Source organism: Collinsella sp. CLA-ER-H10 (assembly GCF_040092475.1).
GTDB lineage: Bacteria > Actinomycetota > Coriobacteriia > Coriobacteriales > Coriobacteriaceae > Collinsella.
The window spans coordinates 57,672-173,014 of record NZ_JBBNLM010000001.1; the positions used below are offsets into that span (position 1 = coordinate 57,672).

Annotated in this window: 108 protein-coding genes and 1 riboswitch (2 of these 109 cut by a window edge); of the genes, 69 read left to right on the forward strand and 39 right to left on the reverse strand. The window is 59.0% G+C overall.

Annotation, left to right across the window (positions count from 1 at the left end; translation table 11 throughout):
• The 3 genes in view from folE to folB are tightly spaced (at most 43 nt apart) and all read left to right on the forward strand, a layout consistent with a single transcriptional unit that may run on beyond the window.
• Positions 1-193 carry the final stretch of a GTP cyclohydrolase I FolE gene (folE, locus tag AAAX36_RS00255; protein ID WP_349073647.1) on the forward strand. It extends 365 nt beyond the left edge of the window, so only the last 193 of its 558 coding nucleotides appear in the window; the start codon falls outside the window, past its left edge; the stop codon is at positions 191-193.
• Between the two features lie 2 nt (positions 194-195).
• Entirely contained in the window at positions 196-777 is a 582-nt protein-coding gene (locus AAAX36_RS00260; protein WP_349073648.1) for an HD domain-containing protein, read from the forward strand.
• 43 nt (positions 778-820) lie between these two features.
• Positions 821-1,306 (forward strand): dihydroneopterin aldolase, encoded by a 486-nt coding sequence (folB, locus tag AAAX36_RS00265; protein ID WP_349073649.1) that lies wholly within the window; start codon positions 821-823, stop codon positions 1,304-1,306.
• Positions 1,307-1,312: 6 nt separating this feature from the next.
• On the opposite strand, the gene AAAX36_RS00270 is transcribed toward folB, so the two are convergent.
• Entirely contained in the window at positions 1,313-2,089 is a 777-nt protein-coding gene (locus tag AAAX36_RS00270) for a SprT family zinc-dependent metalloprotease (RefSeq protein WP_349073650.1), read from the reverse strand.
• A 74-nt stretch (positions 2,090-2,163) separates the two neighbouring features.
• Positions 2,164-3,177: a membrane dipeptidase gene (locus AAAX36_RS00275; RefSeq protein ID WP_349073651.1), complete on the reverse strand. Its 1,014-nt coding sequence runs from the start codon at positions 3,175-3,177 to the stop codon at positions 2,164-2,166.
• Between the two features lie 120 nt (positions 3,178-3,297).
• Here AAAX36_RS00275 and AAAX36_RS00280 point away from each other — a divergent pair, with 120 nt between their 5' ends.
• The 3 genes from AAAX36_RS00280 (at position 3,298) to AAAX36_RS00290 (ending at position 5,189) form a co-directional block, all read left to right on the forward strand.
• Positions 3,298-3,726, forward strand: coding sequence for a peptidylprolyl isomerase (locus tag AAAX36_RS00280; protein WP_349073652.1), 429 nt, complete (start codon positions 3,298-3,300; stop codon positions 3,724-3,726).
• Positions 3,727-3,729: 3 nt separating this feature from the next.
• On the forward strand, positions 3,730-4,308 hold the full coding sequence (locus tag AAAX36_RS00285) for a hypothetical protein (RefSeq protein WP_349073653.1): 579 nt from the start codon (positions 3,730-3,732) through the stop codon (positions 4,306-4,308).
• Between the two features lie 83 nt (positions 4,309-4,391).
• A complete protein-coding gene (locus AAAX36_RS00290) occupies positions 4,392-5,189 on the forward strand; it encodes an HAD family hydrolase (RefSeq protein ID WP_349073654.1) in 798 nt (265 codons plus the stop codon).
• 77 nt (positions 5,190-5,266) lie between these two features.
• Here the strand turns inward: AAAX36_RS00290 and AAAX36_RS00295 are convergent, their stop codons facing one another.
• From AAAX36_RS00295 to AAAX36_RS00315, 5 genes are all read right to left on the reverse strand, one after another.
• Positions 5,267-5,647 carry a transcriptional repressor gene (locus AAAX36_RS00295; RefSeq protein ID WP_271739955.1) on the reverse strand — a complete coding sequence of 127 codons (381 nt, stop codon included), beginning with the start codon at positions 5,645-5,647 and terminating at the stop codon, positions 5,267-5,269.
• Between the two features lie 61 nt (positions 5,648-5,708).
• On the reverse strand, positions 5,709-6,119 hold the full coding sequence (locus AAAX36_RS00300) for an acylphosphatase (protein WP_349073655.1): 411 nt from the start codon (positions 6,117-6,119) through the stop codon (positions 5,709-5,711).
• Between the two features lie 2 nt (positions 6,120-6,121).
• On the reverse strand, positions 6,122-7,228 hold the full coding sequence (locus tag AAAX36_RS00305; protein ID WP_349073656.1) for a Gfo/Idh/MocA family oxidoreductase: 1,107 nt from the start codon (positions 7,226-7,228) through the stop codon (positions 6,122-6,124).
• A gap of 75 nt (positions 7,229-7,303) precedes the next feature.
• A complete protein-coding gene (gene rnhA, locus AAAX36_RS00310; protein ID WP_192934620.1) occupies positions 7,304-7,840 on the reverse strand; it encodes a ribonuclease HI in 537 nt (178 codons plus the stop codon).
• Between the two features lie 48 nt (positions 7,841-7,888).
• Positions 7,889-8,791 carry a LysR family transcriptional regulator gene (locus tag AAAX36_RS00315; protein ID WP_035138871.1) on the reverse strand — a complete coding sequence of 301 codons (903 nt, stop codon included), beginning with the start codon at positions 8,789-8,791 and terminating at the stop codon, positions 7,889-7,891.
• A 273-nt stretch (positions 8,792-9,064) separates the two neighbouring features.
• On the opposite strand from AAAX36_RS00315, the gene AAAX36_RS00320 reads away from it, so the two are divergent.
• The 3 genes from AAAX36_RS00320 to AAAX36_RS00330 all read left to right on the forward strand — a co-directional run bounded on the left by AAAX36_RS00320 (position 9,065) and on the right by AAAX36_RS00330 (position 11,854).
• Positions 9,065-10,375, forward strand: coding sequence for an O-acetylhomoserine aminocarboxypropyltransferase/cysteine synthase family protein (locus AAAX36_RS00320; protein WP_349073657.1), 1,311 nt, complete (start codon positions 9,065-9,067; stop codon positions 10,373-10,375).
• Positions 10,376-10,687: 312 nt separating this feature from the next.
• Entirely contained in the window at positions 10,688-11,464 is a 777-nt protein-coding gene (locus AAAX36_RS00325) for a hypothetical protein (protein ID WP_349073658.1), read from the forward strand.
• Between the two features lie 162 nt (positions 11,465-11,626).
• On the forward strand, positions 11,627-11,854 hold the full coding sequence (locus tag AAAX36_RS00330) for a hypothetical protein (RefSeq protein ID WP_349073659.1): 228 nt from the start codon (positions 11,627-11,629) through the stop codon (positions 11,852-11,854).
• 113 nt (positions 11,855-11,967) lie between these two features.
• Here AAAX36_RS00330 and AAAX36_RS00335 read toward each other — a convergent pair whose 3' ends face one another.
• From AAAX36_RS00335 to AAAX36_RS00345, 3 genes are all read right to left on the reverse strand, one after another.
• Positions 11,968-13,119, reverse strand: coding sequence for an MFS transporter (locus AAAX36_RS00335; protein WP_349073660.1), 1,152 nt, complete (start codon positions 13,117-13,119; stop codon positions 11,968-11,970).
• Entirely contained in the window at positions 13,116-14,156 is a 1,041-nt protein-coding gene (locus AAAX36_RS00340) for a ThiF family adenylyltransferase (RefSeq protein WP_349073661.1), read from the reverse strand. Before AAAX36_RS00340 ends, AAAX36_RS00335 begins: the two co-directional genes overlap by 4 nt.
• Before the next feature lie 84 nt (positions 14,157-14,240).
• Positions 14,241-15,062 (reverse strand): class I SAM-dependent methyltransferase, encoded by an 822-nt coding sequence (locus AAAX36_RS00345; protein WP_349073662.1) that lies wholly within the window; start codon positions 15,060-15,062, stop codon positions 14,241-14,243.
• Positions 15,063-15,162: 100 nt separating this feature from the next.
• On the opposite strand from AAAX36_RS00345, the gene AAAX36_RS00350 reads away from it, so the two are divergent.
• Both AAAX36_RS00350 and AAAX36_RS00355 read left to right on the forward strand, forming a co-directional pair.
• Positions 15,163-15,726 carry a MarR family transcriptional regulator gene (locus AAAX36_RS00350; protein WP_349073663.1) on the forward strand — a complete coding sequence of 188 codons (564 nt, stop codon included), beginning with the start codon at positions 15,163-15,165 and terminating at the stop codon, positions 15,724-15,726.
• Between the two features lie 367 nt (positions 15,727-16,093).
• On the forward strand, positions 16,094-16,300 hold the full coding sequence (locus AAAX36_RS00355; RefSeq protein ID WP_346976758.1) for a hypothetical protein: 207 nt from the start codon (positions 16,094-16,096) through the stop codon (positions 16,298-16,300).
• Positions 16,301-16,408: 108 nt separating this feature from the next.
• Here AAAX36_RS00355 and AAAX36_RS00360 read toward each other — a convergent pair whose 3' ends face one another.
• Positions 16,409-17,332, reverse strand: coding sequence for a 2-dehydropantoate 2-reductase (locus AAAX36_RS00360; protein ID WP_349073664.1), 924 nt, complete (start codon positions 17,330-17,332; stop codon positions 16,409-16,411).
• A gap of 114 nt (positions 17,333-17,446) precedes the next feature.
• Positions 17,447-17,641, reverse strand: coding sequence for a hypothetical protein (locus AAAX36_RS00365; protein WP_138374657.1), 195 nt, complete (start codon positions 17,639-17,641; stop codon positions 17,447-17,449).
• A gap of 161 nt (positions 17,642-17,802) precedes the next feature.
• On the opposite strand from AAAX36_RS00365, the gene AAAX36_RS00370 reads away from it, so the two are divergent.
• The 6 genes from AAAX36_RS00370 (at position 17,803) to AAAX36_RS00395 (ending at position 24,389) form a co-directional block, all read left to right on the forward strand.
• The gene (locus AAAX36_RS00370) at positions 17,803-18,990 is read left to right on the forward strand and encodes an aldo/keto reductase (protein WP_349073665.1); all 1,188 of its coding nucleotides are present in this window, start codon (positions 17,803-17,805) and stop codon (positions 18,988-18,990) included.
• 93 nt (positions 18,991-19,083) lie between these two features.
• Positions 19,084-20,103: a Gfo/Idh/MocA family oxidoreductase gene (locus AAAX36_RS00375; RefSeq protein ID WP_349073666.1), complete on the forward strand. Its 1,020-nt coding sequence runs from the start codon at positions 19,084-19,086 to the stop codon at positions 20,101-20,103.
• A 166-nt stretch (positions 20,104-20,269) separates the two neighbouring features.
• A complete protein-coding gene (locus AAAX36_RS00380) occupies positions 20,270-21,136 on the forward strand; it encodes a deoxyribonuclease IV (protein WP_349073667.1) in 867 nt (288 codons plus the stop codon).
• A gap of 147 nt (positions 21,137-21,283) precedes the next feature.
• Entirely contained in the window at positions 21,284-22,144 is an 861-nt protein-coding gene (locus AAAX36_RS00385) for an ABC transporter substrate-binding protein (RefSeq protein ID WP_035138867.1), read from the forward strand.
• Between the two features lie 118 nt (positions 22,145-22,262).
• Entirely contained in the window at positions 22,263-23,624 is a 1,362-nt protein-coding gene (locus AAAX36_RS00390; protein WP_349073668.1) for an ABC transporter permease subunit, read from the forward strand.
• A 12-nt stretch (positions 23,625-23,636) separates the two neighbouring features.
• A complete protein-coding gene (locus AAAX36_RS00395) occupies positions 23,637-24,389 on the forward strand; it encodes an amino acid ABC transporter ATP-binding protein (protein ID WP_006234381.1) in 753 nt (250 codons plus the stop codon).
• 117 nt (positions 24,390-24,506) lie between these two features.
• On the opposite strand, the gene AAAX36_RS00400 is transcribed toward AAAX36_RS00395, so the two are convergent.
• Complete coding sequence (locus tag AAAX36_RS00400; protein ID WP_006234379.1) at positions 24,507-24,926, reverse strand: flavodoxin; 420 nt, start codon at positions 24,924-24,926, stop codon at positions 24,507-24,509.
• Between the two features lie 46 nt (positions 24,927-24,972).
• Positions 24,973-25,677, reverse strand: coding sequence for a DUF3793 family protein (locus tag AAAX36_RS00405; RefSeq protein ID WP_006234378.1), 705 nt, complete (start codon positions 25,675-25,677; stop codon positions 24,973-24,975).
• Positions 25,678-25,850: 173 nt separating this feature from the next.
• Between AAAX36_RS00405 and AAAX36_RS00410 the strand changes: the two genes are divergently transcribed.
• Positions 25,851-26,234, forward strand: a complete 384-nt coding sequence (locus AAAX36_RS00410) for a cation transporter (RefSeq protein WP_006234377.1) — start codon at positions 25,851-25,853, stop codon at positions 26,232-26,234.
• A gap of 272 nt (positions 26,235-26,506) precedes the next feature.
• Positions 26,507-29,059, forward strand: coding sequence for a hypothetical protein (locus AAAX36_RS00415; protein ID WP_349073669.1), 2,553 nt, complete (start codon positions 26,507-26,509; stop codon positions 29,057-29,059).
• Here the strand turns inward: AAAX36_RS00415 and AAAX36_RS00420 are convergent.
• Together AAAX36_RS00420 and AAAX36_RS00425 are read right to left on the reverse strand one after the other, a co-directional pair.
• Entirely contained in the window at positions 29,056-29,481 is a 426-nt protein-coding gene (locus tag AAAX36_RS00420; protein ID WP_227790077.1) for a hypothetical protein, read from the reverse strand. The two genes, AAAX36_RS00415 and AAAX36_RS00420, sit on opposite strands and share 4 nt — an antisense overlap.
• Complete coding sequence (locus AAAX36_RS00425) at positions 29,474-30,979, reverse strand: DNA repair protein (RefSeq protein WP_052044227.1); 1,506 nt, start codon at positions 30,977-30,979, stop codon at positions 29,474-29,476. The genes AAAX36_RS00420 and AAAX36_RS00425 overlap by 8 nt, the downstream gene beginning before the upstream one ends.
• A 224-nt stretch (positions 30,980-31,203) precedes the next feature.
• On the opposite strand from AAAX36_RS00425, the gene AAAX36_RS00430 reads away from it, so the two are divergent.
• Together AAAX36_RS00430 and pgi are read left to right on the forward strand one after the other, a co-directional pair.
• Positions 31,204-31,728, forward strand: coding sequence for an iron-containing alcohol dehydrogenase (locus AAAX36_RS00430; protein WP_035138860.1), 525 nt, complete (start codon positions 31,204-31,206; stop codon positions 31,726-31,728).
• Between the two features lie 199 nt (positions 31,729-31,927).
• On the forward strand, positions 31,928-33,622 hold the full coding sequence (gene pgi, locus AAAX36_RS00435) for a glucose-6-phosphate isomerase (RefSeq protein WP_035138859.1): 1,695 nt from the start codon (positions 31,928-31,930) through the stop codon (positions 33,620-33,622).
• A gap of 141 nt (positions 33,623-33,763) precedes the next feature.
• Here pgi and AAAX36_RS00440 read toward each other — a convergent pair whose 3' ends face one another.
• From AAAX36_RS00440 to AAAX36_RS00450, 3 genes are all read right to left on the reverse strand, one after another.
• Positions 33,764-35,068 (reverse strand): VirD4-like conjugal transfer protein, CD1115 family, encoded by a 1,305-nt coding sequence (locus tag AAAX36_RS00440; RefSeq protein WP_195245739.1) that lies wholly within the window; start codon positions 35,066-35,068, stop codon positions 33,764-33,766.
• Complete coding sequence (locus AAAX36_RS00445) at positions 35,061-35,678, reverse strand: ATP-dependent Clp protease proteolytic subunit (protein ID WP_022094432.1); 618 nt, start codon at positions 35,676-35,678, stop codon at positions 35,061-35,063. Before AAAX36_RS00445 ends, AAAX36_RS00440 begins: the two co-directional genes overlap by 8 nt.
• 63 nt (positions 35,679-35,741) lie before the next feature.
• On the reverse strand, positions 35,742-36,632 hold the full coding sequence (locus AAAX36_RS00450) for a hypothetical protein (RefSeq protein WP_349073670.1): 891 nt from the start codon (positions 36,630-36,632) through the stop codon (positions 35,742-35,744).
• A 756-nt stretch (positions 36,633-37,388) separates the two neighbouring features.
• Between AAAX36_RS00450 and deoC the strand changes: the two genes are divergently transcribed.
• From deoC to AAAX36_RS00520, 14 genes are all read left to right on the forward strand, one after another.
• Complete coding sequence (gene deoC, locus AAAX36_RS00455) at positions 37,389-38,063, forward strand: deoxyribose-phosphate aldolase (protein ID WP_022094433.1); 675 nt, start codon at positions 37,389-37,391, stop codon at positions 38,061-38,063.
• Between the two features lie 149 nt (positions 38,064-38,212).
• Positions 38,213-39,055 carry a Cof-type HAD-IIB family hydrolase gene (locus tag AAAX36_RS00460; protein ID WP_349073671.1) on the forward strand — a complete coding sequence of 281 codons (843 nt, stop codon included), beginning with the start codon at positions 38,213-38,215 and terminating at the stop codon, positions 39,053-39,055.
• A gap of 63 nt (positions 39,056-39,118) precedes the next feature.
• Positions 39,119-39,778 carry an HAD family phosphatase gene (locus tag AAAX36_RS00465; RefSeq protein WP_308196326.1) on the forward strand — a complete coding sequence of 220 codons (660 nt, stop codon included), beginning with the start codon at positions 39,119-39,121 and terminating at the stop codon, positions 39,776-39,778.
• Between the two features lie 150 nt (positions 39,779-39,928).
• Entirely contained in the window at positions 39,929-40,672 is a 744-nt protein-coding gene (locus tag AAAX36_RS00470) for a GntR family transcriptional regulator (protein WP_035138851.1), read from the forward strand.
• Between the two features lie 218 nt (positions 40,673-40,890).
• On the forward strand, positions 40,891-42,354 hold the full coding sequence (locus AAAX36_RS00475; RefSeq protein WP_117745873.1) for a TRAP transporter large permease subunit: 1,464 nt from the start codon (positions 40,891-40,893) through the stop codon (positions 42,352-42,354).
• A 9-nt stretch (positions 42,355-42,363) separates the two neighbouring features.
• Positions 42,364-43,947, forward strand: a complete 1,584-nt coding sequence (locus tag AAAX36_RS00480) for an amidohydrolase family protein (protein ID WP_349073672.1) — start codon at positions 42,364-42,366, stop codon at positions 43,945-43,947.
• A gap of 1 nt (position 43,948) precedes the next feature.
• On the forward strand, positions 43,949-44,800 hold the full coding sequence (locus AAAX36_RS00485; RefSeq protein WP_117745875.1) for a sugar phosphate isomerase/epimerase family protein: 852 nt from the start codon (positions 43,949-43,951) through the stop codon (positions 44,798-44,800).
• Between the two features lie 62 nt (positions 44,801-44,862).
• Positions 44,863-45,831 (forward strand): SIS domain-containing protein, encoded by a 969-nt coding sequence (locus tag AAAX36_RS00490; RefSeq protein ID WP_022094440.1) that lies wholly within the window; start codon positions 44,863-44,865, stop codon positions 45,829-45,831.
• 14 nt (positions 45,832-45,845) lie between these two features.
• Entirely contained in the window at positions 45,846-46,709 is an 864-nt protein-coding gene (locus AAAX36_RS00495) for a PfkB family carbohydrate kinase (RefSeq protein ID WP_196022578.1), read from the forward strand.
• 121 nt (positions 46,710-46,830) lie between these two features.
• A complete protein-coding gene (frlD, locus tag AAAX36_RS00500) occupies positions 46,831-47,631 on the forward strand; it encodes a fructoselysine 6-kinase (protein ID WP_349073673.1) in 801 nt (266 codons plus the stop codon).
• 27 nt (positions 47,632-47,658) lie between these two features.
• Entirely contained in the window at positions 47,659-48,519 is an 861-nt protein-coding gene (locus tag AAAX36_RS00505; RefSeq protein WP_271742878.1) for an amidohydrolase family protein, read from the forward strand.
• Positions 48,520-48,521: 2 nt separating this feature from the next.
• On the forward strand, positions 48,522-48,950 hold the full coding sequence (locus AAAX36_RS00510) for a secondary thiamine-phosphate synthase enzyme YjbQ (protein WP_196022581.1): 429 nt from the start codon (positions 48,522-48,524) through the stop codon (positions 48,948-48,950).
• Positions 48,951-48,983: 33 nt separating this feature from the next.
• Positions 48,984-49,793 (forward strand): BtpA/SgcQ family protein, encoded by an 810-nt coding sequence (locus tag AAAX36_RS00515; protein ID WP_117786628.1) that lies wholly within the window; start codon positions 48,984-48,986, stop codon positions 49,791-49,793.
• Positions 49,794-49,799: 6 nt separating this feature from the next.
• Positions 49,800-51,317, forward strand: coding sequence for an FGGY-family carbohydrate kinase (locus tag AAAX36_RS00520; RefSeq protein ID WP_349073674.1), 1,518 nt, complete (start codon positions 49,800-49,802; stop codon positions 51,315-51,317).
• Positions 51,318-51,398: 81 nt separating this feature from the next.
• On the opposite strand, the gene AAAX36_RS00525 is transcribed toward AAAX36_RS00520, so the two are convergent.
• Both AAAX36_RS00525 and AAAX36_RS00530 read right to left on the reverse strand, forming a co-directional pair.
• On the reverse strand, positions 51,399-52,181 hold the full coding sequence (locus tag AAAX36_RS00525; RefSeq protein ID WP_349073675.1) for a TatD family hydrolase: 783 nt from the start codon (positions 52,179-52,181) through the stop codon (positions 51,399-51,401).
• A gap of 14 nt (positions 52,182-52,195) precedes the next feature.
• Positions 52,196-52,990 carry a tRNA threonylcarbamoyladenosine dehydratase gene (locus AAAX36_RS00530; protein WP_117745882.1) on the reverse strand — a complete coding sequence of 265 codons (795 nt, stop codon included), beginning with the start codon at positions 52,988-52,990 and terminating at the stop codon, positions 52,196-52,198.
• A 178-nt stretch (positions 52,991-53,168) separates the two neighbouring features.
• On the opposite strand from AAAX36_RS00530, the gene AAAX36_RS00535 reads away from it, so the two are divergent.
• From AAAX36_RS00535 to ettA, 3 genes are all read left to right on the forward strand, one after another.
• Positions 53,169-53,447 carry an autorepressor SdpR family transcription factor gene (locus AAAX36_RS00535; RefSeq protein ID WP_349073676.1) on the forward strand — a complete coding sequence of 93 codons (279 nt, stop codon included), beginning with the start codon at positions 53,169-53,171 and terminating at the stop codon, positions 53,445-53,447.
• Positions 53,440-54,144 carry an SdpI family protein gene (locus AAAX36_RS00540; RefSeq protein ID WP_117745883.1) on the forward strand — a complete coding sequence of 235 codons (705 nt, stop codon included), beginning with the start codon at positions 53,440-53,442 and terminating at the stop codon, positions 54,142-54,144. Before AAAX36_RS00535 ends, AAAX36_RS00540 begins: the two co-directional genes overlap by 8 nt.
• 184 nt (positions 54,145-54,328) lie before the next feature.
• A complete protein-coding gene (ettA, locus tag AAAX36_RS00545; RefSeq protein ID WP_055251458.1) occupies positions 54,329-56,008 on the forward strand; it encodes an energy-dependent translational throttle protein EttA in 1,680 nt (559 codons plus the stop codon).
• A 61-nt stretch (positions 56,009-56,069) separates the two neighbouring features.
• On the opposite strand, the gene AAAX36_RS00550 is transcribed toward ettA, so the two are convergent.
• Positions 56,070-57,377, reverse strand: a complete 1,308-nt coding sequence (locus tag AAAX36_RS00550) for a hypothetical protein (protein WP_349073677.1) — start codon at positions 57,375-57,377, stop codon at positions 56,070-56,072.
• A 138-nt stretch (positions 57,378-57,515) separates the two neighbouring features.
• Positions 57,516-58,460, reverse strand: coding sequence for a hypothetical protein (locus tag AAAX36_RS00555; protein ID WP_349073678.1), 945 nt, complete (start codon positions 58,458-58,460; stop codon positions 57,516-57,518).
• Positions 58,461-58,663: 203 nt separating this feature from the next.
• Here AAAX36_RS00555 and AAAX36_RS00560 point away from each other — a divergent pair, with 203 nt between their 5' ends.
• From AAAX36_RS00560 to AAAX36_RS00580, 5 genes are all read left to right on the forward strand, one after another.
• Positions 58,664-60,643 (forward strand): NAD(+) synthase, encoded by a 1,980-nt coding sequence (locus AAAX36_RS00560; protein WP_254668692.1) that lies wholly within the window; start codon positions 58,664-58,666, stop codon positions 60,641-60,643.
• A gap of 118 nt (positions 60,644-60,761) precedes the next feature.
• Positions 60,762-61,925, forward strand: a complete 1,164-nt coding sequence (locus tag AAAX36_RS00565) for an aminotransferase class I/II-fold pyridoxal phosphate-dependent enzyme (RefSeq protein WP_006234344.1) — start codon at positions 60,762-60,764, stop codon at positions 61,923-61,925.
• Between the two features lie 201 nt (positions 61,926-62,126).
• The gene (locus AAAX36_RS00570) at positions 62,127-63,077 is read left to right on the forward strand and encodes an L-lactate dehydrogenase (protein WP_006234343.1); all 951 of its coding nucleotides are present in this window, start codon (positions 62,127-62,129) and stop codon (positions 63,075-63,077) included.
• Positions 63,078-63,191: 114 nt separating this feature from the next.
• Positions 63,192-64,352, forward strand: coding sequence for a DUF2974 domain-containing protein (locus tag AAAX36_RS00575; protein WP_006234342.1), 1,161 nt, complete (start codon positions 63,192-63,194; stop codon positions 64,350-64,352).
• 111 nt (positions 64,353-64,463) lie between these two features.
• Entirely contained in the window at positions 64,464-65,468 is a 1,005-nt protein-coding gene (locus AAAX36_RS00580; RefSeq protein WP_022094136.1) for a nucleoid-associated protein, read from the forward strand.
• A gap of 253 nt (positions 65,469-65,721) precedes the next feature.
• On the opposite strand, the gene dapD is transcribed toward AAAX36_RS00580, so the two are convergent.
• From dapD to dapA, 3 genes are read right to left on the reverse strand one after another with little or no spacing between them, the layout of a single operon-like run.
• Positions 65,722-66,441 (reverse strand): 2,3,4,5-tetrahydropyridine-2,6-dicarboxylate N-acetyltransferase, encoded by a 720-nt coding sequence (dapD, locus tag AAAX36_RS00585; RefSeq protein ID WP_006234339.1) that lies wholly within the window; start codon positions 66,439-66,441, stop codon positions 65,722-65,724.
• Positions 66,442-66,480: 39 nt separating this feature from the next.
• Positions 66,481-67,221 carry a 4-hydroxy-tetrahydrodipicolinate reductase gene (dapB, locus tag AAAX36_RS00590; RefSeq protein WP_217495605.1) on the reverse strand — a complete coding sequence of 247 codons (741 nt, stop codon included), beginning with the start codon at positions 67,219-67,221 and terminating at the stop codon, positions 66,481-66,483.
• Entirely contained in the window at positions 67,214-69,523 is a 2,310-nt protein-coding gene (gene dapA, locus AAAX36_RS00595) for a 4-hydroxy-tetrahydrodipicolinate synthase (RefSeq protein ID WP_138112135.1), read from the reverse strand. The genes dapB and dapA overlap by 8 nt, the downstream gene beginning before the upstream one ends.
• Positions 69,524-69,588: 65 nt before the next feature.
• Positions 69,589-69,757, reverse strand: a riboswitch (Lysine riboswitch).
• Positions 69,758-69,901: 144 nt separating this feature from the next.
• On the opposite strand from dapA, the gene AAAX36_RS00600 reads away from it, so the two are divergent.
• The 7 genes from AAAX36_RS00600 to AAAX36_RS00630 all read left to right on the forward strand — a co-directional run bounded on the left by AAAX36_RS00600 (position 69,902) and on the right by AAAX36_RS00630 (position 74,679).
• A complete protein-coding gene (locus AAAX36_RS00600; RefSeq protein ID WP_138112137.1) occupies positions 69,902-71,089 on the forward strand; it encodes an N-acetyldiaminopimelate deacetylase in 1,188 nt (395 codons plus the stop codon).
• Between the two features lie 102 nt (positions 71,090-71,191).
• Positions 71,192-71,473 carry a type II toxin-antitoxin system RelE/ParE family toxin gene (locus tag AAAX36_RS00605; RefSeq protein ID WP_006234335.1) on the forward strand — a complete coding sequence of 94 codons (282 nt, stop codon included), beginning with the start codon at positions 71,192-71,194 and terminating at the stop codon, positions 71,471-71,473.
• On the forward strand, positions 71,445-71,786 hold the full coding sequence (locus AAAX36_RS00610) for a HigA family addiction module antitoxin (RefSeq protein WP_050766086.1): 342 nt from the start codon (positions 71,445-71,447) through the stop codon (positions 71,784-71,786). The genes AAAX36_RS00605 and AAAX36_RS00610 overlap by 29 nt, the downstream gene beginning before the upstream one ends.
• Before the next feature lie 83 nt (positions 71,787-71,869).
• On the forward strand, positions 71,870-72,139 hold the full coding sequence (locus AAAX36_RS00615; protein WP_050766085.1) for a hypothetical protein: 270 nt from the start codon (positions 71,870-71,872) through the stop codon (positions 72,137-72,139).
• Positions 72,140-72,303: 164 nt separating this feature from the next.
• Complete coding sequence (locus AAAX36_RS00620) at positions 72,304-72,747, forward strand: FxLYD domain-containing protein (protein ID WP_006234331.1); 444 nt, start codon at positions 72,304-72,306, stop codon at positions 72,745-72,747.
• 32 nt (positions 72,748-72,779) lie between these two features.
• A complete protein-coding gene (locus tag AAAX36_RS00625; RefSeq protein ID WP_138112139.1) occupies positions 72,780-73,202 on the forward strand; it encodes an XRE family transcriptional regulator in 423 nt (140 codons plus the stop codon).
• A gap of 97 nt (positions 73,203-73,299) precedes the next feature.
• Positions 73,300-74,679 carry a protein kinase gene (locus tag AAAX36_RS00630; RefSeq protein WP_175406013.1) on the forward strand — a complete coding sequence of 460 codons (1,380 nt, stop codon included), beginning with the start codon at positions 73,300-73,302 and terminating at the stop codon, positions 74,677-74,679.
• A gap of 37 nt (positions 74,680-74,716) precedes the next feature.
• Here the strand turns inward: AAAX36_RS00630 and AAAX36_RS00635 are convergent, their stop codons facing one another.
• Together AAAX36_RS00635 and AAAX36_RS00640 are read right to left on the reverse strand one after the other, a co-directional pair.
• Positions 74,717-75,850, reverse strand: a complete 1,134-nt coding sequence (locus tag AAAX36_RS00635) for a glucosaminidase domain-containing protein (RefSeq protein WP_117770125.1) — start codon at positions 75,848-75,850, stop codon at positions 74,717-74,719.
• A gap of 234 nt (positions 75,851-76,084) precedes the next feature.
• On the reverse strand, positions 76,085-76,624 hold the full coding sequence (locus AAAX36_RS00640; protein ID WP_349073679.1) for an MOSC domain-containing protein: 540 nt from the start codon (positions 76,622-76,624) through the stop codon (positions 76,085-76,087).
• A 234-nt stretch (positions 76,625-76,858) separates the two neighbouring features.
• Here AAAX36_RS00640 and AAAX36_RS00645 point away from each other — a divergent pair, with 234 nt between their 5' ends.
• Both AAAX36_RS00645 and AAAX36_RS00650 read left to right on the forward strand, forming a co-directional pair.
• Entirely contained in the window at positions 76,859-78,115 is a 1,257-nt protein-coding gene (locus AAAX36_RS00645) for an ATP-grasp enzyme (RefSeq protein WP_035137907.1), read from the forward strand.
• 84 nt (positions 78,116-78,199) lie between these two features.
• Positions 78,200-78,946, forward strand: coding sequence for an aspartate/glutamate racemase family protein (locus AAAX36_RS00650; RefSeq protein ID WP_229030310.1), 747 nt, complete (start codon positions 78,200-78,202; stop codon positions 78,944-78,946).
• 125 nt (positions 78,947-79,071) lie between these two features.
• Here the strand turns inward: AAAX36_RS00650 and AAAX36_RS00655 are convergent, their stop codons facing one another.
• The 5 genes from AAAX36_RS00655 to AAAX36_RS00675 form a co-directional block, all read right to left on the reverse strand.
• A complete protein-coding gene (locus tag AAAX36_RS00655; RefSeq protein WP_138112145.1) occupies positions 79,072-79,818 on the reverse strand; it encodes an energy-coupling factor transporter transmembrane component T in 747 nt (248 codons plus the stop codon).
• Entirely contained in the window at positions 79,811-81,562 is a 1,752-nt protein-coding gene (locus AAAX36_RS00660) for an energy-coupling factor transporter ATPase (RefSeq protein ID WP_349073680.1), read from the reverse strand. The genes AAAX36_RS00655 and AAAX36_RS00660 overlap by 8 nt, the downstream gene beginning before the upstream one ends.
• Positions 81,563-81,774: 212 nt before the next feature.
• A complete protein-coding gene (locus AAAX36_RS00665) occupies positions 81,775-82,347 on the reverse strand; it encodes a hypothetical protein (RefSeq protein WP_195245723.1) in 573 nt (190 codons plus the stop codon).
• 408 nt (positions 82,348-82,755) lie between these two features.
• Positions 82,756-84,558, reverse strand: coding sequence for a C69 family dipeptidase (locus AAAX36_RS00670; protein WP_175406014.1), 1,803 nt, complete (start codon positions 84,556-84,558; stop codon positions 82,756-82,758).
• Between the two features lie 410 nt (positions 84,559-84,968).
• Positions 84,969-85,886 carry a diacylglycerol kinase family protein gene (locus tag AAAX36_RS00675; protein WP_022094107.1) on the reverse strand — a complete coding sequence of 306 codons (918 nt, stop codon included), beginning with the start codon at positions 85,884-85,886 and terminating at the stop codon, positions 84,969-84,971.
• 98 nt (positions 85,887-85,984) lie between these two features.
• On the opposite strand from AAAX36_RS00675, the gene rnd reads away from it, so the two are divergent.
• From rnd to AAAX36_RS00710, 7 genes are all read left to right on the forward strand, one after another.
• Positions 85,985-87,118, forward strand: a complete 1,134-nt coding sequence (rnd, locus tag AAAX36_RS00680) for a ribonuclease D (RefSeq protein ID WP_117797979.1) — start codon at positions 85,985-85,987, stop codon at positions 87,116-87,118.
• Positions 87,119-87,182: 64 nt separating this feature from the next.
• The gene (locus AAAX36_RS00685) at positions 87,183-87,887 is read left to right on the forward strand and encodes a zinc metallopeptidase (protein WP_138112154.1); all 705 of its coding nucleotides are present in this window, start codon (positions 87,183-87,185) and stop codon (positions 87,885-87,887) included.
• Between the two features lie 130 nt (positions 87,888-88,017).
• Positions 88,018-89,454, forward strand: coding sequence for an exodeoxyribonuclease VII large subunit (gene xseA / locus AAAX36_RS00690; RefSeq protein WP_349073749.1), 1,437 nt, complete (start codon positions 88,018-88,020; stop codon positions 89,452-89,454).
• Positions 89,455-89,496: 42 nt separating this feature from the next.
• Positions 89,497-89,763 carry an exodeoxyribonuclease VII small subunit gene (gene xseB / locus AAAX36_RS00695; RefSeq protein ID WP_349073681.1) on the forward strand — a complete coding sequence of 89 codons (267 nt, stop codon included), beginning with the start codon at positions 89,497-89,499 and terminating at the stop codon, positions 89,761-89,763.
• 49 nt (positions 89,764-89,812) lie between these two features.
• On the forward strand, positions 89,813-90,148 hold the full coding sequence (locus tag AAAX36_RS00700) for a histidine triad nucleotide-binding protein (protein WP_035137921.1): 336 nt from the start codon (positions 89,813-89,815) through the stop codon (positions 90,146-90,148).
• Between the two features lie 147 nt (positions 90,149-90,295).
• The gene (locus tag AAAX36_RS00705; RefSeq protein ID WP_138112162.1) at positions 90,296-91,474 is read left to right on the forward strand and encodes an acetate kinase; all 1,179 of its coding nucleotides are present in this window, start codon (positions 90,296-90,298) and stop codon (positions 91,472-91,474) included.
• A 164-nt stretch (positions 91,475-91,638) separates the two neighbouring features.
• Positions 91,639-92,817 carry an acetate kinase gene (locus tag AAAX36_RS00710; RefSeq protein ID WP_138112164.1) on the forward strand — a complete coding sequence of 393 codons (1,179 nt, stop codon included), beginning with the start codon at positions 91,639-91,641 and terminating at the stop codon, positions 92,815-92,817.
• 436 nt (positions 92,818-93,253) lie between these two features.
• Here AAAX36_RS00710 and pta read toward each other — a convergent pair whose 3' ends face one another.
• Entirely contained in the window at positions 93,254-94,234 is a 981-nt protein-coding gene (gene pta / locus AAAX36_RS00715; protein ID WP_138112166.1) for a phosphate acetyltransferase, read from the reverse strand.
• Between the two features lie 232 nt (positions 94,235-94,466).
• On the opposite strand from pta, the gene glf reads away from it, so the two are divergent.
• Positions 94,467-95,669: a UDP-galactopyranose mutase gene (gene glf, locus AAAX36_RS00720; RefSeq protein ID WP_138112167.1), complete on the forward strand. Its 1,203-nt coding sequence runs from the start codon at positions 94,467-94,469 to the stop codon at positions 95,667-95,669.
• Positions 95,662-96,693, forward strand: a complete 1,032-nt coding sequence (locus AAAX36_RS00725; protein WP_195245722.1) for a glycosyltransferase family 2 protein — start codon at positions 95,662-95,664, stop codon at positions 96,691-96,693. The genes glf and AAAX36_RS00725 overlap by 8 nt, the downstream gene beginning before the upstream one ends.
• 376 nt (positions 96,694-97,069) lie before the next feature.
• Here the strand turns inward: AAAX36_RS00725 and AAAX36_RS00730 are convergent, their stop codons facing one another.
• From AAAX36_RS00730 to ppk1, 5 genes are all read right to left on the reverse strand, one after another.
• Positions 97,070-98,071, reverse strand: a complete 1,002-nt coding sequence (locus AAAX36_RS00730; RefSeq protein WP_195245721.1) for a P1 family peptidase — start codon at positions 98,069-98,071, stop codon at positions 97,070-97,072.
• 100 nt (positions 98,072-98,171) lie between these two features.
• Positions 98,172-98,753 carry a Maf family protein gene (locus tag AAAX36_RS00735; RefSeq protein WP_195245720.1) on the reverse strand — a complete coding sequence of 194 codons (582 nt, stop codon included), beginning with the start codon at positions 98,751-98,753 and terminating at the stop codon, positions 98,172-98,174.
• Positions 98,750-99,292, reverse strand: coding sequence for a DJ-1 family glyoxalase III (locus AAAX36_RS00740; RefSeq protein ID WP_118935286.1), 543 nt, complete (start codon positions 99,290-99,292; stop codon positions 98,750-98,752). Before AAAX36_RS00740 ends, AAAX36_RS00735 begins: the two co-directional genes overlap by 4 nt.
• Positions 99,293-99,398: 106 nt before the next feature.
• Positions 99,399-100,727: a 23S rRNA (uracil(1939)-C(5))-methyltransferase RlmD gene (gene rlmD, locus AAAX36_RS00745; RefSeq protein ID WP_271760200.1), complete on the reverse strand. Its 1,329-nt coding sequence runs from the start codon at positions 100,725-100,727 to the stop codon at positions 99,399-99,401.
• 98 nt (positions 100,728-100,825) lie between these two features.
• Positions 100,826-103,399, reverse strand: coding sequence for a polyphosphate kinase 1 (gene ppk1 / locus AAAX36_RS00750; protein ID WP_349073682.1), 2,574 nt, complete (start codon positions 103,397-103,399; stop codon positions 100,826-100,828).
• Positions 103,400-103,957: 558 nt separating this feature from the next.
• Here ppk1 and arcA (AAAX36_RS00755) point away from each other — a divergent pair.
• The 8 genes from arcA (AAAX36_RS00755) to AAAX36_RS00790 form a co-directional block, all read left to right on the forward strand.
• Positions 103,958-105,199 (forward strand): arginine deiminase, encoded by a 1,242-nt coding sequence (arcA, locus tag AAAX36_RS00755; RefSeq protein ID WP_099431519.1) that lies wholly within the window; start codon positions 103,958-103,960, stop codon positions 105,197-105,199.
• Between the two features lie 149 nt (positions 105,200-105,348).
• Positions 105,349-106,473: an aminotransferase gene (locus AAAX36_RS00760; RefSeq protein ID WP_349073683.1), complete on the forward strand. Its 1,125-nt coding sequence runs from the start codon at positions 105,349-105,351 to the stop codon at positions 106,471-106,473.
• 571 nt (positions 106,474-107,044) lie between these two features.
• Entirely contained in the window at positions 107,045-108,286 is a 1,242-nt protein-coding gene (gene arcA, locus AAAX36_RS00765) for an arginine deiminase (RefSeq protein WP_099431519.1), read from the forward strand.
• Positions 108,287-108,391: 105 nt separating this feature from the next.
• Positions 108,392-109,387, forward strand: a complete 996-nt coding sequence (gene argF / locus AAAX36_RS00770; RefSeq protein ID WP_099431521.1) for an ornithine carbamoyltransferase — start codon at positions 108,392-108,394, stop codon at positions 109,385-109,387.
• A 146-nt stretch (positions 109,388-109,533) separates the two neighbouring features.
• On the forward strand, positions 109,534-111,012 hold the full coding sequence (locus AAAX36_RS00775; protein ID WP_196022515.1) for a YfcC family protein: 1,479 nt from the start codon (positions 109,534-109,536) through the stop codon (positions 111,010-111,012).
• Between the two features lie 481 nt (positions 111,013-111,493).
• Positions 111,494-112,975 carry a DUF1846 domain-containing protein gene (locus AAAX36_RS00780; RefSeq protein WP_006234276.1) on the forward strand — a complete coding sequence of 494 codons (1,482 nt, stop codon included), beginning with the start codon at positions 111,494-111,496 and terminating at the stop codon, positions 112,973-112,975.
• Positions 112,976-113,230: 255 nt separating this feature from the next.
• The gene (locus AAAX36_RS00785; RefSeq protein WP_040358312.1) at positions 113,231-113,569 is read left to right on the forward strand and encodes a hypothetical protein; all 339 of its coding nucleotides are present in this window, start codon (positions 113,231-113,233) and stop codon (positions 113,567-113,569) included.
• A gap of 178 nt (positions 113,570-113,747) precedes the next feature.
• A protein-coding gene (locus AAAX36_RS00790; protein ID WP_055286060.1) for a CTP synthase crosses the window boundary here: on the forward strand, positions 113,748-115,343 show its 5' portion. The gene runs 66 nt beyond the window's last position; only the first 1,596 of its 1,662 coding nucleotides appear in the window; the start codon lies at positions 113,748-113,750; its stop codon lies off the right edge, out of view.

Below are 115,343 nucleotides of genomic sequence, written 5' to 3' on the forward strand. Positions count from 1 at the left end.
GCAGGTTGCCGACGCTCTCATGGATTATCTCGCTCCCCAGGGAGCGATTGTGCTCATGGAAGCTGAGCATATGTGCATGACCATGCGCGGCGTGCAAAAACCCGGTACCAAGACCGTGACGCTCGCACGCCGCGGCGTCTTTGAGACCGATCCCGCGCTCGAGGAGCGTTTCTTTAGGATGCTGGGCCGCTAACCATGAGAGCCGTTAACGACTTTGCATCGAAAACCGATGAGGGAACGCCGCGTCGCGGTTTTATGGCTTCGGGCCTGGCGCCTTTTGGCGTCATGCCTCGTATCGATTACATCTGTGCCAATGGGCTGTTCCGGCGGCACCTGGGCAACATTGCACGGTTGGAATCGGGGCGCATCTTCTGCCGCCATGGTATCGACCATCTGCTCGATGTCGCTCGCATTATGTGGATCAAGAATCTCGAGGAACAGCTCGAATTTGACCGCGAGGTCATCTACGCCACGGCACTTCTTCACGATATCGGCAAAGATGAACAGTATGAATCGGGTATATCCCATGATGTTGCAAGCGAACGCGTCGCTGATGCGATTCTTAGCGGCATGCCCGATGACGTGGCGTTTGAACCGGCCGATGCCGCAGCCATTAAGACGGCCATTCTGGGCCATCGAAAGCTGCGCGTGAACAGCCAACCGCTCGAGCGTCTGCTCTATGCGGCCGACAAGGCCTCGCGCGCCTGCTTTGCATGCCCCGCGCGCAATGCTTGCAACTGGAGCGATGATAAAAAGAACCTGTCGATTCGCGTATAGTTAGTTTGCGCGGTCGGGGTTCTAAACGAAGGAGACGATCGCGATGAGCAACAAGAAACTGCCCGAGAACGCAACCAAGACTGAAGGCGCCGAGCTCGCCCGCCGTGGAAGGGGCGAAATATCCACCGCAACGGCGGTGCCCCACGTGAGCTATGACGACCTGCGCCATGCCGACCGCATTACTGTCGACGGTCTCGAGGTCTTTGCCAACCACGGTGTGTATCCCGAGGAGAACGCGCTGGGCCAGAAGTTCATCGTGTCCTTGGTGCTCTATGCCGACCTGCGCGCTGCGGGGGAGCACGATAACCTGGATGCCTCGATTGATTACGGCTCGGTGTGCCACGATGTCGACGGCTATCTGCGCGAGCATACGTTTAAGCTCATCGAGGCTGCAGCCGAGGGTGTGGCGCAGATGCTGCTGCGTCGCTACCCCTTGCTGCTCGGCGTGCGTGTTAAGCTCGATAAGCCTTGGGCGCCCGTCGGTCTTCCTCTGACAAGCTGCGGTGTCGAGATCGAGCGCGTGCGCTAGCCGGTTCTAATACGTCTCTATGGGTGGCTGCTTGAGCCGCTGCGACAGCGCTCTATTGTTGGGGCAGTACGTGTCGAGCAGAGCGTGGAACCGATGATTGTGGCTTGGCTCGAGCAAGTGGACGAGCTCGTGGGCGACAACCATGTCGAGGCATTCGACAGGGTAGGCGGCAAGTTCTCGTGCGATGCGAACGGCACCGGATTTGGGCGTGCATGAGCCCCAGCGCGTTTTCATGCTGCGTACGGAAACGCGGGAAACGGCGACACCCATTGCGATTTCGTACGCGTGCACCATATCGCGCAGCGCCGTGGTGACCTCGGATGCATAGAGCTGGTCGATGCGGGTCTGGAGCTCATCGGACGTCAGACCGTCGAGGATCGCGCGCCGCTTGGCCTGTGGGCGTTCGTTCGATTTATCGGCACCCATAAAACTTGCGAAGGTGGCCTGCTTGGACCGCGGAGCGGGTGATGCAAAGCTGTGGTCGAGTGCATCTTGTACCGTGATGGGCTTGCCCCAAAGTGCAATGATGGACGAGGGGCTGAGCGGCTCTCGCGTCGTCGCCTGACGTTGCTCGCGCTGGGCAAGTCGGCTGATAATCCAGGCGCTGTTGCGCCTCACAAACGCTTCGATACGCTCGCGGTTGGCACCGAGCGGTGCGCTGGCGTGGACCTCACCGCTCGATGTGACGCGTAGGTTGAAGTTCTTGACGCGCTTTTTGGTAACGACGACGGGGATGGGCGTCCCATCCGGTCGGGATACGGAAATCGTAAACTGCTGCGTCAAAAGCGGTCCTTCAGATTGGGGACGGGCCGGCATGTCGACCGTTCGGCATGCCGGCCCGCTCAAGGGGTGTGAAATTAATAACGCTCAAAGAAGGCAAGCGCGTTGTCGCTGCAGAGCTTCTGCATCACGGTCTTGCCAAAATGCTTGGAAAGCATGTTCTGGAACTCGGGCATCTTGCTGGCATCGGAGAGGAAAGCGGGCACCGTGGCACCGTCCCAGTCGCCGCCGAGCGCGATGACGTCCTCGCCGCCCAGGTCGAGCCAGTGCTCGATATGTGCCGCCAGCTGGTCGAAGGTGACGTCTGCGGCGGTCTTGTCGGTTGCGTCGTTGGAAAGGAACTCGCTGCAGTAGTTGAGGCCGACGATGCCGCCCATGTCGCGAATGGTGCGGAATTGGTCGTCGGTGAGATTGCGCTTGACGCCACAAACCGCACGGGAGTTGGAGTGGCTGGCGACGAAGGGGCGCGTGGCGTGGGCGACAACCTCGTCAAAGCACTTATCGTTGAGGTGGGAGACGTCGAGCACCATGCCGGCGTGCTCCATCTGCGTAAGTGCCTCGATGCCGGCGGCGGTGAGGCCGGCGTGGGTATCGTGCCCGCTCGCGAGCGGTCCCTGCGCGTTCCAGCTGAGTGATGACATGAGTACGCCCAGGCTCTTGAGTACCTCGATCAGCGCGGGGTCCTCGGCAAAGAACGTGGCGTTTTCGATGGTGTGGATGCAGGCGACCTTGCCGTCTTTGAGCGCAGGGCGAATGTCAGCGGCGCTGCGTACGTTGACCATGCGGTCGTGGTTGAGCATTGCCTGGCCGCTCATGTGCGCCATGATCTGCGCCTGGAAGCGCGCGGCGTGGGCGGTGGGAATCTCGTCGGGGACAAACGTGGCGAAGCACTGTGCCCACGGCGTGTTGCCGATCTTTGCGAGCGAGATGGCGCAGGCGTTGCCCTCGATGAGGTCGAAATCTTGCGGATGCGTTTCGTCGCCGGGGAAATAACCGTCGGTGCCGGCGGTAAAGCGCAGGTCGAGATCGAGCGTGGCCCAGCCGATGCGGTCGGCGGTGTCGCAGTGTAGATCAAATACGGGATATGCCATGGTTCCTCCGGTTGCAGCGTTTCTTTGCAAACTGTCATTGAATTGTATGACTAGGGTATAGTTAGCGCCATATGTTCATGGCGGCCCGCGTTGTGCGCCGCCCTTATTACGGAGGTTACCATGTCCAACCAGGGCAAGAAGGTCAAGACCCATTATCGCGGCACGCTCGACGACGGCACGCAGTTCGATAGCTCCTACGATCGCGGCGAGCCGCTGGAGTTCACCTGCGGCGCCGGTCAGATGATCAAGGGCTTCGACGCCGCTGTTGTCGACATGCAGGTGGGCGAGAAGAAGACCGTGCACATTCCTGCTACCGATGCCTACGGCGAGCACAATCCCGAGATGGTCCTGACCTTCCCGGCCGAACAGGTTCCCAACATCGAGCAGATCGAGAAGGGCATGAAGCTTTTCCTGTCCACGCCGAGCGGCATGCCCGTCCCCGCCGTTGTCATCGACGTGACGCCCGAGGCCGTGACGCTCGACGCCAACCACGAGCTGGCCGGCAAGGACCTCAATTTTGATATCGAGCTCGTCGAGGTCGAGGGCTAGAGTATGCCTGAACGCTTGGTTTCGACGACATGCTTGGGAAATCTCAACGATCCGTCCTATGAACTCCTGCTTCGCCGGAAGTTGGGCGGCGTCTTTGAAGTTGACGAGCTATTGCTCGATTGGGACCAGGCCGATGCCCGCACATTTGCGGGCGTAACGGAGCTGGGGCGCACGATCGGTGTTCGGCTGGATACTGCCGACGGCGGTCGTCTTGCCGATGGCGACGTGCTCGCCATTGACCGTTCGGGCGTGGTGCCCGTGGCGGTTGTCGTGCGCCTGCGCAGCGCCGAGGTTTATTTGGTCGAAGTCGACCGCATGGATCCGATTGCACTCGCGCATGCGTGCTGGGAGATTGGCAACATGCATGCGCCGCTCTTCCGAGGCGACTCGGACGAGCATACCGTGCGCATGTATACGCCGGTGCAGCCTGTTTTGGGCCGCATACTCCGGGGTGTCGAGGGTGTTCGGCTCTCGGTGGTCACACGCGAGCTCGATGCCAGCCGACGCTTTGCATCGAGCGCGGCGGATGTCGTCGTGAGTATGGCTCCCGACTTTACGATCGTAAAGAAGGCGCGCGGTTAACGTGCGTATGAGTAAGACGGACTTTGAGAGGCAACTATTCAAAGTCCGTCTTACTGTTGATGAGGTGCTTTGGGGGAAAGCATATGGGTCTTGAGGGAATCAAGCTGATTGCATGCGATTTGGACGGCACGTTGCTGCATCCGGGGGAGCGCGAGCCGCGTTCCGAGGCCTTTGAACTTATCGATGAGCTGCATCGTCGCGGTATCGTGTTTATGCCGGCGAGCGGCCGTCAATATGCGAGCTTGCGCTACCTGTTTTCCCCGGTGGCCGATGAGCTCGCCTATGTATGCGAAAACGGAGCCCTGGTGATGAGCGAGGGGCGTGCCGTTGTCAAGCGTTCCATGGAGCGTAGCCTTGCTATGGATATCGCGAATGCCGTGGTTGCGTATCCCCATGCCGACGTGACCCTTTCGTGTGAGGGGCACCTCTACACCATGAGCGGCAACGATGCGTTCGTCGACCATTTGCGCTATGAGGTCCACTGCGATGTGGCGGTGGTCGATCGTCCCGAGGACATCGACGAGGACGTCATTAAGATTGCCTTCCAGACGCCCGAGGTGGAGCAGCCGGCGGCCCTGGAGTATTTCGAGCGCCTCTTTAGCGACCGTGTCGATGTGATGACGTCGGGAACCGAATGGACGGACTTTATCGGTTTCGGTTCGGGCAAGGGCTCCGCGCTTGCCGATTACGGTCGTGCCCTGGGGATTTCGCCCGATGAGATGATGGCGTTTGGCGACAATGAGAACGATTGCGACATGCTCAACGCCGTGGGCCATCCCTATCTGATGGAGAGCTGCAACCCCACCATGCGCGGCATCAACGACCGCGTCCGCTACGTGCGCACGGTCGAAGAAGAGCTACGTCGTCTGCTCGCCGAGTAGATATCTGGGACGTGTCTAGAAATCTACTTTTTGCTGCAAAGTGCGGAAAGGTGGATTTTAAGGCATGTCCCAAACATCTACCGGCAGTCGGGGCAGAGACCCTCGAAGATGGTGTAGTGCGACGTGACGTGCCAGCCGATTTGCTCGGACGCCTTGGCGTCGAGCTGGGCATCGAAGGGGAGCGGTACGTCGATGACGCGGCTGCACGAGGTGCAGATGATATGCGCATGCGGCTCGATGGTGCGATCGAAGCGGCTGCCGCCCGGCGTCTTGATGGAGAGGATCTCGCCGGCGTCGGCCAAGAGATTGAGATTGCGGTAGACCGTACCGCGGCTGATTTTGTCATCCTGCGTCCGCACGACGTTGTAGATTTCGTCGGCGGTGGGATGGTTATAGCTTTGGCGCACGGCGTCAAGAACCAGCTTTCGCTGCCTGGTATTCCTTCTTTGCACCGCCATGCGCCTCGCCTCTTTTCTATTAACGGTCGTAGGTAAATGATACCGTATTTAGCACACAATACTAATAATGAGGACTGAAACCGTCTTCATTGGCAAGTGGGGTTCGGACCTGGGCGTCTACGAGGCGAAAACGCGTTCCCATGCGCTCGTAGGAGGCATGAAGCGCCTCGAGATGAGATAGGATGCTTGCCGGAGCTCCCTGTATCTCCATCTCGACTGAGCCGTCTTCCATGTTACGCACCCAGCCGGTGAGTGCGCGTGCCTGCGCGAGGTTGGTGTTGGTGAAGCGGAAACCGACGCCCTGGACCTGTCCCTCCCACCGCAGGAAATAGCGCTGCGGGGCGTCTTGAGTGGCCTCGTCGCTTGCGAGCACGGTGAGCCTACGGCGCAGCTCAAGCTCGACGCCAGAGGGCTTTTGGGGTTCGCGGCTGCCGCCGGTGACGCCCGAGAAAAGCTTGTCGAAAAAACCCATCGCTATGCCTGCTTGTTAGAGTCAGCGGGGAAGGCGATACCCGCCTGCTGACGCACGGCATCCATGATGCGCAGTGAGACGAGCGTGACATCGCGGTAGTGGCCAAGCTCGTGACGTCCCGCCGGGGTCTCCCAAATCTCTTCCTTGACGTTATCGATGCCGCCGATGGCGGTGATAAAGTCTGCGAGTTCGTATTCCATGGTGTTGCTCGATTTGGGCAGGTCGAGCACGCGGCCGTTGTCGCTCTGTTCGCGCGGCACCTCGGTCGCCGAGCCGCGTACGACGTCGCCGCGATAGTCGATGCGGACGTTGCGGGGCGTGGACAGATGGTCAATCTGGATAGTGCCACGCTCGCCTTCGATCTGCGAGGGCAGTAGGTCATTCGTAATTTTGGAGTGCGCGAGCTCGACGGAGATACGGCCACCGCCGTAGCTGGCGAGGATGGAACCGCAGCCATCGATGGGGCCATGGGTGAGCTCTTGCGTGGTGGGGTCGAGCAGAGTAGCCATGCTCGTAAGGCCGGAGGGCATGCCGAAGATCTCGACCATGGGCTCAACGGTGTAGACACCAATGTCCATGAGGGAACCCGAGGCCATATTGCAGTCGAAGATATTGGTGGCGCGTCCCGCGAGAATCTCGTTGTAGCGCGAGGAATACTTGCCAAAGCGCAATGAGGCGCGGCGGATGGGGGCAATCTCACCCAGGGCGTCCTCGATGGCGTGGAAAGCGGGGTCATGGAGCGGGCGCATGGCCTCGAGGGCTACGACGCCCGCCGCCTCGGCTGCGCGAAAGACCTCGAACGCCTGTGCCTCGGTGGCACAAAAAGGCTTTTCGACGATAACGTGCTTGCCGCCGGCGATACAGGCGAGCGCCTGCTCGTAGTGGAGCGCATTGGGGCTGCCGATGTAGACGGCGTCGACGTCGGCAGCGGACGCAAGCTCGTCAAGCGCGGTGAAGTTACGCTCGCCACCGCGCTCGGCGGTAAAGGCGGCGCCGCGATCTGCATCGCGCGAGAGCGTGCCCACAAACGCAGCTTGGTCGTTGGCGTTGACGACCTGGATAAAGTCGTCGGTAATCATGGATGTGCCGATGGTCGCTATACGCAACATGTATCCCCCTCGTGCTGTTCGGTTTACAGGATGAGTGTAGCGCGAGGGGGCAGGAAATAGCGTGCGAAAACGCCGTTACAGGTCGCTCTCGTTAAAGCCGGTGTCGATATCGAGGTTGCTGCCGTCGGCCGCCGTGGTGGCAAGCTCGTCGCAGCGCTCGTTGAGCTCATGGCCGGCATGGCCTTTAACCCAGATGAACTCCACTTTGTGCTTGCTCTTTGCGGTGAGCAGGCGCTCCCACAGGTCGCGGTTCTTGACGGGCTGTTTGTTGGCAGTCTTCCAGCCGCGTTTTTTCCAGCCGTCGATCCAGTGCTTGTTGAAGGCGTTGACGACGTACTGCGAATCGGAATGGACTTCGACGTCGCAGGGGCGGTTGAGTGCCTCGAGCGCCACGATAACGGCCATGAGCTCCATGCGGTTGTTGGTGGTCTTGGCGTAGCCGCGCGAAAGCTCGGAGGTGAAGGTCTTGCCGGCGGGGTTGGTGTATTTGAGCACGGCGCCGTAGCCGCCGCGTCCCGGATTTGATCGGGCCGAGCCGTCGGTATAGATGATGACCTTCACATGGTTCCTTTCGTTGGGTATGTTTCGTGCGAGTGACCATTGTAGCGCCATGCCCGCCGGGGGCTAGCAATCTATGATTTCTACCCCGTCTTCCGACAGTTAGTTGGCATGGATGATGCGGTTGAGCTCATCGAGGTATTGCTGCAAGAGGGGAGAGGGCTTGCGCTCGTCGTGCATGATATAGCCTACGTGCATCGTTGGGGCGTCTGCTAACGGGATCGATGCCATACCCCATTGCATTTCATTGGAGAGGACGCCGGTCGACAGGGTGTAACCGTTCGACGTGATAAGTAAGTTAGTAAGTGTTCCGCGGTCCGAGATTCGTATGTTGCGGTCGCAAGGGATATAGCTAAAAGGTTCCTCGGCGTAATAGAAGGAGTTTGAGGTTCCCTGCTCAAAGCTGTAGCGCGTATAGGGCGTGAGGTCGGCAAGGGACAGCTGAGGGCGGCGTGCGAGCGGGTGGCGCTCGCTAACGAAGACGTGGACCGTCGCGTCGAATAGGGGATGGAAGCTTGCACGGGCATCGGCGAAGGCCTTCTGCAGAACGCGGGCGTTAAAGTCATCCAGATACAGAATGCCGATATCGCTGCGAAACGCACGGACGTCATCAATGATCTGCGATGTGGTGGTCTCGCGCATGATGAACTCGAACTTGCTGTCGCGGCAGCGCTCGACTACGTTGACAAAGGCCTCGACCGAAAACGCGTAGTGCTGGGCCGAGATGGCAAGGCGGGCCTGAGGTGTACCGCCGTCCTCGTAGCGGGCCTCGAGCATGTCGGCCTGCTCTACGACCTGGCGTGCATAACCCAAAAGCTCGGTGCCGTCGTTGGTGAGTGCAACACCGCGGCTAGAGCGCGTAAAGATTTCGATATGAAGTTCCTGTTCCAGGCTTTTGACGGCGTTGGAGATATTGGACTGTGCGGTATAGAGGCGCTGAGCTGCGGCGTTGATTGAACCGGACTCTGCCACGGCGATCAAAAAGCGAAGCTGCTGGAGGGTCATCGGCGCCCGTCCTTTCGATAGCTATCTAAAAAACCGATAACAGGTTAGCGCTTTTAAGTGATTGACCGAGGGAAACGATGCTCGTACTATTCAAAACACACAAAGGCGGTAGGTAATTAGGCCAACCACGGAACCGGGATGCGAAAGGAGGCCCGCATATGAATTGCTTGCCAAGACGAATGCCGGGCTCCTGTTTGCGCCCGTCGGCGTGATCAGGAGACAGCGACTTACTTCTCTCTTTTTATTTACTTTTGTTCAATCAAGGAGATCATCATGAGCCAGTTTATCAACAACCCCGAGCACACCTTTGGTTTCGACACCCTGCAGCTTCACGTTGGCCAGGAGAGCGCCGATCCCGCATCCGATTCCCGCGCCGTGCCTATCTACCAGACCACGAGCTACGTGTTCCGCAACTCACAGCACGCCGCTGACCGCTTTGGCCTTGCCGACGCCGGTAACATCTACGGTCGTCTGACCAACTCCACCCAGGGCGTCTTTGAGGACCGTATCGCCGCGCTCGAGGGCGGCGTTGCTGGCCTCGCCGTCGCCTCTGGTGCCGCCGCCATCACCTATACCCTGCAGGCACTCGCTCAGGCCGGCGACCATGTGGTGGCCCAGAAGACCATCTACGGCGGTTCCTACAACCTGCTGGAGCACACGCTCTCCCTGTTTGGTGTCGAGACCACCTTCGTCGATGCCCATAACCTGGACGAGGTCGAGGGTGCCATCAAGGACAACACCACGGTCATTTATCTCGAGACGCTCGGTAACCCCAACTCCGATATCCCCAACATCGACGCTATCTCCGAGGTCGCCAAGAAGCATGGCCTTCCGGTTGTTGTCGATAACACCTTCGGCACCCCGTACCTCTTCCGTCCGCTGGAGCACGGCGCCAACATCGTCGTTCACTCCGCGACTAAGTTTATTGGCGGCCACGGCACCTCGCTGGGCGGTGTGATTGTCGATGGCGGCAACTTTGACTGGAAGGCGAGCGGCAAGTATGCGCAGATCGCCGAGCCCAATCCCTCCTACCATGGCGTCTCGTTTGCCGAGGCTGCCGGCCCTGCCGCCTTCGCGACCTATGTCCGCGCCATCCTGCTTCGTGACGAGGGCGCCTGCATTAGCCCGTTTAACGCATGGGTCCTGCTCCAGGGCACCGAGACCCTGTCGCTGCGCGTCGACCGCCATGTCGAGAACACCGAAAAGGTCGTTGAGTTCCTGACCGGGGACAGCCATGTTGCCAAGGTGAACCACCCGAGCCTGCCCGAGCACCCCGACCATGAGCTGTACCAGAAGTACTTCCCCCGTGGCGGCGCCTCGATCTTCACCTTCGAGATCAAGGGCGGCCAGGAGGCTGCTTGGAAGTTCATCGACCACCTGCAGGTCTTCTCGCTGCTCGCCAACGTGGCCGACGTCAAGTCGCTCGTCGTGCATCCGGCTACCACCACGCACTCCCAGCTCTCTGCCGAGGAACTTGCCGAGCAGAACATTACGCCCTCCACGATTCGACTTTCCATCGGTACCGAGAACGCCGAGGATATCATTTGGGATCTGAAGCAGGCCTTCGCCGCGCTGGACGAGTAAGGCGACTTGTGCAAAGACCCCTTGCGACTCGATAGGTATAACTGCATAAAATGCCTGCTCAAGGCGCCTGTGCGAACGATGGTTGCACAGGAGCCTTTTTTGCATAGGAAGGGCGCTGTTACAGGGTTTTTGGCATGCTTTATGCAATCGAGATGTGGAAAACTCCTGTTGAGTGGATGTGAGTTTTACGCAATTGACGTGCGCCTTTTGAGTAAAACCGCAGGTCGCGATTTGCTCGGGGTACTATGCAGCGCGATCGAATCACACGCAGCCCAAACGCAGCAAAAACGCACTACGGAGGTTTCCAGCTACATGAGGATCGATTCACGAAAACCGAAAGCCGCCGCCCTTTCCGCCGCTCTGACCGTGGCACTTTTGGCGGGCGTCGGCGCAACTGATGCCCACGCGGCAACACTATCCGATACGGTCGGATCTACGCCGTCCGAGGCGACGCTGGTGCAGCCCGTCGACTACCGAGGTGACGGTTATGGCTCTATGCAGGAGTGGAACGCCTCGATGGGGGCGAAGCGCGATTCCCTGGAGATGCGCGCTCAGATCATTATGAATATGTATGGCGACTATGCCACCGATGACGAGCGCGCTGTGTTGCAGCGTTGCATCGACGGTGCGGGCAGCCTGTTGACGATGGGGGAGGTCGACGCCAAGTCGACCGAGCTCGATGAGCTCCGCTCCACGCTTGAGGATGCCAAGCGCGAGGCGCTCGAGGCTGCTGCAGCCGAAGCCGAGGCTGCTGAGGCCGTTCAGGCTTCGTATTACAACGCCGGCTCCGGCTCGTCTTACGCGTCTGCTGTGTATTACGCGAACGGCTCGGGCCTGACGCGTTCGAGCGGCGTCAATAACTATAACGGCCGCCGCGAGACTTATTACAGCAGCAACGTGTTGTATCACCACCGCACGGGCGAATGGACGCAGGATTCCGAGGGCTTTTGGCGCGATTCCGATGGTTACTACGTCGTGGCCGCGGGCGATAAGGCTCAGGGCTCCACGTTTACCGGATCCAAGGGCGAGTGCAAGGTCTATGACTCCGGCTGCGCAGCCGGAACCACCGACTACTATACCGGTTGGTAATCTGTCATAAGCCAATAGGACATGACAGACGGGCGCCTTTGCCGAGCTTTCGGGCAACGTAAGGGCGTCCGTTTTTGTGCGTGCTTGAGTTAACGGAGTGCTGGCGTTTGCGACGCAGGCGTCAAACATCTCACATCCGTACCCGCGGGCAAGGAGCCCGGTATGGATGCAGATGCGTTCGTGAAGATGAAGGATGTCTTGATTGCGGCATTCCCCTTTTTGGTGGGCGGTCTGGAGTCGGCGGTGGTCTTGGTTGTCGAGGCGCAGGTGCGTCTGAGCTTCGCCGCGACGGCGATGGTCGCTGGCTTTGTGGCCTTTGCGATTGTCATCCTCTCTGGCGTCGGGCTTCATTCCTGCCGTGGCAATGAAGAGGGCGCTGCTGAGACGTAGCGATCTGCTTCCGACCTGTCCGAAATATGTCTGATGCTTTTGTCATAGTTATGCTTGAAGGGGTCTTCGAAAGATTACGATTCGAGCCAATTGCGTTTCCGTTCTTTCGCTGCTCACATGAGCAACGCTACCAAAAGTAAAGATGCGCTGAAAAATCCAAAGGCGATTCCCAGGCCTGCTATGTTGGCAATAAATCCAAACAGTAAAGCTCCTATGGAAACGGCACCGAAAGCGGCGAGGTTGAGAACTGAGGTTATCGTGCCCGGCCGATTTAGTTCTTTCGTGTTTCTCAGGTATTCAGTTATAAGTTGCGTTGAGATCAATCCGCAACAAATGCCTGAAAGCAACGATAAGATGATCGCTATTTGCCATAATGAAAAGAACGCTATCGCGCAAAAAGATATTACAAGAACTAGCAACGGTATCCGTAACGTCAATGGGCCTTTTTTATATAAACGCGTTGCTGCCGATCCAGCTGTTGTTCCGATTGAAAAAGCAAGAAGCAGGTTGCTCAGTATTGCATCCCCCCACTTATTCTGTGCGCACAAGGATATGTAGCCCGGCCCTTGAATAGATGACGTCGCTGTTTCGGCAATTAGAATAAACAGCAACATCAAACGGGCGCTTCTGCTGCTCATGACCGCTTTAACGGTTTCGACTATAGTTTTTGGTTCCGATTCGACCTTTTTCTGAGACGTTTCGGGGCTTAACTTGAGAATCGGGCTAATCCAGAGGAGGCTAGTGGACAACAGCGCGAGGGCCGATAGTAAGGCCATAACATGCTTGGCCGTTGACCCTGAAAGCAATCCAAGAAGAAGGGCGGAGCCTACGGCAGCGGCTTTTTGGGCCGTTAAATAGCGCCTTTGAAGGTTTGCAATGCCTTGGTGGGCGGAGGATTGAATGACCACAGCTTGGGATGAAGTCGCATAATGAGCCTCTATACCTCCTAAAACTGCCGAGGCTATTAGGATACTTATTAAGTTCTGTTGAAATAATACGGTTACTGCGAAATAACCAAAAAACGCAAGAAGTCGAATTAGCGAAATCGTTGTAAATATTATTTTAGGGGGATGGTTGTCGCATATTCTCCCCGCAGGGAGGAATAGAAGTGAGCGGGCAATCGATGAAACCGAGAGAACGAGTGATGGGGCTAAAGCGTCATTTGAAAGCGCCAGTGCCCAAATAGACAAGTAGGTTAGTAAAAGAGCATCACAGATTTGGCCTATCGCAACGGATGATAGAAAGGTGGAATAGCTCGATTTCATATTTCAATTCCCTTGCGGGCAACTAAAGTTTCAAGATTCAGCAGGAATGTCTTTCCATCTAAAGTGGAATGTCCCGTTAGTAGTTTCTGGATAATCTGGCCAACAAGAATTGATGCTGCGGAATAGCAGGCCCAGGGCGTTGCCGATTTGTTGTATTCGAATGAATTCGCAACTCTTTCGTATTCTTTAACCTCTGGCCATTTCTGTTCTAACGCATTTTCGTATTTTTGATAGCAAAGAGATTTGCTTGGGTCGAAAATGGGCCCGACACGTATTGTCGGAAGAGAGTTGCTGATGCAGGCATAGCATGTTTGATTTTTGAAGGAAACTTTATCAACCCAATAGAGTAAATCGGGCATTGGCCAATCTGCAGCGACTACCGTGAAGTCATTTTCGGATAGGACCCCGCATATATTTTCTTCTGTAACGAAGCGCTCGGTCGTTTTGACTGCTATATCGGGATTGATGCGCTTGAGCCTTTTTGAAAGGCATGTGGTCTTTGGTTGCCCTACATCTTGTTCGTCATAGGCTATCTGTCGTCCAAGGTTGCTTAATTCGACTGTGTCGCCGTCTATTAATTCAATTGTCCCAATACCTGAAGCCGCCAACAGCTCCGCTATCGGCGCTCCAGCGCCCCCACAACCTATGATTGCAATGCTTTTTGTGGCTAACCCTTTTTGACATCTAGAGGATTCTTCTGAAAAGGTCTCAGATTGCTCGAAATAGGCCATTTGCCGTTTGTATTTAATCGCGTCGTGATTATTCAGCTGTGAGTCGTTACTTTGGCTGGTGATTAGCCCTTTCTCTACAAGAAAGCTAAGGAATACGTCGAATGAATTTGGATCATCAGATCTGAATTGTTTCTTTAGATTCGCTACTGATATTGGTTCTGAAAGCGTTTTCAGCATTTGCCACGCTAAATCATAAGGCTCATTTATCTGAAATGTGGATGTTCCGAATGTGGGGCTAATTATCAGTGATTTTGAATGAGCAGAAATAAAGAAATCTACGCCAGATTTTAGTCTGATATTCTCCATCTTTTCCCCTTTCGATTATGGAGCGGCATGCCGTTTTGGCATGCCGCCCCATTGCGCTAGATGTTCTTGATAATTTCAGACGCATCAAGCTTTTTGGCCTGCTCTTCGATCGTCATTTGTTGCCTCCTTTCTACACAAGTAAAGGTGTTTCTGTATGCAAGAAGCGCTTGTTGAATCCGGGGCGACAAGTTCGCCCTGAACGAGATCGCGCTTTGCGGCGATGGATAGCCCCGCTTTGAGAAGAATCGCCTCAACGTCTTCCTTTGGGTAGAAGCGCTCGGTTGCTGTGTAGTCATTTTTGTTCCAGGTGGCCGCACGACCGTCAAAGGTCAGGATTGAGAAGCCTAAGACGAAGGGGTCTCGACCTGTGTTATATAACGAGGATAGGGGATAGGAAAGAACGCAAGCGTCTTCATATTTGCGAAAATCGACTGAGCCCATGTAATTTTTGAAAGAGCTAAGTGAAACTAGATCAAAGAGAAAGTAACCGCCCGCAGTAAGGCTTGATGCGATATTGATAATTGCAGACCTTAGAGAAATCTCGTCGGGCAAGCAGTTCAAAACATCATCGAGAGCTACGCATAAACCGTATTCGCTAGTATTGAGAGGGTCTTTCGAAATATCTGCTACGGCAAAGCGCAAATCCGGGTATTTATTTTGTGCTACAGAAATCATGTTTGGAGAAAGGTCGACTCCATCAATGTTAAATCCGGCTTCATTGAAGAGATGTGTGAACGTCCCCGTACCGCAGCCAACTTCGAGTGAATGTACATCCCTGCCCAGCTTGCAGACATCGATAAACTCCCTTTTTAGGAGGGAGAAGAAGGCGGGATAATTATCGTCCCGTTTAAATATGTCGTATGCCTTGGCGAGCTCGTTGTACTCGCTTAGTGAATTGATGTGCATGTGCGAGACTCCTTTCGAAATAGAATTGTACAACGACTGTTGTAGAAATCTACAACAAATCTTTTCTTTTTCTATGGGAGAATGATGATTGGAGGTAGAAATGGTGGATCGTATCAACAGGGCGACTGATTCTTCCACTTTGAGGGTTTATGCAAACTCTGAGCGAATGAGAATCCTTGCAGTATTGCGCAATATTGGCCCATGTAATGTTGGAATGATTAGCGATAAGATTGGGCTTGCTCCGGGAAGCGTGAGTTATCACCTTAAGAGGTTGAGCGCCGCGGGGCTTATAACGAAGTGCGAAGGCAAAGGCGATAAACGTCAAAGCTGGTGGACCATTACCCCCCTGCCTTTAGGTCCGCTTGAAGAATTTGATGATGGAACGGAAGTTACCGATCTGCTTGCTGTTCGAAGGGCCTCGAGCCAGTCTTATTTTGCCGCCTATTCACGATATCTCGACAAGTTTGATGACTATGATGATTGCTGGCACGGGGCTGAGCTTGGCTTCGACACCGTCCTTCATCTGAATTCTGACGAGCTATTTAGACTTGGCGAGGAGCTTGAAGCAGTTATCGAACGATGGGCAAACTCCCCCAAAGAATCAGAAGGAAAAAACAAGAAAGCCGTAGCCGTCACCCTGCGCGGCTTCCCTTGGATTCCTTAGCTTTATATAGATTACTGTTTTTTGGATTTGGGGCGTGAACAACGAACATGCAGAATTACGTTGACCCTGAATGTGGCAACTGACTCTCTGCGATGGGGCTTGACTGTGTACGGCGGGCCGCATTAGCCAGGTCGAGTTCGTGTTACGCAGCCGGAACTACCGATTGCTACGCCGGTTGGTAATCTGCCGGCATCGATTGCACATGATGGACGGGCGTCTTCACCGAGCCTTTGGGCAATGTAAGGGCGCCGTTTTTTGTGTATGCTTGAGCTAACAGAGCGCTTACCGTGGCAGTACGCCGCGCATATGGGCGCGGGGCACACTAAGTCACGAGAAACAAAGTCTTTCTCGTGGAGGAAGTGGTCTTGTGAACGCTCGAGATATCGCCGTTGCCGCCGTTGCATTGACGCTTGGTTGCCTTGGTCCTACGGCCGCGCTCGTCGCGGGTATGCAGGGGTCTTGTGGGGCTGCCCCTATCGTGGTCGGTGCGTTGATCGCGGCTGCGCTGCTGGGAAGTGCGGGTGTAGTTCTTTGCCGCGATGGCGAGGACGAGGTGCCTGAGTCGCAACGCTAACTGTTGTGAGGTTGCCGCCGGTCATAGACGAAGATGAAAGCCGCCGCAGGGGAAAGGTTCCCTTGCGGCGGCTTTGCTGTTAAGGCTGTTGAATGCGGCGCGTTGGCGCTACCAGCTTACCTCGATATCGCGAATGCGCTGATAGAGCCATTCGTTCTGCGGTGTCTGGATATCGTGCTTGGCCGCCAGACGGCAGATGGTGCCCGCGAACTCCTCGACTTCGGTTTTTCGTTGTGCGATGCGGTCCTGTGCCATCGAGGGCATACCGGCGGGGTCGATTCCCTCGATGAGGTGCACCATCTGCGTCAGGTCTGCCTCAGTCAGCTCAATGCCCTCGGCGTTGGCGACCGCAAGCGTTTCGCGCATGGCGGAAACAAAGCAGCGACGCTGCTCGGAGCCCGGCTCCGTGGCGCTTCCGTAGGTCCCGCTGTAGGCCATGCACGTCTGGTTGATGCCGTCGTTGAGCATGAGTTTGGCCCACATGCGGTGCGCAATATCGCTCTCGACGGTATGGGCGATGCCGCAGCGCGTGTAGAGCTCGTCGATGGCGGTGACGGTTGCGGGCTCGGTGCCGGCCGCCGCGCCAAAGCGGATTTCGCCCGCATTGGTAAAGGTGAGCGCGCCGTCGAGGAATACGGCGTCCATGCCCTGGCAGATACCCAGGACGGTGTGCTTCCAGCCAAAGCGCTCGGCAGTCTTTTGCTCGCTCGTAATGCCGTTGCACAGCGAGGCGATGAGCGTGTTGGGTCCCACGACGCGCTCCATAGTCTTGAGTGCTTGGTTGAGTCCAGTCGTCTTGACCGTGAGAATGACCAGATCGGCGGGCGTTGCCTCGCTGACGCGGACGGATTTTAGCGCACAGGGCTTGCCGTTGACGGTGAGCGCGTCGCCCGCGTGACGCTCAAAACGGGCGTCATCCATAACGTATTCGACGGCGTCATTGCCGAGGGCCTTGGCAATCATGCTGCCGTAGAGCAGGCCGACGCCGCCTTTGCCGATAAGGGCGACCTTGTTGATCTGCACGTGAATCATCTCCCCATATATAAGGCGCCCGCGTAAGGGGCGCCTGATGGATTGTATGTCGCCGGGACGTTTGGTGAGCGCGCGGGGCTGCTGTTAAGAAAAAGAAACTATTGCGCTGTGCGCTTATGCCGCAGGGCAGACCGCGAAAACGCGTGCGGGATATCCAACGCCATCGCGCACCTTGGGGAAGGTGCAGAAGATGACAGCGCCTGTGGCGGGAAGCTCGTCCAGATGGTCCATGACCTCGATCTGATAACGGTCGACCGAGAGGATGTATTGTTCACCGGGGTAGGGGTAGGCGTCCTCGCGCGTGGTCACGCTGCCTCCTTTCATCGGGCTTTTTGCTGATGTTAAAGCGGTGTCGTGACGGCTCGATTTCTGCTACGTTACGATACGTTCTCGATTGCGATTCCAATGTGTTTCGACGGCGTGGCCGTTGTGTTTCGCCTCATTAGGGCTTCGAGGGGAGAGGAAAGGCAGTGCAATATCGCGTTGACCCCAAAAGCGGCAACCGTATCTCGGCGCTGGGGCTGGGTTGCATGAGGTTTCCCGGCGCGCCGGGACGCCCCGATGCGAAGACAGCCGATGCCATCATTTCCCGTGCGGTGGAGCAGGGGATTAACTACCTGGACACGGCCTATCTCTATCCCGGCAACGAGGCTTGCGTGGGCGCTTCGCTTGAGCGCCTAGGCCTACGCGACCAGGTTTTGCTCGCGACCAAGCTGCCACATGCTTCGTGCAAATGCGCGGAGGATTTCGACCGCTTTTTTGACGAGCAACTGCACCGTTTGCGGACTGACCATATCGACTACTACCTCATGCACAACATCACCTCGCCCGCGCAGTGGGAGCGCGTGGCAGCGTTGGGTATCGAGGACTGGATTGCGCACCAAAAGGCTGCGGGGCGTATTCGCCAGATAGGTTTTTCGTACCACGGCAGTGCGGCGGACTTTCTCACGATGCTTGACGCGTATGACTGGGACTTTTGCCAGATCCAGTACAACTACGCTGGAGAGCGCTACCAAGCGGGAACGGCGGGACTCATGGCGGCCGCCGAGCGCGGGCTCGCGGTGTTTGTGATGGAGCCGCTGTTGGGCGGACGTTTAGCGGGCAAACTGCCTCCGCGTGCCCGCGCCGTGTTCGATGGCGTACGCGATCCGTACCTGAAGACGCCGGCTGCTTGGGGCCTTTCGTGGGTGTGGAACCATCCTCAAGTCACGATGCTGCTTTCGGGCATGACCGATACCGCGCAGGTGGACGAGAACGCGGCATTGGCGGATCGCGCACTGCCGGATTCGATGACGACAGAGCAGCTCGATACCATCGCACGTGTGCTGGGAGAGTTTGAGAAATCGAATCGCGTGCCGTGTACGGGGTGCGGCTACTGCATGCCGTGCCCCAAGGGCATCAATATTCCCGGTTGCTTTGGCGCCTACAACGCGAGCTACGCGCATAGTTGGTTTACGGGGCTGTCTCAATACTTTACGGCAAGCGCGGTGCGGACGAACGAGCCCAAGCTGGTGAGCAATTGCGTCAAGTGCGGCAAATGCGCGCGTCACTGTCCGCAGCACATCGATATTCCCGAGCGTCTCGACGATGTGCGCCGACGTTTCCAGCCTGGCCCCGTAACGGCCGCGCTTAAGGCCTTTTGCAAAACGCGCTCCTGATGCCCCTTTTATAACTTGCGGTGGAATAGTTCCTGTTTGCGGCAGAATAGGGGCCAAACAGGAACTATTTCACCGCAACTGAAGGGGGCTGTCGTGGACCATCGGGATTCATGTGATGACTTACGTGAGGTTCGTTGGGGCGTTTTGGGCGCTGGGAACATATCGCATCGATTTGCATCGTCGCTCAAGGAGGTGGACGGGGCACGGCTTGTGGCTGCCGCCGGTCGCACTCCTTCGCATGTTGAGGAGTTTTGCAGGGCGTTTTTGATTGATGCCGCGCACAGTTATGCCACGGCTGACGATAGCGGCGATGCGGCTTATGATGCGCTGATTGCCGACCCCGATGTCGACGCAATCTACTTGGCTCTTCCACATGGCATGCATGCGCATTGGGTCTGTCGGGCACTGCGCGCGGGAAAGGCCGTGCTGTGCGAAAAGCCGGCCGTTTTGAATGAAGAAGAGGCTCTCTCGATTGCCTCCACCTCTCGCGAGCGCGGCGTGCTGTTTATGGAGGCGATGAAAAATCGGTTTTGCCCGATGCGTACTCGCGTGAAGGGCTTGCTTGCGTCGGGCGAGCTCGGCCGTATCGTCTCGATTGAAAGCGTGCAAAAACTCGATTATGGTGAGTCCCCTTCGAGTTATCTGCTCGACCCGTTGCAGGGTGGCTGTCTATATGACATGGGCTGCTATGCGGTCGGGTGGTTTGAGGATTTGCTCGCGGGTGCGTGCGATGTTTCGTCTCGTGAAGTTCGCTGGCGTGACGTATCGGGCGGCCGCGTGGATTGGGCCGACGAGATCCATATGAGCGTCGGCGGTATACCCATTCATATGGTGTGCGACGGCAAGGCAGCGTATGAAAGCCGCTTAACGATTGCCTGCGAGCGGGGCTCGTTGGAAATCGAGCGCCTCCATCGCCCCGAGCTCGCCCATGTGAAGTACTCCGACGGGCGAATGCTCGAAATAAATGCCCCGTTTGAGGTCGATGATTTCTACGGCGAAATCCAGCATGCGACCCAGCTCATCCAGGCGGGGAAACTCGAGAGTCCCGTCATGCCCCTTGCCGCCACACAGCGCTGCGCGCGCATTATCGATGCAATCCGTCTAGCCCTCTAGGACTTGGCGCTGACACGTAGGGGATCATGACGCCGGCGACCGTGGTGCTTGGTGGCCCGCATCTCTGATGCCCCTTTTATAAGTTGCGGTGGAATAGTTCCTGTTTGCGGCAGAATAGGGGCCAAACAGGAACTATTTCACCGCAACTGATGAGGGGGAGTTGGAGATGCTGACGATTGGGTGTCATCTTTCGACGACGAAGGGCTATCGGGCGATGGGGGAGACGGCGCTATCCATTGGCGCCAATACCTTTGCATTCTTTACGCGCAACCCGCGCGGCGGCAAGGCGAAAGATCTTGACATGGATGACGTGGCGGCCCTGCGCGAGCTTATGGAGCAAAACGACTTCGGCCCACTCGTGGCGCATGCCCCCTATACCTACAACCCCTGTTCTGCCAAAGAGCGGGCGCGTGAGTTTGCCTTGGAGGCAATGGCCGAGGACTTGCAGCGTCTGGAAGCACTGCCCGGCAACTACTACAACTTTCACCCCGGCGCACATGTGGGGCAGGGGACTGATGCCGGCATTCAGATGATCGTCGACACCCTGTGCCAGGTGATGTTTGAGGGCCAGCAGACGACGGTGCTGCTCGAGACCATGGCCGGCAAGGGCACCGAGGTGGGCCGCAGCTTTGAGGAGCTGGCGCTCATCATCGAGGGCGTTGCCGACAAGCGCCCCGAGCTGTCGGCCAAGTTGGGCGTTTGCCTAGATACCTGCCATGTGAATGACGCCGGCTATGACATCGTCCGCGATCTTGACGGTGTGCTTGACGAGTTCGATCGTGTGGTGGGTATCGAGCGCCTGCGCGCCGTGCACATCAATGACTCCAAGAATCCCTGCGGCGCCCATAAGGACCGCCACGAATGCATCGGTAAGGGCTATCTGGGTAGTGAAGAGTTTGGCGGCGGTATGCAGGTTATGCAGAATATTGTATCGAATAGCCGCTTGCGCGCATTGCCATTTATTTTGGAGACACCGAACGAACTTGCAGGTTATGCGGCTGAAATCAAACTGTTAAGGTCGTTGCAGCAGTAATGACTGTCACAAAGTGGAGTGTTCCATTCACGTTATGGGTTTGTTTCAATCAGTTTTCTGATTGCAGATTCTCCCAAGCGGGTGCATAATAGCCATCAGTTTTTGCAGACCTCTGAATCAAACGGGGTCACCGGAAGGAGACTGATTATGAAGCTCAAGAAGCTTGGCGCATTTGCCGCCACGGGCGCCATGGCGCTCGCCCTCGCACTGACGGGCTGCGGCTCGTCCAACGCCACCTCTGGTTCTGATGCCGGTTCCAGCAGCTCTGACGACGCCAAGGTCGAGAAGGTCGACGGCTCCAAGGAGTACGCGCTCGTCAAGGACGGTACGCTGACCGTCGGCACCTCTGCCGAGTACGCTCCGTTTGAGTACAAGGATGACAACGGCGATTATCAGGGCTTTGACCTTGAGCTCATCAAGGCTATCGGCGACAAGCTGGGCCTGGATGTCGAGTACGTCAACAATGACTTCGACACACTCGTACCCGGTGTCGCTTCGGGCGCTAAGTACGACGTCTCCATCGCGGCTATCACCGACACGCCCGAGCGTGAGAAGGAAGTCACTTTCTCCGATTCCTACTACATGGACGATCAGGCTATCGTGACCAAGGTCGATAACACCGACATCACGGCCGACAACTACAGCGAGAAGCTCAACAACGCCGACGCTACCATCATCGTTCAGTCTGGCTCGACCGCCGAGTCCTTTGCCCAGGAGAACTTCCCCAAGGCCAAGATCGTCCCCTACAAGGACGCTACCGAGTGCTTCAGCGCCCTGCAGTCCGATAAGGGCGACGCCGTAGTCACCAACCGCTCCGTTGCCAGCCAGCTGACCGCCGAGCAGTTCAACACCTGCCAGACCATTAAGCAGATCAGCACCGGCGAGGAGTACGCCATCGCCATCAACCAGGGCAACACCAAGCTCAAGGACGACATCAACCAGGCCATCAAGGACCTGACCGACGACGGTACCGTTGACGCCCTCATGGCTAAGTACAACATCAAGTAAAATAGCTACTTGATTGCTCGCGGGCCCTTTCCGCTTTGGCGGAGAGGGCCTTTGCGCTTCTCTTGACGGAGAGCATTTCCGTCTCGTTTTGCCGACAACTTCTACGATAGGAGCCACCTTGTCTCGACTGAACAAAGGGGCCATGGGTCGGCGCTTCCCGCTGCCCTCGATGCTCCAAAAACTAGCCTGCGCCCTGACTGTGGCGCTCGCTTTGCTGTGCGCGGGGACAGCCGCGCCTTCGACCGCTCAGGCGCTCGAGACCGCAAAGATCACCGCGCGTCCCAATACCGGTTCGGGCAGCGACGTGGTCGGTGGCACCGAGACGCGCATTACCTGGGAGGTCCAGGCCGATGCCGATGAGGAGCTGAGCGGTCTTTCGCTGACGTTTGTCGACGGCACGACGTTTGGTACCGATGACACGCGATTGACGATGCTCTCGGGCGAGGACCTCATGGATCGTACGCCCATGAAGCCCACGTGCAAGGCTGACGGCCAGACGCTCAAGATTGACTTTGGCGAGACGGCGCCTGCCGACGGCTTTTTCCGTGTCGAGGTTTACGGCGTGACGTTTCCCGTCGAGGGCGGCGAAGAGGCCTTTAGCGGCACCTATACGCTCGCCGACGGTTCGACCAAGAAGATTTCCAAGATTCCGTCGGTGGAGATCAAGGGCGTGACGGCATTCGATAACTTCCTGGCCGATCTTAAGGAGCAGCCGTGGGTCGAGGCCTGGAACTCCAATATGTTCCTGCGCCTGTTCTTAAACCCAGTCATTTTGGTCCAAAGCCTGCCGATCGTCTTTAAGGGCTTCCTTATGTCGCTCTCGATCGTGCTTGTGGCGTTTCCGCTGGCAATTCCCTTTGGCTTTGCCTTGTCGCTCATGCGCATCTCCAAGTCGCGCATCCTGCGCTGCCTCGCCGGCATCTATGTGAATATCATCCGCGGTACGCCGGCGTTCCTGCAGATCTATATCGCGTTCTTCGGTCTGCCGTTGGCCGGCGTCAAGGTTGATGACTACGTGCTTGGCGTTATCGTCATGGCCATGAACTCGTCTGCGTACCTATGCGAGATCTTCCGTGCCGGTATTCAATCGATCCCCAAGGGCCAAAACGAGGCTGCGCGTTCGCTGGGCATGAACGCGTTCCAGACGCTGCTCTATGTCATGATTCCGCAGACGTTCCGTAATGTTTTGCCTACGCTGACCAGCGAGTTTATCTTGCTTTACAAGGATACGTCGCTGCTTGCCGCCGTGGGTGTGGTCGAGATCGTCATGAACGCCCGTACCATCGTGGCCACGACGGGCTCCATTACACCGTACGTGGTTGCCGCCCTGTTCTATCTGGTCATCACCCTGCCGCTCGCTCGCTTGGTGAGCGGTCTTGAGGCGAGGCTTTTGGGCACGGCCGAGACCAAGAAGAAGCGTCCCGCCAAGAGCGCCGGACAGGTTGTCGCGACGCCCGCCGATCACATCGCCGGTCTGTAAGGAGGTCCTATCATGAGCGAAACCAATAACTCGAACGAGGTCGTCGTCAGCATCAAGAACCTCCAGAAGGCCTTTGGGGACAACGTGGTCCTGCGCGATATCGATCTGGATGTGCACAAGGGTGAGGTCGTTGTGGTCTTGGGCCCCTCAGGCTCGGGCAAGTCGACGATGCTTCGCTGCATCAATCGCCTGGAGCATCCCACGAGCGGCTCGATTGTCGTCGAGGGCGTGGATGTGTGTGCCAAGGGCGTCGACCTCAACAAAGTGCGCACGCACCTGGGCATGGTGTTTCAGCAGTTCAACCTGTTCCCGCACCTGTCGGTCAAAAAGAACGTCATGCTTGCGCAGCAAAAGGTGCTCAAGCGCAGCAAGGAAGAGGCCGAGAAGATCGCCGTCGAGGAGCTGACCAAGGTCGGCCTGGCCGAGCGCATCGACTTTATGCCGAGCCAGCTCTCGGGCGGCCAGCAGCAGCGCGTGGCCATCGCCCGCGCCCTGTCGATGAACCCGCACGTGATGCTCTTTGACGAGGCCACGTCGGCGCTCGACCCTGAGCTCGTGCGCGACGTTCTGGGCGTCATGCGCGACCTGGCGCACGACGGTATGACCATGATCGTCGTGACGCACGAGATGGGCTTTGCCCGCGATGTCGCCGACCGCGTCGTCTTTATGGACGGCGGCGTCATTGTGGAAGAGGGTACGCCGAGCGAGGTCTTCGACCACCCCAAGAGCGAGCGCACCAAGGCGTTCTTGGGCAATATCTCGTAGCCGCTTTATATGACTGACATAGCAGAAAACGGAAGCCGGATGTGATCCGGCTCCCGTTTTTGTTGGGACGCGAATGTGTTTTGTTGCAATGCGCGTTGCGGGCGGAGCTCATTGCCGCTAGGCGAGCTCGGCTCCAAGGGCGCGGCAGGCCGCTTCGCTCTCATCATCGGGGGCGTCGTAGCAGATGACGGAATCGACGACGTTGACGCCCTCCTCGTCGGCGTCCGCCTTCCAGTTGTCCATCCATTCGCCCTCGGCCCACGAATAAGAGCCAAAGAGGACGACCTTCTTGTCGCCGAGGGTCTCCTTGACCTCATCCCACATGGGCTGGAACTCATCATATTCAAGCTCCTCGGAACCCATGGCGGGGCAGCCGAAGGCGATAGCGTCATAGCCAGCGGCCTTGTCTGCGGAGAAGTCGGCGCAGGAGATGACCTCTGCCTCGGCGCCGGCATCGGTTGCACCTTCGGCAACGAGGTTTGCCATGGCCTCGGTGTTGCCCGTGCCGCTCCAGTAGACGACGGCGATCTTGCTCATGTTGAGTCCTTTCAGTTGTGCGGCAGGTTGCCACGGCTTCTATGTTCTATCGGGTTGCCTGGGCAAGTTGCGCCAAGCTGTAGCCCTGCTGATAGACAAAGGTGAAGTATTGGGTGCAGGCGCGGTAGGCATCAAACGTCGCAAGTGCCTGCTCGACATTTGCGTAGACCTTCCAGGCCCCAAAGACCTTATAGTTCTCGCCGCGCTGGACGATAAACTCGTGCACGTCGTCGTAGGGATATCCTAGGAAGTAGCCTATTTCGTGCGGAAACTCGCAGGTGCAGTCGTTGCTGCAGCTAGCTTGCTGGGGTAGTGCGCATCGAGTCTGGCTACAGGCGCATTCCGCGACGTTATTACTCGCGAGCGTGATGCGTGATGCCAAATGCACAAGGCATGTCGAAAGGTCTCTCGTGTCGTAGCCTTCCGAGGCGAGCGCCGTTTTGGCGCAAGGGTCCGCGAAATAGGTGGTGAGGCTTTTGGCTCGGTACACGTACACGAGCGCTCCGCAGGGCCGCCAGACCAAAACACTCAGGTGGATGCCAAGCGGGTCAAGCTCGCGGTTGCACTGGGCGATAACGTTGAGCAGGCGTGCTCGGCGTTCTGCGATGGTTTCTGTTGCGGTCGAGCCGTCCCCGTGGGCGTAGGTGCCTGGATAGGTAAAGAGCGATGCCGGCTTGATGCCCGCGAGCGTGGGGGAGCAGTTGCGCACGACTGCTGCCTGAAACGTTGGGATGTCTATGGTTCGAGTCACGTCGCTCCTTACGGATCTAAACTGTTAGCCTAGGAAAACTTATACACGAAAGTAAGCCATGGTCAACAAAAAAGTTTGAAGAGGAAAACTAATTGACCGAACGGACATGATTTTGGGTTAAGATGGGGACACCCCATGGGGGTATCTAGATAGTGCTACTGAAAGGGGAACGCATGAGTGACTTGCTCAACCCTGCGAATCTCATCGTGCTGACCGTCATTGCCGTCGGCATGTTTTTTGGACTGCGTCGCATTGCCGCTTCGACACACGGGAAGAGTTGCTGCAGCGATGGTGCGAGCGGCAAGAAGGCCAAAAAGGTTGTGGTGGCAGACACCGACGAGTCCCACTACCCCTATCGTGAGGAACTCCTTATCGGCGGCATGAGTTGCGACGGCTGCGCCCGGAATGTGACGAATGCCCTCAATGCGCTTGATGGCGTGTGGGCTACGGTAACGTACGCGGACCACACGGCACGCGTGCGCTCGAAGCGCCCGGTTGATCGCGACACACTCGAGACGGCAGTGAGGGGTGCGGGCTATTACGTTATGAAAATGTAGGCGTTGCCCTCTCCGGTGGGTACCAGCCTCCTGCCCATTGTGACTATCGGCATCCAAAAATTTGCGCAAAAATAACCTTTAGATGCGGCAAAAGTGGAGTTTGGTGACGGTTTGCGCGGAATTCGCTACCTATCGAGCATCTATGAACCCGTCCAAAAAATTACAGGTGTATATTTATACACTGATTATTGCTGTGCTCAGATTGCAATTAACCGTGGACAGAAATGAAGAATGCTAAAACTGGGCTTTAGGACAGGGGAGGCTATAACCTTATGAGACGAGTGGGAACACTTGGCTTGGTGGCAGCGCTTGCCGCTATCTTGGTATCGCCGCTGCCGGCGCACGCCGAAGACGCATCGGGTGCCGTTACCTACAATGCGGGAAATGGGTATTCCTTTGAGAAGCTCTCGCATCCTACGGTAGGAACGTCGCAGCCGGATGGCATCGTCGACTACCAGGGTAACGGTGCCGTTGCCGTTCCGGGCGCCGATGGTAATACGGCCAACAACGAAGGCGATCGCGGCCAGAGCTACACTTGGGCGGCTGCGAGCTATGGTGACTGGCTTTATGTGGGCACCTGCTATGCGGCGATGGGCAACACGCTGACGCTCATGAACAGCACGCTGGGCGATTCCTTTGATGTCGAAACCATGCGCCTGACGCTGGAGGCCATGTTTAACGGTACCTTCTTCTATGGACAGCAGAAGGAGGACGGCACGGCCGACAAGGACAGCGGCGGCATCTTGGTCAAGATCAATGCCAAGACCGGTGAGACCAAGCTGCTACTCTCTGAATCGCTCAACGGCGTCGCTCCTTTGTTCCGCAATGCCGTGAGCTATAAGGGTAAGCTCTATTTCTGCGGCAGCGTCAGGACCAATGACGGCAAAGGCGGCCTGCCTGCTGTATACGAGATCGATCCTAAGACGGATGAGTACAAAGTTGTCTATCAGGGCCTTTCGAGCATGCAGGATTACGGTGCTGCCTACAAGCAGGGCATTTCTACCGGTATCCGCGGCATGTGCGTCCATGATGGCCAGCTCGTCATCAGTAATGTGGGTAAAGACGCGAACGGTAATTTTGTGTCGACAATCCTGACGTCGTCTGACCCCTCGAAGGGCCAGGACAGCTTCACCGAGATTGCCAACTCGGAGACGCTGTTTGGCTATCCGGCGATTCGCTATCAGGACAGCATCTACGGCGGCGCCATTTGGGATATGGTCTCGTACAATGGCCATCTCTATGCGACCATCTGCACCGGTACGCCCGAGAACGCTCCCGATGATAATTCCATGCAGTCGTTTGCCATGGTCCGTGGCGACAAGAATGCCGACGGCAGCTATTCGTGGACTCCCATTGTCGGCGATCAGAAGACGGACGGTGCAAAGTACTGCTTTGGCATCGATCCTGCCCGTACCCGTTCTGGCGCTGCCAACCTCATCGTCTACAACGACTACCTCTATATCGGTGAATACAACGACGAGGAGATTGCCCTCGAGCGCATCCTGTTCAACAAATCCAACACCGAAGAGGGCGGCAAGGGCAGCATGGGTGGCGTTGACTGCTCGTTTGTGAATGCCAATCTTGAGCAGTCGGTTAACATCTATCGCATGGACAAGGACGAGAACATGGAGCTCGTCGTTGGCGATCGCACCGACATGTTCCCCGAGGGCGGTATTTCCGGCCTGACTTCGGGCTTTGGCCGAAACGAGAACCAGTACATTTGGCGCATGCAGAAGTTCGACGGCAAGCTGTATATCGGTACCTTTGATACCGCGAGCCTGCTTGAGCCGATCGGCCAGTTCTCCAATAGCGACATTATCGATATGACGCCCGAGGAGTGGGACTCTCAGGTTCAGCGCCTTAGGGACCTGCTCGATCACCTGCTCGACAAGAAATCGCCTGACGACCCCATCGTTCCCGTGAACACGCTTGCGGACGATGATTCAAACGAGGCCGTCGAGGTCGATGATTCGAACGAAGCTGCTGAGGTTGATGATTCAAACAAGGCCGTCGATGTCGATGACGAGAAGACCGAGGTTGCTAAGGGCTTTGGCGATCTGAGCGATGCGCTGGAGGATGCCGCGGGCGGTCTTTGCGATCAGGCCGCGACGATGTCCCAGGACTTTGAGGACGACGCCGCTTATGTCCAGAAGATCGATGGCGAGATCGCGTACTTCAAGTCCTTTGCCGACCAGTATCAGGACATGCTCGATAGCTATGAGAGCCTTAAGCAGCAGTACGAGGATGCCTATGGCACCGAGCTGCCGAGCGATATTCAGGATGCGCTCGATAAGCTGCTGAGCGAGGAGAACCTCAAGAAGTTGCAGAGTGTCCTTACGTGCATGTGTTACCTGCGCGATGCCGAGCGCGGCTTTGATATGTATGTGACCGAGGACGGCGTGAACTTTACGACGCTGACGACCAATGGCTTTAACGATCCGTATAACCATGGTCTGCGCACCTTTGCGGTGACCAACCAGGGTCTGTGCCTTGGTACCGCCAACCCGTTCTATGGTTGCCAGGTCTGGATCCAGCGCAAGGAGAATTCGGAGAATCCGGTTGATCCCGGTACTCCGGATCCGACGGAACCCACCGATCCTTCGCAGCCGGGTGGCGGCGATCAGCCTGGCGGCAGCCAGACGGGTGGCAACGACCAGTCGAGCAGCACCACGACCACCGTCACGACGACCGCTAAGAAGACTCCGAAGGACGGCTCGCTGCCTCGCGCTGGCGACTCGACCCTCACGCTGGTCTTGGGATTGCTGGTTGCAGCTGCCGCAGTGCTTGGCATTGCTCTCGTCTTGCGCAAGCGTTCTCGTCGCTAGGCTCGTCCGCGTAGCTCAATGTCCTGGATATCGTCGAAGTTGATGGCGATATCCCTGAGTTTGAGCAGCTTGAATGCGGGTAACGCTTCGTCGAGAATGCCCGTGCGGCTACGATAGCCGTACGTATCGTAATAGGTGACGCGCACCAAGTCGCCGCGCTTGAGGCCCTCGAGCTTTTGCGAAAGCTCGAGGGCTTTTTCTTCCGTGAGCTCACGTTTTTGCTCGACGGTGATTTCCTGCTTGCGCACGAGTTCGTAGTATCCCGTGAGGGCGGCAAAGGGCATAAACTGTGCGGCGCGGTTGGCGCGCACGGCACCGTTGGCAGTGAGGTTGGGGTCGGCTGCGCGGCGTCTGCCCTCGGGGTCCGCCAGGCGCTCGAAGGCGGTCGGCGGGCGCATGGGCTGTTGTTTGGGTTTAGGCACGGTGTCCTCCAACTTGATCGTTGCGCTCGCGCGCGGTGGCGCCGGCGGTAAAGCTTAATCCCTTGACGAGCGCGTTCTTGCCGTACTTGCCTTTCACGGCCAGGACGGCGCGCGCCAGGTCGCGCTCGCGCTCATCGGCCTCGATATCGCTGAACAGATCGATGGTGGCAAATTCCTCGGGCACAAGATTGCTAAAGCCCAGGTTGATGCGCTTGACCGGTCGTTTGGGATCGACAGTCTGCGCCCAGAGCTCATCGAAATAGCCCATGATCTTCTTAAACGAATTGGTACGCTCGGGCAGCTTGCGCGAGGCGTTGGAGTGCGCAAAGAGCGCGGCATAGCCACCACGCGGTTTGCCACCATGCTCTCCCACAAAGATGCCATCGATTGCCTGCGCTTCGCGCACCAGGCGGCGCCGTTCGTCATCGCGCTGGACGGGCTTGGGAGCACGGGGCGCGAGCTCGGGGCCGGCGGTTGCGGTGGGTTCGATGCTCGACGTACTCGAGCGCAGGTGTCCGCATCCGTCCACATATTGTGCAGTACCGCTGGCATCAAGCCTGCGTATGTCGGCGCGCTCGCTCGCGTAGCCCACAAAGAGCGAGATGCTGTCGCAGACCACGTGCTTATCGATCAAGTCCAACACGGCGTTGTCGACCATCTCGCGCAAGACGGTGTAGGCCTGCTCGTAGGCATAGCCCTTCGAGAGCACCTGTCCTGTGGTGGTCGAAGTTGCTTGCGGGCGATAGGCTTGGATATCGGCGATGGTTGTCGGCTCGCGTCCGAAGGCGTGGTCGATGAGATACTCGGCATTGACGCCGAGCTCGTCGTAAAGCAGGTTTTCGTCGAGCGCCGCGACGCCCATCAGATCGTAGACGCCGTATTTTTCGAGTCGTGCTGCCACGCCGGGGCCGATGCCCCAGATATCGGTGATGGGACGATGGGGCCAGATTTCCTTGCGAAAGGTCTCATCGTCGAGTATGCCGATGCGGCTGGGTACGTGCTTGGCGGTGATATCGAGTGCAACCTTGGCCTGGAATAGGTTGGGGCCGATGCCGACCGTCGCCGTGATGCCGGTGCGCGCCAGGACCTCGTCGCGCAACATGCAGGCGAAGCCTTCCGCATCGGTGTGATAGAGGTCCAGATAGGGTGTCACGTCGATAAAGCACTCGTCAATTGAGTAGACGTGCACGTCCTGGGGGCTGACGTATTCCAGATAGATGCCGTAGATTTGCGCCGACACCTCCATGTAGTGCTGCATGCGCGGCACTGCTTTGATGCAGTCGATGCCGTCGGGAATCTCGAACAGACGGCAGCGGTTGTGAATACCTAAGTCCTTCATGGCCTGCGTGATAGCGAGGCAGATGGTCGTGCGTCCGCGCGATTCGTCGGCAACGACCAGGTTGGTGGTGAGCGGATCGAGCCCACGGTCGACGCACTCGACGCTGGCATAAAACGTCTTGAGGTCGATGCAGATATAGGTGTGCTGCTCGTGCGCCATCCGTGCCCTTCCATCAAACACATGTTCTTATCGAATACCTGTTCGATAATACCCGCTTGCACGGACACCGTCAAAATCTGTCCCTTTTTGGCAAGTATGGTCGTGCGGCTTCATCGGGGTTTTAACGCAGCCCTAAAGAGCGCGAAACAGCTCGGAAAAGCTCGCTTCGTAGCATGAGCCTAACGATCGATACCACCATAAAGCACGGAAGGGTTGTGGGGATAATGGTCAACTATGGGTTTGGTATGCCGACGCGCTTGGTTGCGGATGGGGATGTGGCTCGCTGGTGCGGGCGATTGGTTGCCCACTATGGCGGCACCAAGGCACTGGTCGTGCTGGGAGGCGACAAGCACACGCGCGATGAGCTCGTTTCGGCGGCGCTGGGCTCGCTCGATCGTGCCCTGCTCGAACGCGTACTCTTTCGTTGCGGTTCGGCCGGGGGCGACGGGGGAGACGATTTGGTCGATGAGGCCGTAGCCCTGGCAACCGATGAGGGCGTGGACTTTGTCCTGGCGATTGGCGATGCCGATACTGCTGGCTTTGCGCGCGAGCTCGCGCGTCGCATGGCGGCGCTCGATGCCGGCGAAGACGGTTTTGTCCCTTATGGATGCATTCTCTCGGAGGGCAAGGCGCCTGCTGTCGTGGGCACCGGTGAGGTTCCCGTTTTTGCCATTATCGCGCCCGAACTGCTGGAGGGCATCGGGTCTCCTCTGCGTGAGTTGCTCGGTAGCATCTGCGCCGCGGCCTAATATTTGCCATAAAAGGACGGGTTATTTTTGGTTGGTAAAGCGTTTGACCTGCCAAAATAAGCCTGTCCCTTTTTAATCGGTTGCCGTTTGGGGGCCGATTGGCAACGCTCGCTGATTGTAGTCTTGACCTGCGCTAGAATAGTGGCATCTGAATGTCCGGGCGCATGGAGGCGTGCGCCCGTATGCTGAGGAGGACTCTATGGCAACTGTTGCCGCACCTATCGATGCTACGTCGACTGCCGCTTGGAAGGCGCTCGAGGCTCATCAGGAGAAGCTCGAGGCCGAAGGTATCGACCTCAAGGCCTGGTTCGCTGCTGACGCCGACCGCGTGAACAAGCTGAGCTTTGACGCCGGTGACCTGCACTTCGATCTGTCGAAGAACCTGGTGACCGATGAGACCGTCAAGCTGCTGTGCGATCTTGCCCGCGAGGTGAAGCTCGAGGAGCGCCGCGACGCCATGTTCTCTGGCGAGCACATCAACACTACCGAGGACCGCGCTGTCCTGCACACCGCGCTGCGCCGCCCGGCAAGCGAGAAGGGCCAGCTCATCGTCGACGGCCAGGACGTCGTCGCCGACGTGCACGAGGTCCTCGACCGCATGTATGCCTTCGCCGAGCGCGTGCGCTCCGGTGAGTGGAAGGGCGTTACCGGCAAGAAGATCGAGCATCTGGTGTCCATCGGCATCGGCGGCTCCGACCTGGGCCCGGTCATGGCCTACGAGGCTCTGCGTCCCTATGCCGACGCCGGTATCGACTGCCGCTACATCTCCAACATCGACCCCAACGACCAGGCCGAGAAGCTCAAGGGCCTGGATCCCGAGACCACGCTCGTAATCATCGTCTCCAAGACCTTCACCACGCTCGAGACCCTCACCAACGCCCGCGAGGTCAAGACCTGGATGCTCGAGCAGCTCAAGGCTCAGGGCGCCATCGACGGCTCCGATGAGCAGAACGCCGAGGCCGTGGCAAAGCACTTCGTCGCCGTTTCCACCGCACTCGAGAAGGTCGAGGCCTTCGGTATCGACCCCGCCAACGCCTTCGGTTTCTGGAACTGGGTCGGTGGCCGCTATTCCGTTGACTCCGCCGTGGGCCTGTCGCTGATCGTCGTGCTCGGCCCCGAGCGCTTCCAGCAGTTCCTCGAGGGCTTCCACGCCATCGACGAGTACTTCTGCAACACCCCGCTCGAGAACAACGCCGTCGCGCTGATGGGCCTGCTCAATGTCTGGTACGTCAACTTCTTCGGTTCCAAGAGCCACGCCGTGCTGCCGTACTGCCAGTACCTGCACCGCTTCCCGGCCTACCTGCAGCAGCTCACCATGGAGTCCAACGGCAAGCATGTCCGCTGGGACGGCAGCGCCGTGACCTCCGACACCGGTGAGATCTTCTGGGGCGAGCCCGGCACCAACGGCCAGCATGCCTTCTATCAGCTGCTGCACCAGGGCACTGTGGTGGTTCCGGCCGACTTCATCGCCTTCGCCAATACCGCCAACCCTGCGACCGACGGCGGCCAGGATGTCCACGAGCTGTTCCTGGGCAACTTCCTGGCCCAGACCAAGGCGCTCGCCTTTGGTAAGACGGCCGATGAGGTTCGTGCCGAGGGCACGCCCGAGCAGATCGTCCCGGCCCGTTGCTTTGAGGGCAATCGCCCGACGACCTCGATCTTCGGCGACACGCTGACCCCGTTCGCACTCGGCGAGCTCATCGCCCTGTACGAGCACATCACGTTTGTCGAGGGCACGGTCTGGGGCATCGACTCCTACGACCAGTGGGGCGTCGAGCTGGGCAAGCAGCTTGCCAAGCAGATTACCCCGGCCTTCCACGATGACGCCGCCAAGGCCGAGCAGGACGCTTCGACCCAGGCGCTCATCGAGTTCTATCGCGCGCATCGCAAGTAGTCGCTGCTGTTAACGCATCGCGCCTTATAGTCAGGGGCCCGTATCCTATCGGATGCGGGCCCCTTTGCTTTGCCGTAGTCCCGGGGCGCACGGCCTTTGTGGAACATCGCTGGGGCGCCGCGCGCCGCGAGAACCCTGCGCCTAGATCTCGGCCTCCGCATGGTCTCGCTGCGCCTCGGGCAGCTCCCCGTAGAGCGGATGGTCTTCGAGCCTAAAGCGCTCGACCTGTTCGGGAGTGCGACCGCGCACAAAGAGCCACGAGCGATCGATCGGCGTCGCCATGAGCGTGCTGGGCAGCGCGTCGGCGCGGTCGGAAAACACCCGGGCACTCTCGGGATCCTGGAACGCCAGCACCAGATGCGTGTCGCAGTTGCCCATGATGGAGCGTGCGCGTGCCTCGCCATAGAGCGCATCGAGCTGGTTGGTCGACTGCAGCAGCAGCGTTGCCCAGATGTTGCGGCTTCGGATAATCGAGAGCACGTTGTCGATCTGGGGGATCTGCAGATTTGCGAAGTCATCGAGCATAAAGCGCACGGGCACGGGCAGGCTGCCGTCGGGCTGCCTATCGGCCTCACGAATGAGGCCCATAAACGCCTGCGAAATAAAGAGGCCGGTCAGCGGATCGAGATTGCGGTCAATATCGCTCACGGTTACAAACAGGACGCAGGGGGTGTGTCCCATGGAAGCGAAGTTCACCTGATGGCACTCACGATAGAGCTGTGCCGCACCGTCGAATCCCAGACACATGACCTTTTCGGCAAGGATGCCGACGATGCTCGCGTGCATGCGCTCGGCATTTTGCGTAATGGCGTAGCGCCGCCATAGCGAGAGGGCATAGCTTTGGGGGTCGGTCGTGATCAGGTCGTCAAACAATCGACCCGTGGCACCGTCCTGCAGGTGCTCGATCAGCTTGATGACCGAGCTGATCGTCTGCTCGTCGGCGGGTAGCTGTTCGGTGACGTAGGCGATAAGACACGACAGCAGGTTTGCCGCCGCATGATCCCAAAAAGGCTGGTTGTTGTCCTCGATGGGGCAGATGGCCTTTGCCACCGAGAGGATGTCCTGCTGGTTGGGCCTGCCGTCCGCCTTGCGGCGAATGTGCCTCAGGGGGTTGTAGCCGCAGCGCTCGATGCCGGGCGCAAGGGCCGGGACGGTGTTGAGGTCGGCGAAGTTGAGGCATTGCACGCGGTAACCGTGGGCTGCCAGCACGGGTCCCACTTCGCGACAGAGCGTGCCTTTGGTGTCGAGCACGATGTAGCTTGCGTTCATTTGCAGCAGGTTGGGCTTGAGGACGTTTCGGGTCTTGCCGGCTCCCGAGGGGCCGATCACAAGTGCGTTGTTGTTGAGTCCCGTTTGGCGGGTGTCGCAGGAGAGCGTTCGATCCTTGGCGAGGATGGTGGACGATGCGGACTCAGATGCGGCGAGGCGGCTGGCGAGGTTAGACATGGGCGACCTCCTTGGTGGTCGAGAGAATTTCGTGGGCAAAGCCGAGCTCGACGGCGCGCTCGGCCGAAAGGTAGGTGTCTTTTGCAGTGAGGGACTGGATGCGCTTGGGCGTGAGGCCGCTGCGGTCCGAGAGGATTTGCGTGAGGGTCTTGCGGGTCTGCATGAGACGCCGGCTGGTTTCCTGCAACGCAAGTGCCGAGCCGCCTGCCCCCTGGGGGATCAGCGGGTCATGAATCATGAGCTCTGCATGGGGCGCCATACGGCGATCGTCGCCGCCCATAAAGATCACGGCGCCCATGGACGCGGCGAATTCCAGGCAGACGGTGCGGATGGGGCACGATGCGAGGCGCATGGCGTCATAGATCGCAAGACCCGATCGCACGCTTCCGCCGGCGCTGGCGACAAATATGGTGATGGGGCGGCTGGGGTCGGTGGCATCGAGCAGACGAATCTGCTGGCATAGGTCGTGGGCCATCGGGGTTTCGATGTTTCCCATGACGGAGAGCTCGCGACGGGCGAGCATCTCATCGTAAATGCTGGTGAGCGTGATACCTCGGGCGGATTCACGCATGGTGAGGGGGCTGATGATGGGGGAATGATTGGTGTCCATGAGGACTCCTTTCTGTTGGTTGTGTTGTGGAATAGGATTGTTGCCCGCGGAGGGGCTGGCGGGCTACAGGGTTCGTCCGAGCCTGAGATCGAGCTCGGTTGTGGGGCAGGCTGCCTGTTCGTGCGGCTCGCAAGCGCCAAGGGCTCCAAAGCGATAGAGCGTTGCGGCGGGCGTGGTGTAGGCGAGCCGCAGCTGATGCTCGACAGGGGCACATCCGTCATTTTTGTAATGAGCCGCGTAGTACTGCGCGATGCTGGTGTTCATCTCGCTGCCATTGCGATGGCGCTCAAACTGGCGTCTGCAGGTCTCGATGATCTTTGCTACCGACTTGGGTGCCGTCGCGGGAACAAGGGCGAGATAGCCCTCAAATAGCTCGCTGATGCTCAGGAGGCACAGCAGGTCGATCAGCGTCCTTATGGCTGCTCCCTCGGCGGAAAAGTGCGCGGTCATGCGGTTATATCGGTTGCGGTCGACGATGGCCGCATGGGGTCTTGGAGTTTTCTGCCCCGTGGTCCCGGGCTTTTGCCGCGCCTGTGCATTGAGCTCGACGTTGCAGCGCTTGAGGCCGTCCAGCGGAAGGAACAGTGCGGTGCGCAGGGTGTTCCGCTTGCTTTCGAGTTCATGACGCTCGTCGGGTTCCCATTCGAGCTTGAGTTTCGTGTCGAGCGCCGTAAGCATATGGGCTAGGCAGCCTACGGTAAGAACGCACGAATCGTTGTCGCGTTTTGGGGCATAGGGGTCTGTCAGCTTGCGAATGTCGGGGTCGCCCATGATCTTTGCGCAGCGCTTCAGCAGTTGAGGGTGGTCGGCCAAGATCGTCGCGAGCGGTAGCGACGCGTAGTTCTTGATGGTCGCGGCGGCAAAGGCGGCGTCATATTCGTTTGCATATGCTCGCTCAATGCGGGCATCCAGAATGCTTTTCTTATCGCCGTCTTCTGCGTGGTGGTTTGTCATAGCTTCTCCAATCGGTTGATGTTCTTGCTGTTTGTTGATGTGTTGGTTGTCGTGAGTGATGTGCTTGCCGTGGGTGATGTGCTGACGTTGGGGTGCTATGCGGTTTTCAATGAGCCCGTGAGGCAGTTGCTGCAGGGGCGGGATGGAACGGCCCATGCAAGGCGGAAGGCATCGTGCTCAAAATCGAGACAGCAATGCCCTAGGTGCCTCACATGTGGCAGTTACCTCATTAAGTTGTCATTGCGTTTGGGGTTGTACTTTGCCGATCTTCTTTCTCTTACATGCTAAAAACTGAAACTTCATATGCTCGATCTACTTAAAACCGCAACGGCGGTCTTTTATCAATTTATATGTCGGAACGCGTCTTTGCAAGTACTTTTTTGCGTTTGTTTCAAATGGGGTGGTTTTGCAACCGTCACGCGCCACGCTATGCGAACGTGCCCCTTTTCTGTTGTCGGTCGGATACGATGAGTCGCGTGACGTCGTCAGAGGTCGAATTCGACCGCTAACGGCGTTGTGCAGCTCATCATTTCTGGTCGCAAACAGTAAAGGGGCATGAGGGTGTATTGAGGGGGGATGTCTTGCTGTCGGCATCCGCGTGCGGTGCCATTCGCTGTCTGTAAATATACGTTTACAGCTAATTTCATACCACTTGTCGGAATGCGGACGCTGTCCTTGTATGTCGGGCGTACATTGAACGTGGTTTTTCGCGTGAAACCACGAATCGGTTGTCAGTCCTGAACAAGGAGGCCCAGCATGACACTTGCCAAACCCATCAATAAATACATCGACTATATCGATGCCCCCGAGGACACGTTTGAGCAGTATGTCGAGAAGGCGTTAAAGTACAACTTTCGCTGCGTATTTGCGAACCTTCAGGAGTACGAGACGGGCCGCGCCATGCTCGAGGGCTCTGACATCATCCTTGCCGGCGCCATCGACTTTCCCCAGGGCACTATGACGCTTGAGGAGAAGCTTGCGAGGTTTGAGGAATACGCTGCGTGTGGCTTTACCGAGATTGACTACGTTTTGAATCAGGGGTCGATCGAGAACCGCGATTTTGATGCCATCGAGCGCGAGATGACTACCATTGCTGATTTTTGTCGCGCGCATGGCATCACTGACAAGGTAATCGTCGAGATGTGCAAGCTGGACGGCGACGACGCCGCCAAGCGCCGTGTATGCGAGATCGCGCTGGAGGCCAAGCCGGGATTCCTTAAGACATCGACCGGCAGAAGCTTTGGCGGTGCTAAGCTCGAGGACGTGCGGCTGATGCACGAGGTGCTCGGCGATGCCGTGGCAATCAAGGCGGCGGGCGGTATCCATAATTACGAAGAGGCTTGCGCATTCATCGAGGCCGGCGCCAGCGCGTTAGGCGCATCGGCGGGCATCGCGATCGTCGAGGGCGCACCGACGGATGAGCGTCGCTAGCAGACGTATTTGACCTGAGCGATAAAGCTTCACGACCACACGCCGTTCATGTTCGAGACAATATGACTTTTTGCCCGTTGTAAACGGAGTCGCAATGGGTGTTCTGTATGATGGCTCAGACAAGGTTGTTCAATGACAGGGAGGCATATATGGCAATCAAAGCCATCGCGATGGATATCGACGGTACGCTCACCAACGATCAGAAAGTGATTAGCCCGCGTACGCGCGAGAAGCTGCTCGCGGCGCAGGGGTCGGGCATTAAGCTCATCTTGGCTTCGGGCCGTCCCGCATGGGGACTGCACGCCTTGGCGCAGGAGCTCGACCTTCAAAACCATGACGGTCTGCTAGTTGCCTTTAACGGCGCGCATGTGGTCGACGCTCAGACCGACGAGGTGCTGTTCGATCAGGCTATGCCTGCCGACGAATTGCATCGCCTGATTGATCACCTGCGTAATTTTGACGTGATTCCTATGATTTCGCTCGGTCGTGATTTGCATGTCGAGGACTCGTACCATTGCATGATCACGCTGCCTGACGGCTCGCAGAAGAATATCGTCAAGTATGAGCGCGATGCGTGCGATCTTAAGATCCGCGAGGTGGAGAGCCTGCATGAGGTTGCTGATGCTTATCCCGTGGACAAGCTGCTGACGGCGGGCGATCCGGCCTACCTGCAGGCGCATTACGAGGAGATGTATGCGCCCTTTACCCAGACGCTTTCGGGCATGTTTACGGCCGACTGGTACTTTGAGTACACGGCGCCCGGTATCGACAAGGCCCGTGCGCTCGAGGGTGCCCTGCCCAAGCTCGGCATCGATGCCAGTGAGGTCGTATCGTTTGGCGACGGCCAGAACGACAAGTCCATGATTGAGTGGGCCGGCACCGGTATTGCCATGGGCAACGCCGTCGATGAGGTTAAGGCTGTAGCCCAGATGGTGACCGCCAATAACAACGAAGATGGTATTGCAGTGGCGCTGGATAAGCTGCTGGGCTAGAATCGCCGATAATGCATGGTTCGGGCGCCTGCTTACAGGCGCCCTTTTGTTAGGGAGGGTGCCGTGTCCGCATTTCCGTTCGACGCCGTTATCTTTGACATGGACGGCGTCATTGTCGATACCGAGTATTACTACTTGGGCGAGACTGCCGCGTTTGCCAAGGAGCTGGGGCTTAATCTGACTCAAGAGGAGTTGAATGGGCAGGTCGGTACCTCCCATCAGTTCTTCCTGCATATGCTGGTCGATTGGTTTGAGCGCGCCGGTAAGGGGCATTTCACTGGCGAGGAAGCGTTGGCCCGTTGGGACGAGTGGGCGCATAAGCGTCCGCGCGACTATCAGGCTTTGATTAACCCAGGCGCCGTGGATACGATTCGAGAGCTGCCGCGCCGTGGCGTTCGCGTGGCGCTTGCCAGCTCGTCTCCCATGGTTAGCATCGAGGAAGTGCTCAATGCGTGCGGGCTGTCGGATGCCTTTGAGTATGTGGTGAGCGGCGAGCAGTTTAAGGAGAGCAAGCCCGAGCCCGACATCTACCTGCATGCGCTGGACCTGCTGGGGCTGCCCGCGAATCGCTGCTGCTGCGTTGAGGATTCGGTGCCTGGCATCACCGCTGGCAAGCGAGCCGGCCTGACAGTTATTGCCAAGCGCGAGGAACGCTTTGGCTTTAGCCAGGATGCCGCGGACAAGATTATCGACCAGCTGCCGGAGCTGCTCACGCTTTCTTAGGAGCGCGGTAGTTGCGCGTTTTTCGGGTCTGATGAGTAAATAGCCAACATTTTGGTGCGACACCTAGCATACTTTAAGCTAATGCGGGCTTAAGGGCTTGTTGAATGCCCTTAAGCCCGTTTTAGAATTAATTGTGCTGGGAGAAGGTATATGCCACCGACTGAAGGGCTAACTGACGGTAAAGCAGCGATACCGCTGTACCAACAGGTCATTGATATCATTAAAAACGAAATCAACTCCGGCGCCTACAAGGCAGGCGCGCGGATACCCAACGAATTCGAATTGGCTGAGAGCTATAAAGTTGGCCGCGTTACCGTGCGACGCGCTATTGAGGAGCTCGTCCAGCAGGGCTATCTAACGAAGCGACAGGGGAAAGGCACGTTTGTCAATGCCCCCAAGCTCAAGCGCAAGATTCGCCAGAAGGATGACGTTCAGAGTTTTTCGGACGCATGCCGCGTTAACGGAATGGAACCGGGGGCGTGTGTCATTTCGAGAAAGATACTGCCGGCGGATTCCACCGAAGCACAGTTCTTTGGTGTTCCCGTTGGAACTGACTTGATTTGCGTTGAGCGCGTGCGCACTGCCGATGGAGTCCCCGTCATGCTCGAGAACAACATATACGTTTACGAGGACAACGCCTATCTATCAACGGCACCTCTATCTAACCAATCCATTTTTGAGTTCGTGCGTAACCGGACGGGCCGTACGCCCGCGTTTACCGACCCGTGCACACTCGAGATCGCGTGCGCGTCGCCCGAGGTCGCTCGGCTGTTGGCAGTTCCCGTTGGCGAACCCTTGTTTTATATGGAAGCCTTCTTTTTTGATGAGCAGCGGCGGCCGTTTATCATCGGTCGTCAGCGGATCGTTGGGTCTCGCTACGTTTTTGACATCTAGGACATTGCGAATGGAAGCGCCCGGTGGATCATCTCACCGGGCGTTTCCATACCGTTCACGGCGCAAACGCGACCGTTCAACCGCGTTGCGGCAATCAGTTTGAAATTATCTTGATGAAGGAAAAAGCTGCTGGTAATCTATGGGACGTCATAGAACGTTTGCATTGTGCAAACGTTGAAGCGAGATGCGATGCAGTCTCGAGTTCTTTGGAGGTATCTATGTCAGATACGAAGGCGAAGAAGACAAACAGACGTTTTAAGTTCAAATTACCGCATGTCTATACGATCATGTTCTTGCTGATCGTTGTCTTTGCGGTCCTGACTTGGATCGTTCCCTCTGGTCAGTATCAACGCAAGACGATTTCGACAGCGGCGGGCGAGCGTGAAGTCGCCGTTGCTGGAACCTATGAACAGGTCGATAAGAACTACACCGATTCCGAGACCGGCGAGACCATCAATCTGGGTCAGGATATCTTCGCGGTTCTGCAAGCGCCCACCAAGGGTATCCAAGAGGCTGCCGACGTCGTTGCGTTCGTCTTATTGATTGGCGGATCGTTCGCGATCATCACCAAGACCAACGCTTTGAATGCCGGCATGAGCCGTGTGATTAAAAAGCTCAAGAACAAGGACATCCTCATCATTCCCATCACGATGACGTTGCTGTCCATTTGTGGCACTACGTTTGGTATGTCTGAGGAAGCCCTGCCGTTCTATGCCATCTTCATTCCCATCATGATGGGTATCGGTTATGACTCGATGACGGCATTCATCATCTGCTTCCTTGGTCCTAACCTGGGATATTGTGCTTCGACCATCGACCCGTTTAATGTTTTGATCGCCCAAGGCATCATTGGCATCGAGGGTAATCCGCAACTGTGGCTGCGTGCCGTTTCTTGGGTCATCTTCACTGCCGTCGGTATCGCATGGGCCATGCGCTACGCCATGCGCGTCAAGAAAAACCCCGAGTCGTCCATTGTGTACGAGGACGATAAGCTCAAGCGTATTGAATTTTCCGTGACCGATGCCTCCATCGAGGAAGAGTTCACTATCCGTCAGAAGCTCGTGCTTATCGATTTTGCTTGCGGTATGGGCATTATCGTCTGGGGTCTTGTTACCCAGGGCTGGTACATGAATCAGATTTCCGCCGTGTTCCTTGGCATGGGCTTGCTTGCCGGTATCCTGGGCGGCCTTGACCAGCAGACGATCGCAGAGGAGTTCGTTAAGGGTCTCGCCGACTTTGCGTACGCTGCCGTCGTTATCGGTATCGCTCGCGGTATTCTGGTCATCGCCGAGGGCGGCATGATCATTGACACCATCCTCCAGGCGCTCGCTACCGCGCTCGCCGGTGCACCCGCCGCCGTCTACACCACGTTTATGTATGTCGTCCTTGGTCTGCTCTCTTTGCTGGTTCCCTCGAGTTCTGGCCTGGCGGCGCTCACCATGCCCGTTATGGGCCCCCTGACCGAGCTCATGGGCCTCAATCCCGAGGCGGCCGTCACCGCGCTCCAGTTTGCCAACCAGACCATCAACACCATCAGCCCCGTGGCGGGCATGACGGTCGCCGGCCTTGCCGTGGCTAAGATTTCGTTTGGCCAATGGTGGAAGACCATTTGGAAGTTCTTCATCTTCATGGTCGTGTTTGGCTTGGTCATTACTGCCATTTCCGGCATGCTTCCGGCGTAGGTGGTTGTGATGTCCGATCGTTTGACGGTCCTGACGTCTAAGAGCGTCTTTACCGGTACGGGGGACCTGCCGTTTGAAGGTTTCGTAGCGGTCCGTGGCAATCGAATTGAGGCTGTTGGCACCAAGTGTGAGGTAGCTTCGTATTTGACCCAGGCGGACGAGGTAGTTGACCTGGGCGACCGCACTGTCATGCCTGGCCTGATCGATGTGCATACCTTCTATACAGGTTGGGCGCTGCGGACGTTGGGGTCCGATCTGTCCGGCATCGCCGATGCCAAAGAGGCCGTGTCGCTCTTGCGTGCATGGAAAGAAGGTCATCCGGATTGCGCGGCGGCTTTTGGCCACAACCTACCCGAAACGTTGGCATCGGATGCCGAGAACGCAAATACAGCAGCTGTGTTTGACGAGTGTTTTGGCGATATCCCTGTCGTCTGCTTTACGCCGGGCGCGGAGACCTGCGTTCTCAATGCTGCCGCCAGTGCGCGATATGGCTTTACACCCCAGGCGTGCTATGCCGAGAAGATCTGGCGCATGATGAGCGATTTCCTTGCGCTGCCCGAGGTGCGTGCCGGGTATTCGGACTACATGAGCATGCTTAACGAGCGCGGCGTTACCGCCATCAAGGAAATGGCGTTTGATGACTACTACGGCTTTGCCGACGAAATGGCTCGCCGTGAGGAATCTGGTGAGCTGACGGTTCGCGTCTCTATGATGTCGCAGCCGGTGGGCGCCGGTGCAAATCTGGCATATGCCCGCGAGGCGCGAGAGCGCTTCCGGGGACCGTTCGTTCGTTTTTCTGGCTTCAACCGTATGACCGATCGCGGCGTATGGGCGGGGCTTGCCGAGATGATTGACCTCTATGAGGACACGGCCGATGCGGGCGCTGCCGGCAAGACGGTCGTCGAGGAGCCAGAGTGGGATCTGATTGAGAGCGAGCTGCGTGCAATTGATGCTGACGGCTTCCGATATTCCTTGCATTGCCAGGGCGATGGCGCCGTTCGTCGCACCGTGGCGCTCTATGCCTCGCTGCCTCGAGACGAGCATGGACGGATGCTTCGCCGCCATGCGATTACCGATCTCGAGAACTCTGACCCGACCGATCTTGTCGAGTTTGGCAAGTTAGGTGGAATTTGCGAGGTCTATCCGCAGATTCTAACGCTGGACCGGCGCGAGGATTGCCTATCGATGATGCGTCGACAAATTGGCGAGACGCGACTTTTGCACAGCTGGAATCGCCGCGGCATGGAAGATTCCGGATGCACAGTGTGCTGTGGAACGGATTTGCCGCTGCTGATTCCGAGCCTGGGCGAGTCAATCTACAGCGCGTGCGGCGGATTCTTCGCCGACGGACTGCCTGTGAATGAGGTCAACACGCTGACGCTTGTCGAGCTCTTGCGCGCTTGGACTGCCGGGGGCGCGTACGATCTGATGCGCGAAGACGAGCTGGGTACGCTCGAGGTCGGCAAGCTTGCCGATATCTGCGTGCTCGATCGGGATGTGTTTGACCTCGATTATCGCGACGCACGCGATCTTGCGGTTGATATGACGATGTCGGACGGACAAATCGTGTTCGATCGAAATAAGGAGGCATAAGATGTCTGAATCCAAACCGACGCTGCGTCGCGAGCAGATTGCGGGCATGAATATCCACTACATCATGTGGTCGCTCGATTACTTCCTTGATGTGCAGCAGCGCTTGGGCTTTGAGTCCATTGAGCTGTGGTGTGCAGAGCCGCATGTGACGCTCGACCATACGGGCTACTTTGAGGCTGAGGTCCTGGCGAAAAAGGCTGCAGACCGTGGGCTTAGGTATCGTACTCTGTGCCCCGAGAATGTTGTCTATCCTTGGCAGTACTGCGCACGCAAGCCGCTGCATGAACAGCGCAGCCTGGCGTACTTTAAACACGGCATTGAACTTGCCGAGGTACTTGGGTGCGACCGTATGTCCATCAACTCGGGCTGGGGCGACTGGGACGAGGACCGCGAGGAAGCCTGGAAGCGCAGCCGCGAGCACTTGTCCATTCTGGCGGAGTATGCCGGCGAGCACGGTCTGGTGCTTACGATGGAAAGCCTGCGTCCCGAGGAGAGCAACCTTGTGACGACGGTTTCCGATGCGAAGCGCATGATTGACGAGGTCGCGAGCCCGTACTTACAGCCCATGGTTGATACAACCGCGATGGGCGTCGCAGGCGAGACGCTCGAGGACTGGTTTGCCGCCTTTGGCGATGGGGCAATTCACGAGATGCACTTTATCGACGGTGACCCGTATGGCCATCTGGTGTGGGGCGATGGCAAGCACGATATGGACGCCTTCGTCGCCACGCTCAACGCCCATGGTTTCGACGGCATGTTGGGCCAGGAAATCACGGACGGTCGTTACTACGATGACCCGGCGGCCGCAGATGCCAAGAACATGGCCGCATTCGAGAAATATCTGATTGACTAAAACAACCATCGGCCACGCAACCAACGTCATTGATTGCGGGCCAAACAAGAAAGGAACTGGATATGAACGCACACGATCTGATTAAAGAGGCAATTGCCGAGAAGGGCAAGTTCGACAGCGTCTACTGGATTGCTTGCGGTGGCTCCATGATCGATTTGATCCCGGCTCATGAGCTTCTGCAGCGCGAGGCTACCACCTTCACTTCGTATATCTATACCGCGCGTGAATTCGACATTATGCGTCCACGTCGTCTGGGCGAGAAGTCCCTGGTCATCGCTTGCAGCCACAGCGGCAATACCCCCGAGGTCGTCGAGGGCTGCGAGATTGCCCTTGCTGCTGGCGCTACGGTGATCGCCCAGACCGACAACGCTGGATCCAAGATTGACTCCGGCAAGTGGACCACGTGGGTCTACCCATGGGGCGAGGGCGTGCCGCAGGCCGAGGTCCCCGCTGGCATTTCGCTGTCGCTTGCGGCAGAGCTGCTCGATCAGCAGGAGGGCTACGCCGATCTTGCCGATATGTATGCCGGTATCGCCGAGATGGATAAGATTCTTCCCCCGGCACGCGAGAAGGTAAATGCCGAGCTGGGCGATCGCTTTGCCAAGCTTTGCCAGGAGCACGAGTTCTTCTATATTCTGGGCAGCGGTCCCAACTTTAGCCAGACCTACGGTTTCGCTATCTGCTCTCTTATGGAGATGCAGTGGCAGCACTGCAGCTACATTCACTCTGCCGAGTACTTCCATGGCCCCTTCGAGGCTACTCAGGATGGCGTTTTTTACTTCCTGCAGATGGGCTCCAGCGAGTGCCGTGCTATGGACGAGCGCGCCCTGGCGTTCCTTAAGACGCATACCGATACGCTGATGGTGCTCGATGCCAAGGAGTACGGTATGGAAGCCGTGCCGGCGAGCGTCCGTGCCTATCTGGACCCGGTGCTGTTCTACGCCATGAACTGCGAGCTGCGTGCAGCACGCGGCAAGGTGTTTGATCACGATCCCGATTTCCGTCGCTATATGGGTGTTGTCGAGTACTAGAAGGGGCAAAGGCCATGACATTTAACGTTAACGCGCTCGGATTTGGCGACAACGTCGTCGATCGCTACGAGCATATCCACACCATGTATCCCGGCGGCAATGCGGTGAACTTCGCCGTTTATGCCAAGAAATGCGGTGCCGCACGCTCTGCATACATGGGCATTTTTGGCAATGACGCCGCTGCCGAGCATGTCATTGCAAGCCTCGAGGATGAGGGTATCGAGCTTGACAAGTGCGAGCAGATGATTGGCGAGAACGGAGCGGCTCGCGTGACCGTCGTTGACGGTGACCGTGTCTTCCTTGGCTCCAACGAGGGCGGTATCCGTGGCGATGCGCGCTATGTCCTCGATCGCTTTGACCTTGCGTACATGAAGCAGTTCGATGTGGTTCATTCGGGCAACTATTGCTTCACCGAGCGCGAGCTGCCCAAGCTGAAGGCTGCGGGCGTCACGGTCTCTTTTGACTTTTCGGACGACTCCACCGACGAGTACTACGAGCAGATTGCGCCCTACGTCGATTTTGCTTTCTTTAGTGCGGCGGATGCCGCGAGTGAGGACGAGATTCGCGAGCGTCTGGCATGGGTGAAGGGCCTGGGTCCGCGTTTTGTGTCGGCTACGGCGGGCGCCGAGGGCTGCATTGCTTACGACGGCGAGCGTTATTACCGCCAGCTGGCTAAACCGGTAACGGACATGAAGGACACCATGGGGGCGGGCGACTCGTTCCTCACCTCGTTTTTGATGTGCTATCTCGATTCCGCCAAGCGTGGTGAGGATGGCGCCGAGGCCATCGAGCGCGCGCTCGACTTTGCTGCCGGGTTTGCCTCGACCGTGTGCGGCATGGAAGGTTCTTGGGGCCACGGAGCACCAATCGTCGAATAGCTTAAGAAAGCGTACGGCGGTCTGGCTATGAGGCTTTGGACAGCCGATGCAAAACAATAAGCGAAACGCGAAAAGGGGGCTCGCCATGTGGTGGGTCCCCTTTTGTACATTGGAGAAGACCATGGGTATTAAAGCGTGTGCGGCTGGTTTTTGCTGCGCGGACGTCTATCAAAACATCGGCGTGTTCTATCCGACTGGCAATGGCATTGACTGGGGTATCCATCTTGCACGAATGGGCGTTTCGGTATCTGCCGTGTCGGTTGTCGGCAAGGACGAGTACGGAGACAAGATGAGGGAGGCGCTGGCCGCCGAGGGGCTCGATATCTCTCATCTGCGGGTGGAGGATGGCGACACCTCGGTGATGCTCATGGCATTGAAAGACGGCGTCGATCGCGTGCATCTCGAGGCAATCGATGGCGTAATGGAGACATATCGACCGAATGAAGACGACCGGGCGTTTATCCTGGAGCATGACATCATCCATACCGACCTGTTTGGCAATTGTTTGGACCTCCTGCCCGAATGGCATGAAGCGGGCAAGACGGTGGTTATGGACTTCTCGGTGTTCAGCCAGGATCCCGAATATGCCTGCGAGAATCATTTTCCCTACGTTGACTACGCATTTATGTCGTTTGAAGAGGACACTCCGGAGCTGCGAGACTGGGTACGCCACGTGCAGGAATTGGGACCGCGCGTTGCGGTTGCCACGCTTGGCGAGAAGGGAAGCATTGCCTATGACGGTGAGCGCTTCTATGAGTGCGGGATCGTACCGGCGGAGAAGGTCGTTAACACCGTGGGCGCCGGCGACTCGTATATTGCCGGGTTTACCAAGGGCGTGATCGATGGCCTTGATATTCCGGCGTGTATGAAGGCGGGTGCTGAGCTGTCGTCCCGAGTGATTGGTTCGTTTGAGCCGTACTAGGGTCAAATGCCTGGAAAGGAGTACGAAATGGTTATCGACATGTTGGTCCATCCTATGCTCTACGGCGAGATCTGTACGCCGGGTGATGAGCCTGATGGATTCGGCTTTTGGTCACGAGAATTTGGTATGGGGCATATGGGCCCCATGGATTGGGATGAGCTTCAAGTCGAGATGGACGTCTGCGACGTGCGGAAGAGCGTGCTCATGCCGCTCGATGTAACCACGGCATGCGGAGGGCACTTTGGCACCAATGACCAGATTGCCATGCTGGTTGCCGCGCATCCCGATCGTCTGTGGGGATTTGCGAGCGTAGATCCGCAGGTGAGCGGTGCCGCAGACGAATTGGAGCGCGCCTTTACCGAGTTGGGGGCAAAGGGGCTTTGCCTGCATCCGGCAAAGCAGGGTTTTGCCCCCGATGATGCTGTGGCCGAGCCGCTTTACGAGCTGTGCGAGCGCTATAACAAGCCGGTGGTTTTCCATGCCGGTATGTCTTGGGAGCCGGGCGCAGAGCTCTCGCGCAGTAACCCGCTTGCATTTGAGCACACAATCGCAACGCATCCAAATGTGCGCTTTAGTTTGACCCACTTTGGCTGGCCCTGGGTGCGCGAGACCGTGGCGATGCTGCTCAAGTATCCCAACTGCTACACGGACACCTCTATCACTTACATCGATTCGCCCGAGGAGATGATGCAGCGTCTTTTCACGGTCGATATGGGGCCGCTGTGGTATGAGCGCGCGCTATCGCATCAAGTGATGTTCGCCAGCAATACGCCGCGTTTCCGTGCATTCAAACTCAAGCGGGCGCTCGATACCGTGCCCATGCGCGATGATGCGCGAGAAAGGCTCTACTGGGGTAATGCCCTGCGTTTTCTTGAAGGGGATGAGTAAACATGGTGACGCTCGAGACATTGAGCTATCTATCGACTGCTCCGGACCAGTTCATCGATATTACCGAGGACGTGCACGCTGCCATCGAACGCAGCTCGGTGACCAATGGCTTGGCAGCGATTATTTTGTCGCATACGACCTGTGGAATCGTGGTAAACGAGGGGCTGCCCTGCGTGGAGACGGATCTTATGGAGACGCTTGATCGCATCGCCCCACTCGATGCCCCCTATGCGCATGCACACTTCCTGCCGAGCTATGGAGCCACCGGCAACAACTCCTGTGGGCATATCAAGAGCATGATTTGTGGAAACAGTTGCTTCTTTCCCGTTCAAGATGGCCACATCGTGTGCGGAGGTGCCCAGAACATCTATCTTGCGGAGTTTGACGGTCCGCAGAAGCGAAAAGTGTACATCGAGGTGCTGGGGGAGTAACGTCCCTGCAATAACCCTATGAAGGAGCACATTATGTCGTTTCTAACTTCGATGTTCAAGACCGAAAAGCCGGTTATCGGAATGCTGCACCTGCGTCCTCTGCCGGGCGATCCACTGTACTACCCGGGCGGAAGCGTGTCACAGGTCGTGGAAGCCGCCAAGCGCGATCTCGAGGCGTTGCAGCAGGGCGGTGTCGATGGCATTTTGATTACCAATGAGCTCTCGATGCCCTATGAGCAGCACGTTTCTCCCTCAACCCTTGCATCGATGGGCTATGTAATCGGGGCTCTGTCCCATGATTTGTCGACTCCTTGGGGAGCTGAGGCTATTTACGATGGTGATGCCACAATCGAGCTGTGCGCTGCCGTCGATGCGCAGTTCACGCGCTGTAATTTTTGCGGTGCCTGGGCCGGTGATCTCGGGCTGATTAACCGAGATTTCGCGCACACCATGCGTCGCAAGGCGGCGCTGCGCTTGGACGACCTCAAGCTTTTTCACTTCATCACGAGCGAGGGGGAGGTTTATCTCAACGATCGCACGACTGCGGACATTGCCGATTCGCTTCTCTTTAATTGCCTACCGGATGCGATGGTCATCGGCGGTTCGGCTGCCGGTCGTGGCGCTTCGGGCGAGCTTGCCGATGAGGTCCGCGAGCGTGTTGGCGAAGTGCCCGTGGTATGTGGCACCGGTTGTCGCGAAAATACCGTGGCTGACGTATTTGCTCACTACGATGGCGCGTTTGTCGGCACCTGCTTAAAGCGCGACGGAAAGCTGGATGCCCCGGTTGATGTTGAGCGGGTAGCTCGTTTTATGGCTGCCGCTCGTACGGCGCGAGGGGAGTAGGCACCTATGGCGCTCTATCTGGGTATTGATATTGGGACAAGCGCCTCTAAAGGCGTTTTAATCGATGATCGATGCAACATCGTTTGCCAAGCCTCTTGTGGACACGAGACGGACAACCCGTGTGACGGATGGTACCAGCATGATGCCGAGGCCGTTTGGTGGGGCGATTTTTGCCGCTTGTCGTGCGAGCTGGTGGCGCGATCGGGGGTTAACGCGGCACAGATCGGATGCGTGGGCCTTTCCGCATTGGGCTGCGACTGTGTGCCGGTCGATACCGAGTGCAACGCGCTGGCGCCCGCGATTTTGTATGGAGTCGATGCACGTTCGAAACCGCAGATTGACGAGCTTCTTTCCGAATATGGGTCAGATCGCGCACGCGAGCTTTTCGGGCACGATCCCTGTTCGTCAGATATTGCTCCCAAGATCTTGTGGTTTAAGGAGAATATGCCCGAGGTGCACGAACGTGCCGCGAAGTTCCTGACGGCGTCATCGTTTCTGTGCGCAAAGTTGACGGGGCGTTTTACGGTGGACCGTTATCTGGCGGAGGATTTTCTTCCCCTATACGACCGCTTCACTTGGAAGGTTGATGCTCGGGAATGTGCTCGTTTCTGCCGGCCTGACCAGATGGCGGAGGTAATGTCGGCTACCGATATTGCCGGGGTGATTACTCAGCGTGCGGCTGAGGCGACGGGGCTCGCGGCAGGGACACCTGTCTTAGTGGGAACGGGCGACTCTGGTGCCGAGGCCATTTCGACGGGTGTATTTCGTCCCGGCGATATGATGGTTCAGTTGGGGAGTACGGCGTATTTCATCTACCTAGCTGATCATATGGTCGATGATGCCCGCCTGTGGCCAGGGACGTTTATCATTCCCGGAACTTACGGGATCTGCGCGGGGACCAATACGGCGGGTGCGCTCACATCGTGGCTGCGCCAAGAGCTGTATCGCGACGCCGTGGAGGCCGAGGGCCACGGTGGCCCCGATGCATATTCGGTTATGGCGCATGATGCCGCCGGTGTGGCGCCGGGTGCCGATGGGCTCCTGTGTCTGCCGTACTTTGCGGGGGAGCGCACTCCGCTCAACGATCCCGAGGCGCGTGGCGTCTTCTTTGGCCTGACCGGAAGGCATACGCGAGCCCATATGGTTCGTGCCGCCTTGGAAGGCGTCGCGTATACCGTTGCATCCCATGTCGACATTATCGAGCGAGAACATGGACTGCCAATTGGGCGCATTATGCTTGTCGGAGGTGGAACCAAGAATCCAGTTTGGATGCAGGCTATCGCCGACGTATGTGGGCGCGAGGTCTCGGTTGCCAAGGTTACGGTGGGCGCATGCTTCGGTGATGCCATCATGGCAGCTCTCGCAGGTGGCGCCTATGCATCATGGGATGAGCTCGCCCAAGTCCTTGGCGTTGCGCAAACAATCGTGCCTGATATGACTGCCCACGAGTTATATGCGTCGCGCCGTCATATCTTTGACGAATTGTATGCACGCAACCGTGATCTCATGCACGAATTGGTGTAATGCTGCCGAATTGTACTGTCTTCCAAAATAGGGACTGCGTTGTGCGATTTGCATGCCCCTTGGCATTTTTGCCCACAGGAGTTAGCGAAGGTCAAAAACAGAGTGCGCATTTGCTAAAACTGCCGACTCGATGCGCTTTGCGTCACAGTTTTTGAGTGAGGCGATGCGCATCGAGGTCCTTGCGAGCGATCTGATGAGCGACTGCGCGCTTGTTTCTGTGTTTGGTTCGGCTGGCGCATCGGTCTCGAGCAGTAGACGGTCGAGTGGAATCTGCCGGGCATATTCGCGACCGCGCTTGGTGGCGAGCATACGCTCGTTCACGGAAAAATAGCAGTTTGCGTTTCGCGCGCGGGCGAGTTCGTTCGAAGTGCCGCTAAACCAGTGGAAGATGATAGCGGGGGAGTCGGGGTTTGGGATGAGTAGTCCATGCGATTCGAGGACGTCCAGTACGGCTCCTGCCGAACGAACGGCGTGAATTGATATCACGCGCCCGGTAAGAGGATGCTGCACGAGTGCATCGCAGAGCCGGTTAAGTGCCTGTATTTGTAGCGGCTCACTTCCAGCAAAGCGCGCGGAAAAGTCGAGCCCGACTTCGCCGATGTAGCGCTCTTGGGCAGCAACTTCGCAAAGCAGATTGACTTCGGCGGGACCGCAGCGGCCGTCGGCGAGCCACCAGGGATGGAGGCCGATGCCCTTGATGACGGTAGGAAGGCGACGGGTTCGCCCGTGTGCGCTAGCGAAGTCGCGTGGATCGACGCCGCAATCAAATAGACCCAAGCCCAGCGCCGTTGCCTCATCGGCAACGGCGTCCGGGTGAGCCATTAAATCAAGATGGCAGTGTGCATCAAATAACCGGGGCTCCATCTCGGCGCGCTCCGCTAGTCCAGGCGTTGGCCGTCGGCGCGCACGCGCTCGGTGCCGCGACCACTGATCTGACGGATAACCTCGCCGGCGATCATCTGGCCCATGATGGGCGGCATAAAGCTGGCGGTTCCCAGCTCGGTGCGCTCGTGGATGTTGGAAGGGTCGCGGGGCTGTGTCTTAACCGATTCCTCGCAGCTAAACAGTACGTGCAGGCTCTTGATGCCGCGCTTCTTGCATTCTTTGCGCATAATGCGGCTCATGGGGTCACGTACCGTATCGAAGATGTCGGCAAAGCGGAGGCACTCGGGATGGAGCTTGTTGGCCCCGCCCATGGAGCTAACCAAACGAATGTCGTGGTCCTGAGCATATTTGGCAATGGTGAGCTTGGCCGAGATGGTGTCGATGGCGTCGACGACGTAGTCGAGCTTGCCGTCCGTCTGCTCCAAAACGCTCGCGAAGAACTCGTCGATGTTGTCGCTCAGCAGGTATTCGGTGCGTTTGATAACGGTGGCGGCGGGATTGATGTCGTGGATCATGGCTTCCATAACATCGACCTTGCGCTTGCCGATGGTGCTGTGAAAGGCGATAGCCTGGCGATTGATATTGCTGGGCGCGACGATGTCCTTGTCCAGAATGACGAAATGACCAATGCCGCCGCGGGCGAGCGCCTCGCAGCAATTGGACCCCACACCTCCGCAGCCGAGCATCAGCACCGTAGCATCGGCGAGCTTATCGAGTGCCTCGCGGCCCATGATGATCTCGAGCTTGGTGTCGCGTGTCTCGACGAGAGCGGCAGCGGTTTCGGTCATAGACATCCTCCGATGGGGAAGCGAATCGTGTTTTAGCTATCGTCATTATAGGTAATCGCCATAGGTTGCGATGGCGTTTACTTTGATGTGGTTTGAAGCATTGCGATTAGATAGTGGGACAAACATCTAAATATCGAGTATAGTGCGCGCGTCATGAGAGATGATGAGAGGAGGTCTTATGCCGGGAGAGGGTTTTAAGGCGCTTGCCGATCCAACGCGACGGCGCATTTTGAAACTGCTGCGCGAGGGCAATTGCACGGCGGGGGAGCTTGCCGAGCATTTCGATATCAGTAAGCCGTCGCTGAGCCATCACTTGGCGACGCTCAAAAACGCCGGGTTGGTGACCGACGAACGTCATGGCCAAAACATCGTTTACAGCTTAAACACCACCGTCATGCAGGACTTGATCGGCTGGTTTATGGGCTTTACAAACACGGAAGGTGATAAGGATGAATAACGAAAACAAGGGCATTCACCCCACGGGGGTATCGTCGCGCGTGTGGATTGCGCTGGTCGCTCTGTGCGTCGCCAATGTCGTAGCGCACCTCATGGTGATGCCGAGCTTGCCTGCGCAGATTCCCACGCACTGGGGCGCGAACGGCGCCGTCGACGGTTGGGGTCCTAGCTGGATGGCCTCCGCGCTCGGCGTGCTGCCTCTGGCGCTTCTCGCAATGTTCTGCGTGGTGCCGCGCATCGACCCCAAAGGTGAGGCATATCGAACCTCGGGCAAGTTCTACCAGGGCTTCGTAATCGCCTTCACCTTGTTCATGTGCGCCATAAGCTGGCTGGGAGAGCTTACGGTCTGGGGCGTGGTGCCGGCGGTCGGTTCGGTTAACGTGCTTATTTCCGGTGTTGTCGGTTTGCTGTTCATCGGCGTAGGTAACTACTTGCCGCGTGTGAAGCAGAACTATACGCTCGGTATCAAGACACCCTGGGCGCTTGCCGATCCCGAGAACTGGCGCCGTACGCAGCGTTTTGGCGGCGCCTGCTTTATGGTGCTGGGTATTGGCCTGATTGTGATGGGCGTGGCAGGCAGCGTGCTTTCGAGTGAAGTCGTCGCCGCGGTGATTGCGGCTCTGGCGTTTGGTTCGGTTGGAGCCGTCTACGTCTACTCGTATCTGTTGTGGCGCAAATCGCAGCGAGCCGCTCGTTAAGGTTGCGGAAAACTAGCGTATGCAGTTCATAGTATGTTCCGGGGGACTTTTCCCAGGTAGTATTAGGGGGTGTGGGCAACCATGCCCCTTTTTCGTTACGTTTCAGAGCTGGTTTTCTCATTTCGTTTCCACTAAAGCGAATCAAGAATAGGGAAACAGCAGGTAGAAAGGATAGAACAGACATATGGCGGAGTTTATCTACCAGATGTATCAGGCTCGCAAGGCCCATGGCGACAAGGTGATCCTTGACGACGTGACCCTGAGCTTCTACCCCGGTGCCAAGATCGGCGTCGTGGGCCCCAACGGTATGGGCAAGTCGACCCTGCTCAAGATTATGGCCGGCATCGAGGAGGTCTCCAACGGTGATGCCAGGCTCACCCCCGGCTACACCGTGGGTATCCTGCAGCAGGAGCCGCCGCTCGACGACGACAAGACCGTCATCGAGAACGTGCGCATGGCATTTGGCGACATGATCGCCAAGGTCGATCGCTTCAACAAGATCGGCGAGGAGATGTGCGACCCGGACTGTGACATGGACGCCCTCATGGCCGAGATGGGAAAGCTCCAGGACGAGATCGACGCCGCCGACGGCTGGGATATCGATTCCAAGCTCGGCCAGGCCATGGACGCCCTGCAGCTGCCCGATTCCGACATGCCGGTCAACGTGCTTTCCGGCGGCGAGCGCCGCCGTGTGGCCCTGTGCAAGCTGCTGCTCGAGGCTCCCGACCTGCTGCTGCTCGACGAGCCCACGAACCACCTGGACGCCGAGTCGATCCTGTGGCTCGAGCACTTCCTGCACAACTACCAGGGCGCGGTGCTTGCCGTCACGCACGATCGCTACTTCCTGGATAACGTTGCCGAGTGGATCTGCGAGGTCGACCGCGGCCACCTTTATCCCTACAAGGGCAACTACTCCACGTATCTGGAGACCAAGGCTGCCCGTATCGAGGCGCAGGGCAACCGCGATGCCAAGCTCGCCAAGCGCATGGAGGCCGAACTCGAGTGGGTACGCAGCTCGCCCAAGGCTCGCCAGGCCAAGAACAAGGCCCGTCTGGCTCGCTACGAGGAGATGGAGGCCGAGGCCCGCGCAAGCCAGAAGCTCGACTGGACCGACATTCGCATTCCTGTGGGCCCGCGTTTGGGCAACAAGGTGCTCGAGGCCCATCACCTGCACAAAGAGTTCGATGGCCGCGTGCTTATCGACGACCTTTCGTTCACCCTGCCGCGCAACGGCATCGTGGGCGTCATCGGCCCCAACGGCGTCGGTAAGACCACGCTGTTCAAGACGATTGTGGGTCTGGAGCCGCTGACTTCGGGCGAGCTCGAGGTGGGCGAGACCGTCAAGATTTCTTACGTCGACCAGAACCGTTCCGGCATCGACCCCGATAAGAACCTGTGGGAGGTCGTCTCGGATGGCCTGGACCACATGATGGTCGGCGAGACTGAGGTTCCGAGCCGCGCTTATGTGGCGAGCTTTGGCTTTAAGGGCCAGGACCAGCAGAAGCGCGCTGGCGTACTATCCGGTGGCGAGCGCAACCGTCTGAACTTGGCACTCACGCTCAAGCAGGGCGGCAACCTGCTGCTCCTCGACGAGCCCACGAACGACCTCGACGTCGAGACGCTGTCCTCGCTCGAAGCGGCGCTGCTCGAGTTCCCGGGCTGCTCGGTGGTCATTAGCCACGACCGTATGTTCCTGGACCGCGTCGCCACGCACATTCTGGCGTGGGAGGGCACCGACGAGAATCCGGGCAACTGGTATTGGTTCGAGGGCAACTTCGAGGCCTATCAGGCCAACCGCATCGAGCGCCTGGGCGAGGATGCAGCCCAGCCGCATCGTATTCACCGCAAGCTGACGCGCGACTAGTCGAGCTCAGGTGACCTAACGAGAAAGGGACGATAACCTTGAGGGTTATCGTCCCTTTTTGTTACTTGGTAGAAGGCTCGACTTTATCGATGGTCCAGGCGGCTCCGAGACCGCCGGTGGTGTTGCGGCGGATGCGCACGGTGACTTCGTGGCGCTCGCCGGCTTGCGTGTAGCGCAGAGGGAAGCTTGCGCGGTTTCGCGCGGCCTCGATGGTACCGCGCTCGCGGGCGATCCAGTAGTACTCGCCGACGATGCCGAGCGTGTCGGCGCCGTAGGGGAGATAGGTTGACAGCTGGTGCAGAAGCGGGCCGGGGCAGAAGACCTCGGTTGCGAAATCGACGGGGAAGTCCTCGGGGATGGCGGGCGCTGCAGGTGCGGGGGTTGGGGCCGCTGCGGGTGCCGAAGCCGGTGCAGGTGCGGGAATTTGGTCGCAAGCAGAGGTGGGCACGGACTCGATGACGGGTGCGGGCTCCGGCGTCGTTTTCGGCTTGATTGTGGAATCTGCGGGTTTCACGGTGACGGGCGCGTCTGCAGCTGCGGTTTCAACCTCAACCTGCGTCGCGTTCTCGTTTTCAACGCTCGACTTTGCCTCGACCGGCGTGGAGGCCATGGTGGTGATGCCGGCATTGGCGTTCTCGGGGTCATAGACGACCGTGAGCGAGATGGCGGGCTGCGGCGTCTCGGGCTCCGGCACCGACTCGGCAGCGCCTTGATCGGCGGGCTCGTCGGACTGATCGTCCTCGGCCTCGTCGCCAAAGACATCGCTGTTTTGGAACGCAGACGTCTCGGGCTGGCCAGCGGCTTCTTCGGTTGTCGACTTGGGAGCTTCGTTGAGCTCCACAGTGGCTTCCTGCTCGGATATGACTTTGGGATTGGTCGTGGCGGCGATTTCGGTTTCGGCTTCTGCTGTTACCTCAATAGCGATTTCGATCTCCGCCTCGGGCTCGGGTTCCGGCGCGGCGTCAACCATGGCTTCGGGCTCGGGACGCTTAACGTGCTTGGGGCGCACGGCCTTGAGGTCCTTCTCGCCGCGCTTTTTCTTTTTGTAGGACTGCTTGGCTCCTTTGGTTGCCTTGGGCTTGTCCTCGCCCTTGGCAAGGGCGGCATCCCAGGCCTCGTTGGCGATGACGGTGGCATACAGGCGACCGCCCTTAAAGACGGTCAGCTTGATGCAGTCATCGAGCTCCTCGAGCAGCTCGCGCGTGGACTCGAAGCCCAGGTCATAAGCGGCCATGTCGCCGGCGGCGAGCGTCTCCTCGACCTGCGTCATAAACGTTTGCTTGCCGCACCCAATCGCATCGCGCAGCAGACGATATAGATAGATGTGGTTGCCCAGCGATAGCGTGGGCTTAACTATTGTCTTGCTCATGGCAAATCTCCTCTTTACACACCAAAGCATCTTACCATCGCACGGGGCGTGCCACCTCGGCGCCCAAGGCAAACGGGCGCGACCGTTGCCGGTTCGCGCCCGTTATACAGGTCGGTTATCTATGAGAGGCAAACGTGCTTAGTTGCCCGACGCCGTGCCTTGGCTCGAGCTGTCAGATGCCGTGCCGGACGCGGTTCCGCTCGAGCTGTTAGTGCTGCTGTTGTCGGTAGATCCCGTGCCCGATGTATTGTCGCTTGTCTGGTCGCCCGTGCTCGGCTGCGAGCTGTCAGTCGTTTGGCTTGAGTCGGTCGTGCCGGATTGCGTGCCGCTGTTGTTTACGGAAGAATCGACGCCCTGCGATTGATCGGGGGTGTTCGAGGACGAGTCGGTGGATGCGGAGGTGCCCTGCGAGTCGTCCTGCTGGCTTTGCGATTGACCAGTGCTATCCGCGTCGTGCTCGGTCGTGCGCGACGACAGAATCGGCTCGGGGCGCTCGCCCAGACCCTCACCGGCGGTGGTGATAAGGATGGCGCCGGCACAGGCAATGACCGCGACGATGGCGATGGCGATCGAGAAGACGATGACCTTCTTTTGCGTCTGGCTGCGCTCTGCCGCCGCCTTGGCGCGCAAGCTGTCGGGGGCAACGCGCGCCGTGGTCGCGCGCCCCGCAATCTGGCGCATCTCCTGCGTGGTCGCGGCGCCACCTAGGTGCTCCTCGACATCGGGCTCAACGGGCTCGTAGGCGCCGGCAGGGTAGTCGACAGCGGCATGCGTGCCCTTGATTGCTTCGGCGCTGGCGGAGATAAAGTGGCGATAGACCTGCGAGGACACAACAGTGATGACTGAGCTCACAGCGGCACCAATCACCGAGCCGGCAATGCCGATCTTTGAAGCAAGCGCCACGCTCGTGGCGGCAGCTGCGGCGCCGGCGATGATCTGGGGAATGGAAATGTCGTCGAACAGGCCCTTTTTGGGCGCGATGGCCATGGTCTGTCCAATGGAATGGTTCTCGTGTACGCCGTTGTTGAGCGATGCCGGCGTCATGACGCGCGTGCGCGGCGCGTCGGTGTACTTGGTTGTCATACGGGGTCCTCCCGGTGTAAATCTGCTTCGTTTCGTGTAGCCATCAGGGTACCCACCAGATGTGAATCGTACGTGACATTTAACAGATACCATCAACTCATCAATTGCTCACCAAGTTGGTGGGATGCGGTTACACCCGGCGGTTGAACTACAATAGGACTTGCTAATTGTTGTGAATGGCGTCTACGCACGGGAGCATTCTTATGAATCTTCACCTTTCTCAGTCTGATGGCTTTTTGCGTGTGGCGGCGGCGTCGCCGCAGATTCGCGTGGCCGATGTCGAGGGCAATGCCGAGGTTGCGCTGGCGGCTGTTCGCGATGCTGCCGGGCGTGGCGTTCGCGCGTTGGTGTTGCCCGAGCTTAATCTGACTGGCTATACCGCGGCCGATCTGTTCCATAACCGCACACTGCTGCATGCCTGCGAGGCTGCTCTGGTGCATATCCTCGATGAAACCCGTGAGCTGCCGATCGTCTTTACCATCGGTCTTCCCGTTGCGGTTGCCGAGAATATCTACAACTGTGCCGCCGTGTGCTGCGCGGGCGAGCTTTTGGGCCTCACGGCCAAGAAGTATCTGCCCAACTATGGCGAGTTCTATGAGCGTCGCTGGTTTGCTCCGTCGCCTGCGGATCCCGTGTGGGTTGAATTTGCCGGTCAGGGTCCGGTTCCGCTGGGTTCGGGGCTTGTCTACCGCTGCTGTGATGAGGGTGCCGAGGATATGGTGCTGGGCGTTGAAGTCTGCGAGGACCTGTGGGTGCCGGCGCCCCCTTCGACCGAGATGGCGCTTGCCGGTGCGACGGTGATTCTCAACCCGTCGGCCTCGGACGAGATTATCGGTAAGGCAGATTACCGCCGCAGCCTTATCTCCAATCAGAGCGCGCGCCTGTACTGCGCCTATGCCTACGCGGACGCGAGCGAGGGCGAGTCCACGACCGACATGGTCTTTGCGGGTGAGAACCTCGTCTACGAAAACGGCTCCAAGCTCGCCGCGACCAAACTGCTTACCTGCGATATGGCCATCGCCGACGTTGACCTTGACCGCCTGGTTGCCGAGCGCCGTCGCTCGACGACGTGGACGCGCGCGGACGATGCGCCGGAGGCCGTGACCGTCGAGTTCTCGTTTGAGGGCTCGCTCGCCGAAGAGCCTGTCCTGCGCGATGCGCTCGGCATAGACCGTGTCTTCCCCCGCGCGCCCTTCGTGCCTGCCGACCATGGTGACCTGGCTGAGCGCTGCGAGACCATCCTCGACCTGCAGACCGCGGGCCTCAAGACCCGCCTTGCCCATACGGGCACCAAGGCGGCCGTTATCGGCCTTTCGGGCGGTCTCGATTCCACACTGGCGCTGCTTGTGACCGTGCGTGCCTTCGATGCACTGGGGCTGCCGCGCACTGGTATCACAGCCGTGTCCATGCCCGGCTTCGGCACGACGCATCGCACCAAGTCGAATGCCGAGTCGCTCGCTCGCGACCTGGGTGTGAGCTTCCGCGAGGTTTCGATCCACGCGGCTGTGGAGCAGCACTTCAAGGACATTGAGCATGATCCAGCTGTGCAGGACGTGACCTACGAGAACAGCCAGGCGCGCGAGCGTACGCAGATTCTGATGGATCTGGCCAACCAGGCTGGCGGTTTTGTCATTGGCACGGGCGACCTGTCGGAGCTGGCGCTCGGCTGGGCTACCTATAACGGCGACCACATGAGCATGTACGCCGTCAACGCGAGCGTGCCCAAGACGCTTGTGCGCCATCTGGTGCGCTATGCCGCCGATGTCTTTGGCGGGCGCATTGCCGAGGTCTTGCTCGATATCCTCGATACGCCGGTGTCCCCCGAGCTTCTGCCGCCCACGGGCGACGGCGAGATTGCGCAGAAGACCGAGGATTTGGTGGGCCCGTACGAGTTGCACGACTACTTCCTCTACTACCTGCTGCGTTTTGGCTTTGAGCCGGGCAAGATCTACCGCATGGCGCTCAAGAGCTTCGAGGGCGTCTACGACGCCAAGACCGTCCACACGTGGCTACGTACGTTCTACCGTCGCTTCTTTGCCCAGCAGTTTAAGCGCAGCTGCCTGCCCGATGGTCCCAAGGTGGGCTCGGTGACGCTCAGCCCGCGCGGCGATTGGCGTATGCCGAGTGACGCTAGCTCGCGTCTGTGGCTTGCGCAGATCGACGCGCTCAATCCAGTTGACTAAGGTTGGCTAAATTGAACCAATACGGGGGTTGCAAGCGTTACACTTTTGCAATCTGATGGCCCGTATCGCGCGGCGCTCTTGTCGGAGCGCCGCGTTTTTTATATCGAAAGGTGGCACCATGCAGGCATCGCAGCGTCTCGACCGCTTTGGCGCGGAGGTCTTCGCCTCGCTCAACAACAAGCTTCTCGCGCTGAAGGCTCAGGGCAAGACCATTTACAACATGAGCGTGGGCACGCCCGACTTTAAGCCGTACGACCACGTGGTCGAGGCGCTCACGCAGGCAGCCCAAGATCCCGAGATGTGGAAGTATGCCCTGCGCGACCTGCCCGAACTCAAGCAAGCCGTGTGCGATTACTATGAGCGTCGCTTTGGCGTTTCGGGCATTACGCCGTCTATGGTGCAGTCGTGCAACGGCACGCAGGAGGGCGTGGGCCATTTGGGCCTGGCCCTGCTCGATCCGGGTGACACCATTCTGGTTCCCGATCCGTGCTACCCGGTCTTTGAGGCGGGTGCCAAGATCGCCGATGCCAAGCTCGAATACTATCCGCTGGTTGCCGAGCATAATTACCTGCCCTATGTGGCGGGTATCGATCCCGAGGTGGCCGATCGTGCCAAGTATATGATCGTGTCGCTGCCCGCGAACCCGGTCGGCTCGGTGGGTACGCCCGAGGTCTACGAGGAGATTATCGCTTTCGCCCGCGAGCACGACCTGCTCATCGTCCATGACAACGCATACTCCGACATCGTGTTCGACGGCGAGCCGGGCGGCAGCTTCTTGCAGTATCCCGGCGCGCTCGAGGTGGGCGTTGAGTTCTTCTCGCTTTCCAAGTCGTTTAACGTCACCGGTGCCCGCATCGGCTTTTTGGTCGGTCGCGAGGATGTAGTCTCGGCCTTTGCCAAGCTGCGCGGCCAGATCGACTTCGGTATGTTCTTCCCGATCCAGAAGGCCGCCATCGCCTGCCTGAACGGTCCGCGCGATGAGGTCGAGGCGCAGCGTCTGAAGTACCAGGAGCGCCGCGATGCCCTGTGCGACGGTCTTGAGGGCCTGGGCTGGGAGCGTCCCAACGCGCATGGCTCTATGTTTGTGTGGGCCAAGCTTCCCGGTGGTCGCACCGATTCCATGGCGTTTTGCGAGGAGCTCATGGAGAAGGCCGGCGTTGTGGTGACGCCGGGCGCGAGTTTTGGTCCTTCGGGCGAGGGGCACGTGCGCATGGCGCTGGTCCTGCCGCCCGATCAGATCGCTTTGGCTGTCGAGGCCATTCGCGAGGCGGGCCTGTATTAGAAACCTGTTTCGGCCCGTCAATAGCTCGAAACCGATTTCGTGCAGTTATTTTACGAATACTGCAAACAATTTCGGTAAACGGTCGATTTTCGGCTGCGAATAGGGGCATAATCAAAGTCCCGATTGGATGTATTGGGATTACGACAAGCCGCTCGGGTCGTTCCCGGGCGGCTTGTTTGTGGAGAGAGATGGGAGTTTCTAATGGTTAACGAGAAGAAGGTCGCTATTGTCGGCTGCGGTTTCGTCGGTTCGTCTTCGGCGTTCGCTCTGATGCAGAGCGGTCTGTTCTCCGAGATGGTCCTCATCGACGTGGACAAGAACCGCGCCGAGGGTGAGGCTCTGGATATCGCGCACGGCATGACGTTTGCCGAGCCGATGAAGATCTACGCCGGCGATTATTCCGATGTCGCCGACGCCGCCATGATCGTCGTCACCGCTGGCGCTGCCCAGAAGCCCGGTGAGACCCGCCTGGACCTGGTCAACAAGAACGTTAACATCTTTAAGTCCATTATCCCCGAGATTAAGAAGTCCGGCTTCGACGGCATTCTGCTAATCGTCTCCAACCCGGTTGATGTTCTGACCTATGCTGCCATCAAGATGTCCGGCCTGCCCGAGGGCCATGTCATCGGCTCCGGCACCGTGCTCGACACTGGCCGTCTGCAGCAGATGCTTGGTGCCCACGTCGAGGTTGACCCGCGCGATGTCCAGGCCTATGTCATGGGCGAGCACGGCGACTCCGAGTTTGTCGCTTGGTCCAGCGCTCAGGTTGCTGGCGTTCCGCTGAACACCTTCTGCGAGCTTCACGGTCATCTGGAGCACGAGGCTGCCGAGAAGCGTATCGCCGAGGACGTCAAGAACTCCGCCTACACCATCATCGAGAAGAAGCACGCCACCTACTACGGCGTCGCCATGGCCGTCAAGCGCATCTGCACCGCTGTCATGCGCGATGAGCAGACCGTTCTGCCCGTTTCCTCGCTCATGGTGGGCGAGTATGGCCTGTCCGATCTGGCTATCTCCATGCCGACGGTCGTTGGCCGCGACGGCGTCGTCTGCCGCGTCCCCGTGCCGCTGAACGATGACGAGCAGCATGAGCTCACCGCCTCCGCCAAGGCCCTCAAGGACATCATCGACAGCGTCGACTTCTCCTGCTAAATCAAGCTCGCTAGAGCGAAAAGCTACAATGAAGGCGTCCGGGTCCACACGGCCCGGGCGCCTTTTTGGTGCAAAGTAACCTGACCCCAATGCACCATAGTTGATGGGAGGGCCATGTCGGATTCGCCTAATTTTTTGACCTATGCCCAGACAGCGTTTGATCCGTTTGAGGAACGGCCGTTCTGCGCGGTGGATAGCCTGGTCTTTGCGTGGTTGTCCTATTTGCGTTTGCCGGGTGATATGGCGGAGCTGACGAACTGGCAGGGCCTAGACGTACGCGAGCTGCTGCGCGCCGAGTGCTACCAAGACATGATTGGCGACCTGTGGGATCCGGAGGGGAGTCGTGCCCTGTTGGAGGCTGTGGCAGCAAGCCCTCGCTACCGTGGCGTTCGTGTTTGCGGCTATCGTAGCGTGAGTGATGCCGAGACAACGGAGCAGTTTGCGGCCATGACGTTCCGATTTCCGGCGGGGTTTAGCTATCTTGCCTTCCGGGGGACCGACAGCACGATTGTGGGCTGGAAAGAGGACTTTAACATGGCGTTCCGGTGTCCTGTGCCGGCCCAGGAATCCGCGGCGCGTTATGTAGACGAGGCGGCGGATGCGATTGACGGGCCGCTTTTGTGCGGAGGTCATTCCAAGGGTGGAAACCTTGCGGTGTACGGTGCGGCGATGTGCCCCGATGTCGCCCGTGAGCGAATCGAACGGGCGTATTCCCATGATGGTCCGGGCTTCGTCGAGGAGTTTCTGAGCGGCAACGCCTTCGCCGATCTATCCGGTCGAATCGACAAGACGCTACCTCGGTCGTCGATCTTTGGCATGATGTTCGAGACACAGGAGGACTATGCCATCGTTGAGAGCACCGAGTTCAGCCTGCTTCAGCATAATCCCTTTAGCTGGGTGGTTGATGGTCGCGACTTCGTGTACTGTGAGCGCCTGTCCGCCGGTGCTCGATACGTTGATGGCTCCATTCGCGAGATGCTGCTTGCGGTGTCGCCTAACGAGCGCGAGCGTTTTGTAGATGCGTTGTTCTCCGTGCTTGAGGCTACGGGTGCTGAGCGGTTTGCGGATATCGCTGGGAATCTGCGCGAGAGCCTGCCTGTGATGCTCCAGGCTGCGCAAGGCTTTGACAAGGATACGCGACGCTTTGTCTCGCAGACTATCGTTGCGATTCTTAAGTGTGCGCTTCTGCCCAAACGTCCCCAGATCGACATGCCCGCTGCCGGCAAGAGCTTGGCAGAACAGCTCGAGGCTTGGCAGTCCGAGCTCCTGCGCTAACCATTGGTGCAAAGCAACCTGTCCCCGATGCACCAATCTTCGATGCGCCTGGGGCGGGATCGACCGCTATACTGGTTCGTGCCGAAATCGATCTAGAACGGAATGCCGTATATGAAAATCAATCACGCGATTCTGCATATCCTGGACTTTGACTCTGCCGTCAACGTTATGAGCCAGCGCGAGCTCGATATCGAGAGCCGCACCGTGCGTAATTTCGTAACCACGCACCTGCGGCGCGCTCGTACCTCGGCTGATAACAAGCGTGCCACGTTTGCCGAGAACTCCGCATTCGGCGGCGAGCTCAAGGGCTATTTCTTTGGTGAGCGTGAGTTCGTGGATCTGTCTCAGCAGATTGCGGAGTTCATCTCTTCCGAACTTACCAAGGCCGAGAAAGCCGAGTCCACTGACGTGCTTGTGGCGGACTTTGATGACGATGAGGATGCCCGCTGGTTTGCCGTGATGCTGCTGGGCTCCAAGCAGGCTTTTATGCACGAGGTGGGTCGCGAAGAGGGCGAGGTGCGCAACGACATTGCGCGCCACTACGCCATTCTGCCGAATCCCTCGCAAAAGGTGCCGAGCTATGCAATCGTGCGTGCAAGCACCATGGAGATCGGCTATGTGGATAAGAAGCGCAAGATTGCCGGCGAGGATCGCATGCTCATTCCCGATGGCCTGCTGCAGTGCGACACGGGGGTATCGGGCAAGGAGGTCATCGACACCGTGACGCGTGTGGTCGAGGAAGTCGCCGAGGAGCACGGTGCCAACACGGCTGTAGCACTCGCCAAGGTTAAGGCTGCTGTTGCCGAGAAAGTTGAGGATGACGAGGAACTGCCCCCTTGGGATATCGTCGATGAGGTCTTTGAGGACGAGCCGGTTATCAAGGAGAGCGTGCGCGCGGCACTGACTGAGGAGAAGGTGCCTGAGCGTGTGCCCGTGGAGCGCAAGCAGGTCGAACGCGCGGCGGTGCGCAACCACAAGATCCGTACCGACACGGGCATCGAGATCAGCTTCCCGGCCGAGATGGGTTCGAACTCTGAGTACATCGAGTTTGTCAACGAGCCCAACGGCCTCATCTCCATCGAGCTCAAGAACATCGGAAGTATTGAGAATCGATAAACTGCTCTTGGACGTTGCAAAAAACAAAGGCCGAAGCCTTTTGGGACTTCGGCCTTTTTTGTTTTCGGCTTGGTTGCTGACATTGCGCCGCAGGTTGAGCTCACGTCAGCGAAAACGCCCCTAAGCGAGCAAGGTGACGTGAAAGAGGAGGGAAGCGTACTTCGGTACGCGACCGACGATTGAACGTCAGATTGCCGCTTAGGGGCGTTTGCAGCGTCGAGCCGTTACGCGGTTTGGCAAAACCGCGTAACTTCTACAGCTGGCGCAGGCCCTCTTCCAGGCCGGTCTTGCTGTCGGTCTTCTCGTCGCGCATCTTGATGGCGCGGGCGGGGACACCGGCCACGACGGCGCCGGCGGGGACGTCCTCGACGCACACGGCGCCGGCGGCAACTACAGCACCCTTGCCCACGTGCACGCCTTCCAGGACCACGGCGTTTGCGCCGATCATGACATCGTCCTCGATGATGACGGGCGTGGCGCTGGCGGGCTCCACAACGCCTGCCAGCACGGTGCCGGCGCCGATGTGGCAGTTCTTGCCCACGGTGGCGCGACCGCCCAGCACGGCGCCCATATCGATCATGGAACCCTCGCCGATAACGGAGCCGATGTTGATGATGGCGCCCATCATGATGACGGCACGGTCGCCAATCTCGACGCGGTCGCGGATGATCGCGCCCGGCTCGATGCGGGCGTTGATGCCCTTAAGGTCGAGCATGGGCACGGCGGAGTTGCGGCAATCGTTTTCAACGTCGTAGTAATCGATGGAATCGGCATTGGCGTCCAGGATGGTCTTGAGCTCGTCCCAGTCGCCAAAGACGGTCTTGCCGCGACGGCCGCCGTAGACATGTGCGTCGCCCCAGGCAACCTTCATGCCCGGCTTCTCGCGCACGTACAGCTTGACGGGCGTCTTTTTGGGCGCGGTGGCGATGTAGTTGATAATCTCCTGTGCATCCATCTCGGCTGCGTTGCTCATTTGCTATCTCTCCTTTGGGTGGATTCGGTTGATACCTGGTTAGGCAAACATGACCTTGTCGAACGTATAGAAGCCGGGTTCGCGGGTGACGAGCTTCTGCGCGGCTGCCAAGGCGCCGTTGACAAAGATCTGACGGCTCGTGGCGCGGTGGGTGAGCGTGACCTCCTCGTCCTGGCCAAAGAAGCTCACCTCGTGCACGCCGGCGACGGTGCCGCCGCGCAGCGAGTGCATACCGATTTCCTTGGGATCGCGTGCTCCGCACATGCCCTCGCGGCCATAGACGGGGTGGTAGCCTGCCTCGGGCTCGGCTTCGACGACGGCGTCGAGCAGTAGCTTGGCAGTGCCGCTGGGGGCGTCGACCTTTTGGTTGTGGTGCGTCTCGACGATTTCGCAGTCAAAGCCGGGCAGCTCGCGTGTAGCCTGCGCTACCAGATGGCGCAGGGCTGCGATACCGATGGAGTAATTGCCCGAGTGCATAACGCGGGTGTTCTGGCCCAGCTCACGCAGGCGGTCCATCTGCTCGGGGGTGTAGCCTGTGGTGCCTGAGACCAACGCCGCGCCCGTGCGCTCGACATAGGCGACGACGGCGTCGAAGGTCGCGACGTTCGAGAAGTCGATGATGACGTCGGCAGCCGGTGCGTTCTCGAGCTCGCTCAAATCGAAGCCAATCTGGGTCACGATATCAAAAACGGGCTGCCCGGCGGCGTCGACAATGCCTTCGGCGGTAGTGCGGATGAGCGAGCCCATGCGGCCCGTTCCCATAATGACGGTCTTAATCAAGTAGACCAGCTCCCTTCAGAGCATCGGTAAGTGCGGCTCGCGTGTCGTCTGCCATGGGGCACAGCGGCATACGGTAGTTTGCCTCGATCATGCCCATCTGGGCGAGCGCTTCCTTGACGGGGATGGGGTTGACCTCGCTAAAGAGGGCGTTGATGAGCGGCTGGCCGGCAATCTGGATATCGCGGGCGCGCGCTACGTCGCCGTCCAGATAAGCGCGGCACATGTCGTGTACAAGCTGCGGCTGCACGTCGGCCCACACGCTGATGGTGCCCGAAGCGCCCAGGCTCATGAGCGGCACTGTGAGTGCATCCTCGCCCGAGTACATGCGGAAATCGTCGGACAGCAGGTGGGCGATCTTGGCCGCGTAGGCGACGTTGCCCGAGGCCTCCTTGATGCCCATGATGTTGGGGTGCGCGGCTAGGCGCTCTACGTTGCGCTCGCTGATACCGCAGCCGCAGCGGCCGGGGATGTTGTACAGGATGCAGGGGATGTCAACGGCATCGGCGACGGTCTTAAAGTGCTGATAGATACCCTCTTCGTTGGACTTGTTGTAGTAGGGGGTAATGAGCAGCAGGCCGTCGGCTCCCAAGCCCTGGTAAGTAAGCGACTTGGTGAGCATGGTCTGCGTGGAGTTGGAGCCTGAGCCGGCGATGACGGGGACGCGTCCTGCAACATGCTTGACCACGGCGGCGACGACGGAGTTGTCCTCGTCATCGGTCATCGTGGCGCTCTCGCCGGTGGTGCCCAGGGTGAGAATGGCGTCGGTGCCATTTTGCAAGTGGAAATCGATAAGGCGCTCGAGCGCGTCAAAGTCGACACTGCCGTCCTTTTTAAACGGCGTAACCAGGGCGACGATTGAGCCCTCGAGATTGCGGATGTCCATGTTCTTCTCCTTCGCCTCCGCGATCTGGATGCGTTTGTTCCATTGAGCTGCGACTGCCAGGCGCTCGTCTTGGGCGCGACGGCGGGCGCTTTCGGCGCGCGACTTGGCCAGCAGCTCTCGGCCGCACGGCAGCACGTCGAGCGTGGAAAAGTAATCGCCCGGGCGCTCGGCGCGGCGGATGAGGTCAGCCGCGCCATCGGGGCGCAGCAGGACCTCGGCGGAGCGCAGACGTCCGTTGTAGTTGTAGCCCATGGAGTAGCCATGCGCACCGGTATCGTGGATTACAAGCAGGTCATCCATGTCGATATGCGGCAGCTCGCGGTCGATGGCGAACTTGTCGTTGTTTTCGCACAGGTTGCCCGTGATATCGTACGTGTTCGTGACGGGAGCTGCGGACTTGTCGGGGCCACCCGGCTGGCCCATCACTGTAACGTGGTGGTAAGCGCCATACATGGCAGGACGAATGAGGTCGACGGCACTTGCGTCCACGCCGATATAGTCTTTGTAGATCCGCTTTTCGTGAATGGCCTTGGTGACCAGGCACCCGTAGGGGCCCATCATAAAGCGGCCCATCTCGGTGCAGATCGCCACATCGCCCATGCCGGCGGGAACCAGGATCTCGTCGTAGGCCGCGTGTACACCCTCGCCGATGGCGTGGATGTCATTGGCCTGCTGCTCGGGCAGGTAGGGGATACCCACACCGCCGGACAGATTGATAAAGGCGACATGTGCACCGGTCTCGCGCTCCAGGCGCACGGCAAGTTCAAAGAGGATTCGCGCGAGCTTGGGGTAGTAATCGTTGGTGACGGTGTTGCTGGCAAGGAAGGCATGGATGCCAAAGTCCTCGGCGCCCTTGGCCTTGAGCATGCGGAAGGCATCAAAGAGCTGCTCGGTGGTCATGCCGTACTTGGAATCGCCCGGGTTGTCCATAATGCCGTTGGAAAGCTGGAACAGGCCGCCCGGGTTAAAACGGCAGCTCACCGTCTTGGGGATGGGTCCCGCGACGCGCTCGTAAAACTCAATGTGGCTGATATCGTCGAAGTTGACGATGGCGCCCAACTTGTCGGCAAGCTCAAAGTCTGCCGCCGGCGTGTCGTTGGACGAGAACATGATGTCATGGCCGGTGATGCCCAGCGAGCGGGCGATCATGAGCTCGGTATAGCTCGAGCAATCGCAGCCGCAGCCGTATTCGTTGAGAATTGAGATAAGGGCCGGGTTGGGGTTGGCCTTGACGGCAAAGTACTCCTTAAACCCCGGGTTCCACGCAAAGGCGTCGCGCACTTCTTGCATGTTGCGGCGGATACCCGCCTCGTCGTATAGATGAAACGGCGTGGGGAACTGCTCGACGATATGCTCGAGTGTCTCCTTGTCCACAAACGGCTGCTTGGCCGCATATGCCTCGTTGGGGGTCAATGCCATGTCCCGTAAACCTCGCTATCCAGACGGCGCCATCTGCGCATCGAATCCGCATAGCGTGGACCCAATGTCCGGATAGCGCTCCCGCATTGCTGCAGACAGTCCTGCGAGTGTTTCCCGCAGGCCCACCAGGCTGTTCGTGCCCGAAAAACCCAGTTCGGCGGGTTTCGCCTCCCCGCGGGGTCAAAGTCTGCCGACTCGCCCGCGGCTCTTCGTGCCCGCGCCTCTATCAAGTGGTAAAGACCCTACCACGTTGCACTTTACCAAACAAGAGTATTCGTATATAACGTTTAAAAAATGCAGCATCATGCTAGAAACGAGGGCGCCACAATCCTGCGTCACAATAGGTGACAACTGAGTTGCCCCATGAAAGGAATCCCCATGACCGAGCTCCAAGAACTCCGTCGCTATCGTCGCGACCTGCATCGCATTCCGGAGCTCGACTTCGATCTTCCGCAAACTATCGCCTATATCGAGGGCGTGCTCGCTCCGCTTGCCTGCGAGGTGATCCATCCGTGCCCTAGTTGCGTGTGCGCTTTCTTCGACGCTGGCACGGGTGCCTCGCATGCCACGGCGATTCGTGCCGATATGGATGCGTTGCCTATTGCGGAGACGACGGGCGCCGCTTTTGCCTCGACGCATCCCGGCAAGATGCACGCGTGCGGCCACGACGGGCACATGGCTATGGCCCTCGCGGCGGCAACTTTTGTCGACCGTACGATTCGTGAGCAGCCGGGCGTTATTAAGCGCAACGTGCTTTTTGTGTTCCAGCCGGCCGAGGAAACAACCGGTGGCGCTAAGACGGTATGCGAGAGCGGCGTGTTCGAGCGCTACGGGGTCGACCGCATCTTTGGCTTTCACGTGTGGCCCGATCTTCCTGCCGGTACGCTGGCGAGCTGTCCCGGTCCGCTGCTGGCGCGCTCGAGCGAGACGCACATTCATATCCATGGCACGAGCATCCATATCGCCAAGACCTACGGCGTTCCAGTCGAGGAATCACATGACGCAGCGCTGGCGGCGGCAAAGTTCCTGGTTGCCGAGCGCGAGCTGATGGACGAGCTGGGTGCCGATGAGCCCTGCATCGGTAAGTTTGGCCTGCTGCAGGCCGGCACCGTCTGCAATGCGGTGGCGGGGGAGGCCCATGTTGCCGGTAGCTTGCGTGTGTTTACGGACGCCATGTTCGACCGTGCGCGCGAGGGCGTACGCCGTGCGCTCGACGAGGCGTGCACCGCAACGGGCTGTACGTACGATCTCGACTTTGCCGAGGGCTATCCGCCAGTCGATAACGACCCCGAGTTGTTTGCCCACATTGCGCCTGCCTTGCCCGAGTTGCAACTTGTGGACGAGCCGCTGTTAATTGCCGAGGACTTTGCTTTCTATCAGCGCCATCTGCCGGGCGTGTTCTTCTTGCTGGGCACGGGCGTGCCAGAAGGACAAGAAAACCCGATCGACGCTGATGACTGCCCAGCCTATGCGATGAGCGCTCTGCATACCGATACCATGCTCTTTGACGAGGAGATTCTTCTCAAAGGCCTCGATGTCTACAAACGATTGCTTTTGCTTGACTAAGGCGCAAAGGACTATTTGTTCTAGAAAACACGAACAAACGTACGATATAATAGAGATGTAAGTCTATAGAAAGGTTTGACGTTACTAACGTAAGGCGATACTATGATTGCATCGTATAAAGATGAGGATACCGAACGCTTTGCCATGGGTGTGCGGGTCAGGAGGTTCGTGCCCTTTGAGCGTGTTGCGTTGAGGAAGATTCGCCAACTGCAGGTTTGTGCTTCGCTTGATGATCTTCGCGTTCCACCGGGCAACCGCCTGGAAGCTTTGAAGGGCGATCGTGCCGGTCAATATAGCATCCGTGTTAACGAGCGCTATCGGGTCTGTTTTGAGTGGAGACAGGAGATGGCTTGGAATGTCGAAATCGTCGATTATCACAAGTGATGAGACTTCGGCCGATTTGCTGTCGCCGGTGACTCCTGGTGAGCTTCTCAAAGAGGAGTTTCTTGTTCCCATGGGCATTTCTCAATATCGCCTTGCGAAAGAGACTGGGATTCCGGCTCAGCGTATCGGGCAGATTGTCTTGGGAAAACGTCGCGTGACGGCCGACACCGACCTCCGTCTTTGCCGTTATTTTGGCCTGACGGATGGTTATTGGCTGCGCGCTCAGGTGGCGTTTGACCTTGAGGCCGAGAAAAGGCGGATCGAACCGGAACTCGACAAGATCGTTCCTGTTCAGCAGGCTATCGCACTGTAGTGCTCAAAGATGATGGGGGTGGCGCGGCGATGAGGCGACGCCGACAGTCTGCCGTATATAGTCCGGGTGGATGCGGGTGCGGTTTGCTGCTGCTTCCGGTTATTGCTGTGAGCATTGGCGTGATGTTTGCGCTTGCCGGGCTTGCCGCGGCGGCGCTCGTGCTGTTTATCACTGCCATCGGCGTGACGATTTGGCTCTGCCGCAATCGCGAGCAACGCCGTGCCGACGGTAAAACCAATGTCGGCTGGGTCGTCTTTCTGATCATTGCGTACCTGCTGAGTGCCAGCTACCTTGTTTTCTTTGTCCTGTTGATGATCAGTGCCTTTACCGGGGAATCCGTCACGGTGGGTTGATGCACTGCCAGCAGACGGTCGCGCGCAGTGCGTTTGCTCGGCGTTTGGATAACTGCATTGGTCGTTTACCGCAGCCTTAGCTCTCAGCTAATGAATTCAAGTTCAATCCTTCCTACGATGTGCTGTGTACCGGCACGGTAGCCGGATCGTAGGAAGGATGAATAATGGCAAAAGAGGGAAAGAAGCCAATCGGCAAGATTGTCCTAGGCATCATCGTGGTGCTGGTTATTGTCGGTGCCGTGGGCTCTATGGGCGGCAACTCAACCGATTCGTCTGCGAGCGATTCGGCAAAACCTGCCGAGACGACACGGCAGGCTGAGGAGCAAAAAGAACCGCAAGAACCGTATACCATTGCTGACGAGGCTGAAGACACTTCCAATCAGTTTACCTATAAGATCACGGGCACCCTGACCAATAACACGGACAAGGAAAAGAGCTACATTCAGATTGAATATGTTCTGTATGATGCCGATGGCAACCAGGTTGGAACGGCTCTTGCAAACACCAATCATCTGAAGGCGGGCGGCTCCTGGAAGTTCGAGGCGCTGGGTACGGTGTCTCCCGACCAGGTTGCTAGCTGGGAGCGTTCGGACGTAAGCGGTTTCTAGCATGTTGCATGCACTGGGGGAGGTGAAGTCGTATGTCCGATAAAAAGCTGACTGACGAGTTGCTCAATGAACTTCTCGACGCGCCAAACATCGATGGCTATATCAAGGAACACGACTTTGCCGCCCCGTCGCTTTCGGATTACTTAAAGCAGTTGCTGCAAGAGAAGGGGCTCGAGCGTTCGCGCGTGGTGCGTATGGCCGACCTCAACGAGACCTTTGGCTATCAGATCTTTACCGGTTCGCGCAATCCGAGCCGCAATAAGGTGCTGCAGATTGCCTTTGCAATGGCGCTGTCGATGAAGGAGACTAACCGCGCCCTGACGGCTGCCGGAGTGAGCGTCCTAAACTGCAAGGACCGTCGCGATGCAATCATTATCTTTTGCATCGACCGTGGCTGTAGCCTCCAAAAGGTCAATGAAGAGCTGTATCGCTTTGGCGAGGAAACGGTGAGTTAGTGGCCAATGGCTGAGCTGGCTGTTGCCGAAACAACTATGCGAACGAACAGGGTGCGGACACCATGGGGCGTCCGCGCCCTGCGTTATGATGGACGCCATGGATACTCAGAGCCCAACATATTCCGATGACGAGCTGACTGCTTCACTTGCCGAGCATTTGGCGTCGCTCGACCGCGATGACAGCTATCGTGTGGAGCGCGTGCTCAAGTGCTCGGATGTCGAGACGACCGAACTCGTCTATTTTGAGGGCTCTGGCGGCGGGTCTCTCGGTCCCTTTGTCCGCAAGCGCATCGATGCTTCGGCGCAGATTGGCGGGGCCTACGAGCGCCTGTTTGCGGCTCAGCGGGCCGGACGCCGTTTTGAACACTTACCCCGGATTGTCGATTGCCGCCGCGCGGGCGAGGAGCTCGATGTGGTGATGGAATATGTCGAAGGCGAGACGCTCGAGGCGCTCGTGGGGCGCCTGGGCGCGACGCCCGATTATGCCCGCGAGCTGTATCCCGTTCTGTGTGAAGCGGTGGGCGAGCTGCATGCTGGTTTTGCAGCTGCGGGGGAGCCAGGGGTACCGGTAATCCATCGCGACCTTAAACCCTCGAACATCATCGTATCGGGCGTGAGGTATGCGGCCGATGCTGGCATGACCTTCTCGTCGTTGGTGATTATTGACCTGGGAATCGCGCGCGTATGGCGCGATGGCGCCGATGCCGACACCGTCAAGTTTGGCACGCGACCCTATGCGCCGCCCGAGCAGTATGGGTTTGGGCAGACGAGTGTGCGCAGCGACGTGTACGCGCTGGGCGCCCTGTTGTTCTTTTGCTTGACGGGAGTCGACCCTAAACCAGGGCTCGACATGCGCGAGCAATGCGAGGCGCGCGGTATTCCCACTCCACTTTCCGATGCCGTCTGCATGTCGATGGCGCTCGATCCGGCCAAGCGTTTTGCGAGTGCGGAAGCATTGGGACGGGCGACGCGCGCGGCATACGATCTGAGTCGCCCCGTGCGGCCTCCTGCGCCTGCGCCTGTCCGTACTCCAGACTCGGAGACAGTGTTGGCGTCCCAAGGGCTCCAGAAACCCGCAGGGCTTCCTGGCCCTGCCGCCTCCGCTGCATGCGGTCTGCTCTCTCGCGTTCCGGAGTCTCTGGGGCGCATTTGGAATACGCTCGTCTGCTTCTCGCTGCTTGTGTTCTTTGCCGGTAGCCACTTTGCCGTCTTTCACCCCACGGGAGCAAACCAAAGCTACCCGACGTGGCTTCTCATAATCGAGTATTTTTTCTTTGTCGATGGCCTTATGGTGCTTATGCATTTTGCGCTGCTCGATAAGCGCCGTCTTCGTCGGCGATTCGCATTGCTCGACAGCTATCGCGGCAAGAAGCTCGCGAAGCTCTTGCTCAAGGCATTGGGTGTGCTGCTCCTATGCATGATCGTCATAGTCGCGGTTGCCAATGCGACCGGCGTCGTCGATACCTCCGCTACCTAAAAGAAAAGGGCCCCATTGGGGCCCTTTGCAGTTGCACTTAGATGCGGTTCATCTGAGCGGCGACTTTGTTGTACCAGTCCTGCCACGTGGGCGGGCAGTACTTTTTGGCCGCTGCCGGGGTAAGGGTGGAGCCGTAGTTGGCGCCCAGATAGGCAACGTGAGCGGAGATGCCCTCGCTCCAGCTGCCAAAGCTGCGCCAACCGCCGCCACGTGCACTCCAGCCCCAGGCGTTGTAAGAATTGGCGCAATAAGCACCCTTGGTGCTCTCGATGCAGGCGATGGCGGGGGACCAACGGGGGTCGACACCGGTATTCCAAGCGGCGACGGCAAAGTTATAGCCCTGGCCTGCCATGGGGGAGCCGGCGAGATAATTGTCGATGCGGCTCGTCCACTCATTAATGAACGAATCGTAATCGGAGCTACCGGTATTGGCGTTGTTCACCGTGGTGTCGATGGTGGTGTTGGTGTTGGTGGCCTGGCTGCTGGAATTGCTGCCGCTTACGCCCTCGCCCGAGAGCTTTTCGGCGGCAGCGGCCTTATCGGCCTCAAGCTTGGCAAGCTCGGCGGCATTTTCCTGCTCGGCTTTTGCCTGTGCCTCGCTGCGGAGCTGCTGGGCCTGCGCCAGCGCATCCTCGGCGTTTTTCTGCTCCGCCTCAAGCTGAGACTTGGCCTGCTGGAGCTCGGCCTTGTTCTGCTCGAGTTCGGTTTGCATATTATTGAGCTCTTCGATCTCGTCGACGCTCGAGCTCGTGATCTGGTTGGTGTATTTGCAGGTCGTGATGAACTCACCCAGGCTCTGCGCGTTGACCAGGAAGCTCACGATGGGGTTAGTGCCCTTCTGGTACTTGTACAGATCGCGCATGGCGGAGCTTGCCTTGGCCTGCTGCTCGGGAAGCTTAGCCTCGATTTCCTCGATGCTTGCCTCATTGGAGTCAATCTGCTTTTGCAGGTCATCGAGCTTGGTGCGGGCGTCGTTGTAGGCGCTCGTAGCGGCTTCGATCTTCTGCTGGGCTGCGGAAAGCTGGTCCTGCGTTGCCTGCGAGGCGGCATACGCCGCAACGGGGGAGAGCATCGGCGTGGCCGTCAGCGCAACGGCGAGCGCGGCGCTCGTGATGATACGAGCCGGCTTCGACGCAATGAGCGCTGCGGTGCGATGATTCGAATGCTGCATCCAGTCCCTCTGCAATCAATCGTAGGTTATGGTTCGAACGGTATTCTACTACTGCTTTCGACCTCAACTTGAACCTTAAAGGTCCCAAAGGGTCAAGTTGAACTTGAGGCTTTGGCTTTGACCTGCAGTTATGATGAATTGTTGAGAAACCATAGAGTTCAACTTTAACGTTACAGAGCCCTGTTTGAGAGGAGTTTTGGGCTGTAAAAGCCATCTCAACGTGGGGTTTTATAACTACAGCGTGCCCTTCTGGCGAGCCCGCTCAATCTCTTCGAGGGCCTCGGCGGGGGTGAACGAACAGGTGCCGTCGCCGGCGAGATAGTAGATGGCGCAGCGTGTGTGGCAGGCCTTGCCGATTTGGCTGATTTCGACAAGCACCTCGCTGCCAAGCTTGAGCTGCGTGCCCAAGGGGAGCGAGAGCAGGTTGATGCCCCGGGTTGTGAAGTTCTCCCCAAAGTCACCCTCGTGTACGTCGAGCCCGCGTGCCTGCGCCGTCTGGATGGACTCCGCGGCTAAAAAAGAGACCTGGCGGTGCCAATGCCCGGCGTGCGCATCGGTGGCGAGGCCAAATTGCTCTATAACGGTGTCGTGTCCATCGGCGACGGGCGACTTGCGCGTGCCCTTGTGCGCCGACGTGTTGATCGAGACGATGCGGGCGGGTCCGTTGTAGGCGTCGTTTGCCATGCACAGGGGAGCGGTCGCTTTCGCACGTTCCGCCAGCTCGCGCTTCGCGGCATTGAGGATGGGATTATCGGTCGGATGGTCTTGGGGCACGTGTGCGCCTTTCGTTTGAGGATGTCAATACGCTGAATCCTACAACAATGGTAGGTTCATTGCCCATTGTCATACAACGGTGAGCGCCGTCTTCGTGCTGGCCTTCGTGCTGGACGATTACGTCGATTGCCATAGATACGGTGGAGCTTTGGGCGCCGGCGGCTTGGCACGCTAGAATAAATCAGTTGCGCAAAGACCGCCCGTTGTGTGGGCAGTTCATGATAGGAAGTTTCCATGGCATTGCAATTTACAGAGCGCGAGTTCATTCCCGTGCTGCTTGGTGGCGACATCAACGCCTATTCGGTGGCGCGCGCCTTCTACGAGGAGTACCAGGTCAAGAGTCTGGTCTTTGGCAAGTATCAGACGGGTCCCGCGTACCGCAGCCAGATTATCGACTACACGCCCAACGTGGATATCGACACCATGCCCGTGATGCTCAAAACCGTCAACGGCATTGCCCAAGCGCATGCCGACAAGACGATTGTCCTTGTGGGTTGTGGCGACAACTATGTCGCTCTCGTGGCTCAAGCCAAAGATGCTCATGAGCTGGCGGATAACATCGTCGCTCCCTACGCGCCCTACAGCATGCTCGAGCAGTGCCAGAAGAAGGAGATCTTCTACGAGCTGTGCGAGAAGCATGGCGTGCCCTATCCGCACACGTTTACCTTTACCAAGGCGATGCTTAATGCCCAGGGTGAGGCGCCTGCCGAAGTGCTCGACCAGATCGATTTTCCTTACCCGATGATTCTGAAGCCTTCTGACGGCATCATGTGGTGGCAGCATGAGTTCGAGGGCCAGAAGAAGGCCTATGAGATTGCCGACCGCGCCGAGCTGGAACAGGTCATTCGCGATTCGTATGCCAGCGGCTACACCGACGACCTGATCTTGCAGGATCGCGTGCCCGGCAACGACGAGTACATGCGCGTGCTCACCAGCTATTCCGACCGCAACGGCAAGGTGCGCATGATGTGCCTGGGCCATGTGCTGCTCGAGGAGCATCAGCCCCACGGTGTCGGCAACCATGCCTGTATCATTACCGAGCCCAACGACGAGCTCATGGGCGGCGTGCGCAAGTTGCTCGAGGACCTTCACTTTGTGGGCTATTCCAACTTTGACGTTAAGTACGACGAGCGCGACGGCTCGTTTAAGTTCTTCGATTTCAACACGCGCCAGGGCCGCAGCAACTACTACGTTACCAACAGCGGCTTTAACGTTGCCAAGTATGTGGTGGACGAGTATGTGTTCAACCGTCCGTTTGAGCCGGAGTTTGTGACGGCTCAGGACGAGGCCCTGTGGATGGTCGTCCCCATGGGCGTCGTCGACAAGTACGTCAAGGATCCCGAGCTGCGCGCTAAGGTGCATCGCCTGGACAAGGAAGGCAAGGGCGCCGACCCTTCGTTTATGAAGGGCGACTTTGTCTTTAACCGCTGGCTGCGCATGTGGCACACCAAGCTGCGCCACTTTAAGCTGTTCAAGACGTATTACAAGTAGATGAGCGCGGCGCCCGTCCGGTTTGCATCGGGCGGGCGCGGGTATGATACGCGCAATTGCGCAAGCGTCATCAAGGAGGCGGCGATGGAAAAGCTGGGAGTTATCGGCGGCATGGGCGCCGAGGCCACGTCGTATTACTACGACCAGGTGGTGCGTCATACGGCTGCTGCCTGCGATCAGGAACATATCGACATGGTGGTGCTCTCCAAGTCGACCATGCCCGACCGCACGTTGGCCATTAAGACCGGCGAGCATGCCAAGCTGCTGGCGACCATGAAAGAGTGTGCCCAGGCACTCGAGTCGCTGGGCTGTGCGCACATTGCCATTCCCTGCAACACGTCGCACTACTTCTACGACCAGATCCAGTCGTTTACGAAGGTGCCGATTATCCACATGCCGCGTGAGTCGGTGCGCTATGCTCTGGCCGGTGCGGTGATGGGGGAGTGCGAGTTCGACCCCAACCTGAGTATGCCGGCCGAGCCGGTGCACAAGATTGGCATCATGGGCACCGACGGAACCGTGGGCGCGGGTGTCTACGGCCGCGAATGTAAGGCTGCGGGTGTTGAGGTCGTCTATCCCAGCGAGAAACGTCAGAACGATGTGATGTCGCTTATCTACGATGATGTGAAGGCCGGACGTGAGCCCGATATGGATAAGTTCGACCGCGTGATGTGGGAGTTCGCCCGTAGCGGCTGCGACCGCGTCATTCTGGCCTGCACCGAGCTATCGGTGCTGCAAAAGTACCGAGAGATGCCCGAGATCACCCTCGACGCCATGGATGTCCTGGTGCGCGAATCCATCATCCGCAGCGGCGTCCCCTACCGCCTCTAGCTTCCGACCCGCCAAAAAGGGACAGGTTTATTTTGGTAGGTTTTATCTGGTGAAACAGTAAAGGCCTCGGCTCGTTTGGTGCGAGCCGAGGCCTTTTGCGTTGGACGGTTGCTGTCGGTGGTGAACTAGAACAGGAAGCCGATGGCGATGAGGGCGATGCTGACGATGAGCGCGGCGATGTCCAGGCCCTTGATGGGGTAGCGCTTGTACGAGCTGGCGCGCGTACGCAGATAGAAGCCGCGCTGTTCTGCCGCCAAGGCTGTGGCATCGGTCTTGCCCACGCTCGAGATGAGCAGCGGCACGCACAGTGGCAGCATGAGCTTAAGCTTCTTGATGGGGTTCTTGGTGTCGTACTCGACGCCGCGTGCGGTCTGCGCCTCCATGATGGCGTTCATCTCCTGACCAAACACCGGCACAAAGCGCAGCGCCGTGGTAAAGGTGAAGGCATAGCGATACGGTACGTGCAGCACCTCGACGCAGGCGTTGGCAAGGTCGTTGAGCTTGGTCACCATGAGCATGAGGATGAGTGGTAGCGCCACACCCAGCAGGCGCAGGCAGGCCTTTGATCCTGTGATGAGGCCCGTGTCGGTGATAAAGCCCCACACCACGTTGCCATCGCGCATAAAGGCCAGCTGGAGCACCAGCATGATAAGCGCGAGCGGAATCAGCAACTTGAGCAGCGAGAACAGACGGTTGACGACGCCGGCATAGGCACCCAGCGCAAGGGTGAGTGCCAAAAAGCCTAGCAGCGCCACGTAGGAGTCGGACAAGAAGATGCCGACGATGATGGCGGCGGCGAGGCCCAGTTTGACGACGGGGTTCAGGTGATGCAGCAGCGTATCGCCCGGCATGTAGTCGATGACGTTAACCACGGTGGATCATCTCCTTGGTAATTCGAACGACATCGGTGACCTCGCTCACCTGCGCAAAAGCGGGCGAGACGGAAGATGCCAGACGGCGCGAGAGTTCAATAACCTGGGGAGGCTCCACGTAGGCACGCCGCATGAGATCGATGTTCGAGAATAGCTCGTGCGTGCGGCCGCGGTCGAGGATGCGACCGTCGGCCATTACCACAATGCGCTCGGCAAAATCCGAGACGACTTCCATATCGTGGCAGACCATGATGACGGCGCAACCGCGCTCGGCCATGGTGCGCACCGTTTCCATGACGGTCATGCACTCGCGGTAATCAAGGCCGCTCGTGGGCTCGTCGAGCACGACGATCTTGGGCTCAACCACTACGACGGAGGCAAGCGCCACCATTTGTCGCTGACCGCGCGAGAGCGAGAAGGGCGCCTCGTCGGCCGGCAAGCCAAAGCGGTCGATGACGAGCTGGGCGCGACGCAGAGCCTCGGCACGGTCGATGCCGGCAAGCTCCAGGCCAAAGGCGACCTCGTTGAGCACGGTGTCCTTGCAGATCTGGCGGTCGGGGTTTTGGAAGAGGGTCGCGACCTCGCGAGCGATGCGGCTCGTGGGAACGGCTGCGGTATCCAGTCCCGTGACGCGCACGCTGCCCGAGGCGGGCTTAAGCAGGCCTGTGAGCAGCTTGGTGAGCGTGGTCTTGCCGGCACCGTTCTGGCCGACGATGCCCACGAGCTCGCCGGGATAGAGGGTCAGGTTGAGGTCGTGGACGGCGGCGCCGCCATTGGGATAGGCAAACTCAACATGGTCGAAGGTGAGTACGGGCTCGGCGTCCTTGGCATGAGGGCGCAACGACGGTGCATGCGGGGAACCGGCGGGCGCCTGGGCTTCGATGACCGCGTGTACGGGGTCGACGATGTCCGAAATCAGGCGCTCGGCCTCATCGACATCCAAGCAAGGGGTGCCGCTTACCAGGCCATCGGTTTGGAGGCTATTGAAGATACGCGTGACGCGAGGGCAGTCGACGCCGATGGCACGGAGCTCGTCGGTATGCGCGAAGACCTCGTGTGGCTCGCCCTGCAGCGCGATTTCGCCATGGTTGAGCACGAGCACGCGGTTGCAGTACTCTGAGAGCAGGGCGACCTTTTGCTCAACGACGACGATGGTGATTCCAAGTGCGCGGTTTGCCTCACGCAGCGTCTCGAAAACCAACGTGGAGCTGGCGGGGTCGAGTGCCGCGGTGGGCTCGTCGAGAACCAAGACGCGCGGACGCATGGCGAGGATGGCGGCGATGGCTACCTTTTGCTTCTGTCCGCCCGAGAGGGTGGCGATCTCGCGGGCGCGCAGGTCGCTGATGCCGACGGTCTCGAGCGTTTCGCTCACGCGCTGCTCGATCTGGTCGTGGGGAACGGCAAAGTTCTCGAGGCCAAAGAGCATCTCGTCCTCGACGACCGAGGCGACCATCTGCGTGTCGATATCCTGCAGCACACTGCCGACGATTTGCGACACGTCGGTCAGCGAGACCTCGCAGGTGTCGTGGCCGTCAACCATGACGGACCCAAAGAACGTGCCGGTGTAGTGGTGGGGCACGGCACCCGACAGGCAGGCGGCAAGCGTAGACTTGCCGGCGCCTGAGGGCCCGATGATGCCGATGAAATCTCCCTTGTTCACGCTGAGCGAGATGTGGCTGAGCGCCTGCTCGGTCTGCGTGCCATAGGAGAACGAGACATCGTCGACGTTGATGATCGTTTCCATGGATACCTTTCATAGTCATTGGGGACGTTCTTTAATGACTAGTCGTTTAAGAACGTCCCCAAAAGCTAGTCGTTTGGGACAGTCTTTGATGGTGAAGCACGGAGACGGCTTTACGAGGGGCCCCAGGTTGGCGCGAAAGAGGAGCGAAGCGTACTTGGGTACGCGAGCGACGAATGAACGCCAAGATGGGGTGGCTCGTAAAGCCGAGCGGGTTAGTTGAGCCTAAGGGCCTTCTGAATGGGCAGGTAGAGGGCGCCGACCAGAATGGCGTTAAAGACGGCGGTCATGGCGACGACGGGCAGCATGGCGGCGGCGAGCTCGCCTACCACGCCGAGCATGGCCATCTTGATGATCATGAAGATGACGCCGGAGACAAAGGTGGTCAGGAAGGTTGCGACAATGGCGATCGCGGGCTTGACCTGACCGTTCTTGCCGGCGGCGTTGACGATGCCGGCCATGAGCATGGCGGCGATGCCTTCGGCGGCAAAATCGACAAAGGGCGAAGTGGTGGTGATCTGGATCACGGCAGCCGAGATGAGGCCAATGACGAGCGCCTGACCGATGTTGGGGCGAACGACCAGGATGGTGAGGCAGAAGGCCGAGATGATGAACTCGGGGCTGATCATGCCGCCCGAGATGCCCGAGATTGCCTTGCCGACGGTGAAGTTGAGGATGAAGCCGGCGGCGAGCAGGATGGCGAGCAGGACGAGGGCGCGGACATCGAGTTTGCCGCGGTCGGCGGTCTGGACGGTGCGGGGCTGGGCGGCGGTGGTGTTCTGAGACATGGTGAAAATCCTTTCGGAAGGGGAGTGCAAGAGAAAAGCGGAGGCGCGTGATGCGAATGCGATCGGGCTCGAGATAGAAAAAGGCCCCCGGTCGAAACCGGAGGCCTTCCAATCACCTAGAGCGCAAAAACAGGCATGAGAGACTCACTGTCGACCGATCGTATTCGCATCACGCCACCACCAGTTGTTGAGAGACGTCATCGTGTCCTTCATATTGGTGACTCCTTTCGTGATGCCATGGCGCGGTCGCACCTAGTTGCTGTTGCGCTGCACTATAGCACAGCGAAGTGTGTGCGGGGGAATCTTTTTTGAAAAGATTTCAGGCGGGTTTCCCGTCGGTCAATAAGAGCGGGCTAAGCGGGTGAGGTGACTCATGTGCCCCGCCCGCTCAGCTAGGACATGAGGGTCTTAGGCCTTCTTGCGACGATAGATCACGTAGGCGCAGACACCGATGATGACGACGGCGCCAACGGCCATGGCGGCCATGTTGTTGCCCTCGGACTTCTCCTCGGCGGCCTCTTCCTCTTCGGCCTCGGGCTCGGCCACGTCCTCATCGGAAAGGGCCTCGTCGGCGTAGGTGATGGACTCGACCAGGCAGTCGTTGTCAGCATCGTAGTCACTCGGGACGAACTCCTCGGAGAAATCGCCCTCCTTGAGGTAGTCGCGCATCTCCTCGAGCATGGCCTTGCACTTAACATAGGTGTTCTTGGTTGCAGCCTTGCCGGCCTTGTTGGCCAGGGCGGTACGGGCCTCGGTGCCTTCTTCGGCCTGCATGGCCTCGTCGACGGTCAGGTTCTGCTCGATGAGTTCCTTCTGCAGGGCGTCGAGATAGGCGCGGACGCCGGTGGCGCAGTGGTCGCGGTTCTCATAGGCGAGCGTGTTGATGTCCATGAGGACGTAGTTGATGGAGTTCTTGGGCTCCTCGTTGTTCACGACGTCTTCCTCTTCGCAGTGATCGAAGGAGACATCCTGATCGCTGAAGTAGGGGCTGACCTCGGTGAGCAGTGCGGAGTAGAAGGGGATGGCGACGGAGAATTCGGCGTTGGAGAGCATCTCCCACTGAATGGTCGCGATCTCGGGGTCCATGCCCTGACGGATCTGGAAGGTGTGGATCTCGGTGTTGCGGTTGGAGCCGATGGCATAGGCGCCGTCGGTGTTGGCGTTGAGGCCGGCGACATTCTCGCCGCGAGCGGCGAAGGAACGAATCATCTCAAAGGTGTTCCAGTCGGACTTGCCGGGCTGGAAGAACAGCGGCTGCATCTCGTGGACCAGGGCGCCGGTCGTGGCGCGAGCCTCTTCGCGCTCGTCCTTGACGATCTCGTAGTCGGTGCCCTCGGCAAGCGGAGCCATGAAGTAATCACGACCCTGGATATAGCGCGACCACTGGTGCATACCGGCCTCGCTAATCTCCTCGCCGTAGGTCTTGGCGACGTCGAACTTGCCGTCGGTGTACTCGGCAAAGCCCTTCTCCTTAGGCATGGACTCGATGCCTTCGGAATGGAGACAGTTCTCGGTGTCATCGAGGTCGACGTTATAGGTGAGGTTGCCGATGTTGGGGTTGAGCGAGGCGATGTCATCGGCGAGCTTCATAGCAATCCACTGATGGCCGGAAAGCGCGGCGAACAACCAGGTCTCGGTGCTGTCGGCGATGATGATCTGGTCGTTGGAGCAGACGCCCTGCTCGTCGATCAGGCTGCCGATGAGCTCGACGCCCTCGCGGGCCGTGGCGCTCTCGCCCAGGATGACGCTGGCATAGCTGTATTCGCCAATGCCAGTCTCCTCGGTGATGGGGTCGGCCTCTTCGGCCTTCTCGTTATAGGAGGTGCTCAGCGTGGCAGAGCAGGAGACGCCCTTCTCGTTGATGCCTGCCTCGGAATATGCGTCGTAGCGATCTTCCCACTGCGAGGGGTTGTCGCGAACGAAGGTGTAGCGGTAGGTTGCGCCCTTGGACTTGTACTCAAAACCGGACTCGACCGAGGTGTACTCGTTGCCGTCCTTGTGTGCGGGCTCAATGCCAAAGTGCTTGACATAGCGCGGACCGAAGTCCTCGGAACGGCCGTAGTACGTGTTGCCGTCTGCCGTGAGCTTGCTGCCCATGTAGATCTGGGTGCAGGCGAGTGCCGAAGTCGGCATGGCCATGATGGCCGTTGCTCCAAACGCAAGGCCGCAGCCGAGCTTTTTGAGCGTGTTGACAGGATGAGTAAACCTCATAATCCCTCCCAACCGTTGAAACCCCGCGGAACCGTGCAGGATTTCAGCTAATAAATACATCTATTAGCCTATAGGAAGTCTCAATAGTATTCATCTATTTCGATGAAATACTCGATGAGCGTCCTAAAATATGCGATGAGCGGACAATAATACTCATTATCTAGCTTTATTTAAATAAAGACGCCCTGCAATTACTGTACCTGAATAAAGCGCCTTGCACGGGGCACAAAGAAAAATCCCCCGCTGTCGTGCAAATGCATAAACAACAGGGGAGACGATAATTGGATGAATATCATACCAATGTGGAATTACTTCTTCCGGCGGTGGATCACGTTAATCGCATAGCCGACGAGCATGGCCAGAACAATGACGATAAAGCCGAGCAGGGGATTGTCGTTCATGGGGTCCTCCTATTTTCCGAGCGGGGAGAATTCGTCGACGATGAGGTCGAGGCATTGCGGAAGCGCGCGGGCTCCAAAGACGCCCGAGTTGCTGGAGATGATCTCGCCATCGAACTGCATGCCCAGCGACGGCGTGCAGGTGATTTTGGCTTCCTTGGTCTGGATGATCTTGAACTGCGGACGGCCGAGCACCTTGCCGGCGGGGTCGAGCGCGGCGGTGATCACAGTGGGCAGGAGCTGGACGGTTTTTACGGGCTCGATGACCGCGATGTCGACCATGCCGTCGTTCATGCGGCAGTCGGGGAACAGGTTGATGTCGTTTTGAATGACCGAGGTGTTGCCGGCCATGCAGCAGATGCCATCGAGCTCCTCGACAATGCCGTCATGCTCAATCGTAAAATGCGCCACCGTGGGGTTGGGTGTGGCGAGCGCCGACAGGAAATAGGCGATCTCGCCGATGTCGTTTTTGGCGGGGGCGGCCTTCATCATGATCTCGGCGTCGAAGCCCGAGCCGGCGATGATGATAAAGCCGTGGCGCTTCTCGTTGCCGTTCTCGTCGAGCCAAAAGAGCTCGCCCATGTCCACTTTGACCGTGCGACCGGCGCGGCAAGCCTTGGCAAGCGCCGCTGCCTCGGGGGCATTGCCGATGTTGTTGAAGAACAGGCAGGCTGTGCCGGAGGGGAAGACGAGCGTGGGGACACCGCATCCGCGCATCTGGTCGAGCACGTTGGAGACGGTGCCGTCGCCGCCCGAAACGACCACGCGATCAAACTCGCGCACGTCTGCCACGGCGTCCTCGGGCTCCATGCCATCGCCGATAAAACGCATCACGACCTCGTCGCCGCCCTGCGCGAGGGCGTGCGTGAATGCGTAGATTTCATCTGAGCTGGGGCCCGATGCCGGGTTGTGGATGATAAGGCAGCGCATACTTACGTTCCCGTTCTGTGACTAACCGAGTATAGTTGTAAGGCAATGCCGATATCCTACCCGTGTTTTTCGGGCCTAACCTTATTCGATGGGTTGATATGTACATTTCCACACATCAGGCTCTACTCGACTTTTGCCAGCGCGCCCGTGAGTTCGACGCGATTGCCGTCGATACCGAGTTTTTGCGCGAGCGCACGTTCCATCCGCGCCTGTGCTTGGTTCAGATTGCCACCCCTGCCGAGAGCGTCGCGGTCGATCCTTTGGTGATCGACGACCTGTCGCCGCTTGCCGAGCTTATGGCCGACGAGAGCGTGACTAAGGTCTTCCACGCCTGCTCGCAGGATATGGAGGTCATGCTCCATACCGTGGGCGTGCTGCCGCGTCCCATTTTTGACACGCAGGTGGCCGCCGCCTTTTTGGGCGAGCGCCAGCAGATTTCCTACGGCGCGCTCGTGCAGACGTTTTGTGGCGTCTCATTGCCCAAGACCGAGTCGCTGACCGACTGGTCGCGCCGCCCGCTGACTGATAAGCAGGTCGAGTACGCGATCGATGACGTCAAGTACTTGATCGTCGCCTATACCGAGATGATGAGTCGCCTGCGCGAGCTGGGCCGGGTGGACTGGGTGCTCGACGAGTTGCGTCCGCTGGCCGACGAGTCGCACTACCGCGCCGACCGCCATGAGGCGTTTCGCAAGGTCAAGCGCATCAACTCGTGTAGCCGTCACCAGTTGGGCATCGCACGCGAGCTTGCCGCTTGGCGCGAGGACCGCGCCGAGCGCCGCAACATCCCGCGCAAGTGGGTCATGTCCGACGATACGCTGCTGGCCCTGGTTAAACGTAATCCCGTTCGTGTTGAGGAGTTCCGCAGCATTCGCGGTACCGACCAGCTGGGGGAGCGCGACGTGGACGGCGCGCTCATGGCCATTAAGCGCGGTGCGAGCTGCCCACACGATCGCCTGCCGCTCATGGTGCGCGGGCACCGTCAGATTTCGCCGGAGTTGGAGAGCGTGACGGACCTGATGTATGCGCTCATTCGCCTGGTTGCCGAGCGCTCGGGCGTGGCGACCTCGGTCATTGCCTCGCGCGATGACCTGGCCGACTATATTGAGCATCCCGAGCAGAGCCCCCTGCGCGAAGGCTGGCGCTTTGAGCTCGTGGGTTCGCGTCTGGACGATCTGCTTTCCGGCAATATGGGGCTCACCGTGAAGGACGGAAAGATTGAACTGTTATAGGGAAGCCTAGCCGGCTGAGTGGGTAGAATGCCTCCAACGTGTAACTCGATTCGGAGGAATTCGCATGCCTTATTACTATGGATACGGCTTTGGCATTGACCCGCTGTACCTGCTGGTTGTTCTTGTCTGCACGGTGCTTGGCCTTGCCGCGCAGAGCTATATCAACTCGACGTACAAGACGTGGTCCAAGGTTCGCTCGGACGGCGACACGGGTGCCACGGTCGCTCGTCGCATGCTCGATGCCAACGGTTGCAACGCCGTGGGTATCAAGGGCGTTGCCGGCGAGCTCACCGATCATTACAACCCGCAGGACAACAACCTGTATCTGTCGGATGCCAACCGTTCGGGCGGGTCGGTTGCAAGCGTTGCCGTGGCCTGTCACGAGGCGGGCCATGCTGCCCAGCGTCAAAGTGGTTATGCCATGATGAAGGTACGTACCGCTTTGGTTCCCGTCGTCAACTTTACCCAGAACACCTGGACGATCGTGCTGCTCATGGGCCTGTTCATGAACATCGCGGGGCTCACGACCCTCGCGCTGGTCTTCTTCTCGTTTAGCGTGCTGTTCCAGCTGGTTACGCTGCCGGTCGAGATCGATGCCAGCCGACGCGCCGTGGCGTATATCGAGCAGTCGGGCATGAGCTCCAAGCAGGTCAACGGTGCCAAGAAGGTCCTGACGGCGGCCGCGCTCACCTACGTGGCGGCGGCGCTCACCTCGATTATTCAGCTGCTCTACCTGATGGCTCGCTACAACAGAAACTCCAACCGATAACAAGTTGGCTTGACAGGCGCCGCGGAGATTCTTGTCCCCGCGGCGCTGTACTATGTGTTGGACTTGAATCTGCGCAGGGTCGAAGCCCTTGTGCTCGATGACGAAAGGGGGCTGCGTGGCAGGCTGGAATCTGACCGGCAATACCGTTTCCGCCGAGTTCGACGGATCGGACGAGCAGGAGCGCAAAGAGCTCAGCGTGAGCCAAGCGGTGGAGATCGCCGCCGGCGCGCTCGATGCCATTCCGCAGTTGAGCGTTTTGGGTGAGGTCACGGGTTTTCGTGGTCCCAATGCCCGAAGCGGCCACTGCTACTTCCAGATTAAGGACGACTCGGCGGCCGTCGACTGCATCATCTGGAAGGGCGCCTACCTTAAGCGCACCTTCGATCTGCGCGACGGCATGCAGGTAAGCTTTAAGGGCAGCTTCAATCTCTACAAGCCTACGGGTCGCATGAGCTTTGTCGCTCGCTCATTCTCGCTGGCGGGGGAGGGCCTGCTGCGTCAACAAGTGGCGCAACTGGCCGAAAAGCTCCGCCGCGAGGGCCTGATGGACGAAGCGCGCAAGCGCCGTATCCCGGTGTTCTGCTCACGCGTGGCGGTCGTCACCTCGCTTTCGGGCGCCGTGATCGACGACGTCAAGCGTACGCTGCGCCGTCGCAACCCGCTCGTCGAGCTTGTCTGCGTGGGCGCAAAGGTCCAGGGCGAGGGCGCGCCGGCAGAGCTTATTGAAGGCTTGCGCCGCGCCGCTGCCATTACGCCGGCGCCCGATTGCATTTTGCTTGTCCGTGGCGGCGGCTCCTTCGAGGACCTCATGACCTTTAACGACGAGGAGCTTGCCCGTGCGGTGGTGGCTTGCCCCGTGCCCGTGGTGACCGGCATTGGCCATGAGCCCGATACCTCGATTTGCGACATGGTGAGCGACCGTCGCGCCTCCACGCCAACGGCAGCGGCAGAATCGGTGGCGCCGGCTATGACGGAGTTGGCCGACGTGCTCGAGACGCGCCATCAACGTCTGGGTGCCGCGATGGCTTCGATGATCGGGTCGGATCAGGTCGATCTGGAAATGCTCGACCAGCGCGGTCGTCGTGCCTGGGACACCTATACGGCTCGTTTGGTTGACGCGCTCGATGCGGCCGCGTGCCGCCCGTGCCTCAACGATCCAACGTTTATGGTCGAGCGTCGCGAGTCCGAGCTTGCGCTGACTGCCGATCGACTGTCGGGCGCCATAACGCGTTCGGTTGGGGCCTTCCGCTCCAACTTCGAGCGTCTGCCCGAGCGCTTGATCGCAAGCACCTCGGGGCTCGATGGCAAACGCCATGCGCTCACGCTTGCGAGTTCCCGTCTGGAGCATCAGGGGCGCACAATGCTCAACAAGTCAGCTTCCGACTTGGGCCGTGCAGCGGCTTCGCTCGATGCCCTGTCGCCGCTCAAGGTACTTGCCCGCGGCTATTCCATCGCGTACAGCGATGATGGTGTGGCTACGAGCGCCAAGAGCTTTAAGCCCGGCGATGCCATCCGCGTGCGTATGGCAGACGGCAACGTGGCTGCAACGGTCGATACGGTCGAGTAACCCGCGTTTCATAGCAATAAACCTTTAGGAAAGGAAACAGATATGGCAGAGAAGACCCCGGTCGAGCAGCTTACGTACAAGCAGGCCTCGCAGGAGCTGGAGCTCATCATCCGCAGCTTGGAGTCGGGCGATATGGAGCTCGAGGAGTCGCTCGAGAGCTATACCCGCGGCGTCGAGCTCCTCAAGAGCCTGCGCACCCGCCTGTCCGATGCCGAGCAGAAGGTCTCGGTGCTTCTTAAGGACGTCGACGGCAACGACGTGCTCGCCGACGGCGAAGCCGCCAACGCCGACGACAACCTCTCGTTCTAACCATCCCGACCAAATATAATTACCTTGGTCTGTGAGAAAGGAACCAACCATGTGCGATTGCATCTTCTGCAAAATTGCCAACCACGAGATTCCCTCGACCGTTGTCTATGAGGACGACCAGGTCATCGCCTTCGACGACCTCAACCCCCAGGCGCCGGTCCACACGCTCGTGATCCCCAAGAAGCACTACAGCGATATCGCCGATAACGTGCCGGCCGAGACCATGGGCGCCATGGCTCACGCCATCCAGGAGGTCGCTAAGGCCAAGGGCCTGGAGGACGGTTTCCGCGTCATCTCCAACAAGGGCGTCAACGCCGGTCAGACCGTCATGCATTTCCATATGCACGTTCTCGGCGGCAAGAACCTGGGCGAGAACCTCATCTGAGGGCGCTTTTTCCTTGCAATGAAACGGAAGCTCAAGCACCGATAACTTATATATCAACGCAATAAACCCGAGCGCGAGGGCGTTTGGGTTTATTATTGAAGCGTATGTAACCTGGCGGCGCCACACCGCCTGTTAGTAGGGAGACACATGAACGTTCTGGTCGTCAACGCAGGATCTTCGACGCTTAAGTATCAGGTCATCGATACCAAGTCCCACAAGGTGTCCGCAAAGGGCTCCTGCGAGCGCGTCTGCTTTACCGGCGGTACCTTCACCCACGCTGCCAACGGTTCCAAGAAGGTGACCGAGAACATCGAGTTCCCCGACCACAAGGTCGCCATCGAGGTCGTCCTGAAGGACCTCGAGGCCAACGGCGTCAAGATCGAGGGCATCGGCCACCGCATCGTTCAGGGCGGTTGGTACTTTGGCGATTCCTCCCTCGTCGACGAGGACGTTCTCGCCAAGATTCGCGAGGTCGCTCCGCTCGCCCCGCTGCACAATAACCCCGAGGCCAACGTTATCGAGTACTGCCTGGAGCAGTATCCCGACCTGCCCAACGTCACGGTCTACGACACTGCTTTCCACTTCAATATGCCCGAGGTCGCCAAGACCTACGCCCTGCCCAAGGACGTCTGCGACAAGCTGCACATCCGTAAGTACGGCGCCCACGGCACCAGCTACCGCTACATCTCCAAGAAGGTTGCCGAGATGACCAACGGCGAGGCTCGCAAGGTCGTCGTGTGCCACATCGGTTCCGGTGCTTCCCTGTGCGCCATCGAGGACGGCAAGTGCATGGACACCACCATGGGCTTGACGCCGCTCGACGGTGTCATGATGGGCACCCGCTGCGGCTCCATCGACCCTGCTACCGTGTGCTACCTGCAGCGCGAAGGCGGGTTCACCTTCGACGAGGTCGACGAGATGATGAACAAGAAGTCCGGCCTTTTGGCTGTGACCGGCGGCAAGACCAACGACTGCCGCAACGTTGAGGAGCTCGCCGCTGCCGGCGACCCCGAGGCCCAGCTCGCCTTCGATATGTTCGTCTACAAGATTGCCGCCAAGGCCGCCGAGATGGCCACTTCCATGTGCGGCATGGACACCCTGGTCTTTACCGCCGGCATCGGTGAGCACGCTCCGGCTGTCCGCGCCGGCGTGGCCGACCGTCTGGCCTTCATGGGCGTCAAGATGGACCATGCCCGCAACGCCCTGCGCGGCGACGGCGCTTGGTGCCTGTCCGCCAAGGATTCCAAGGTCAAGATCTTCGTTATCCCCACGGATGAGGAGTTCATGATCGCTTCCGACGTCGAGCGCATCGTTAGCGGTAAGTAATTGATGCAAGGGGAGGGGACTGGATGGCCTTGTGCCGTTCAGCCCCCTTTTATGCTCTTTGGGCGAAGAGCTTAATAGATATTTATTGAATTCTGATAACTTCTTATTAAAGGTACGGCCGCCTTATAGGTTTGCCGACCGTACTGTAATCACGAAGGAGTCTCATGAACGTACTTGTTGTCAACGCCGGCAGCTCGAGCCTTAAATATCAGCTTTTGGATACCGATACCCGCGAGGTTTTCGCCAAGGGCAACTGCGAGCGTATCGGATCGGAGATGGGCGTCTTTGGTCACTCCGAGAACGGTGGCACCAAGCAGACCGAGGAGGTTCCCTTCCCCGATCATCGCTCTGCTATCGCTCGCGTGCTCGAGGAGCTCGAGAAGACCGACTTTACGATCGATGGCATCGGCCACCGTATCGTTCAGGGCGGCTGGCACTTCGATGATTCCGCGGTCGTCGACGATGAGGTCATGGCTAAGATTCTTGAGGTGGCCCCGCTCGCCCCGCTGCACAACTACGGCGAGGCCGCGGCAATCGAATACTGCCGCGAGAAGTATCCGGAGCTGCCCAACGTGGCCGTCTTCGACACCTCGTTCCACATGACCATGCCCGAGGTCGCCTACACCTACGCGCTGCCCAAGGACGTGTGCGACAAGTATCACGTGCGCAAGTACGGCGCCCACGGCACGAGCCACCGTTACGAGTGGATGATGGCCAAGGAGATCCTGGGCACGCGCTGCCACCGTCTGCTTTCGTGCCACCTGGGCAACGGCGCCTCGCTCGCCGCTATTGAGGACGGCGTGTGCCGCGATACCACGATGGGCCTCACGCCGCTCGACGGCCTGATGATGGGCACCCGTTGCGGTTCCATCGACCCGGCCACCGTGTGCTACCTGCAGCGCGAGGGCGGCTACAGCTACCAGGAAGTCGACGACATGATGAACAAGCAGTCCGGTCTGCTTGCCATCTCGGGTATCTCCAACGACGCCCGCGACATCCGCACGCGCGCCTCCGAGGGTGACGAGCGCTGCCTGCTCGCCTTCGACATGTTCGCCTACAAGGCCATGCAGCAGGCCGGTTCCATGATTGCCTCCATGGCGGGCGTGGACACCATTACCTTTACTGCCGGCATCGGCGAGAACGACTGGTCGATCCGCAAGGCTTTCTGCGACTGCTTTGAGTGGCTGGGCGTGCGCATCGACAACAATAAGAACCGCGAGGCCGTGGGCAACGGCCCGCAGGTCATCAGCGCTGCCGGCTCCGCCGTCACGGTCATGGTCATCCCCACCGACGAGGAATACATGATCGCCCACGACGTCGAGCGTCTGACCGGTAGCAACTAGCGCATTCGTCTGCAATTGAGAGAAAGGCCTCCAGAGCAACGAGCTCCGGAGGCCTTATTTGATGGACGAGACGAGCGGGGCGGAAACTCCATCCCACAATCAGCCTCCAAACCGGGACACATTTTCCGGAAGGCCAGAAATCGGAACGCAGTCTATCTTATGGCTCCAAAGTGGTCATTACCTGCAACGCATACGCTCTCAGCAACGTCGCCCATCCATCCAAATTCTCAGCCCCAGCTCGTAGCCAAGCCGCCGTCCACCCCAGATTCCCTGAATGCCACGTGATAGTAGAAGGCCGCACAGGTTAACCCCTGAAAACATTCCGCAGACCAGAAACGCCCCCGTTCGTAGCTCCGAAGGAGCAGAACGGGGGCGTTTCATTGGTCGAGGACGTTTTCAGGGGTTAACCTGTGCGGCCTTCGGGCGAGTACGTCCGCTACTCAGCCATCTGAGCCTGGACGGCGGTGATGGCTACGACACCCACGATGTCGTCGGCAGAGCAGCCGCGCGAAAGGTCGTTGACCGGCTTGGCGATGCCCTGCAGGATGGGGCCGTAAGCGTCGGCGCCGGCGAAGCGCTGGACCAGCTTGTAGCCGATGTTGCCGGCCTCGAGATCGGGGAACACAAGCACGTTGGCCTTGCCGGCAACGGAGGAGCCGGGGGCCTTGAGCTGGGCGACGGTGGGAACGATAGCGGCGTCGAGCTGCAGGTCGCCATCGATGGCGAGCTCGGGAGCCTTCTCCTTGCAGAACTTAACGGCCTCCTGGACCTTCTTGGCGACCTCGCCGCCGGCGGAGCCCATGGTGGAGTAGGAGAGCATGGCCACGTGCGGCTCGACGCTGCCCATAAAGGTGGACCAGGAGTGAGCGGAGGCGATGGCGATCTCGGAGAGCTCGTCGGAGGACGGGTTGATGTTGAGGCCGCAGTCGGCGAAGATCAGCGTGCCGTCGGTGCCGAACTGCGGGGTATCGGTGCACATCACGAAGAAGGCCGAGACCAGCTTGGTGCCCGGGGCGGTCTTGAGGATCTGCAGCGCGGGGCGCAGAGTGTCGGCGGTGGAGTGGCAGGCGCCGGAGACCAGGCCGTCGGCGTCGCCCATCTTGACCATCATGGTGCCAAAGTAGGTGGCGTCCATCACCTGGGCGCGAGCCTGCTCGATGGTAACGCCCTTCTTGGCGCGGAGCTCGGCAAACTTCTGCGCGTACTCCTCGTGCTTCTCGGCATTGCGCGGGTCGATGACGGTAGCGCCGGGAACGTCGATCTCGTCGGGGTTGCCCAGGATGACGATCTTTGCCAGGCCCTCCTCGATGATCTTGGTGGCGGCGACGATGGTGCGCGGGTCCTCGCCCTCGGGCAGGACGATGGTCTTAAGGTCGGCCTTGGCGGCAGACTTCATACGGTTTAGGAAATCGCTCATGTTACTCCTTACAAGCGTTTCGCTAAGCTCCAGGCGCCCGGCTGTACACGAATAAACCCGCTGCTAGCGGGTTTACCTTTCAATAATGTACGCCGCGGTGCTTGAGCTTTCCTTGTGTGGCAAGCTCATTATAGGACGCATTAGCGCTATAATCGCTCTGATAAATATGTCTCGACGTATGTTCGAGAAAAAGCCCAGTTAAAAAGCGTGTGGCTTTTGACAAGGAGTATCGATGCAGATTACCTCAGGCCTGCCTGAAGGCTTTAATGCCGGTGCGTACGACATGATCGTTGTCGGCGCCGGTTATGCCGGTGCCGTTTGCGCCCGCCGTCTTGCCGAAACTATCGGCTATCGTGTTGCCGTTTTGGAGCGCCGTAGCCACATTGCGGGTAATGCCTTCGACTGCACTGACGAGGCGGGAATCCTGGTCCACGAGTACGGTCCGCACATCTACCACACCTTTAACGAGCGCGTGCACAACTTCCTGTCGCGCTTTACCAAGTGGACGGACTACCAGCACAAGGTGCTCGCCAACATCAACGGCACCCTCATGCCCGTGCCCTTTAACCACGCGAGCCTTAAGCTCGCCTTTGGTGACGAGCGTGGCGAGGAGCTGTATCAGAAGCTCGTGGAGACCTTTGGCAAGGACGTCAAGGTACCCATTATGGAGCTGCGCAAGAAGAACGACCCCGACTTGGCTGAGGTCGCCGACTACGTCTACGAGAACGTCTTTTTGCACTACACCATGAAGCAGTGGGGCCAGACGCCTGATCAAATCGATCCCTCGATCACCGGCCGCGTTCCCGTCTTTGTGGGCGACGATGATCGCTACTTCCCGCAGGCCCCCTTCCAGGGTATGCCGCAGGACGGCTACACCGCGCTGTTCGAGCATATGCTCGACCACGATCTGATTGACGTGTTCTGTGACGTGGATGCTCGCGATCTCTTCGAGATCGACGAGACCACCGTCAAGATCGACGGCAAGGTCTATGGCGGCGAGATCGTCTACACCGGTCCGCTCGACGAGCTGTTCAACCTCGACCTGGGCGCCCTGCCGTACCGCACGCTTGACATGAAATTCGAGACGCTCGAAATGGACCAGTTCCAGCCCGTGGGCACCGTCAACTACACTACGAGCGAGGACTACACGCGCATTACCGAGTTCAAGAACATGACCGGTCAGGTCCTGCCCGGCAAGACCACCATCATGAAGGAGTACTCCAAGGCTTATACGCCCGGCTCGGGCGAGACGCCATACTACGCCATTCTTGAGCCCGAGAACCGTGAGCTCTATGAACGCTATCTTGAGCGCGTTCAGAACCTGACGAACTTCCACCCGGTGGGTCGTCTGGCCGAGTATCGCTACTACGACATGGACGCCGTAACCAATTCTGCCCTCGATCTTTCGGATGAGATTATCGCCTGCCATGCATAAAGTCATAACATTCGGTATTCCCTCGTATAACGCCGCCAAGGACATGGACCATTGCATCACCTCCATTCTGGAGGGGAGCAATTACGCTACCGATATCGAGATTATCGTGGTGGACGACGGCTCCAAGGACGAGACGGCCGCCAAGGCCGACGAGTGGGAGGCCCGCTATCCCGGCATTATCCGCGCGGTGCACCAGGAAAACGGCGGCCACGGTATCGCCGTCCTCTCGGGCCTGCGTGAGGCGCACGGTACGTACTACAAGGTCGTTGACTCGGATGACTGGCTCGATGGCGCGGCGCTTTCGACCATGCTGTCGATTCTACGTGGCTTTGAGGAGCGCGACCAGCGCGTCGACCTGTTTATCTCGAATTATGTGTACGAGAAGGTCTACGAGGGCACACATACCGCTATTGGCTACAAGTTTGCCCTGCCGCGCAAAAAGATCTTTACCTGGGATCAAATCGGTCATTTCCGTCTGGACCAGAATCTGCTCATGCACAGCCTGTGCTATCGCACGGATGTGCTGCGCGAGTCTAACCTGCCCATGCCGCCGCACACCTTCTACGTGGACAACATCTACGCTTACGTGCCGCTGCCGCGTTGCAAGACCATGTATTACGCCGATATCGACCTCTACCGGTACTTTATTGGCCGTGAGGGCCAGAGCGTTAACGAGGCCACGATGGTCAAGCGTCTGGACCAACAGTTCCGCGTTACGCGCATCATGATGGAGTCCTACCATTTGTACCAGGACGTTGAGGCTTCGCGCCTGCGCTCGTACATGATGGGCTACTTCACCATGATGATGGCGATCTGCTCGGTGCTTACCAAGCTTTCCGAGGAAGATTGCGCCGATGAGCGCCTGAAGACGCTGTGGAATGATTTGAAGGCTTACGACGAGCGCATGTATCGTCGTGCACGCTACGGCGTGGTGGGCTTCTTTACCAATCTGCGTGGTCGAGCCGGAGACAAAACCACGCTCGGCCTATACCGTCTTGCCTCAAAGATCTTCAAATTCAACTAGCTGCTGAGTAATCGCTGCTGATAGGTTGACTGGGCCCCTTGGCCTTTAGTTTGCTACTGCGAACAGTCCTGCTCGCACGGAAAGCACATTAAGTGCTTTCCGGCTCGTGCGGAACTTGTATCAAACTAAAGGCCAAGGGGCCTCTGCTATAAGAATCGATTGTCAGACAATTTGAATTTGAAGATCTTCGACGCGCGGTACACAGGGGCCTGGGCTGAAAAGAATTAAGTTGGTAGTCGGTCGGAGGCGGGCGGGCATTACGTTTGTCGCGAGTTCCGCATGCAAAGAAGGCCACTTAATGTGGCCTTCGTCTCGCATAGGACTGTAGAGCAGCAAACGTAATGCCCGCCCGCCTCCGACCGACGGTCGAGCGAGGTTACTTCGCGGCGCCGGGGATGCCGTGGGAGGTTTTGGCGGTTTTGGCTCCGTTTACGATGGCGGTTTGCAGGGCCCTTACGGCGAGCATGCCCAGCAGGTCCAGGGGCACGGCGGCGCTTGCCTGGGTGCCCAGCTTGCCGCTGGCGAGGGTGTAGATGGTGTCGCCGTCGTTGGTGGTGTGCGTGGGGCGAATGGCGTGCGCGTAGGCGTCTGCGGCCATCTGGGAGACCTTGGTGGCCTGGGCCTTAGTGAGCTCCACGTTGGTGACGATGCAGCTGATGGTGGTGTTGGTGCGATCGAGCGGCATTTGCATGGAACCGGCGGCGGCGAAGGCTGCGAGCTCCATGTCGACGATCTGGTCGCTATCGACTGCGGCGCGCATGCCGGCGATCCACTCACCGGTGAAGGGGTCGACGACATTGCCGCAGGCGTTGACCGAGACCACGGCGCCCACCTTGACGGGGCCGAGCGCCACGGCGGCAGCGCCAAGGCCGGCCTTCATGCAGGTGGCAGGGCCCATGAGCTTACCCACGGTAGCGCCGGTACCGGCGCCTACGTTGCCCTGCTCGAGCGTAGCGGGGGTGTTGTCGAGCGCCTCGCGCACGGCGGCGATGCCAGCCTCGATATCGGGGCGTACCGTGGGGTCGCCAAAAGCGAGGTCGAAGATGCAGCTGGAGCATACGATGGGCACCTGCGTGGGGCCGACGGGCAGGCCAATGCCGCGGCTCTCGAGCTCGCGGGCCACACCGCTTGCGGCCTCGAGACCAAAAGCCGATCCGCCCGAAAGGCAGACGGCGTGGACCTTGTCGACGGTGTTCTCGGGGCGAAGCAGGTCGGTCTCGCGCGATGCCGGGGCACCGCCGCGAACGTCAACGCCGCCCGTTGCGCCTTCGGTTGCCACAATTACGGTGCAACCGGTGCCGGCCTCCTCGTCCGTATAGTTGCCAAAGCAAAAGCCATCGACATCACAAACGTCAATGGCTTCAAGCAGTGTGTCCATGTTTTCTCCTATCGGTTTTCCGCCGCGCCTTATGCCCGGTCGGGATCCGTACGGTACGCCAAAATTGTAGGCGCTGGGGGATGCCCAGCGCCAGATGCAATTACGAGAGTTTTTGAATCGCGCGTGCGACGCGTGCGATGGGCAAGCCCACCACGTTGTAGAAGTCGCCCGAAATATCGTGCACGAGCATGCGTCCACCGACGCCCTGAATACCGTAGGCGCCGGCCTTATCCATGGGCTCGCCCGAGGCGACGTAGCGCTCGATCTGTTCATCAGTAAGCTCGTAGAACGTCACGTCCGTCACATCGACAAACGACAGGCTCTCGGCAGCATGCGGGGCGGCAGCGTCGCCGGCCTTAACGATGCAGACGCCGGTCGCGACCTGGTGCGTGCGCCCTGAAAGCTCGCGTAGCATAGTGCAGGCCTCGTCCTCGTTTGCCGGCTTGCCCAAAATCTTGTCATCGAAGGTGACGATGGTGTCGGCTGCGACGGTCAGCTCGTTGGACTCGGCATGCTCGGCGGCGATGGCGGCGGCTTTGGCTCGTGCCAAGCGCTCGACAAGTGTAAGCGGCGCCTCGCCATCGTACGGCGTTTCATCGATATCGGCAGGAATGATGCGAATGTCATAGCCAGCTTCGCGCATGAGCTCGATGCGGCGTGGCGATTGCGAAGCCAAAATCATAGCTGGATGCCCTCGGCGACCTTCTCGACGGCCTTGTCGCCGGCGAGCGTGCGCAGCAGTTCAAGCGCAAAGGGGAGCGACTGGGCCATGCCGCTGGCGGTGATGATGTTGCCGTCGTGTGTAACCTTGTCACCGGTATAGGCGCCCTCGGGGAAGCTCTTCTCAAAGCCAGGGAAGCATGTGGCGTGGCGCCCCTCGAGCAGGTCGAGCTCGCCCAAGATAAACGGGGCGGCGCAGATGGCGGCAACGTGCTTAGTTGCGGCGAACTCGCAGACCACGTCGCAGACGCGCTGGTCGGCGCGCAGGTTGGTGGCTCCGGGCAGGCCGCCGGGGAGCACGACGCAGTCATACTCGTCAAAGTTGATCTCGTCAAAGAGCGCATCGCAGGTCACGGGAATTTGCAGCGAGCTCACGACCTCACGCGTGGGCATGATCGAGACGAGCGTGGCGCGCACGCCGCCGCGACGCATGACATCGACCATGGTCAAGCATTCAATAGTTTCAAAGCCATCGGCGGCGAGAACGGCAACGCTGGGCATGAGGGTTCCTTTCATAGGCGGCATACAATTAGCCGTCTTATACCCCGAAGACCTCCGCTTGCCACGCTCGATTTCCCAATGATTTTTCTGAGCAATGATTAAGTGGCTAGTTGCGCCTAAGGTGGACGACCGTCTCGCAGTGGAAGGTTTGCGGGAACAGGTCGACTGGCGTGATCTTTACGGGGGAGAAGGTGCCTTCTTCGACAAAGCGTTTGAGATCGCGCGCCAGGGTGGCCGGGTCGCAGCTCACGTAGGCGACATCGCGAGCACTCGTGCTGGCGATAAGGTCGATCGCCTCGGGGGCGAGACCTGCGCGCGGCGGGTCGACCACCAAGACGTCGGCATCCTGGTCGGGGAACTCGCGCACCGCGTCTCCGCCAATGACGTCGACGTTATCAAGCTTGTTGATCTCTAGGTTACGGCGTAGATCGCGCACGGCGGGGCCGTAGGCCTCGACGGCGGCGACAAAGTCGCAGCGGCGGGCGAGCGGCAGGGTAAAGGTGCCGGCACCGCAGTACAGGTCTACGGCAAGCTCGTCTTCCTGCGGGTCGAGCGCTTCCATGACAAGCTCGATCAAAATCTCGGCACCCTTGGTGTTGACCTGGAAAAAAGACGGGGCAGACAAGCGCATCTGACCCTCGGCGATATTCTCGGTCCATGAGCCCTCTCCGGCGAGCATTTCGACCTTGGAGACACGGCGGGCCTTCTTTTCGCCCTTGCTCATCACGCGCACGATGCTCGTGGGATGAGCGGCGTCCGCCAGCACGCGGGAGACCTGCGAGCGCGGAAAAGAGCCTGTGGGCGTCCAGAGTGCGACCTCGAGTGCCTTGGTGCGGCGCGATGCGCGAATGCCCACGCGTTCGAGCCCCAAGTCATGGCTGCCGCTTAGATAGTTGAGTGCGCCGACGACCGATTTGAGCGCCTTCGGGAAGCGCTTATCGAACAGCGGGCACGAATCGACGGTCACGATTTTGCTGGGGTCGACACCGTGCATGCCAAGGCGAACGCGACCGTTGACGACGGTCGGTTCGAGTTCGATTTTATTGCGGTAGCCCCAGGCGTCCTTGGTGTGGCGGATGGGCTGTATCAGCTCATCGACCTGCTCAGGAGCGAACTTGCCGATGCGCTCGAGCGTGGAGCGCAGGTTTTGCTCCTTGGCGGCGAGCTGTGCCGTGCGTGAGAGATTGCCCCACGAGCAGCCGCCGCAGATGCCCACGAAGGGGCAGGGAGGCTGAATGCGATCGGGACTTGGCTCCAGAATCTCGGTGGTGCGGGCGCGCATGAACGACTTGCCGTCCTGTACGACCTCGGCCTCGACGGTGTCGCCTGCCACGGCGCCCTGCACAAAGACGGCCTTGCCGTTGTCGGCGTGCGCCAGACCGTCGGCGCCGTAGGTCATCGATTCTATAGTGAGCTTCATATCCCTGCCTGTCATTCGCGTTGTTGTTCGCACCATGGTAGCAGGGAAAAGCGCCCCGCATCCGAGGCTTTCCTCAAATGCGGGGCGCTTCTACAAACTGCTTCTACAAACGACTATTTCGTCTTGCCGGTAATGAGCGTCTTAAGACCCAGACCGATCAGGCCCAGGCCCATGCGCACGCGGCCGGGGCGATGGCGCTCGATGGCCTTGGTCTTGCCGGCGGGCTTATCGCGACGGGCACTCGTCCCGGGTGCGGACTTGGTGACCTGCGGCTCGGGCTGAGGTGCAGGTGCAGGCTCGGGCTCAATGACGGTCGCCTGGACCTCTTGGACCTTGGGCGTGGTCGGCTGCGGATCAGGAGCTGGGGCGGGCTTTGCCTCGGCGGCGGGCTCCGGAGTCGCGGTAGCGGGCTCGGGCGCTTTCTCCACGGCGGGCTCTGCGGCAGCCTCGGGCTCATTCACCGGGGGAGCGGAAACCGCTTCCGGTTTGGCAACTGCCCCATGTTCAACCTCGGCCTGAATAGCTTCTTCGGCCACGCGTTCCTTCTCCTGTGCGCGCTGCTGCGCGGCGGCCTCGGCGTTGCGATAGGCACGCTCCAGCAGGGCTTCCTGCGAGTTAAAGGGCCTCTCGCCTTCGTGGCGCTCCACGGGGACCCAGGTGCCGTCGCTCGTGAGGCTGCGGGCCTTCACGTTGTCGCGCAGCTGCATGCCCATGTACTCGTGCACCAGGGCGCGACAGGTGGGGTCGAGCACGGGGAAGGCGATCTCCACGCGGTGCTCGGTGTTGCGCGTCATCATGTCGGCCGAGCTCAGATAAATCATGTCCGAGTCCACGCCAAAGGCGTAAACGCGCGCATGCTCCAAAAAGCGTCCGACGATAGAACGGACATGCACATTCTCGGTCTTGCCCGGAACGCCCGGCTTGAGGCACGAGATGCCGCGGATGATCATGTCCACGCGGACTCCTGCGCACGATGCCTCAGCGATCTTGTCGATGACCTCGCGGTCGGTGAGCGAGTTGAGCTTAAAGAACACACGGGCGGGCTCGCCAACGAGGGCGCGCTGGATCTCGCGATCCAGGCCGCGCATGATGAGCGGCTTCAGGCCGACCGGCGCCACGCCCAGGAAGCGGTAATCGCCGCGCAGGTTGCCCAGCGACAGGTTGCGGAAGAACAAGTTGGCGTCCTCGCCGATGCCGGGATGGGCGGTCATGAGCATAAAGTCGCTGTAGAGCTTGGCCGTCTTCTCGTTAAAGTTGCCGGTGCCCAGCAGCGTCAGGCGTGTAAGCGCCATGCCCTCGCGATAGGTGAGCTGGCAGATCTTGGAGTGGCACTTAAAGCCCTCGGAGCCGTAGATGACGGTGCAGCCTGCCTCTTCCAGACGCTCGGCCCACTCGATGTTGTTCTGTTCGTCGAAGCGGGCGCGGAGCTCCATGAGCACCGTGACCTCTTTGCCGTTCTCGGCGGCATCGATCAGCGACTCGCACAGGCGGCTCTGCTTGGCCACGCGGTAGAGCGTGATTCGCAGCGAGATGCACTCGGGGTCGTAGGCGGCCTCGTGCACCAGATCCAGGAAGGGGTTCATGGCCTCATAGGGATAAAAGAGCAGCTTGTCGTGCCGAAGTACCTGCTCGCGGATGGAGCGGGTCATATCGATGGTGGGGTTGGGCTGCGGCTTAAACGGCGTAAAGAGCAGCTCATTGCGCAGGTGCTCGGGAATCTTGCCCTCAATGCCAAAGACATAGCCCAAGTTGAGCGGGATATCGCAGGTAAAGACCGAGCGACGCGAGAGCTCGAGCGCTTTGCGGATGGTCTTGAGCGTTGCTTTTTCGAGTGAGCCCGAGACGGCGAGCACTACCGGCTGCAGGCGCAAGCGCTTCTTGAGGATGCGCTTCATGTGCTGGCGGTAATCCTCTTCCTCCTCGACGCCCTCGCCGTCCGGGTCGATATCGGCGTTGCGGGTGACGCGGATGAGCGCGCGGTCGAGCGGCTTATAGGAGCCAAAGCAGCTGTCCAGGCAGGCGAGAATGACGTCTTCGAGCAGAATGTAGGAGTAGGTGCCGGTGGGCGAGGGGATCTCGACCACGCGGTTCATCGAGGCGGGAATCTCGATCAGGCCCAGCAGACTTTCCTCGTCGGTGACGCCGTCCAGGCCGCAGGCCAGGTAGAGTGCGCCGTTGCGCAGGTTGGGGAAGGGGTGGCGCGGGTCGATCACCAGCGGTGAGATGACCGGCGACACGTAGGCCTGGAAGTAGCGGGTAACAAAGGTGCGCTCCTCGGGCGTAAGCGAATCGATGCGGGCGCGGTGAACGCCCAGGGTGTCGAGCTTGCCCTCGATGCTCTTAAAGATGGACTCCCAACGGGTAAGGAGCCCGGGCATTTCGGCCATGACGGCATCGACCTGTTCGGAGGCGGTCATATTGCTCTTGTTGTCAACAGGCTGTTTTTTGAGCTCAGCAAGGTCGGACAGGCCACCCACGCGCACCATGAGGAACTCATCGAGGTTTGACTCGAAGATCGAGACGAACTTAAGGCGCTCGAACAACGGCACGGACTCATCGAAGGCCTCGTCGAGCACACGGTTGTCAAAGCGCAGCCAGCTGAGCTCTCGGTTCTGCGTGTACGAGAAGTCGCGCGGCGGCTTGCGCAGCTTTGCGGCGGCTTGCTTTTTTTCGATTTTGCTCGGCATATGCATCTGTCCGTTCAGTCCCCGCAGGGGACGGTAGCCTAACACTATTCACTATTGTCTCAATTTAGTCGACCTGTGGCACGGACGTATTGTGCGAACGGTATCTTTACCTACTTCTTACGCCGTCAAGGCTTGCAACTAACTGCCCGACTCGTTTTGAAAACAATCTATATCCATACTCAACTGGTGAGGATGTATGAATAAGAATGATTGCTAGCTGAATATAATCGAATCCAAATTGAATCATTGACAGACGACATATATATGCAGAAAACAGTTTTAGCTATGCAATTCCTAAACATGAAATTATTTGTGCAATCTTGCTCAATTCCTTAGAAAAAAGAACGATTACCTTTGAAAACCTGCTTTAGAGAACTGAAGTGCATCATGGGGGAATCATATGCGATATACCGTTCATCGCACTTTGCTGACCGTTCGGGGGCGAGGTGGAATTGCGGGTGGTTTTTGGATATAACTAGAGCTGTCAGCAAGCAGCGTCCCATACGGAGGGGCGCTGATACATTCGGCCAGTAAGGCCCGAAAGAAAGGTAGGAGGCCATGACGAAAGGTCTGCACGTGCCTTCCGAGATCGGCAAGCTCAGGAAGGTCTGCCTGCACCGTCCCGGCGACGAGCTCCTCAACCTGCCGCCCGACGAGCTCGAGCGACTCCTGTTCGACGACGTCCCGTTCCTGGAGGTCGCACAGCAGGAGCACGACACCTTCGCCCAGATCCTGAGGGACCAGGGCGTGGAGGTCCTCTACCTCGAGAACCTCGTCGCCGAGGTGTTCGACCAGGTCCCCGGCGCCCGCGCCGAGTTCACCGACCAGTACATCGCCGAGGCCGGCATCCGCGGCCAGCACATGCCGCAGATCGTCCGCGAGAAGCTGGACTCCATCGAGGACAACCTCGAGTTCGTCAAGAAGACCATGGCCGGCATGACCAAGGCCGAGATCGACATGCCCCTCACGGCGTCCACGACCCTCGACTCCCTGGTCAACTCCGAGTCCGAGTCCGACCTGATCATCGACCCGATGCCCAACCTCTACTTCACCCGCGACCCGTTCGCGGTCGTCGGCGAGGGCGTCAACCTCAACCGCATGTACTCGGTCACCCGCAACCGCGAGACCCTGTACGGCAAGTACGTCTTCAAGTACCACCCCGACTACAAGGACGTCTCCCTGTACTTCCGCCGCGACTGCCAGTTCCACACCGAGGGCGGCGACGTGCTGAACATCAACGAGAAGACCCTCGCCGTCGGCATCTCCCAGCGCACCCAGGCCGCGGCCATCGACGTCATGGCCCAGAACATCTTCTGGAACTCCGACTCCAAGGTCGAGCGCATCCTGGCCTTCGACATCCCGGTCTCGCGCGCCTTCATGCACCTCGACACGGTCTTCACCCAGATCGACGTCGATAAGTTCACGATCCACCCCGCCATCATGGGCACCCTGCGCGTCTACGAGCTGACCGCCGGCAAGAACCCGGGCGACGTGAACATCCGCCTGATCGAGGACACCCTCGAGCACGTCCTGGAGGACGCCACCGGCGTCGACCAGGTCAAGCTGATCCCCTGCGGCGGCGGCGACCCGATCGCGGCCTCCCGCGAGCAGTGGAACGACGGCTCCAACACCCTGTGCGTCGAGCCCGGCAAGATCTGCGTCTACGCCCGCAACACCGTCACCAACGACGTGCTGTACAAGGAGGGCCTGGACCTTCTCGTCGTGCCCTCCGCCGAGCTCTCCCGCGGCCGCGGCGGCCCGCGCTGCATGAGCATGCCCTTCTGGCGCGAGGACCTCTAAGGTCTTCAAGGACCCGTATAGGTCTTAATACATACATCTAGCTGCCAATAGATGTCTCCCATTGGGGCGGTGCGGGTTTTCGCACCGCCCCATTCTTGTATGAGGAACGTCAACACGATTGGATGACTGCTTTTGTAAGGAGCTTGGCCATGGACATCAAGACAATCGGCGTTGAGGAATGGCTTAACGTTTGGGAGAAGAGCGCTACGTGGGATATCGCCCAGTCGACAATCTCCTCGCTTACCATGGGCGAGCTGCGCGCGCTCGACGCCCAAGATGGCGCCACGTTCTACGAGCGCCTGGACCGCGAGAAAATGAACTACGGCTGGATTGAGGGTTCGCCGGAGTTTAAGGCCGAGGTTGCCAAGCTGTATCGTCGCGAGGTCAATCCCGATCATATTCTGCAGACCAATGGCTGCACGGGTGCCAACCTCAACGCCATCATGGCCGTGGTCGAGCCCGGCGACCATGTGATTGCCGAGTGGCCCACCTATGCGCCGCTCTATGAGATCCCGCGTACACTCGGCGCCGAGGTTGAGTATTGGGAGCTTTGCGAGGAGCTCGGATGGAAACCCGATATCGAACAGCTCAAGCGCCTCGTTCGCCCCAACACCAAGCTCATTTGCATCAATAACGCATCGAATCCCATAGGTACGGTGCTTGATGCCGATACGCTCGGCCAGATCGCCGAGATTGCCCGCTCGGTTGGCGCCTATGTGCTGTGCGACGAGGTGTACCTGCCGCTTGAGAACACTGAGGACTTTTTGTCGATGGCCGATGTGTACGAGAAGGCCATCGTCACCAACTCGGTGTCCAAGACCTATTCGACGCCCGCGGCCCGCGTGGGCTGGGTTGTGGCAGACGAAGAGGTATCTAACCGCATTCGCACGTACCGCGACTACACCATGATTTGCGGCGGCGTGTTCAACGACGCCCTGGCGACCTATGTGCTCAAGCACAAGGACAAGATCCTCGAGCGCAACCGCAAGATCGTGTTTGGAAACCGCGATATCGCGCAGGCTTGGATTGATACGCAGCATCGCGTTTCCTGGACGGCCCCGCAGGGCGTGTCTACCTCGTTTATCAAGCTTGATATTCCCGAGGACGACGAGGAGTTCTGCAAGCGCCTGCTGGCCGAGAGGGGAGTGCTGTTGGTTCCCGGTAGCCGCTTTGAGCTTCCCTGCGGCGCACGCCTGGGCTACTGCGCGAGCGAGGACGTTCTGCGCGAGGGTCTGAGGCTTTTGGGCGAGGCACTGGCGGTGTTCGATCGCTAGGATTCCGACGGCTCTCAAAGCCGCTCAAATCTGTCTACGATTATCGATAACTGACCCGTTTCCCAAGAGGGGAGCGGGTCTGTTTTTCTATACCGAGAAGTCAAGTTGTTACAAATGAGGCCGTAAGGCGAGCCGGTATCCGATGGGCCTTATACTGAGCTTCCGGTGAACGGTATCAAGCGTCTGGTAAACGGTAATTTGTTACCAGAAATGAATAGGACAAACTTTTTTCTGAATAAAAATGAAAATGGTTGAGACGCGGTATGAATCGCTAATTCTATTCATAGCTTTATTGGAAATATGCAATTTGAGGGTGGTTTAATAAAGTTAAGTTCCATTTGTTATTTGGATTGAAAACGCGTTTAAGCACGTAAATAAACTTTATTAAATCAAAGTGTGCCATGCGTGAAGTATATGTGTATGCCGTTCACCCCTCATATAAAACCGTTCGGGGGCGAGGTGGAAGTATGAACTGATTTTGGATATAAATATGTCGTCAGCAATAACGCCTCACACGGAGGGGCGCTAACGAATCGGCCCTGACAGGGGCCCGAAAGAAAGGTAGGAGGCCATGACGAAAGGTCTGCACGTGCCTTCCGAGATCGGCAAGCTCAGGAAGGTCTGCCTGCACCGTCCCGGCGACGAGCTCCTCAACCTGCCGCCCGACGAGCTCGAGCGACTCCTGTTCGACGACGTCCCGTTCCTGGAGGTCGCACAGCAGGAGCACGACACCTTCGCCCAGATCCTGAGGGACCAGGGCGTGGAGGTCCTCTACCTCGAGAACCTCGTCGCCGAGGTGTTCGACCAGGTCCCCGGCGCCCGCGCCGAGTTCACCGACCAGTACATCGCCGAGGCCGGCATCCGCGGCCAGCACATGCCGCAGATCGTCCGCGAGAAGCTGGACTCCATCGAGGACAACCTCGAGTTCGTCAAGAAGACCATGGCCGGCATGACCAAGGCCGAGATCGACATGCCCCTCACGGCGTCCACGACCCTCGACTCCCTGGTCAACTCCGAGTCCGAGTCCGACCTGATCATCGACCCGATGCCCAACCTCTACTTCACCCGCGACCCGTTCGCGGTCGTCGGCGAGGGCGTCAACCTCAACCGCATGTACTCGGTCACCCGCAACCGCGAGACCCTGTACGGCAAGTACGTCTTCAAGTACCACCCCGACTACAAGGACGTCTCCCTGTACTTCCGCCGCGACTGCCAGTTCCACACCGAGGGCGGCGACGTGCTGAACATCAACGAGAAGACCCTCGCCGTCGGCATCTCCCAGCGCACCCAGGCCGCGGCCATCGACGTCATGGCCCAGAACATCTTCTGGAACTCCGACTCCAAGGTCGAGCGCATCCTGGCCTTCGACATCCCGGTCTCGCGCGCCTTCATGCACCTCGACACGGTCTTCACCCAGATCGACGTCGATAAGTTCACGATCCACCCCGCCATCATGGGCACCCTGCGCGTCTACGAGCTGACCGCCGGCAAGAACCCGGGCGACGTGAACATCCGCCTGATCGAGGACACCCTCGAGCACGTCCTGGAGGACGCCACCGGCGTCGACCAGGTCAAGCTGATCCCCTGCGGCGGCGGCGACCCGATCGCGGCCTCCCGCGAGCAGTGGAACGACGGCTCCAACACCCTGTGCGTCGAGCCCGGCAAGATCTGCGTCTACGCCCGCAACACCGTCACCAACGACGTGCTGTACAAGGAGGGCCTGGACCTTCTCGTCGTGCCCTCCGCCGAGCTCTCCCGCGGCCGCGGCGGCCCGCGCTGCATGAGCATGCCCTTCTGGCGCGAGGACCTCTAAGTCTTTCCGTTTCCGGTGCGGTCCCCCTACAACCGCACCGGTTTCGCCCGTCAAACGGGCAACACTAATACTTACGTAATTCATTTTTTCGAAAGGAAACGAACCATGGGTGTTAACCTCTCCGGCCGTAGCTTCCTCAAGCTCCTCGACCTCTCCACCGAGGAGATCGAGTACCTGCTCAAGCTTTCCAAGAACTTCAAGGACATGAAGCGCGCTGGCGTTCCGCACCGCTATCTCGAGGGCAAGAACATCGTTCTGCTCTTCCAGAAGACCTCCACTCGTACCCGCTGCGCCTTCGAGGTCGGTGGCATGGATCTGGGCATGGGCGTCACCTACCTCGATCCCGGTTCGTCGCAGATGGGCAAGAAGGAGTCCATCGAGGACACCGCCCGCGTTCTCGGCCGCATGTATGACGGCATCGAGTTCCGTGGCTTTGCCCAGGACGACGTCGAGGAGCTCGCTGCCAAGTCCGGCGTGCCCGTGTGGAACGGCCTGACCACCGAGTGGCACCCCACCCAGATGCTTGCCGACATCCTGACCGTCCAGGAGAACTTCAACTACGACATCAAGGGCAAGACCCTCGTCTTCATGGGCGACTGCAAGAACAATGTCGCTCGCTCCCTCATGGTTGTCTGCTCCAAGCTCGGCATGAACTTCGTGGCCTGCGGCCCCGAGGAGTGCATGCCCGCCGACGACGTCATCGAGGCCTGCAAGCCCATCGCCGAGGCCAACGGCTGCACCATCAAGCTGACCACCGACGTCAAGGACGGCGTCACCGGTGCCGACGTTATCTACACCGACGTGTGGGTCTCCATGGGCGAGCCCGACGAGGTCTGGGCCGAGCGCATCGCTCAGCTCACCCCGTATCGTGTCACCTCCGAGGTCATGGCTATGGCCAACCCGGGTGCCATCTTCCTGCACTGCCTGCCCAGCTTCCACGACACCAACACCACGATTGGCGCCGAGAAGTGCGAGCAGTTCGGCATCACCGAGCAGGAGGTCACCGACGAGGTCTTCGAGAGCCCCGCTTCCAAGGTCTTCGACGAGGCCGAGAACCGCATGCACACCATTAAGGCTGTCATGTACGCCACGCTCAAGTAAGAGCATCTAGCATCTCGCTCGGGGTGTCTTGCTGCACACCCGAGCGGCTTTGTCTGGTAAATATCTCGCGTCGGGCGGTGGGCACGGCACGGAAGATCCGCTTCGCGCGAGAAAGTTAAATGATTTATGAAGGGGGGATGAGAACCATGACTGAGACCGCTAAGAAAAAGCGCGGTATGCCTTCATCGTTCACCATTCTTCTAGCTCTGCTGGCAATTGTTGCAGTGATTACCGTTATCGTCTCCGGCACGTCCGGCGGCGCGGTTACCGCAGCCCGCCTGAGCGATTTCTGCACCGCCCCGATCCTGGGCTTCGCTGACGCTCTGCCCGTCTGCCTCTTCGTTATGATCCTGGGCGGCTTCCTCGGCATGATGACCGAGACCGGCGCCCTGGACAACGGCATTGCCGTTCTGGTGCAGAAGCTTAAGGGCAACGAGATTATGCTCATTCCCGTGCTGATGCTCATCTTCTCCCTCGGTGGTACCACCTATGGTATGTGCGAGGAGACCGTTCCCTTCTACGCCCTGCTCGCCGCTACCATGATGGCCGCTGGCTTCGACCCCATGGTCGGTGCCGCTACCGTCCTGCTCGGCGCTGGCTGCGGCTGCCTGGGCTCCACGGTTAACCCGTTCGCCGTCGGCGCTGCCGTCGACGCTCTGACCGGCGTTGGCATTGAGGTCAACCAGTCCATCATCATCGGCCTCGGTGCCGTCCTGTGGATTGTCACTACCGCTATGTCCATCTTCTTCGTGATGAACTATGCCAAGAAGGTCAAGGCTGACAAGGGTTCCACCATCCTGTCGATGCAGGAGCTCAAGGACGCCGAAGAGGCTCACGGCAAGGCTGCTTCCGAGGTCCACAAGGAGGTCAAGCTCACCGGTCGTCAGAAGGGTGTTCTGATTGCCTTCGCCTTCACCTTCGTCGTCATGATCGTCGGCTTCATTCCGCTGGCCGACCTCAACGAGGGCGTCGCCAACTTCTTCGACGCTGGCGCCGTCTACGACGCCGACGGTAACGCCGTCGTCCAGGGCTGGTCTGCCCTGATCACCGGCCTGCCCATTGGCCAGTGGTACTTCGACGAGGCTTCCACCTGGTTCTTCCTCATGGCCGTCCTGATCGGTATCATCGGTGGCCTGTCCGAGAAGCAGATCGTTAACACCTTCATCACCGGCGCTGCCGACATGATGTCCGTTGTTCTCGTCATCGCCCTCGCCCGTGGTATCTCCGTCCTCATGGCTAACACCGGCCTCGACGTTTTCGTCCTTGACGCTGCCGCCAATGCCCTGGCTGGCCTGTCCGGCGTGATCTTCGCTCCCATGAGCTTCCTGGTCTACTTCGGCCTGTCCTTCCTGATCCCCTCGACCTCCGGTATGGCTACCGTCTCCATGCCCATCATGGGACCGCTGGCTGTTAAGCTCGGCTTCTCGCCCGAGGTCATGGTCATGATCTTCTCCGCCGCCATCGGTGTCGTGAACCTGTTCACCCCGACCTCCGGCGCCATCATGGGCGGTCTCGCCCTGGCCAAGATCGAGTGGACGACCTGGCTCAAGTTTGCCCTTAAGCTCATCGTCGCGCTCTCCGTCGTCTGCGCCATCATCCTGACCGTCGCCTGCGTGTTGCTCTAAGTACCCAACGGGTACCCCACGGAAACCTTGACGATCCTGTAAAGGATCATCTGGTCATCGTCTGTCCGGTGGGGTCAACCCACCGGTAGACTCCTACCTTTAGCCCCCTCCCGTTCCGTGCGCGGGAGGGGGCGCTCTTGTGTTCCGGCGTTTTACCAAACGCCGGAACCACTCGACGCTGCAAGCCCGCCAGAGCGGCAATCTGAAGCTCAATCGTCGGGCATGGCCAAAAGGCCTATGCCCTCCTCTTTCACGTCACCTTGCTCGCTCTGGCGGGCTTTCGCTGGCTTATGCTCAACCTGCGGCGCTGCCATCGTTGGTACTGAGCGACTTGTTCCCCGCCTCAAATTAGCCATCCTGGGTCCCCGGTGGTTGCGGTGGGCGTGTTTGGTTGGTGCCTGTTGATGGTTTGGGTATCGGGGAGGGCGGGCTCCGTTATAATCGCCTAGAACATTAAATGGAAACGGGACGGGAGCCATATATGCGCCAGGGTTTCGACAACGCGAAGTATATCGAGCTGCAGGCTGCTCATATTAAGGAGCGCATCTCGCAGTTTGGTGGCAAGCTCTATTTGGAGTTTGGCGGTAAGCTGTTCGATGACTATCATGCGAGCCGCGTGCTGCCGGGTTTTGAACCGGACAGCAAGTTCCGCATGCTCAAGAGCATCGCCGACGATGTCGAGGTTATCATCGCGATCAACGCGAACCACATCGAGAAAAACAAGGCTCGTGGTGACCTTGGCATTACCTATGACGAGGATGTGCTGCGCCTGGTTGACCTGTTCCGCGGCAACGGCTTTGCCGTCGCGGCTGTGGTCATCACCCAGTACGCCGGCCAGCCTGCTGCCGATGTGTTCCGCAACCGCCTGAACGCGCTCGGTATTCCCGCCAAGCTGCACTATCCCATCGAGGGGTATCCGCACGATGTCGATCTGATCGTGTCCGACGATGGCTACGGCAAGAACGAGTTTGTCGAGACCACGCGTCCGCTCGTTGTCGTGACGGCGCCCGGCCCCGGCTCGGGCAAGCTCGCCACTTGCCTCTCGCAACTGTATCACGAGCATAAGCACGGTACCGCCGCCGGCTATGCCAAGTTCGAGACCTTCCCGGTCTGGAATCTTCCTCTGACGCATCCGGTCAATATTGCCTACGAGGCCGCCACGGCTGACCTCGACGACGCCAATATCATCGATTCGTTCCACCTCGAGGCCTACAACAAGACCACGGTCAACTACAACCGCGACGTCGAGGCCTTCCCGGTAGTCCGTGCCCTGATGGAAAAGATCCTGGGCAAGAGCCCCTACCAGAGCCCTACGGACATGGGCGTCAATATGGTCGGCTTTGCCATCACCGATGACGATGCCTGCCGCGACGCTTCCAAGATGGAGATCGTCCGCCGCTACTTTACCGCGGTCGAAAATGTGCGCCGTACCGGCGTGGGCGATGAGCAAGTCGACCGTCTCAAGATTATTATGAAGAAAGCCGGCATCGATAAGAACTACTCACCGGCGCGCTCGGCGGCCCTCACCAGGGAGCAGCTGACGGGTGGTCCCGTGGGTGCCATGGTCATGCCCGATGGCTCCGTGGTGACCGGTAAGACCTCCACGCGCCTGGGCGCCGCAAGTTCGCTCATCATGAACGCCCTCAAGCATGTCTCGGGCGTCGACCTTGAGCTCGAGGTCATTAGCGATGAGGCGATCGAGCCCATCAGCAAGCTCAAGACGCATTTTCTGGGCAGCAAAAACCCGCGCCTCCACACCGACGAGACGCTTATGGCGCTGTCGATCACCTCGGCCACGAGTGAGACGGCCGCTCGCGTCCTTTCGGGCCTGGAGCAGCTGCGCGGTTGCGATGCCTTCTTTAGCGTGATTATCTCGCCGACGGACGAGACAGTACTGCGCAAACTGGGTATCAACGTGTGCTGCGAGCCCAAGTTTGAGCGCCGCGGTTTCTTCCATCGCTAAGTTTGAAGCACTGCGGTAATTGCATTGCATTTGGCCGTATCGGGTTAGCGCCCGGTACGGCTTTTTGATCAATAAAGCGCCTATTTCGGCGAAAAATAGCCGTTTACCTGCCTAGAAACAATTAGAGCGGTATACAATAACCGTAACTGTTTCATCCTTAGCGGGATGCCGCATGATGGATATTACCTGCCATCGTGAGGTGTGTCGGTCGCGCACGGCGCGTTAGATGCTCGTGCTCGGTTTGAGGAGGCTGCTATGGCGGGCAAGGGTCGTGCGAGTGTCAACGATATGAAGCGTGTCGAGGTGCTGGTGTTGATGGAGATCGACCAGCAAACCGAAGACAATGGCGGGCCGTATGGTTTCTCGCGCAAAACGCTTGCCGAGCGCGTGGGGGTTTCGCCGTATCGTGCCCGCGCCGCAATCGATCGCTTGGATTCCGAAGGCATGATTGATGTCGTCTCGCGTTATAGCGACGACGGCGGTCAGCTTGCAAATGGCATTTGCCTCACCGAACGTGGCGAGTGGTATCTTGAGGGCGTCCGTACCGGCATGCTCGTTCAAGAAATGCTTGAGGACGAGGTTGCTGATCGATAGCAGCATGTAACCCTTGCCATAGCGACGCCGCCTGGGAAACCGGGCGGCGTTTTGTTTCAAGATTGAGAAATGCAATCGCACGCGAGAAAAATTGCGAACGGTCCGCGGCGCGAGTATTACAATGAAGACCCGTAAGATGTGGATAAACAACTTCTACGGGAAGCGCAGGTAACTCAATATGACCAAGCATGTGTTCGTAACCGGTGGCGTGGTTTCGTCCCTGGGCAAGGGTATCACCGCGGCCTCGCTGGGCCGTCTGCTCAAGTCGCGTGGCTACAAAGTAACGATGCAGAAGGCCGACCCGTATCTGAACGTCGACCCCGGTACCATGAGCCCCTTCCAGCATGGTGAGGTCTTCGTTACCGAGGATGGTTACGAGTCCGACCTGGACCTGGGTCATTACGAGCGCTTTATTGATGAGAACCTGACCCGCGATTCCAACTTTACGACCGGCGCCATCTATAAGAGCTTGATCGCCCGCGAGCGTCGCGGCGACTTTTTGGGCGGTACCGTGCAGGTGATTCCTCACGTCACCAATGCCATTAAGGACAAGTTCCGCCGCATCGAGGAGCAGACCGGCTCCGATGTAGTCATCACCGAGCTGGGCGGCACGATCGGCGACATCGAGTCGCAGCCGTTTGTCGAGGCCATCCGCCAGTACCGCAAGGAGGCCGGCCCCGAGAACGTCTGCTACATCCACGTGTCGCTCGTTCCCTATATCGCCGCCGCCCACGAGGTCAAGACCAAGCCCACGCAGCATTCCGTCAAGGAGCTCCGCAGCTTTGGCATCCAGCCCGATATCATCGTGCTGCGCTCCGACCACCATATCGATGACGCTATCCGCGGAAAGATCGCAAGCTTCTGCGACGTCGACACCGATTGCGTCTTTACCAACGAGGACTGCGCGAGCATTTACGATGTTCCGCAGCTGCTTGCCGAGCAGGACTTTGACCTGCGCATTTGCGAACGCCTGGGTCTGGACCCGCGTGAGCGCGACATGAGCGAGTGGAACGAGTTCCTGCGCAAACAGAATCACGCCAACCATCACGCCGACAAGGTGAAGATTGCCGTCGTGGGTAAGTACACGCAGCTGCCCGATGCGTACCTGTCGGTTATCGAGGCCCTGCACCATGCGGGCGTCTTCTACGATCGCCATGTGGACGTCCAGCTGGTCGACGGCGAGAGCCTCGACGAGCAGAATGTCTCTGAGGTTTTGGGCGACGCCTCGGGCATCCTGGTCCCCGGCGGCTTTGGCAAGCGCGCCCTGGAGGGCAAGATCCTCGCGGCCGAGTTTGCCCGTGAGCACAAGATTCCGTATCTGGGCATTTGCCTGGGTATGCAGGTGGCCGTGTGCGAGTTCGCCCGCAACGTCGTCGGCCTTGCCGGCGCCAGCTCCTCCGAGTTCGATCCGGACGGCCCGTTTAGCGTCATCGATCTGATGAGCTCGCAGGAGGACGTGACCGAGAAGGGCGGCACCATGCGCCTGGGCGCCTATCCGTGCAAGCTCGCCGCCGATACCCTTGCTCGCGAGGCATATGGCGAGGAGCTCGTCTACGAGCGTCACCGTCACCGCTTTGAGTTCAACAACGCCTTCCGTGACCAGCTCGAGGACGCCGGTTTGGTTATCTCGGGTCTGTCGCCCGACGAGCGCCTGGTCGAGATGGTCGAGCTGCCGCGCGACGTGCATCCGTGGTATGTGGCAACCCAGGCTCATCCCGAGTTCAAGAGCCGCCCGACCAACCCGCAGCCGCTGTTCCGCGAGTTCGTGCGCGCT

Coding starts and splice junctions, on each gene's coding strand:
- AAAX36_RS00260 (WP_349073648.1), top strand. CDS start 196: ATGAGAGCCGTTAACGACTTTGCATCGAAAACCGATGAGGGAACGCCG.
- folB (WP_349073649.1), top strand. CDS start 821: ATGAGCAACAAGAAACTGCCCGAGAACGCAACCAAGACTGAAGGCGCC.
- AAAX36_RS00275 (WP_349073651.1), bottom strand. CDS start 3,177: ATGGCATATCCCGTATTTGATCTACACTGCGACACCGCCGACCGCATC.
- AAAX36_RS00280 (WP_349073652.1), top strand. CDS start 3,298: ATGTCCAACCAGGGCAAGAAGGTCAAGACCCATTATCGCGGCACGCTC.
- AAAX36_RS00285 (WP_349073653.1), top strand. CDS start 3,730: ATGCCTGAACGCTTGGTTTCGACGACATGCTTGGGAAATCTCAACGAT.
- AAAX36_RS00290 (WP_349073654.1), top strand. CDS start 4,392: ATGGGTCTTGAGGGAATCAAGCTGATTGCATGCGATTTGGACGGCACG.
- AAAX36_RS00295 (WP_271739955.1), bottom strand. CDS start 5,647: ATGGCGGTGCAAAGAAGGAATACCAGGCAGCGAAAGCTGGTTCTTGAC.
- AAAX36_RS00300 (WP_349073655.1), bottom strand. CDS start 6,119: ATGGGTTTTTTCGACAAGCTTTTCTCGGGCGTCACCGGCGGCAGCCGC.
- AAAX36_RS00305 (WP_349073656.1), bottom strand. CDS start 7,228: ATGTTGCGTATAGCGACCATCGGCACATCCATGATTACCGACGACTTT.
- rnhA (WP_192934620.1), bottom strand. CDS start 7,840: ATGGCGCTACAATGGTCACTCGCACGAAACATACCCAACGAAAGGAAC.
- AAAX36_RS00315 (WP_035138871.1), bottom strand. CDS start 8,791: ATGACCCTCCAGCAGCTTCGCTTTTTGATCGCCGTGGCAGAGTCCGGT.
- AAAX36_RS00320 (WP_349073657.1), top strand. CDS start 9,065: ATGAGCCAGTTTATCAACAACCCCGAGCACACCTTTGGTTTCGACACC.
- AAAX36_RS00325 (WP_349073658.1), top strand. CDS start 10,688: ATGAGGATCGATTCACGAAAACCGAAAGCCGCCGCCCTTTCCGCCGCT.
- AAAX36_RS00330 (WP_349073659.1), top strand. CDS start 11,627: ATGGATGCAGATGCGTTCGTGAAGATGAAGGATGTCTTGATTGCGGCA.
- AAAX36_RS00335 (WP_349073660.1), bottom strand. CDS start 13,119: ATGAAATCGAGCTATTCCACCTTTCTATCATCCGTTGCGATAGGCCAA.
- AAAX36_RS00340 (WP_349073661.1), bottom strand. CDS start 14,156: ATGGAGAATATCAGACTAAAATCTGGCGTAGATTTCTTTATTTCTGCT.
- AAAX36_RS00345 (WP_349073662.1), bottom strand. CDS start 15,062: ATGCACATCAATTCACTAAGCGAGTACAACGAGCTCGCCAAGGCATAC.
- AAAX36_RS00350 (WP_349073663.1), top strand. CDS start 15,163: ATGGTGGATCGTATCAACAGGGCGACTGATTCTTCCACTTTGAGGGTT.
- AAAX36_RS00360 (WP_349073664.1), bottom strand. CDS start 17,332: ATGATTCACGTGCAGATCAACAAGGTCGCCCTTATCGGCAAAGGCGGC.
- AAAX36_RS00380 (WP_349073667.1), top strand. CDS start 20,270: ATGCTGACGATTGGGTGTCATCTTTCGACGACGAAGGGCTATCGGGCG.
- AAAX36_RS00385 (WP_035138867.1), top strand. CDS start 21,284: ATGAAGCTCAAGAAGCTTGGCGCATTTGCCGCCACGGGCGCCATGGCG.
- AAAX36_RS00395 (WP_006234381.1), top strand. CDS start 23,637: ATGAGCGAAACCAATAACTCGAACGAGGTCGTCGTCAGCATCAAGAAC.
- AAAX36_RS00400 (WP_006234379.1), bottom strand. CDS start 24,926: ATGAGCAAGATCGCCGTCGTCTACTGGAGCGGCACGGGCAACACCGAG.
- AAAX36_RS00410 (WP_006234377.1), top strand. CDS start 25,851: ATGAGTGACTTGCTCAACCCTGCGAATCTCATCGTGCTGACCGTCATT.
- AAAX36_RS00415 (WP_349073669.1), top strand. CDS start 26,507: ATGAGACGAGTGGGAACACTTGGCTTGGTGGCAGCGCTTGCCGCTATC.
- AAAX36_RS00425 (WP_052044227.1), bottom strand. CDS start 30,979: ATGGCGCACGAGCAGCACACCTATATCTGCATCGACCTCAAGACGTTT.
- AAAX36_RS00430 (WP_035138860.1), top strand. CDS start 31,204: ATGGTCAACTATGGGTTTGGTATGCCGACGCGCTTGGTTGCGGATGGG.
- pgi (WP_035138859.1), top strand. CDS start 31,928: ATGGCAACTGTTGCCGCACCTATCGATGCTACGTCGACTGCCGCTTGG.
- AAAX36_RS00440 (WP_195245739.1), bottom strand. CDS start 35,068: ATGTCTAACCTCGCCAGCCGCCTCGCCGCATCTGAGTCCGCATCGTCC.
- AAAX36_RS00445 (WP_022094432.1), bottom strand. CDS start 35,678: ATGGACACCAATCATTCCCCCATCATCAGCCCCCTCACCATGCGTGAA.
- AAAX36_RS00450 (WP_349073670.1), bottom strand. CDS start 36,632: ATGACAAACCACCACGCAGAAGACGGCGATAAGAAAAGCATTCTGGAT.
- deoC (WP_022094433.1), top strand. CDS start 37,389: ATGACACTTGCCAAACCCATCAATAAATACATCGACTATATCGATGCC.
- AAAX36_RS00460 (WP_349073671.1), top strand. CDS start 38,213: ATGGCAATCAAAGCCATCGCGATGGATATCGACGGTACGCTCACCAAC.
- AAAX36_RS00470 (WP_035138851.1), top strand. CDS start 39,929: ATGCCACCGACTGAAGGGCTAACTGACGGTAAAGCAGCGATACCGCTG.
- AAAX36_RS00475 (WP_117745873.1), top strand. CDS start 40,891: ATGTCAGATACGAAGGCGAAGAAGACAAACAGACGTTTTAAGTTCAAA.
- AAAX36_RS00480 (WP_349073672.1), top strand. CDS start 42,364: ATGTCCGATCGTTTGACGGTCCTGACGTCTAAGAGCGTCTTTACCGGT.
- AAAX36_RS00485 (WP_117745875.1), top strand. CDS start 43,949: ATGTCTGAATCCAAACCGACGCTGCGTCGCGAGCAGATTGCGGGCATG.
- AAAX36_RS00490 (WP_022094440.1), top strand. CDS start 44,863: ATGAACGCACACGATCTGATTAAAGAGGCAATTGCCGAGAAGGGCAAG.
- AAAX36_RS00495 (WP_196022578.1), top strand. CDS start 45,846: ATGACATTTAACGTTAACGCGCTCGGATTTGGCGACAACGTCGTCGAT.
- frlD (WP_349073673.1), top strand. CDS start 46,831: ATGGGTATTAAAGCGTGTGCGGCTGGTTTTTGCTGCGCGGACGTCTAT.
- AAAX36_RS00505 (WP_271742878.1), top strand. CDS start 47,659: ATGGTTATCGACATGTTGGTCCATCCTATGCTCTACGGCGAGATCTGT.
- AAAX36_RS00510 (WP_196022581.1), top strand. CDS start 48,522: ATGGTGACGCTCGAGACATTGAGCTATCTATCGACTGCTCCGGACCAG.
- AAAX36_RS00515 (WP_117786628.1), top strand. CDS start 48,984: ATGTCGTTTCTAACTTCGATGTTCAAGACCGAAAAGCCGGTTATCGGA.
- AAAX36_RS00520 (WP_349073674.1), top strand. CDS start 49,800: ATGGCGCTCTATCTGGGTATTGATATTGGGACAAGCGCCTCTAAAGGC.
- AAAX36_RS00525 (WP_349073675.1), bottom strand. CDS start 52,181: ATGGAGCCCCGGTTATTTGATGCACACTGCCATCTTGATTTAATGGCT.
- AAAX36_RS00530 (WP_117745882.1), bottom strand. CDS start 52,990: ATGACCGAAACCGCTGCCGCTCTCGTCGAGACACGCGACACCAAGCTC.
- AAAX36_RS00535 (WP_349073676.1), top strand. CDS start 53,169: ATGCCGGGAGAGGGTTTTAAGGCGCTTGCCGATCCAACGCGACGGCGC.
- AAAX36_RS00540 (WP_117745883.1), top strand. CDS start 53,440: ATGAATAACGAAAACAAGGGCATTCACCCCACGGGGGTATCGTCGCGC.
- ettA (WP_055251458.1), top strand. CDS start 54,329: ATGGCGGAGTTTATCTACCAGATGTATCAGGCTCGCAAGGCCCATGGC.
- AAAX36_RS00550 (WP_349073677.1), bottom strand. CDS start 57,377: ATGAGCAAGACAATAGTTAAGCCCACGCTATCGCTGGGCAACCACATC.
- AAAX36_RS00555 (WP_349073678.1), bottom strand. CDS start 58,460: ATGACAACCAAGTACACCGACGCGCCGCGCACGCGCGTCATGACGCCG.
- AAAX36_RS00560 (WP_254668692.1), top strand. CDS start 58,664: ATGAATCTTCACCTTTCTCAGTCTGATGGCTTTTTGCGTGTGGCGGCG.
- AAAX36_RS00565 (WP_006234344.1), top strand. CDS start 60,762: ATGCAGGCATCGCAGCGTCTCGACCGCTTTGGCGCGGAGGTCTTCGCC.
- AAAX36_RS00570 (WP_006234343.1), top strand. CDS start 62,127: ATGGTTAACGAGAAGAAGGTCGCTATTGTCGGCTGCGGTTTCGTCGGT.
- AAAX36_RS00575 (WP_006234342.1), top strand. CDS start 63,192: ATGTCGGATTCGCCTAATTTTTTGACCTATGCCCAGACAGCGTTTGAT.
- AAAX36_RS00580 (WP_022094136.1), top strand. CDS start 64,464: ATGAAAATCAATCACGCGATTCTGCATATCCTGGACTTTGACTCTGCC.
- dapD (WP_006234339.1), bottom strand. CDS start 66,441: ATGAGCAACGCAGCCGAGATGGATGCACAGGAGATTATCAACTACATC.
- dapA (WP_138112135.1), bottom strand. CDS start 69,523: ATGGCATTGACCCCCAACGAGGCATATGCGGCCAAGCAGCCGTTTGTG.
- AAAX36_RS00600 (WP_138112137.1), top strand. CDS start 69,902: ATGACCGAGCTCCAAGAACTCCGTCGCTATCGTCGCGACCTGCATCGC.
- AAAX36_RS00605 (WP_006234335.1), top strand. CDS start 71,192: ATGATTGCATCGTATAAAGATGAGGATACCGAACGCTTTGCCATGGGT.
- AAAX36_RS00610 (WP_050766086.1), top strand. CDS start 71,445: ATGTCGAAATCGTCGATTATCACAAGTGATGAGACTTCGGCCGATTTG.
- AAAX36_RS00620 (WP_006234331.1), top strand. CDS start 72,304: ATGGCAAAAGAGGGAAAGAAGCCAATCGGCAAGATTGTCCTAGGCATC.
- AAAX36_RS00625 (WP_138112139.1), top strand. CDS start 72,780: ATGTCCGATAAAAAGCTGACTGACGAGTTGCTCAATGAACTTCTCGAC.
- AAAX36_RS00630 (WP_175406013.1), top strand. CDS start 73,300: ATGGATACTCAGAGCCCAACATATTCCGATGACGAGCTGACTGCTTCA.
- AAAX36_RS00635 (WP_117770125.1), bottom strand. CDS start 75,850: ATGCAGCATTCGAATCATCGCACCGCAGCGCTCATTGCGTCGAAGCCG.
- AAAX36_RS00645 (WP_035137907.1), top strand. CDS start 76,859: ATGGCATTGCAATTTACAGAGCGCGAGTTCATTCCCGTGCTGCTTGGT.
- AAAX36_RS00650 (WP_229030310.1), top strand. CDS start 78,200: ATGGAAAAGCTGGGAGTTATCGGCGGCATGGGCGCCGAGGCCACGTCG.
- AAAX36_RS00660 (WP_349073680.1), bottom strand. CDS start 81,562: ATGGAAACGATCATCAACGTCGACGATGTCTCGTTCTCCTATGGCACG.
- AAAX36_RS00665 (WP_195245723.1), bottom strand. CDS start 82,347: ATGTCTCAGAACACCACCGCCGCCCAGCCCCGCACCGTCCAGACCGCC.
- AAAX36_RS00670 (WP_175406014.1), bottom strand. CDS start 84,558: ATGAGGTTTACTCATCCTGTCAACACGCTCAAAAAGCTCGGCTGCGGC.
- AAAX36_RS00675 (WP_022094107.1), bottom strand. CDS start 85,886: ATGCGCTGCCTTATCATCCACAACCCGGCATCGGGCCCCAGCTCAGAT.
- rnd (WP_117797979.1), top strand. CDS start 85,985: ATGTACATTTCCACACATCAGGCTCTACTCGACTTTTGCCAGCGCGCC.
- AAAX36_RS00685 (WP_138112154.1), top strand. CDS start 87,183: ATGCCTTATTACTATGGATACGGCTTTGGCATTGACCCGCTGTACCTG.
- xseB (WP_349073681.1), top strand. CDS start 89,497: ATGGCAGAGAAGACCCCGGTCGAGCAGCTTACGTACAAGCAGGCCTCG.
- AAAX36_RS00700 (WP_035137921.1), top strand. CDS start 89,813: ATGTGCGATTGCATCTTCTGCAAAATTGCCAACCACGAGATTCCCTCG.
- AAAX36_RS00705 (WP_138112162.1), top strand. CDS start 90,296: ATGAACGTTCTGGTCGTCAACGCAGGATCTTCGACGCTTAAGTATCAG.
- AAAX36_RS00710 (WP_138112164.1), top strand. CDS start 91,639: ATGAACGTACTTGTTGTCAACGCCGGCAGCTCGAGCCTTAAATATCAG.
- pta (WP_138112166.1), bottom strand. CDS start 94,234: ATGAGCGATTTCCTAAACCGTATGAAGTCTGCCGCCAAGGCCGACCTT.
- glf (WP_138112167.1), top strand. CDS start 94,467: ATGCAGATTACCTCAGGCCTGCCTGAAGGCTTTAATGCCGGTGCGTAC.
- AAAX36_RS00725 (WP_195245722.1), top strand. CDS start 95,662: ATGCATAAAGTCATAACATTCGGTATTCCCTCGTATAACGCCGCCAAG.
- AAAX36_RS00730 (WP_195245721.1), bottom strand. CDS start 98,071: ATGGACACACTGCTTGAAGCCATTGACGTTTGTGATGTCGATGGCTTT.
- AAAX36_RS00735 (WP_195245720.1), bottom strand. CDS start 98,753: ATGATTTTGGCTTCGCAATCGCCACGCCGCATCGAGCTCATGCGCGAA.
- AAAX36_RS00740 (WP_118935286.1), bottom strand. CDS start 99,292: ATGCCCAGCGTTGCCGTTCTCGCCGCCGATGGCTTTGAAACTATTGAA.
- rlmD (WP_271760200.1), bottom strand. CDS start 100,727: ATGACAGGCAGGGATATGAAGCTCACTATAGAATCGATGACCTACGGC.
- ppk1 (WP_349073682.1), bottom strand. CDS start 103,399: ATGCCGAGCAAAATCGAAAAAAAGCAAGCCGCCGCAAAGCTGCGCAAG.
- arcA (WP_099431519.1), top strand. CDS start 103,958: ATGACGAAAGGTCTGCACGTGCCTTCCGAGATCGGCAAGCTCAGGAAG.
- AAAX36_RS00760 (WP_349073683.1), top strand. CDS start 105,349: ATGGACATCAAGACAATCGGCGTTGAGGAATGGCTTAACGTTTGGGAG.
- arcA (WP_099431519.1), top strand. CDS start 107,045: ATGACGAAAGGTCTGCACGTGCCTTCCGAGATCGGCAAGCTCAGGAAG.
- argF (WP_099431521.1), top strand. CDS start 108,392: ATGGGTGTTAACCTCTCCGGCCGTAGCTTCCTCAAGCTCCTCGACCTC.
- AAAX36_RS00775 (WP_196022515.1), top strand. CDS start 109,534: ATGACTGAGACCGCTAAGAAAAAGCGCGGTATGCCTTCATCGTTCACC.
- AAAX36_RS00780 (WP_006234276.1), top strand. CDS start 111,494: ATGCGCCAGGGTTTCGACAACGCGAAGTATATCGAGCTGCAGGCTGCT.
- AAAX36_RS00785 (WP_040358312.1), top strand. CDS start 113,231: ATGGCGGGCAAGGGTCGTGCGAGTGTCAACGATATGAAGCGTGTCGAG.